Source organism: Duganella vulcania (assembly GCF_009857655.1).
GTDB lineage: Bacteria > Pseudomonadota > Gammaproteobacteria > Burkholderiales > Burkholderiaceae_D > Rugamonas > Rugamonas vulcania.
The window spans coordinates 1-112,134 of the sequence record NZ_WWCX01000002.1 but is presented as its reverse complement, the minus strand read 5'-3'; the positions used below and the strand labels follow the sequence as shown (position 1 = coordinate 112,134).

At 65.6% G+C, this 112,134-nt stretch carries 103 protein-coding genes and 2 riboswitches (1 of these 105 only partly in view); of the genes, 58 read left to right on the top strand and 45 right to left on the bottom strand.

What is annotated here, in order from left to right; all coding sequences use genetic code 11:
* From GTP90_RS03525 to GTP90_RS03510, 4 genes are all read left to right on the top strand, one after another.
* On the top strand, positions 1-44 hold the end of the coding sequence (locus GTP90_RS03525; protein ID WP_161082195.1) for a glutathione S-transferase N-terminal domain-containing protein. Its footprint begins 652 nt before the window's first position; 44 of the gene's 696 nt are visible here — the last part of the coding sequence; its start codon lies beyond the left edge, outside the window; it ends in the stop codon at positions 42-44.
* 101 nt (positions 45-145) lie between these two features.
* On the top strand, positions 146-727 hold the full coding sequence (locus GTP90_RS03520; protein ID WP_161082194.1) for a BPSL1445 family SYLF domain-containing lipoprotein: 582 nt from the start codon (positions 146-148) through the stop codon (positions 725-727).
* A gap of 87 nt (positions 728-814) precedes the next feature.
* Positions 815-1,180: a glutaredoxin gene (locus GTP90_RS03515; RefSeq protein ID WP_161082193.1), complete on the top strand. Its 366-nt coding sequence runs from the start codon at positions 815-817 to the stop codon at positions 1,178-1,180.
* The gene (locus GTP90_RS03510; RefSeq protein ID WP_161082192.1) at positions 1,180-1,569 is read left to right on the top strand and encodes a PPC domain-containing DNA-binding protein; all 390 of its coding nucleotides are present in this window, start codon (positions 1,180-1,182) and stop codon (positions 1,567-1,569) included. The genes GTP90_RS03515 and GTP90_RS03510 overlap by 1 nt, the downstream gene beginning before the upstream one ends.
* Here the strand turns inward: GTP90_RS03510 and GTP90_RS03505 are convergent.
* Both GTP90_RS03505 and GTP90_RS03500 read right to left on the bottom strand, forming a co-directional pair.
* A complete protein-coding gene (locus tag GTP90_RS03505; RefSeq protein WP_175047963.1) occupies positions 1,566-1,871 on the bottom strand; it encodes a protealysin inhibitor emfourin in 306 nt (101 codons plus the stop codon). The genes GTP90_RS03510 and GTP90_RS03505 overlap by 4 nt on opposite strands.
* Before the next feature lie 10 nt (positions 1,872-1,881).
* Complete coding sequence (locus GTP90_RS03500) at positions 1,882-2,904, bottom strand: M4 family metallopeptidase (RefSeq protein WP_161082191.1); 1,023 nt, start codon at positions 2,902-2,904, stop codon at positions 1,882-1,884.
* A 140-nt stretch (positions 2,905-3,044) separates the two neighbouring features.
* Here GTP90_RS03500 and GTP90_RS03495 point away from each other — a divergent pair, with 140 nt between their 5' ends.
* Entirely contained in the window at positions 3,045-3,485 is a 441-nt protein-coding gene (locus GTP90_RS03495; protein ID WP_161082190.1) for a hypothetical protein, read from the top strand.
* A gap of 45 nt (positions 3,486-3,530) precedes the next feature.
* Positions 3,531-4,454, top strand: a complete 924-nt coding sequence (locus GTP90_RS03490) for an alpha/beta hydrolase (RefSeq protein ID WP_371875014.1) — start codon at positions 3,531-3,533, stop codon at positions 4,452-4,454.
* Here the strand turns inward: GTP90_RS03490 and GTP90_RS03485 are convergent.
* The gene (locus tag GTP90_RS03485; RefSeq protein WP_175047962.1) at positions 4,432-5,256 is read right to left on the bottom strand and encodes an SDR family NAD(P)-dependent oxidoreductase; all 825 of its coding nucleotides are present in this window, start codon (positions 5,254-5,256) and stop codon (positions 4,432-4,434) included. The two genes, GTP90_RS03490 and GTP90_RS03485, sit on opposite strands and share 23 nt — an antisense overlap.
* A gap of 95 nt (positions 5,257-5,351) precedes the next feature.
* Between GTP90_RS03485 and GTP90_RS03480 the strand changes: the two genes are divergently transcribed.
* The gene (locus GTP90_RS03480; protein WP_161082189.1) at positions 5,352-5,726 is read left to right on the top strand and encodes a MerR family transcriptional regulator; all 375 of its coding nucleotides are present in this window, start codon (positions 5,352-5,354) and stop codon (positions 5,724-5,726) included.
* Between the two features lie 9 nt (positions 5,727-5,735).
* On the opposite strand, the gene GTP90_RS03475 is transcribed toward GTP90_RS03480, so the two are convergent.
* Positions 5,736-5,957 (bottom strand): DUF3820 family protein, encoded by a 222-nt coding sequence (locus GTP90_RS03475; RefSeq protein WP_161082188.1) that lies wholly within the window; start codon positions 5,955-5,957, stop codon positions 5,736-5,738.
* Positions 5,958-6,067: 110 nt separating this feature from the next.
* Here GTP90_RS03475 and GTP90_RS03470 point away from each other — a divergent pair, with 110 nt between their 5' ends.
* From GTP90_RS03470 to GTP90_RS03445, 6 genes are all read left to right on the top strand, one after another.
* Positions 6,068-6,364: a hypothetical protein gene (locus tag GTP90_RS03470; RefSeq protein ID WP_161082187.1), complete on the top strand. Its 297-nt coding sequence runs from the start codon at positions 6,068-6,070 to the stop codon at positions 6,362-6,364.
* Between the two features lie 148 nt (positions 6,365-6,512).
* Entirely contained in the window at positions 6,513-8,429 is a 1,917-nt protein-coding gene (locus GTP90_RS03465) for a M61 family metallopeptidase (RefSeq protein ID WP_161082186.1), read from the top strand.
* Between the two features lie 103 nt (positions 8,430-8,532).
* Positions 8,533-9,744: an MFS transporter gene (locus GTP90_RS03460; RefSeq protein ID WP_161082185.1), complete on the top strand. Its 1,212-nt coding sequence runs from the start codon at positions 8,533-8,535 to the stop codon at positions 9,742-9,744.
* A 79-nt stretch (positions 9,745-9,823) separates the two neighbouring features.
* Positions 9,824-11,269: a sodium:solute symporter gene (locus GTP90_RS03455; RefSeq protein WP_161082184.1), complete on the top strand. Its 1,446-nt coding sequence runs from the start codon at positions 9,824-9,826 to the stop codon at positions 11,267-11,269.
* Between the two features lie 49 nt (positions 11,270-11,318).
* On the top strand, positions 11,319-13,214 hold the full coding sequence (gene sppA / locus GTP90_RS03450; protein WP_161082183.1) for a signal peptide peptidase SppA: 1,896 nt from the start codon (positions 11,319-11,321) through the stop codon (positions 13,212-13,214).
* Between the two features lies 1 nt (position 13,215).
* Entirely contained in the window at positions 13,216-13,752 is a 537-nt protein-coding gene (locus tag GTP90_RS03445; RefSeq protein ID WP_161082182.1) for a GNAT family N-acetyltransferase, read from the top strand.
* On the opposite strand, the gene GTP90_RS03440 is transcribed toward GTP90_RS03445, so the two are convergent.
* The 3 genes from GTP90_RS03440 to GTP90_RS03430 form a co-directional block, all read right to left on the bottom strand.
* Positions 13,721-14,992 (bottom strand): sensor histidine kinase, encoded by a 1,272-nt coding sequence (locus GTP90_RS03440; RefSeq protein WP_161082181.1) that lies wholly within the window; start codon positions 14,990-14,992, stop codon positions 13,721-13,723. The genes GTP90_RS03445 and GTP90_RS03440 overlap by 32 nt on opposite strands.
* Positions 14,992-15,714: a response regulator gene (locus GTP90_RS03435; protein ID WP_161082180.1), complete on the bottom strand. Its 723-nt coding sequence runs from the start codon at positions 15,712-15,714 to the stop codon at positions 14,992-14,994. The genes GTP90_RS03440 and GTP90_RS03435 overlap by 1 nt, the downstream gene beginning before the upstream one ends.
* A gap of 65 nt (positions 15,715-15,779) precedes the next feature.
* The gene (locus GTP90_RS03430) at positions 15,780-16,250 is read right to left on the bottom strand and encodes a Spy/CpxP family protein refolding chaperone (protein ID WP_161082179.1); all 471 of its coding nucleotides are present in this window, start codon (positions 16,248-16,250) and stop codon (positions 15,780-15,782) included.
* 250 nt (positions 16,251-16,500) lie between these two features.
* On the opposite strand from GTP90_RS03430, the gene GTP90_RS03425 reads away from it, so the two are divergent.
* The 6 genes from GTP90_RS03425 to GTP90_RS03400 all read left to right on the top strand — a co-directional run bounded on the left by GTP90_RS03425 (position 16,501) and on the right by GTP90_RS03400 (position 30,170).
* Positions 16,501-17,847, top strand: coding sequence for an efflux RND transporter periplasmic adaptor subunit (locus GTP90_RS03425; RefSeq protein ID WP_161082178.1), 1,347 nt, complete (start codon positions 16,501-16,503; stop codon positions 17,845-17,847).
* On the top strand, positions 17,844-20,954 hold the full coding sequence (locus tag GTP90_RS03420) for an efflux RND transporter permease subunit (protein WP_161082177.1): 3,111 nt from the start codon (positions 17,844-17,846) through the stop codon (positions 20,952-20,954). The genes GTP90_RS03425 and GTP90_RS03420 overlap by 4 nt, the downstream gene beginning before the upstream one ends.
* A complete protein-coding gene (locus GTP90_RS03415) occupies positions 20,951-24,274 on the top strand; it encodes an efflux RND transporter permease subunit (protein ID WP_161082176.1) in 3,324 nt (1,107 codons plus the stop codon). The genes GTP90_RS03420 and GTP90_RS03415 overlap by 4 nt, the downstream gene beginning before the upstream one ends.
* Complete coding sequence (locus GTP90_RS03410; protein ID WP_161082175.1) at positions 24,271-25,698, top strand: efflux transporter outer membrane subunit; 1,428 nt, start codon at positions 24,271-24,273, stop codon at positions 25,696-25,698. Before GTP90_RS03415 ends, GTP90_RS03410 begins: the two co-directional genes overlap by 4 nt.
* 76 nt (positions 25,699-25,774) lie before the next feature.
* Positions 25,775-28,423: a chemotaxis protein CheB gene (locus GTP90_RS03405; RefSeq protein WP_254451710.1), complete on the top strand. Its 2,649-nt coding sequence runs from the start codon at positions 25,775-25,777 to the stop codon at positions 28,421-28,423.
* 1 nt (position 28,424) lies between these two features.
* On the top strand, positions 28,425-30,170 hold the full coding sequence (locus tag GTP90_RS03400) for a sensor histidine kinase (protein ID WP_161082174.1): 1,746 nt from the start codon (positions 28,425-28,427) through the stop codon (positions 30,168-30,170).
* Positions 30,171-30,195: 25 nt separating this feature from the next.
* Here the strand turns inward: GTP90_RS03400 and GTP90_RS03395 are convergent, their stop codons facing one another.
* On the bottom strand, positions 30,196-30,648 hold the full coding sequence (locus GTP90_RS03395) for a cupin domain-containing protein (protein WP_161082173.1): 453 nt from the start codon (positions 30,646-30,648) through the stop codon (positions 30,196-30,198).
* Between the two features lie 29 nt (positions 30,649-30,677).
* Positions 30,678-31,712, bottom strand: coding sequence for a porin (locus GTP90_RS03390; protein ID WP_161082172.1), 1,035 nt, complete (start codon positions 31,710-31,712; stop codon positions 30,678-30,680).
* Positions 31,713-31,847: 135 nt separating this feature from the next.
* On the opposite strand from GTP90_RS03390, the gene pdxR reads away from it, so the two are divergent.
* The 5 genes from pdxR to GTP90_RS03365 all read left to right on the top strand — a co-directional run bounded on the left by pdxR (position 31,848) and on the right by GTP90_RS03365 (position 37,665).
* Complete coding sequence (gene pdxR / locus GTP90_RS03385) at positions 31,848-33,293, top strand: MocR-like pyridoxine biosynthesis transcription factor PdxR (RefSeq protein WP_161082171.1); 1,446 nt, start codon at positions 31,848-31,850, stop codon at positions 33,291-33,293.
* A 349-nt stretch (positions 33,294-33,642) separates the two neighbouring features.
* Entirely contained in the window at positions 33,643-35,784 is a 2,142-nt protein-coding gene (locus tag GTP90_RS03380; RefSeq protein ID WP_175047961.1) for a S46 family peptidase, read from the top strand.
* Positions 35,784-36,422 (top strand): nicotinamide riboside transporter PnuC, encoded by a 639-nt coding sequence (pnuC, locus tag GTP90_RS03375; protein WP_371875013.1) that lies wholly within the window; start codon positions 35,784-35,786, stop codon positions 36,420-36,422. The genes GTP90_RS03380 and pnuC overlap by 1 nt, the downstream gene beginning before the upstream one ends.
* Complete coding sequence (locus GTP90_RS03370) at positions 36,419-36,943, top strand: AAA family ATPase (protein ID WP_161082169.1); 525 nt, start codon at positions 36,419-36,421, stop codon at positions 36,941-36,943. The genes pnuC and GTP90_RS03370 overlap by 4 nt, the downstream gene beginning before the upstream one ends.
* On the top strand, positions 36,940-37,665 hold the full coding sequence (locus GTP90_RS03365; RefSeq protein WP_161082168.1) for a hypothetical protein: 726 nt from the start codon (positions 36,940-36,942) through the stop codon (positions 37,663-37,665). The genes GTP90_RS03370 and GTP90_RS03365 overlap by 4 nt, the downstream gene beginning before the upstream one ends.
* On the opposite strand, the gene GTP90_RS03360 is transcribed toward GTP90_RS03365, so the two are convergent.
* On the bottom strand, positions 37,662-39,806 hold the full coding sequence (locus tag GTP90_RS03360) for a TonB-dependent siderophore receptor (protein WP_161082167.1): 2,145 nt from the start codon (positions 39,804-39,806) through the stop codon (positions 37,662-37,664). The genes GTP90_RS03365 and GTP90_RS03360 overlap by 4 nt on opposite strands.
* A 55-nt stretch (positions 39,807-39,861) precedes the next feature.
* A riboswitch (TPP riboswitch) is annotated at positions 39,862-39,960 on the bottom strand.
* 174 nt (positions 39,961-40,134) lie between these two features.
* Between GTP90_RS03360 and GTP90_RS03355 the strand changes: the two genes are divergently transcribed.
* On the top strand, positions 40,135-40,647 hold the full coding sequence (locus GTP90_RS03355) for an Imm26 family immunity protein (protein ID WP_161082166.1): 513 nt from the start codon (positions 40,135-40,137) through the stop codon (positions 40,645-40,647).
* Here GTP90_RS03355 and GTP90_RS03350 read toward each other — a convergent pair.
* The 3 genes from GTP90_RS03350 to ompR are packed head-to-tail and all read right to left on the bottom strand — an operon-like array spanning position 40,634 to position 43,482.
* Positions 40,634-41,338: a hypothetical protein gene (locus tag GTP90_RS03350; RefSeq protein ID WP_161082165.1), complete on the bottom strand. Its 705-nt coding sequence runs from the start codon at positions 41,336-41,338 to the stop codon at positions 40,634-40,636. The two genes, GTP90_RS03355 and GTP90_RS03350, sit on opposite strands and share 14 nt — an antisense overlap.
* The gene (locus GTP90_RS03345) at positions 41,338-42,699 is read right to left on the bottom strand and encodes an ATP-binding protein (RefSeq protein WP_161082164.1); all 1,362 of its coding nucleotides are present in this window, start codon (positions 42,697-42,699) and stop codon (positions 41,338-41,340) included. Before GTP90_RS03345 ends, GTP90_RS03350 begins: the two co-directional genes overlap by 1 nt.
* Before the next feature lie 15 nt (positions 42,700-42,714).
* The gene (gene ompR, locus GTP90_RS03340; RefSeq protein ID WP_161082163.1) at positions 42,715-43,482 is read right to left on the bottom strand and encodes an osmolarity response regulator transcription factor OmpR; all 768 of its coding nucleotides are present in this window, start codon (positions 43,480-43,482) and stop codon (positions 42,715-42,717) included.
* A gap of 172 nt (positions 43,483-43,654) precedes the next feature.
* Between ompR and GTP90_RS03335 the strand changes: the two genes are divergently transcribed.
* The 3 genes from GTP90_RS03335 (at position 43,655) to GTP90_RS03325 (ending at position 48,085) form a co-directional block, all read left to right on the top strand.
* Entirely contained in the window at positions 43,655-44,050 is a 396-nt protein-coding gene (locus GTP90_RS03335; protein ID WP_254451709.1) for a hypothetical protein, read from the top strand.
* A gap of 150 nt (positions 44,051-44,200) precedes the next feature.
* Positions 44,201-46,105: a flagellar assembly protein A gene (locus GTP90_RS03330; protein ID WP_254451708.1), complete on the top strand. Its 1,905-nt coding sequence runs from the start codon at positions 44,201-44,203 to the stop codon at positions 46,103-46,105.
* A 114-nt stretch (positions 46,106-46,219) separates the two neighbouring features.
* Positions 46,220-48,085 carry a flagellar assembly protein A gene (locus GTP90_RS03325; protein WP_371875012.1) on the top strand — a complete coding sequence of 622 codons (1,866 nt, stop codon included), beginning with the start codon at positions 46,220-46,222 and terminating at the stop codon, positions 48,083-48,085.
* Position 48,086: 1 nt separating this feature from the next.
* Here the strand turns inward: GTP90_RS03325 and arfB are convergent, their stop codons facing one another.
* A complete protein-coding gene (gene arfB, locus GTP90_RS03320) occupies positions 48,087-48,476 on the bottom strand; it encodes an alternative ribosome rescue aminoacyl-tRNA hydrolase ArfB (protein ID WP_161082162.1) in 390 nt (129 codons plus the stop codon).
* Positions 48,473-49,546: a CaiB/BaiF CoA transferase family protein gene (locus GTP90_RS03315; protein WP_161082161.1), complete on the bottom strand. Its 1,074-nt coding sequence runs from the start codon at positions 49,544-49,546 to the stop codon at positions 48,473-48,475. Before GTP90_RS03315 ends, arfB begins: the two co-directional genes overlap by 4 nt.
* 126 nt (positions 49,547-49,672) lie before the next feature.
* Here GTP90_RS03315 and GTP90_RS03310 point away from each other — a divergent pair, with 126 nt between their 5' ends.
* Positions 49,673-50,161 carry a chemotaxis protein CheW gene (locus tag GTP90_RS03310; protein WP_161082160.1) on the top strand — a complete coding sequence of 163 codons (489 nt, stop codon included), beginning with the start codon at positions 49,673-49,675 and terminating at the stop codon, positions 50,159-50,161.
* A gap of 5 nt (positions 50,162-50,166) precedes the next feature.
* On the opposite strand, the gene GTP90_RS03305 is transcribed toward GTP90_RS03310, so the two are convergent.
* From GTP90_RS03305 to GTP90_RS03290, 4 genes are read right to left on the bottom strand one after another with little or no spacing between them, the layout of a single operon-like run.
* The gene (locus GTP90_RS03305; protein WP_254451707.1) at positions 50,167-52,137 is read right to left on the bottom strand and encodes an ATP-binding cassette domain-containing protein; all 1,971 of its coding nucleotides are present in this window, start codon (positions 52,135-52,137) and stop codon (positions 50,167-50,169) included.
* A gap of 53 nt (positions 52,138-52,190) precedes the next feature.
* Positions 52,191-53,078, bottom strand: coding sequence for a 50S ribosomal protein L3 N(5)-glutamine methyltransferase (gene prmB, locus GTP90_RS03300; protein WP_161082158.1), 888 nt, complete (start codon positions 53,076-53,078; stop codon positions 52,191-52,193).
* Positions 53,079-53,133: 55 nt separating this feature from the next.
* Positions 53,134-54,267, bottom strand: coding sequence for a succinyl-diaminopimelate desuccinylase (gene dapE / locus GTP90_RS03295; RefSeq protein ID WP_117013564.1), 1,134 nt, complete (start codon positions 54,265-54,267; stop codon positions 53,134-53,136).
* Between the two features lie 2 nt (positions 54,268-54,269).
* The gene (locus tag GTP90_RS03290) at positions 54,270-54,623 is read right to left on the bottom strand and encodes an ArsC family reductase (RefSeq protein WP_161082157.1); all 354 of its coding nucleotides are present in this window, start codon (positions 54,621-54,623) and stop codon (positions 54,270-54,272) included.
* A gap of 267 nt (positions 54,624-54,890) precedes the next feature.
* Between GTP90_RS03290 and GTP90_RS03285 the strand changes: the two genes are divergently transcribed.
* The 4 genes from GTP90_RS03285 (at position 54,891) to GTP90_RS03270 (ending at position 59,576) form a co-directional block, all read left to right on the top strand.
* Positions 54,891-55,637 (top strand): choice-of-anchor J family PEP-CTERM protein, encoded by a 747-nt coding sequence (locus tag GTP90_RS03285; RefSeq protein WP_217431933.1) that lies wholly within the window; start codon positions 54,891-54,893, stop codon positions 55,635-55,637.
* A 183-nt stretch (positions 55,638-55,820) separates the two neighbouring features.
* A complete protein-coding gene (locus tag GTP90_RS03280; RefSeq protein ID WP_254451706.1) occupies positions 55,821-57,116 on the top strand; it encodes a sensor domain-containing diguanylate cyclase in 1,296 nt (431 codons plus the stop codon).
* Entirely contained in the window at positions 57,103-59,064 is a 1,962-nt protein-coding gene (locus GTP90_RS03275) for a TonB-dependent receptor plug domain-containing protein (RefSeq protein WP_161082156.1), read from the top strand. Before GTP90_RS03280 ends, GTP90_RS03275 begins: the two co-directional genes overlap by 14 nt.
* Complete coding sequence (locus GTP90_RS03270) at positions 59,061-59,576, top strand: YfiR family protein (protein WP_161082155.1); 516 nt, start codon at positions 59,061-59,063, stop codon at positions 59,574-59,576. Before GTP90_RS03275 ends, GTP90_RS03270 begins: the two co-directional genes overlap by 4 nt.
* Positions 59,577-59,591: 15 nt before the next feature.
* Here GTP90_RS03270 and GTP90_RS03265 read toward each other — a convergent pair whose 3' ends face one another.
* The 3 genes from GTP90_RS03265 to dapC form a co-directional block, all read right to left on the bottom strand.
* Positions 59,592-60,734, bottom strand: coding sequence for a PilT/PilU family type 4a pilus ATPase (locus GTP90_RS03265; RefSeq protein ID WP_161082154.1), 1,143 nt, complete (start codon positions 60,732-60,734; stop codon positions 59,592-59,594).
* A gap of 63 nt (positions 60,735-60,797) precedes the next feature.
* Positions 60,798-61,625, bottom strand: coding sequence for a 2,3,4,5-tetrahydropyridine-2,6-dicarboxylate N-succinyltransferase (dapD, locus tag GTP90_RS03260; protein ID WP_117013568.1), 828 nt, complete (start codon positions 61,623-61,625; stop codon positions 60,798-60,800).
* Positions 61,626-61,636: 11 nt separating this feature from the next.
* On the bottom strand, positions 61,637-62,851 hold the full coding sequence (gene dapC / locus GTP90_RS03255) for a succinyldiaminopimelate transaminase (RefSeq protein WP_161082153.1): 1,215 nt from the start codon (positions 62,849-62,851) through the stop codon (positions 61,637-61,639).
* Between the two features lie 172 nt (positions 62,852-63,023).
* Here dapC and GTP90_RS03250 point away from each other — a divergent pair, with 172 nt between their 5' ends.
* From GTP90_RS03250 to GTP90_RS03240, 3 genes are read left to right on the top strand one after another with little or no spacing between them, the layout of a single operon-like run.
* Positions 63,024-64,841, top strand: a complete 1,818-nt coding sequence (locus GTP90_RS03250; protein WP_161082152.1) for a DUF4153 domain-containing protein — start codon at positions 63,024-63,026, stop codon at positions 64,839-64,841.
* 21 nt (positions 64,842-64,862) lie between these two features.
* Complete coding sequence (locus GTP90_RS03245; protein ID WP_161082151.1) at positions 64,863-65,135, top strand: hypothetical protein; 273 nt, start codon at positions 64,863-64,865, stop codon at positions 65,133-65,135.
* A complete protein-coding gene (locus tag GTP90_RS03240; RefSeq protein ID WP_161082150.1) occupies positions 65,129-65,287 on the top strand; it encodes a hypothetical protein in 159 nt (52 codons plus the stop codon). The genes GTP90_RS03245 and GTP90_RS03240 overlap by 7 nt, the downstream gene beginning before the upstream one ends.
* A gap of 10 nt (positions 65,288-65,297) precedes the next feature.
* Here the strand turns inward: GTP90_RS03240 and GTP90_RS03235 are convergent, their stop codons facing one another.
* Entirely contained in the window at positions 65,298-65,549 is a 252-nt protein-coding gene (locus GTP90_RS03235; protein WP_161082149.1) for a DUF6566 family protein, read from the bottom strand.
* A gap of 83 nt (positions 65,550-65,632) precedes the next feature.
* Entirely contained in the window at positions 65,633-66,058 is a 426-nt protein-coding gene (locus tag GTP90_RS03230) for a MerR family transcriptional regulator (RefSeq protein ID WP_161082148.1), read from the bottom strand.
* Between the two features lie 78 nt (positions 66,059-66,136).
* Between GTP90_RS03230 and GTP90_RS03225 the strand changes: the two genes are divergently transcribed.
* Positions 66,137-66,541: a hypothetical protein gene (locus tag GTP90_RS03225; protein ID WP_161082147.1), complete on the top strand. Its 405-nt coding sequence runs from the start codon at positions 66,137-66,139 to the stop codon at positions 66,539-66,541.
* Here the strand turns inward: GTP90_RS03225 and GTP90_RS03220 are convergent.
* Positions 66,538-67,110, bottom strand: coding sequence for an isochorismatase family protein (locus GTP90_RS03220; RefSeq protein ID WP_161082146.1), 573 nt, complete (start codon positions 67,108-67,110; stop codon positions 66,538-66,540). The genes GTP90_RS03225 and GTP90_RS03220 overlap by 4 nt on opposite strands.
* Positions 67,111-67,176: 66 nt before the next feature.
* Here GTP90_RS03220 and GTP90_RS03215 point away from each other — a divergent pair, with 66 nt between their 5' ends.
* On the top strand, positions 67,177-67,788 hold the full coding sequence (locus tag GTP90_RS03215; RefSeq protein ID WP_175047960.1) for a TetR/AcrR family transcriptional regulator: 612 nt from the start codon (positions 67,177-67,179) through the stop codon (positions 67,786-67,788).
* Here the strand turns inward: GTP90_RS03215 and GTP90_RS03210 are convergent, their stop codons facing one another.
* Positions 67,789-68,778 carry a dipeptidase gene (locus tag GTP90_RS03210; protein ID WP_161082144.1) on the bottom strand — a complete coding sequence of 330 codons (990 nt, stop codon included), beginning with the start codon at positions 68,776-68,778 and terminating at the stop codon, positions 67,789-67,791.
* Between the two features lie 74 nt (positions 68,779-68,852).
* Between GTP90_RS03210 and GTP90_RS03205 the strand changes: the two genes are divergently transcribed.
* Together GTP90_RS03205 and GTP90_RS03200 are read left to right on the top strand one after the other, a co-directional pair.
* Positions 68,853-69,227 carry a hypothetical protein gene (locus GTP90_RS03205; RefSeq protein ID WP_161082143.1) on the top strand — a complete coding sequence of 125 codons (375 nt, stop codon included), beginning with the start codon at positions 68,853-68,855 and terminating at the stop codon, positions 69,225-69,227.
* 40 nt (positions 69,228-69,267) lie between these two features.
* A complete protein-coding gene (locus GTP90_RS03200; protein WP_161082142.1) occupies positions 69,268-70,518 on the top strand; it encodes a DEAD/DEAH box helicase in 1,251 nt (416 codons plus the stop codon).
* A 12-nt stretch (positions 70,519-70,530) separates the two neighbouring features.
* Here GTP90_RS03200 and GTP90_RS03195 read toward each other — a convergent pair whose 3' ends face one another.
* A complete protein-coding gene (locus tag GTP90_RS03195; protein ID WP_161082141.1) occupies positions 70,531-71,520 on the bottom strand; it encodes a GlxA family transcriptional regulator in 990 nt (329 codons plus the stop codon).
* Between the two features lie 108 nt (positions 71,521-71,628).
* Between GTP90_RS03195 and GTP90_RS03190 the strand changes: the two genes are divergently transcribed.
* Entirely contained in the window at positions 71,629-72,246 is a 618-nt protein-coding gene (locus tag GTP90_RS03190) for a cysteine hydrolase family protein (protein ID WP_161082140.1), read from the top strand.
* Here the strand turns inward: GTP90_RS03190 and GTP90_RS03185 are convergent.
* From GTP90_RS03185 to GTP90_RS03165, 5 genes are read right to left on the bottom strand one after another with little or no spacing between them, the layout of a single operon-like run.
* Positions 72,243-72,593, bottom strand: a complete 351-nt coding sequence (locus GTP90_RS03185) for a translation initiation factor Sui1 (RefSeq protein ID WP_161082139.1) — start codon at positions 72,591-72,593, stop codon at positions 72,243-72,245. The two genes, GTP90_RS03190 and GTP90_RS03185, sit on opposite strands and share 4 nt — an antisense overlap.
* On the bottom strand, positions 72,590-73,261 hold the full coding sequence (locus tag GTP90_RS03180) for a hypothetical protein (protein WP_161082138.1): 672 nt from the start codon (positions 73,259-73,261) through the stop codon (positions 72,590-72,592). Before GTP90_RS03180 ends, GTP90_RS03185 begins: the two co-directional genes overlap by 4 nt.
* Complete coding sequence (locus GTP90_RS03175; RefSeq protein WP_161082137.1) at positions 73,258-74,226, bottom strand: MlaD family protein; 969 nt, start codon at positions 74,224-74,226, stop codon at positions 73,258-73,260. Before GTP90_RS03175 ends, GTP90_RS03180 begins: the two co-directional genes overlap by 4 nt.
* 12 nt (positions 74,227-74,238) lie before the next feature.
* Complete coding sequence (locus tag GTP90_RS03170; RefSeq protein WP_161082136.1) at positions 74,239-75,027, bottom strand: MlaE family ABC transporter permease; 789 nt, start codon at positions 75,025-75,027, stop codon at positions 74,239-74,241.
* Positions 75,028-75,079: 52 nt separating this feature from the next.
* Entirely contained in the window at positions 75,080-75,946 is an 867-nt protein-coding gene (locus GTP90_RS03165) for a LysR family transcriptional regulator (RefSeq protein WP_161082135.1), read from the bottom strand.
* 110 nt (positions 75,947-76,056) lie between these two features.
* On the opposite strand from GTP90_RS03165, the gene GTP90_RS03160 reads away from it, so the two are divergent.
* Positions 76,057-77,439: an MFS transporter gene (locus tag GTP90_RS03160; RefSeq protein WP_161082134.1), complete on the top strand. Its 1,383-nt coding sequence runs from the start codon at positions 76,057-76,059 to the stop codon at positions 77,437-77,439.
* Here the strand turns inward: GTP90_RS03160 and ribB are convergent.
* Positions 77,436-78,107 carry a 3,4-dihydroxy-2-butanone-4-phosphate synthase gene (ribB, locus tag GTP90_RS03155; protein ID WP_161082133.1) on the bottom strand — a complete coding sequence of 224 codons (672 nt, stop codon included), beginning with the start codon at positions 78,105-78,107 and terminating at the stop codon, positions 77,436-77,438. The genes GTP90_RS03160 and ribB overlap by 4 nt on opposite strands.
* A 96-nt stretch (positions 78,108-78,203) precedes the next feature.
* A riboswitch (FMN riboswitch) is annotated at positions 78,204-78,345 on the bottom strand.
* A 96-nt stretch (positions 78,346-78,441) separates the two neighbouring features.
* Here ribB and GTP90_RS03150 point away from each other — a divergent pair.
* Both GTP90_RS03150 and GTP90_RS03145 read left to right on the top strand, forming a co-directional pair.
* Positions 78,442-81,267, top strand: coding sequence for a M16 family metallopeptidase (locus GTP90_RS03150; RefSeq protein ID WP_161082132.1), 2,826 nt, complete (start codon positions 78,442-78,444; stop codon positions 81,265-81,267).
* A gap of 54 nt (positions 81,268-81,321) precedes the next feature.
* A complete protein-coding gene (locus GTP90_RS03145; RefSeq protein ID WP_161082131.1) occupies positions 81,322-81,522 on the top strand; it encodes a hypothetical protein in 201 nt (66 codons plus the stop codon).
* A 1-nt stretch (position 81,523) separates the two neighbouring features.
* Here GTP90_RS03145 and GTP90_RS03140 read toward each other — a convergent pair whose 3' ends face one another.
* The 3 genes from GTP90_RS03140 to GTP90_RS03130 all read right to left on the bottom strand — a co-directional run bounded on the left by GTP90_RS03140 (position 81,524) and on the right by GTP90_RS03130 (position 84,011).
* Positions 81,524-82,237: a hypothetical protein gene (locus GTP90_RS03140; RefSeq protein WP_161082130.1), complete on the bottom strand. Its 714-nt coding sequence runs from the start codon at positions 82,235-82,237 to the stop codon at positions 81,524-81,526.
* A gap of 63 nt (positions 82,238-82,300) precedes the next feature.
* A complete protein-coding gene (locus GTP90_RS03135) occupies positions 82,301-83,614 on the bottom strand; it encodes an MFS transporter (RefSeq protein ID WP_161082129.1) in 1,314 nt (437 codons plus the stop codon).
* A 22-nt stretch (positions 83,615-83,636) separates the two neighbouring features.
* Positions 83,637-84,011, bottom strand: a complete 375-nt coding sequence (locus tag GTP90_RS03130; protein WP_161082128.1) for a hypothetical protein — start codon at positions 84,009-84,011, stop codon at positions 83,637-83,639.
* A gap of 97 nt (positions 84,012-84,108) precedes the next feature.
* Here GTP90_RS03130 and GTP90_RS03125 point away from each other — a divergent pair, with 97 nt between their 5' ends.
* Entirely contained in the window at positions 84,109-85,011 is a 903-nt protein-coding gene (locus tag GTP90_RS03125) for a LysR family transcriptional regulator (protein WP_161082127.1), read from the top strand.
* 41 nt (positions 85,012-85,052) lie between these two features.
* Positions 85,053-85,433: a nuclear transport factor 2 family protein gene (locus GTP90_RS03120; RefSeq protein ID WP_161082126.1), complete on the top strand. Its 381-nt coding sequence runs from the start codon at positions 85,053-85,055 to the stop codon at positions 85,431-85,433.
* On the opposite strand, the gene GTP90_RS03115 is transcribed toward GTP90_RS03120, so the two are convergent.
* Positions 85,418-85,810, bottom strand: a complete 393-nt coding sequence (locus GTP90_RS03115) for a VOC family protein (protein ID WP_161082125.1) — start codon at positions 85,808-85,810, stop codon at positions 85,418-85,420. The two genes, GTP90_RS03120 and GTP90_RS03115, sit on opposite strands and share 16 nt — an antisense overlap.
* An 80-nt stretch (positions 85,811-85,890) precedes the next feature.
* Here GTP90_RS03115 and GTP90_RS03110 point away from each other — a divergent pair, with 80 nt between their 5' ends.
* From GTP90_RS03110 to GTP90_RS03100, 3 genes are read left to right on the top strand one after another with little or no spacing between them, the layout of a single operon-like run.
* Entirely contained in the window at positions 85,891-87,324 is a 1,434-nt protein-coding gene (locus GTP90_RS03110; RefSeq protein ID WP_161082124.1) for a cytochrome P450, read from the top strand.
* 48 nt (positions 87,325-87,372) lie between these two features.
* On the top strand, positions 87,373-87,897 hold the full coding sequence (locus GTP90_RS03105) for an SRPBCC family protein (RefSeq protein WP_161082123.1): 525 nt from the start codon (positions 87,373-87,375) through the stop codon (positions 87,895-87,897).
* An 18-nt stretch (positions 87,898-87,915) separates the two neighbouring features.
* Positions 87,916-88,356: a hypothetical protein gene (locus GTP90_RS03100; RefSeq protein ID WP_161082122.1), complete on the top strand. Its 441-nt coding sequence runs from the start codon at positions 87,916-87,918 to the stop codon at positions 88,354-88,356.
* On the opposite strand, the gene GTP90_RS03095 is transcribed toward GTP90_RS03100, so the two are convergent.
* Complete coding sequence (locus GTP90_RS03095; protein ID WP_161082121.1) at positions 88,353-89,372, bottom strand: AraC family transcriptional regulator; 1,020 nt, start codon at positions 89,370-89,372, stop codon at positions 88,353-88,355. The genes GTP90_RS03100 and GTP90_RS03095 overlap by 4 nt on opposite strands.
* Positions 89,373-89,494: 122 nt before the next feature.
* On the opposite strand from GTP90_RS03095, the gene GTP90_RS03090 reads away from it, so the two are divergent.
* The 5 genes from GTP90_RS03090 to GTP90_RS03070 all read left to right on the top strand — a co-directional run bounded on the left by GTP90_RS03090 (position 89,495) and on the right by GTP90_RS03070 (position 95,466).
* A complete protein-coding gene (locus GTP90_RS03090; RefSeq protein ID WP_161082120.1) occupies positions 89,495-91,087 on the top strand; it encodes an FAD-binding oxidoreductase in 1,593 nt (530 codons plus the stop codon).
* Complete coding sequence (locus GTP90_RS03085) at positions 91,084-92,685, top strand: glycerol-3-phosphate dehydrogenase/oxidase (RefSeq protein ID WP_161082119.1); 1,602 nt, start codon at positions 91,084-91,086, stop codon at positions 92,683-92,685. The genes GTP90_RS03090 and GTP90_RS03085 overlap by 4 nt, the downstream gene beginning before the upstream one ends.
* Positions 92,686-92,716: 31 nt before the next feature.
* The gene (locus GTP90_RS03080) at positions 92,717-94,279 is read left to right on the top strand and encodes an FGGY-family carbohydrate kinase (RefSeq protein WP_161082118.1); all 1,563 of its coding nucleotides are present in this window, start codon (positions 92,717-92,719) and stop codon (positions 94,277-94,279) included.
* A gap of 158 nt (positions 94,280-94,437) precedes the next feature.
* Entirely contained in the window at positions 94,438-95,070 is a 633-nt protein-coding gene (locus GTP90_RS03075) for a GNAT family N-acetyltransferase (protein WP_161082117.1), read from the top strand.
* A gap of 30 nt (positions 95,071-95,100) precedes the next feature.
* The gene (locus GTP90_RS03070; protein ID WP_161082116.1) at positions 95,101-95,466 is read left to right on the top strand and encodes a DUF4844 domain-containing protein; all 366 of its coding nucleotides are present in this window, start codon (positions 95,101-95,103) and stop codon (positions 95,464-95,466) included.
* Between the two features lie 80 nt (positions 95,467-95,546).
* On the opposite strand, the gene GTP90_RS03065 is transcribed toward GTP90_RS03070, so the two are convergent.
* Positions 95,547-97,973: a TonB-dependent receptor gene (locus GTP90_RS03065; protein ID WP_371875011.1), complete on the bottom strand. Its 2,427-nt coding sequence runs from the start codon at positions 97,971-97,973 to the stop codon at positions 95,547-95,549.
* 251 nt (positions 97,974-98,224) lie between these two features.
* Between GTP90_RS03065 and GTP90_RS03060 the strand changes: the two genes are divergently transcribed.
* From GTP90_RS03060 to GTP90_RS03050, 3 genes are read left to right on the top strand one after another with little or no spacing between them, the layout of a single operon-like run.
* The gene (locus GTP90_RS03060; RefSeq protein ID WP_161082115.1) at positions 98,225-99,622 is read left to right on the top strand and encodes a flavin-containing monooxygenase; all 1,398 of its coding nucleotides are present in this window, start codon (positions 98,225-98,227) and stop codon (positions 99,620-99,622) included.
* 11 nt (positions 99,623-99,633) lie between these two features.
* The gene (locus tag GTP90_RS03055) at positions 99,634-101,160 is read left to right on the top strand and encodes an aldehyde dehydrogenase (protein ID WP_161082114.1); all 1,527 of its coding nucleotides are present in this window, start codon (positions 99,634-99,636) and stop codon (positions 101,158-101,160) included.
* A gap of 11 nt (positions 101,161-101,171) precedes the next feature.
* Positions 101,172-102,038: an SDR family NAD(P)-dependent oxidoreductase gene (locus tag GTP90_RS03050; RefSeq protein ID WP_161082113.1), complete on the top strand. Its 867-nt coding sequence runs from the start codon at positions 101,172-101,174 to the stop codon at positions 102,036-102,038.
* A gap of 4 nt (positions 102,039-102,042) precedes the next feature.
* Here GTP90_RS03050 and GTP90_RS03045 read toward each other — a convergent pair whose 3' ends face one another.
* Positions 102,043-103,098: an AraC family transcriptional regulator gene (locus GTP90_RS03045; RefSeq protein WP_161082112.1), complete on the bottom strand. Its 1,056-nt coding sequence runs from the start codon at positions 103,096-103,098 to the stop codon at positions 102,043-102,045.
* Between the two features lie 173 nt (positions 103,099-103,271).
* On the opposite strand from GTP90_RS03045, the gene GTP90_RS03040 reads away from it, so the two are divergent.
* On the top strand, positions 103,272-104,480 hold the full coding sequence (locus GTP90_RS03040) for an MFS transporter (protein WP_161082111.1): 1,209 nt from the start codon (positions 103,272-103,274) through the stop codon (positions 104,478-104,480).
* Here the strand turns inward: GTP90_RS03040 and GTP90_RS03035 are convergent.
* From GTP90_RS03035 to GTP90_RS03015, 5 genes are all read right to left on the bottom strand, one after another.
* The gene (locus GTP90_RS03035; protein ID WP_161082110.1) at positions 104,443-107,847 is read right to left on the bottom strand and encodes a DUF4214 domain-containing protein; all 3,405 of its coding nucleotides are present in this window, start codon (positions 107,845-107,847) and stop codon (positions 104,443-104,445) included. The genes GTP90_RS03040 and GTP90_RS03035 overlap by 38 nt on opposite strands.
* Positions 107,848-107,934: 87 nt before the next feature.
* Entirely contained in the window at positions 107,935-109,299 is a 1,365-nt protein-coding gene (locus tag GTP90_RS03030; RefSeq protein WP_175047959.1) for a diguanylate cyclase domain-containing protein, read from the bottom strand.
* Between the two features lie 255 nt (positions 109,300-109,554).
* Positions 109,555-110,748: an aminotransferase-like domain-containing protein gene (locus GTP90_RS03025; RefSeq protein ID WP_161082109.1), complete on the bottom strand. Its 1,194-nt coding sequence runs from the start codon at positions 110,746-110,748 to the stop codon at positions 109,555-109,557.
* A 100-nt stretch (positions 110,749-110,848) separates the two neighbouring features.
* The gene (locus GTP90_RS03020) at positions 110,849-111,310 is read right to left on the bottom strand and encodes a RidA family protein (RefSeq protein WP_117013612.1); all 462 of its coding nucleotides are present in this window, start codon (positions 111,308-111,310) and stop codon (positions 110,849-110,851) included.
* Between the two features lie 87 nt (positions 111,311-111,397).
* Positions 111,398-112,134 (bottom strand): DMT family transporter (locus GTP90_RS03015; protein ID WP_161082108.1); only part of this gene is annotated, 737 nt, incomplete at its 5' end.

Sequence of the window (112,134 nt, the reverse complement as noted above, 5' to 3'; positions counted from 1 at the left end):
ACGAGGAGCGCGCCATCCTGTTCGGGCAAGGCCGCCGCGTTTGATACGGCTGGGACAAAGCACGAATCGCCGGAAGATGACAGAATAGGGGACGCCATAGCAATTATGGCAACCTGCCGCTCTATTATCTTTTACGGAGACTTCCATGCAAAAACGTACTTTTCTGCTTCGTGGCACCGCAGCGTTGATGTTGGCCGGACTGGCGCTGGGCGGTTGCACCACCACCACCACCGCCGGCAAGGCCGATTCGGCCGCCGTCCGCACCGAGATCGAACAGGGTTCCTACTCGACGCTGGAGCGCCTGTATTCCGAAGTGAAGGGCTCGCGCGAGCTGGTGCGCAAATCGGCCGGCGTGCTGGTGTTCCCGCGTGTGCTGGCGGCCGGCCTGGTGGTGGGCGGCGAGTATGGCAAGGGCGTGCTGCGCACCGGCGGCCAGTCGGTTGACTATTACAGCGTGGCGTCGGTGTCGGTGGGCTTCCAGGCCGGCGCGCAATCGAAGGCCGTGGTGCTGCTGTTCATGACGCGCGAGGCGCTCGATAAATTCCGCAACAGCAAAGGCTGGACCGCCGGCGTCGACGGTTCGGTGGCGCTGCTGAAGGTGGGCGCCAACGGCGAGCTCGACACCACCACCGCCAACAATCCGGTGCAGGCGCTGGTGCTGACCAACGCCGGCCTGATGGCCAACCTGAACCTGGAAGGCACCAAGATCACCAAGCTCAACTTGTGATCGGCCGGTGGCCGGCGCGGAAAAGGCTTTGCCGCCGCGCCGGTTGCGGCTACTCTTACGCTCATCTGTCAACAACGAGGAATATCGATGAGCCGTAACATCCTGGACGAAGCCCATATCCACCCGGCCGTGCGCGAGCAGGTCAGCAACTACCACCGCGACCTGGTGGCCGAGGTGCGGGCCGCCGTGGCCGCCAACACGGTGGTGGTGGTCGGCATGGGCCTCAATCCCTTCCCGCGCAAGGCCCGCAAGATCCTCGACGGCCTGGGCACGCCTTATCAGTACCTCAGCTATGGCAGCTACCTGGGCGGCTGGCGTCCGCGCACGGCGTTGAAGATGTGGACCGGCTGGCCGACTTTCCCGATGATTTTTGTGAAAGGCACGCTGATCGGCGGCGCCAACGACCTGCAAAAGCTGGTCGAGCAGGGCGAATTCGCGCGCATGGTGGCCTGATGCAAACGCTGGCGCTGCGCCTCGCTCCCGGCGACGACCTGCGCGCCGCGCTGGTGGCGGCCCTGTACGCCAGCGGCCATGAGGCCGGCTACGTGTTGCAGGGCATCGGCAGCCTGAGCGTGGCGCAGCTGCGCTACGCCGGCCAGCCGCAGCCGGACACGCTGCGCGGCGACCTGGAAATCCTGACGCTGGCCGGATCGCTGTCGGCCGACGGCGCGCATCTGCACATGTCGGTGTCGGACGCGCAGGGGCGGGTGCTGGGCGGCCATGTGTGCGCGGGCTGCGTGGTGCGCACCACGGCCGAACTGCTGCTGGCGCTGCTGCCGGGCCAGCGCTTCACGCGCGAGCTGGACCCGCGCACCGGCTATCCCGAGCTGAAGATCAGCTAGTCGGGATCGACTTCGTGGAGCTTGTCGGTGAGCTCCTTGAGCGGCGCCGGCACCGCGTCCAGGTGGTAGTGGACCTGGTGCTCCTGCTGGCCCTGGTCCACCTTGAGGTCGTACTGGAAATCCGACGAGCGCGGCGCGTCCTTGACCAGCTTGTCCGGCAGCGCGAAGAAATCGCAGGCCGACAGCAGCTGTTCCAGCTCGTTCGCCCGCTCCGGCGGCAACTGCGCCAGGTCGACTGTGCGCGTCTGCGCGCCGGCCGGTCCGGTGAAGCCGCCGGTGCATCGCAACGTTAAACGTGTCATACCATTTCTCCTAAACGACGCCGACCACTTTCCACGCCGCCTGCACCGCATGCTGCTCGGGCGAATCCGCGCCGTACAGCAACACCGCCGCCTGCGAGGTGGCCTTGGCCATGTCGGCAAAGCTGGCGTTCGGCGTCAGCAGACCCAGCGCCTTGTACCAGACCGGACCGGCCTTGTCCCACGAATTGCCCTTGAGCGCGATGGCCGCCGCGTAAAAGGCATGGTTGGGGATGCCCGAATTGGTGTGGACATCGCCGCCCTCCACGTATCCTGCCATGGTTTTCGGTTGATCGTCGCCCGACCATGTAATTTCTTTATTGCCCGGATCGGCCATCGAGCGCAGCGCCTTGCCGACGCCGGGCGCCAGGATGCCCGCGCCGATCAGCCAGTCGGCCTGCTCGACATTCTGCTTGAGCTTCCACTGCTTGATGATGCTGCCGAACACATCGGAGATCGACTCGTTGAGCGCGCCGCTCTGGTTCTCATAGATCAGGCCACCCGGCACGGCGTGCTGGGTGACGCCGTGGGTGAGCTCGTGGGCGATGACGTCGAGCGCGCCGGTAAAGCCGAGGAACAGTTTGCCGTCGCCGTCGCCGTAGACCATCTGCTGGCCGTTCCAGAAGGCGTTGTTGAACTTGTTCTGGTAGTGGACGGTCGAGTCGATGCGCAAGCCCTTGTTGTCGATGGAGTTGCGCTTGAGGACCTCGCGGTAGAAGTCGTAGGTGATGCCGGCCCCGTCATAGGCCTGGTTGACGGCGGCGTCGGCCACCGCCACGCCGCCCTCGGTACGCATCAGCTTGCCGGGCAGGGTGGTCTTGTGGTTGGCGTCGTAGACCGTGCGGCGTTTTTCGCCGACGGCCGCCACGCCCGTCGCGACCGGCGAGATCGAACGCTGGCCGCGCAGGTAGGCGGAGGTTTCGCACTGGTCCAGCAGCAGGCAGCGGTCCGCGTGCGAGGTTGCGGAGTCGGCCAGCTTGCGCAGCATGCTGGGAGGGATAATGAAGCAGGTGCAGCTGTGGGCCTGGGTTGCCATGACGTTCTCCTTCACTGATGCAATAGTGTTTTCTTTATACACGGATTCGCAATTTCGGTACGTCACGATTGCCTCTGCAAGCAGCTATGGAGTTGTAGAAATGATATGCTTGTCATTCTACTGGCGCTCGGGAGACTATTTTGGCATCCATTACCTTTTCAGCTTACGCAGGCGTGTTCGACTTCAAGCAGGTGGACCCGGCGACCGGCGAGGAGGGCGTGTTCGTTGAGGACGCTGCCATCCTCAAAACACTGGACGGGCTTGCCTATGACGAGGAAGTTTTTTCAGACTACTTGCTGGACGGAGAACACTCCGGCGAGCTGGAGGACGCGGGCATCAGCGGCGGCAGCCTTGCATTCAACTTCGACAGCGCATCGGGCCGGCTGATCGGCCGCACCGAATACCAGCTTGAACGGGCGCTGAACCCGGACCAGATCGCGCTGCTGAAGGACTACACCATCGGCCAGTGGAGCGACGGCATCGGCGCCAACTTCTTCCAGGAGCGCATGCGGCATGGCCTCGCGCCGCAGTTGCTCGTGGTGGATGAAAACGCGGTCCAGGTCGAGCAGCGAACCCACTGACGGCAATATCAACCATATTATTTATACGGATTCAGGAGTTCTTGCGTGCCAAAATTCAGCATCATCCCGTTTGCGCTGGCCTTGTTGATCGGCTGTGTTCCGGCGCATGCCGAGACCTGGCAACCTTCGCCGGATCAATTGCAGGTTCCGCTCTGGCCCGGCGCGGTGCCCGATGCGATAGCCGCCCCGAAGCCGGAGTCCCTTGCGCGGCGCGACGGCCACGGGGGCTGGCTGCAGGCCAGCGACGTCAGCCAGCCGACCATGACGGTGTATGCGCCCAAGGGCCAGAACACCGGGGCGGCCATCGTGGTGTTTCCCGGCGGCGGTTTCAGGGTGCTGGCCATGGATCTGGAAGGCACTGAAATCTGCGATTGGCTGACCTCGCGCGGCATTACCTGCGTGCTGCTCAAGTACCGGGTTCCCGGAGGTAACCACTACTACGACGAGAAGTGCAACTGCCACATCACGCCCAAGGTGCCGCGCGCGCTGCAGGATGCGCAACGGACCATCAAGCTGGTGCGGTCCAGGGCCAAGGAGCTGAACATCCATCCCGACAAGATCGGCGTGATCGGCTTCTCGGCGGGCGGCTATCTGGTGGCGCAGACCAGCAATATCTTCGCGCCGGCGTACAAGCCGGTCGATGCGGCCGACAAGCTCAGCAGCCGTCCGGATTTTGCGATCGCGCTGTATCCCGGCCACCTGTGCCGGGCCGGCGGCACGCTCGAACCCAGCATCCGCGTCACCGCGAAAACGCCGCCGACCTTCCTGCTGCAGGCCTGGGACGACCCGGTCGACCCCATCTGCAACAGCACGCTATATGCGCGGGCCCTGAACCAGGCGGGCGTGCCGGCGGAGGTCCATCTGTTCGCCAGGGGCGGACACGCCTTCGGCCTGCGGGACAAGGATCATCCGATCTCGTCGTGGCCGGCGCTGGTTGAAAACTGGCTCAAGGATATCGGGATGCTCTAGCCGTCCCGGCCGGCTGGCGCGGCCGCAGCATGTTCGCGACGATCTGCAATATCGTTTGCCGCGGCAGCAACCGGGGCAGCCATCCCAGCATGCGGTTGGCGCCGCCGGGAACGACGTGGCTGCGGCCGCGATCCAGCGCCCGCAGGCTGGCTTCGACCACCGTCTCCGCCGCCATCCGCTTGCCGACCCCGGCCTCGGCCGCGCCGACCACATCGAAGAAAGCGGTATCGGTCGCGCCCGGACACACGGCCAGTACACGCACGCCGCGCGCGCGATACTCCTGCCACAGGGCTTCCGACAACGACAGCACGAAAGCCTTGGTGGCGCCGTAGATGGCCATGTAGGGCAGTGGCTGCAAGGCGGCGGTCGACGCCACGTTGATGATGGCTCCGCCTCCCTTCGCCAGCATGGCCGGCAGTGCAGCGTGGCTGAGCTCGACGACGGCCCGGCAGTTCAGCGAGATCTCATCGAGTTGCCGTTCCAGCGGCAGCGCCTCGAAATGGCCGTGCGTCGCGAAGCCGGCGTTGTTGATCAGGATGTCGGGCGTCAGGCCCAGCGCGCTGGCCCTGGCCAGGACGCCGGCGGCTGCGCCGGCCCCGGTCAGGTCGGCCGCCAGCGCGACCGCCCGGATGTTGTGGCGCTGCGCCAGCTCCCGCGCCAGGTTGTTGAGCTTGTCCTCGGAGCGGGCGACAAGGATCAGATCCGCGCCGCGTGCCGCCAGCGCACGGGCATAGGCCAGGCCGATGCCGGACGAGGCGCCTGTTACCATAACGGTGGTGTTGCGATAGTTGAGTGGTCGCATGGTGAATTGATTTGTTGAGGGAGCGCTGACTGTAAAGCGTGGACCAAGGTCCACGGTCAAGCGCTGTCCGCGTTTCGACAGGAAGGGAAGCGGTAATGCGTATTGGAGAAATTGCGTCGCGGGCCGGCGTGTCGCGCGACACGGTCCGGTTCTATGAACGCATGGGTCTGCTCAACGAGGCGGCCCAGCCGCATCTGAGCAACAACTACAAGGAGTATTCGCCGCTGGCCTTGCGGCGCATCGAGCTCATCACGCACGCCAAGGCGCTGGGCTTCACGCTGAAGGAAATCGCCGATGTGATCGGCGCCTGGGAGCGGCAGGCGCTGGCGCCAAGCGAAAAGCGCTTGCTGATCCGCGAAAAAATCCGTGAGGTGGAAAACAAGGCGCACTCGCTGGCCGTGCTGCGCGTCGCGCTGTCCGAGGCCCTGGACAAGGTGGAAAGCGGCTGCAGCGACGAACTGCCGGCCTAGCCAAGCCGTTTATCGTAGCCGGGCCTGGCGCAGCGGATCGAGCAGGCTGCGCAGGTCATTGTGGTCGAGCTCGTACATCAGCGCGATCAGGCCGCCCAGTTCGCCGGAAGGAAAGCCCTCGCGCGCGAACCAGCCCAGGTAGTGGCCGGGCAGGTCGGCGATGACGCGGCCTTTGTATTTACCGTAAGGCATTTCACGCGTCAGCAGCAGGGCAAGTTTTTCGGAATTCATCGGGGCGGAGCGGTACAATTGGGTTGCTATTTTAACTATCTTCACTCTAGCCGAAAAGGACTGTCATGACATTCAAATCCGTTTTGCTTCTTTGCGCACTGGCCGCGCCCATGATAGCGCAAGCCGATCCGCAGCCCATCCCCGCTGCCAAGCGCGCCTACATCGGCGACTGGAAGGGCAAGGACATGGAGCTCAATATCGAAGCGAACGGCAAACTGCACTACAAGCGCAACCAGCCGGGCAAGAACCTCGACCTCAACGTCGACATCCTCGATTTCAATGGCGATAACTTCGACGTGGGTGTCGGCATCCTGCGCAGCACCTTTGTCGTCACCCAGCCGCCGCACCTGCAGGACAAGAAGATGAAGATGACCGTGGACGGTGTCGAGCTGACCAAGGCGGAATAAAAGCGACACGTCGGCAGCGGACGTCCGGCGGACACCGCTGGCCGCGCAGCGGACGGCGCTGCGCCCATGCTTGCCCGTGGGTTCCGCTTTTTTCGACTGGCATGCATTTTGCGGGTGAAGAGGTTTCGATTCCCAGTGCACTCTCGACATGAAAATTCTGCCACTCGCTTTATTGGCCGCCATAGGGATCGCGGCGCCCGTCTACGCCAGCGTGGGCCCGCAGCCCGTGCCCGACGCCGCCGGGATTGAAACCCCGCGCGACCGGCCCTTTCGCGGCACCATCCAGCTGAAGGTCGACGCGACCGACACCGTCCACAAGATATTCCGCGTCCACGAAACCATTCCGGTGCAACAGCCCGGCGCGATGGTGCTGCTGTATCCGCAATGGGAAACCGGCAGCCACTCGCCCACCCAGGAGGCGGCGCCGCTGGCCGGCCTGGTGATCAAGGCCGGCGCGCGGCGGCTGGACTGGCGGCGCGATCCGGCCAACCCGTTTGCCTTCCGGCTCAGCGTGCCGCCAGGCGTCCGCGAGCTGGACGTCGAATTCCAGTTTCTCCCCGGCCTGCACGGCCCCAAGCTGACCTCTCCGCACATGTTGACGCTGCCTTGGCACAAGGTCGCGCTGTATCCGGCGGGCTGGTTCATCCGCAATATCGCGGTGCAGGCCGAGCTGGCGCTTCCCAGGGATTTTCAATACGCCACCTCGCTGGAAACGGCGCACGCCGCCGCCAATCGCGTCACGTTCAAGCAGGCCAATTTCGAAGACCTGGTCGATGCCCCGGTCTATGCCGGCCTGCACTACAAACGCCTCGACCTGACCGCGGCGCCCTCGGTGCCGGTGCGCCTGAATTTGTTCGGCGATTCCGATGCGGCGCTGGAACTGCCGCCGGAATGGCTGGCCCGGTTCAAGACCATGGTCGCCACGGTGCCGCAGCTGTTCCGCTCTCAGCACTATCGTCATTTCGATTTCCTGATGTCGCTGTCCGACGTGATGCAGTCCGGAGGCGGCTATGAGCACCAGGAATCCACCGAGATCAATGTATCGGCCGGCTATGCGAGCAATCCCGGCGAGCAGATGTTCCTGGCTAACCTGATCGTGCACGAGTTCGCGCACTCCTGGAACGGCCGCACGAGGCAGCCGGCCGATCTGTGGTCGCCCAACCTGAACCTGCCGATGCGCGGCAGCCTGCTGTGGGTCTACGAAGGGCAAACCGAGTTCTGGGCCGACGTCATGGCGTCGCGCCTGGGCATGCGCACGGTGCAGCAAGGCCTGGATGCGCTGGCGGAGACTGCCTCGCTGATGAGCGAGCGCAAGGGGCGCCAGTGGAAATCGCTGCAGGACAGCACCATCGACGCGCTGTATGTACCGGGCAAGCAGGTGAACTGGCGTGACTGGCAACGGAGGGAAGACTACTATCCCGATGGCGTGCTGCTATGGCTGGACGTGGACATGCTGCTGCGCGAACTGAGCGGCGACAGGAAAAGCCTGGCGGATTTCGCCGCCGTGTTCTTTGGCGCGGGGCAGAACAGCCGCACGATCTCGACCTACACCTTCGACGATGTCTGCCGAACCCTGAACCGCATCGTGGCCTACAACTGGGCGGAGTACTTCACCAGCCGCCTGAACGCGCACGACGATACCCATCTGCTGGACGGTCTGCAACGCGGCGGCTACCGCCTGGTCTACACCGACCAGCCCAGCGAGTTCTTTGTGCAGCATGAGGCGGACTTGGGCGGCGCCGATCTTTCCTCATCGCTCGGTGTCGTCATGGGGCGCGGCGGCGCGGTCAAAAGCGTGGCCTGGGATGGTCCGGCATTCCGCGCCGGGATCAGCATCGGCGCCAAGCTGCTGTCCGTCGGCAAGCAGCCGTACAGCGATGAAGCCTTGAAACAGGGGATACGCTCGGCCGCCGCCAGCAGACAGCCCATCGAGTTGACCTTCGCGGCGGACGGTGCCGAACATGCGGCCAGCATCGACTATTTCGGATCGCTGCGCTACCCGGCGCTGGAGCGGATCCCTGGCGCGGTCGACCGCCTTACCCGGCTGTTGGGCAAGATAGAATGATGATTATTGCCTGTGGAGCAAATATCATTACCACTTTCGTGTCTATTTCCCGGTAAAGAAAATCCCGATACTGCATGACATTAACTTTTCAGGAGTGAATGTCATGCCTATTGCCTTGCTGGCGCTGACCATCAGCGCGTTTGCCATCGGGACCACCGAGTTTGTCATTGTCGGCCTGCTGCCGACCATCGCCGCCGACCTGGGCGTGAACCTGCCGTCGGCCGGCCTGCTGGTTAGCCTGTATGCGCTGGGCGTGGCCGTCGGTGCGCCGGTGCTGACCGCGCTTACCGGCAAGGTGCCGCGCAAGATACTGCTGCTGTCGCTGATGGTGCTGTTCACCCTCGGCAATCTGCTGGCGTGGAAAGCGCCCGGCTACGAATCGCTGGTGGCCGCGCGCATCCTCACCGGCCTGGCGCATGGCGTGTTCTTCTCGATCGGCTCGACCATCGCCACCTCGCTGGTGCCGAAGGAAAAGGCCGCCAGCGCGATCGCCATCATGTTCACCGGCCTGACCGTGGCGCTGGTGACCGGCGTGCCGCTGGGTACCTTCATCGGCCAACACTTCGGCTGGCGCGAGACCTTCCTGGCCGTGTCCGCGCTGGGCGTGCTGGCCTTTGTCGGCAGCCTGCTGTTCGTGCCGTCGACCATCAAGCACAGCAAGCCCGCCTCGCTGCTGCAACAGGTGAAGGTGCTGGGCGAGCCGCGCCTGCTGCTGGTGTATGCGATCACCGCGCTCGGCTATGGCGGCTCGTTCACGGCCTTCACCTATCTGGCGCCGATCCTGCAGGACGTGACCGGCTTCAGCGCCAACACGGTCGGCCTGGTGATGCTGGTGTACGGCGTGTCCGTCGCGGTGGGGAATATCTGGGGCGGCAGGCTGGCCGACCGGCGCGGCCCGGTCGGCGCGCTGAAGATCATCTTCCTCGGCCTGGCCGCCGTGCTGTTCGTGCTGAGCTTTGCGGCGCCGTACAAATGGCTGGTGCTGGCGACCGTGCTGTTGTGGGGCGCGGTGGCCTTCGGTAACGTCGCCGGGCTGCAAGTGTACGTGGTGCGGCAGGCCGAGCACTTCACGCCGCATGCCGTCGATGTGGCCTCGGGCTTGAACATCGCCGCGTTCAACGTCGGCATCGCCGGCGGCGCCTGGGGCGGCGGCCTGATCGTCGATCATCTTGGCCTGGTGCATACCGGCTGGGCCGGCGGCCTGGTGGTGCTGAGTGCCCTGGGCCTGACCGCGCTCAGCGGCCGCCTGGACCGCCTGAACCCGCGTCCGGCCAGCGTGGGCGGCGAGAAGTCCATCCACGCCGTCGCCCACTAAAACGGGGACCGGCCGCGCAGTGGGCGCGGCCGGTGTATATTGGCGGCGAATTGAACCACTTGCCGCTGGATTTCCCCTCATGTCTGCTGTTTCCCTGTTTTGCCTGGTCTTCGCCTATTTCTGCTTGCTGCTGCTGGTAGCCTGGCGCACCTCCCGCAACGCCACCAACGAAAGCTTCTTCATCGGTAACAAGCGCAGCAACTGGATGCTGGTCGCGTTCGGCATGGTGGGCACCACGCTGAGCGGCGTCACCTTCGTCAGCGTGCCCGGCGCCATCGGCCGCGACGGCTTTGGTTACGTGCAAGTGATACTGGGCTACGTGCTGGGCTACATCGCGGTAGCCTATATCCTGCTGCCTCTGTACTACCGTCTGAAACTAACCTCGATCTACACCTATCTCGAGCAGCGGCTGGGCCCGCGCTCCTGGCAGAGCGGCGCCGCCTTCTTCATCCTGTCGCGCACCCTGAGCGCGTCGGCGCGGCTGTACCTGGTGGTGAACATCCTGCAGGCGGCCATCCTCGACAGCCTGGGCGTGCCGTTCTGGCTGACCACGCTGGCCATCCTGGCCATGATCCTGATGTACACCTACCAGGGCGGCGTCAAGACCATCGTCTGGACCGACATGCTGCAGACCGCCGGCATGCTGCTGGGGCTGGCGGTGTGCGCCGGCTGGCTGCTGGGGCAGATGCACCTGAGCCTGCCCGACAGCCTGGCCGCGATGGACGCGCGCGGCCTGACGCATGTGGTCACCACCTCGGTCGACAGTCCCGCCTATTTCTGGAAGCAGGTGCTGGCCGGCTTCTTCATCGTGCTGGCGATGACCGGCATGGACCAGGAGATCATGCAGAAGAATATCTCGGTCCAGACGCTGCGCGATTCGCAGAAGAACATGCTGCTGTTGACCGTGGTGCTGACCTGCGTGCTGTTGCTGTTCATGTTCCTCGGCGGCCTGCTGCACCTGTACGCGCCCACGGTGGGCCTGGCGGCGGCCGGCGACAAGCTGTTCCCCGCCGTGGTGATGCAGCACATGCCGGCCGCCGTGCAGCTGGTCTTCTTCATCGGGCTGGTGTCGGCGCTGTTCCCCAGCGCGGATGGCGCCATGACCGCGCTGACCTCGTCCTTCTGCATCGACATCCTCGGCATGCAGCGCCGCGCCGACCTGCCGGAGGCGGCCAAGGTGCGCCTGCGCCACCACGTCCACCTGGCGTTCTGCGCGCTGTTCCTGCTCTTGGTGCTGCTGTTCAAATGGGTGGACAACGCCAGCATGATCGGCCTTGTGTTGAAGCTGACCGGCTATACCTATGGTCCGTTGCTAGGCCTGTTCGCCTTCGGCATCCTGACCCGCCGCGCCGTGCGCGACCGCTGGGTACCGCTGGTGGCGCTGGCCGGCCCTGTGTTGTGCTACGTCATTGATTCCAATCAGAAATTGCTCTTTGGCAGCTACCGTTTGGGCCTGGAGCTGCTTATCATGAACGGATTGCTGGTGTTTGCCGGGCTGCTGCTGATTTCTAAACCGCGACAGTAACGTTGGCATGCAGTATCATTCTTGTAACACGTAATCAACTGGAGTATTAATGAGCAGATCCCCGTTTTCCTACCTCCGCAGCGGATTCGCCTTTTTCTGGCGGGCGCTGGATACCGGCCGCCGCACGGTGCTGAACGTGTTGTTCCTGTTTGTGCTGGTCGTGCTGGGGTACGCGATCTTCTTCGGCGGCGCCAAGCCGCTGGCGCCCAAGACCACGCTGGTGCTGAACCTGAGGGGCCAGCTGGTCGAACAGTCCAGCGGCAACGCGCGCGACGCGCTGCTGACCAGCGTGCGCGGCGGCGAGAACCACAAGATGATGCAGCTGCGCGACGTGCTGTCCGTGCTGGAGACGGCCGCCAAGGATCCCGAGATCACCGGCGCCGTGCTGCTGACCGACGAGATGGAGGGCGGCGGCCAGGCCATGCTGCGCGAAGTGGCGGCCGGCATCGACCGCTTCAAGGCGTCCGGCAAGCCGGTGGTGGCCTGGGGTTCCAGCTACGACCAGCGCCAGTACCTGCTGGCCGCGCATGCCAGCGAGGTGTATCTGCACCCGATGGGCATGGTGCTGCTGGAAGGCTTCGGCCGTTATCGCAACTACTACCGCGACGCGCTCGACAAGCTGGGCGTGACGGTCAACCTGCTGCGCGTGGGCACCTACAAGAGCTTCGGCGAACCGTATATCGCCAACGGCCCTTCGCCGGCCGCGGTCGAGGCGGAGGCCTACCTGAACAACGCGCTATGGGCTTCCTACACCGGCGACGTCGAGAAGGCGCGCAAGCTGCCGGAAGGCCAGGTCATGAAGACCATCAACGACCTGCCGGCCCAGGTGGCCGCTGTCAACGGCGACCTGGCGAAGGTGAGCCTGTCGGCCAAGTGGGTCGACGGCCTGAAGACCAAGGATGAGGTGCGCGAGATGATGGTCAAGCGCGGCGCCCTCGACGCCGAAGGCAAGAGCTTCCGCCAGATCAGCTTTGACGACTACCTGGCCCGCGTGCACACCAAGCTGACCGGCGACGCCATCGGCGTGATCGTGGCGCAGGGCGAGATCAGCGACGGCAGCACCGGTCCCGGCGCCATCGGTGGCGATTCGACCTCCAAGCTGATACGCGCCGCGCGCGAGGACGACCATATCAAGGCCGTGGTGCTGCGCGTCGATTCGCCTGGCGGCAGCGCCTTCGCCTCGGAGCTGATCCGCCGCGAGCTGGAACTGACCCGCGCCGCCGGCAAGCCGGTGGTGGTCTCGATGGGTAACGTCGCCGCGTCCGGTGGTTACTGGATCTCGATGGCGTCCGACGAGGTGATCGCCGAGCCGACCACCATCACCGGCTCGATCGGCGTGTTCGCCATCCTGCCGACCGCCGACAAGGTGATCGACAAGCTGGGCATCCACACCGCCGGCCAGCCGACCACCTGGCTGGGCGACGCCGGCAATCCACTGCGTCCGCTGGACCCGCGCTTCGGCCAGGTCATCCAGGGCAGCATCAATCACGTCTACGCCGAGTTCACCGGCCGCGCGGCCAAGGCCCGCAAGACCACGCCGGAGAAGATCGACGCCGTGGCGCAGGGCCGCGTATGGACCGGCGCGGAGGCCAAGGAGCGCGGCCTGGTCGACACGCTGGGCGGCTACGGCGACGCGCTGAAATCGGCCGCCAAGCGCGCCAAGCTGGCCGACTACCGCGTGGTCTACATCGAGCGCGAAACCAGCAAGTTCGATCGCCTGATCGAGATGGTGGGCGGCTCGGCGGCGCATGCGGTTGCCCAATCTGTGGCACAGTCGGTGGCGCAGGCCGTCGGCGCGGAGCTCAAGCTGGGCGTGGCCGCCAGCACCGGCCTGCCGCCCAACGCGGCCACCGGCATCGTCAACGACCTGGGTTGGCTGTCGGAGATCACGACGGCGCACAAGCCGTTCACCGCGATCACGCACTGCCTGTGCGAATCGCCCTGATATGAGCGGCGAAATCGCCATCCGCACCGCAGTGCGCGGCGACGAGGAGGCCTTGTCCGCGGTGGGCAAGGCCAGCTTCCTGGAGGCGTTTGCCGGCATCCTCGATGGCGGCGACATCATCGCCCATTGCGAGCGCCAGCACGCGGCATCCGTCTATCGCGACTGGCTGGATGACGGCGACATGCGCATCTGGCTGGCCGAGGCCATGCCGGGCAGGGCGCCGATAGGCTACCTGGTGCTGGCGCCGGCCAAGCTGCCGGTGGCCGATCCGCATGCGGACGACCTGGAAATCAAGCGCATCTACCTGCTGCACCGTTTTCACGGACAGCGCGTCGGCAAGCGTTTGATGGAGGCGGCGGTGGCTGAGGCGCGCATGCGCGGCGCGGGCCGCGTGCTGCTGGGCGTCTACGCGGGCAACGACGATGCGCTGGCGTTCTACCAGCGTTGTGGTTTCCATCGCATCGGCCAGCGCACCTTCCGCGTCGGCGACACCGATTACGACGACATCATTTTGGCGTTGCCGCTAACGGCAGCGTAATCTCGAAACTGCCGCGGCCATCGGGCATGCGCACGCAGCGGGCCTCGCCGCCGTGGCGGCGGGCGATCTGGCGCACCAGTGCCAGGCCGAGGCCCGCGCCGCTGTTGTCGCGCGTGCCGCGACGGCGGTAGAACGGTTCGAATACCCGTTCGAATTCCTCTTCCGGTATCCCCGGGCCACTGTCCCAGACCGCCAATGTGGCCTTGCGTTCGTCGCAGGCGACGGTGACGTGCGCCGGCGGCACGCCGTGGCGGCGGGCGTTCTCCAACAGGTTGCGCAGCAGCCGGCGCAGCAGGCGGGGATCGCCTTGCATCACGGCGGAGGCGCCGTTGAGCACCGCGTCGTCGTAGCGCGCGCATTCTTCCGCGGCCAGCGCCAGCAGGTCCAGTTCCTCCAGCTCCGCGTTGTCGTGCGTGGCGCCCAGGCGGCTGGCCAGCAGGATCTCGTCCAGCAGGTCGTTCAATTCGGCGATGTCCTGTTCCAGGCCGGCGCGGCGCTTCGGATCGACGCCGTCCTTGATCAGCTCCAGCGCCAGGCGGATGCGCGCCAGTGGCGTGCGCAGCTCGTGCGAGGCGTTGGCCAGCAGCGTCTTGTGCGCGCCCACCAGCTGTTCGATCTGGTCGGCGGCGCGGTTGAAGCTCTGCGCCAGCCGCGCGATTTCGTCCTTGCCCTCGACCGGCACGCGCGCCGTCAGGTCGCCGGCGCCCAGCGATTCCACGCCTTGCTGCAGGCGCTCCAGGCGCTTGGTCAGGCGCCGCACCAGCGGGAAGGCGGCGATGCCGATGGCCAGCGCGAGCAGCAGCAGGGCGTTGTGCAGCATGGCCTTGGGCCGCGTGAAGCCCAGCGGCTCGCTGGACAGCAGGCGGCGGCCGTCCGGCAGCCGCACATAGGATTCCGGCGGCGGGCCGCCCATCTCGTGTTGGCGCCAGCGGTGGCCGGGGATGGGCGCGCCGATCACGGCCAGCGGTTCCCAGTTGCGGCTGTAGAGCGTCATGCGCGCACCGAGGCCGGCGGCCATGTGCTCCAGCGCGGCCTGCTGCGCGGCCGGCGGCGCGTCGGCCGGCGCCAGCGCGTTCTGGATCACCATCGCCAGCGTGGCGTTGGAGCGCTCCAGCGGGCCGCCGCTGCGGTTCCACACCATCACCACGGCCAGCGCAAACAGCAACAGGCTGACCAGCAGGGCCACGTAGAAGCGGAAGTAAAGGCGCGGCAGGCCCCAGCTGAAGCGCGGCCCGGCCATCAGTCCTGCACCTTGGCGAACAGGTAGCCCGCGCCGCGCACGGTGATGATGCGGCGCGGCTTCTTGGGATCGTCCTCGACGGCGGCGCGGATGCGCGACATGTGGACGTCGATCGAGCGGTCGAAGGCTTCCATGGCTTCGCCCTTGAGCAGTTCCATCAGGCTGTCGCGCGAGAGCACGCGGCCGGCGTGGCGGGCTAGCACCAGCAGCAGGTCGAACTGGTAGGAGGTCAGCTCGCAGGGAACGCCGTCCAGCCGCGCGGCGTGGGCGGCCGGGTCGATCTCCAGCCGGCCGAAGCGCAGGAACTCGGCGGTGTGTTGCGGTGTGTTGTCCGGCTGGTGGCGGTGCTCGACGCGGCGGCGCAGGATGGCGCGCACGCGGGCCAGCAGCTCGCGCGGCTCGAATGGCTTGGGCAGGTAATCGTCGGCGCCGATTTCCAGGCCGATGATGCGGTCGATGGCGTCGCCGCGCGCGGTCAGCATCAGCACGGGAATGTCGGATACTGCGCGCAGCTGGCGGCAGACATCGAGGCCGTCCATATCGGGCAGCATCAGGTCAAGAATCACGGCGTCGACGTCGCCGGCCGCGATGTACTCCAGCGCCGCGCGGCCATTGGGGGCGTGCGTGACGCGGAAAGCCGCCTGGCTCAGATACTCGGTGAGCATCTCGGCCAGGCGGGGGTCGTCTTCGACCAGCAGGATATGGTCAGGCATGGGGTTCATGGTTGAGGTTCACGCGGACCATTCTACGGACAGGCGACCGGCTTCACAAGGCGGCTTGGGACGGCTTAGCCGTGGTGCCCGTGGCGTTCGTGCATCTGGCCCAGGTGGTCCGCCAGCTTCTGGCGCTGCGCCGGCGTAAGGGTATCACCTACGTCCGCCAGCAGCTGCACCAGCCGCTTGGATGCCTGGTCGGCCAGCGCCACGCCTTGTGCGCGGGTGGTTTCAAGCGCGGCGCGGTCGATGGCGGCTGCGGACATCTGCTGCATCACCTGCTGGTGGATCTGGTGCAGCTGCTCGTGCATCGGCTTGATGTCGGCCATGGCGGCTTTCACCAGCGGCTCGATCCTGGCCTTCTGCGCATCGGTGGCGTCGACTTCGACGTACAGGTGCTTGAGCATGCGGTCCATATGGGCGCTGGCGTCGATGGCGGCGTGCGGCCCGCCCATGTGGCGCTCGACAGCGAATGCGCCGACTCCGACGACCAGTGTGGAACCCAGCAGGAATGCGGCGATGGTTTGGCGGTTAAAGATACTCATGTTCTATCCTCGTTTGGTTGATGTGGGAGACAACGAGGCCAGTGTGCACGGCCCGCGTGAAGCGGCGATGTCGCGTTGGTAAAGATATGTAAAGCGGGATTAACGCAAAGCCTGCAAAGTCCTTGATTTGTAGCGAGTTTGTAACCGTGGGGGGCGAGTGACTTACAGCGGCGGGGTGCCTGTGCTAGAGTCCACGCATTGATCGCCATGGTGGGTTTGCCATGGACACGCACGCCTAAAAAGGACAAAGATGGATACACCGACCAAGCCGAATCAGACCGCCGTTCCACCGCAGCGCAGCCGCCGTTCCAAGGTGGTCGGCAGCGTGATCGCCGTCGCCGCCATGGCGGGGCTGGGCGGACTGGCGTGGTACCTGACGCATCAGCCGCCCAGCACCGGTGCGCCTGGAGCGCCGGGCGCGGGCGGTCCTGGTCCCGGCGGCCCTGGCGGTCCCGGTGGTCCAGGCGGCGGCCGTCGCGGCGGCCCGGCCACCACGGTGGGCGTTGCGACCGCCGAGAAGGCGGACATCCCGGTCACGCTGGAGGCGCTAGGCACGGTTACCGCGGCGGCCACCACAACGGTGCGCCCGCAAGTGTCGGGCATCCTGCAGCAGGTGCTGTTCAAGGAAGGCCAGATGGTCAAGGCCGGACAGGTGCTGGCGCAGATCGATCCGCGCCAGTTCGAGATGGCGCTGCTGCAGGCTTCCGGCCAACGCCAGCGCGACGAGGCGCAGCTGGAAAACGCCAAGCTCACCTTGAACCGCTATCGCACGCTGCTGGGCCAGGACTCGATCGCGCGCCAGGATGTGGATACGCAGTCCGCATTGGTCAAGCAGCTGGAAGGCACGGTGATGACCGATCGTGCGCAGGAAGGCACGGCCAAGCTGAATCTGGGCTACACCAAGGTGATCGCGCCGATCACCGGCCGCGTGGGCCTGCGCGTGGTCGATATCGGCAACCTGGTGGGTTCCGGCGATGCCAACGGCATTGCGGTGATTACCCAGCTGTCGCCTATCGATGTCGAGTTCTCGATCCCGCAGGATAGCGTGCCGATGGTGATGCAGCAGGCGAACGGCGGCGCGCAGATGCCTGCCATCGCGCTGGACCGCACGCGCACCAATGCGCTGGACAACGGCAAATTCTCGGCCATGGACAACCAGGTCGATGTGCAGACCGGTACCGTGAAGGCCAAGGCGCGCTTCGCCAACGCCAAGTCGACGTTGTTCCCGAGCCAGTTCGTCAACGTGCGGCTGGAACTGCGCACGATCAAGGATGCGGTGATGGTGCCGGTGACGGCGGTGCGCCATGGCGCCAACGGCGATTTCGTTTATGTGCTGAAGGCCGACAAGACGGTCACCATTCGCCCGGTCACGCGCGGCCAGGCGACGGTCGACAAGGTGCAGATCGCCAGCGGCCTGCAGCTGGGCGAGCAGGTGATCACCGAGGGCGGCGATCGCCTGAAGGAGGGCGCCAGGGTCACGCTGCCGGGCGAAGGCAAGGGCCGTCGTGACGGCGCGGCTTCCGCAGGTGCGGCCTCCGCTCCGGCGGAAGGCGAGCGTCGTCATCATCGTAAAGAACAGGGCGCGGCACAACAATGAGTCCATCAGCACCCTTCATCCAGCGGCCGGTAGCGACATCGCTGCTGATGCTGGCGATCGTCCTGGCGGGCATCGTCGGCTTCAAGTTCCTGCCGCTGTCCGCGCTGCCGCAGGTGGACTTTCCCACCATCCAGGTGCAGACGCTGTACCCCGGCGGCAGTCCCGAAGTGATGGGCCAGACCGTGACCGCGCCGCTGGAGCGCCAGTTCGGCCAGATGGCCGGCCTGCAGCGCATGAGCTCCACCAGCGCCGCCGGCGTTTCCATCATCACGCTGCAGTTCGGCCTTGGCCAGACGCTGGACGTGGCCGAGCAGGAGGTGCAGGCCGCGATCAACGCCGGCGCCTCGCTGCTGCCGACCGACCTGCCGGCGCCGCCGGTCTACGCCAAGGTCAACCCGGCCGACGCGCCGGTGCTGACCTTGGCCATCACCTCGGACACGATGCCGCTGACCGAGGTGCAGAACGTGGTCAACACCCGCCTGGCGCTGAAGATCAGCCAGGTGTCCGGCGTCGGCCTGGTCACGCTGAGCGGCGGCCAGCGTCCCGCCGTGCGCATCCAGGCGGACACCAACGCGCTGGCGTCCTACGGCCTTGGCCTGGACACGCTGCGCACCGCGATCACCGCCGCCAACGCCAACGGCGCCAAGGGCAGCTTCGACGGCCCGACCCGCGCCTACAGCATCAACGCCAACGACCAGCTGGTGACGGCCAAGGATTACAAGGACCTGATCCTGGCCTACAAGAACGGCGCCCCGGTGCGCCTGGCCGACGTGGCCACCGTCAAGGACAGCGCCGAAAACGTCGAACTGGGCGCCTGGTCCGGCAACAAGAAAGCCATCATCCTCAACGTGCAGCGGCAGCCCGGCGCCAACGTCATCGCGACGGTCGACGCCATCAAGGCGCGCCTGCCGGAGCTGCAAGCCGGCCTGCCGGGCGCGATGAAGGTCGAAGTGCTGAGCGACCGCACCACCGGCATCCGCGCCTCGGTCGAACACGTGGAGACCGAGTTGCTGCTGGCCGTGGTGCTGGTGGTGCTGGTGATCTTCGCCTTCCTGCATAGCCTGCGCGCCACCGTGATCGCCAGCCTGTCGGTGCCGATTTCGCTGATCGGCACCTGCGGCGTGATGTACCTGCTCGGCTATAGCCTGAACAACCTGTCGCTGATGGCGCTGACCATCGCCACCGGCTTCGTGGTCGACGACGCGATCGTCATGATCGAGAACATCGCCCGCTACATCGAGGAAGGCGAAACGCCGATGGCCGCCGCGCTCAAGGGCGCCAAGCAGATCGGCTTCACCATCATCTCGCTGACGGTGTCGCTGATCGCCGTGCTGATTCCGCTGCTGTTCATGGGCGACGTGGTGGGCCGCCTGTTCCGCGAGTTCGCGATCTCGCTGGCGATCACCATTTTGATTTCCGCCGTGGTGTCGCTGACGCTGGTGCCGATGATGTCGGCGCGCTGGCTCAAGAGCCACGCCGAAGAGAAGCCGGGCCGCTTCGCACACCGCTTCCAGCAGTTCTTCGACTGGGTGATCAACCACTACGACCGTTCGCTGACCTGGGTGCTGAACCACGCCGGCCTGACGCTGCTGGTGGCCTTGGGCACGCTGGCGCTGACGGTGCTGTTGTACGTGGTGATTCCGAAAGGCTTGTTCCCGACCCAGGACACCGGCCAGCTGCAAGCGCGCCTGGAAACCGGCAAGGCGGTTTCGTATGCCAAGATGGCGGACCTGCAGCAGCAGGCCGCGCGCCTGATTCTGGAAGATCCCGATGTCGGCACGCTCAGCTCCGTGGTCGGCGTGGATGCCGCCAACAACACCATGCTCCATACGGGCAGCATGCTGATCAACCTGAAGCACCAGCGCACCGGCAGCCAGCAGGCGACCATGGATCGCCTGCGCCAGCGCGTGTCGCAGATTCCCGGCCTGACGCTGTACCTGCAACCGACCCAGGACCTGACCATCGACGCCGAATCCGGTCCGACCCAGTTCCGCGTGTCGATCGAAGGCGCGGACAACGCCACCGTCAACCAGTGGGCGACCAAACTGGCGGAGCAGATGCGCACCAAACATGAACTGCGCAACGTGGTGTCGGACGTCGGCGCCAGCGCCAACGCGGCCTACGTTAGCGTGGACCGCGACAGCGCCTCGCGCATGTCGATCACCGCCGCCTCCATCGACGACGCCTTGTACAGCGCCTTCGGCCAGCGCATCGTCTCGACCATCTTCACCGAGACCAACCAGTACCGCGTGATCCTGGAAGCGCGCCGCGACGACATCACCACCCCGGCCGACCTGGGCAACCTGCAGATCCGCACCGGCTCCGGCAAGGCCACGCCGCTGTCGGCGGTGGCCTCCATCAGCGAACGCGCCGCGCCGCTGCAGGTGACGCACGTGGCGCAGTACCCGGCCACCACGCTGGGCTTCGACACGGCGCCCGGCGTTTCGCTCGGCACGGCGGTGGACTCCATCAAGCAGGCCGCCGCCGAGATCAAGTTCCCTGCCTCGGTCACGCTGACCTTCCTTGGCGCGTCCGGCGCCTATCAGAACTCGCTGTCGAACCAACTGTGGCTGATCCTGGCCGCCGTGATCTGCGTCTACATCGTTCTGGGCGTGCTATATGAAAGCTATATCCACCCGCTGACGATTTTGTCGACGCTGCCGTCGGCCGGCGTGGGCGCCTTGCTGGCGCTGCTGGTCAGCGGCCAGGACCTGGGCGTGATCGGCATCATCGGCATCATTCTCTTGATCGGTATCGTCAAGAAGAACGCCATCATGATGATCGACTTCGCCATCGAGGCGGAGCGGGAGGAGGGCAAGCCGCCGCGCGAAGCGATCCACCAGGCCGCGCTGCTGCGCTTCCGTCCCATCCTGATGACGACCCTGGCAGCGCTGTTCGCCGCCGTGCCGCTGATGCTGGGCTGGGGCGAGGGCGCCGAGCTGCGTCGTCCGCTGGGCCTGGCCATCTTCGGGGGCTTGATCGTCAGCCAGATGCTGACGCTGTTCACCACGCCGGTGATCTACCTCGGCTTCGACAGCCTGGCGCGCCGCTTCGGCCGCGGCAAGCCCGCGCAGCCGCCGGCTTCTGTTGAAGGTGGTGCGCTGTGAACCTGTCGTCGCCCTTCGTCAAGCGTCCGATCGCCACCGTCCTGCTGACGTGCGGCCTGGCGCTGGCCGGCATCGGCGCGTTCTTCGTGCTGCCGGTGGCGCCGCTGCCGCAGGTGGATTTCCCGGTCATCTCGGTCAACGCCAACCTGCCGGGCGCCAGCCCCGCCACCATGGCAAGCAGCGTCTCCACACCGCTGGAGCGCCATCTGGGCGTGATCGCCGGCGTCAACGAGATGACGTCGCAATCGAACACCGGCTCCTCCAGCGTGACCTTGCAGTTCGACTTGAACCGCAACGTGGACTCGGTCGCGCGCGAGGTGCAGGCGGCCATCAACGCCAGCCGCGTCGACCTGCCGGCCTCGCTGCGCAGCAATCCGACCTACCGCAAGGCCAATACCTCCGGCATCCCGGTGATGATCCTGGCGCTGACATCGGAAACCCGCACGCCGGGCCAGATCTTCGACGCCGTCTCCAACACCGTGCTGCAACGCCTGTCGCAGGTGACCGGCGTGGGCGACGTGGAACTGGGCGGCAGCTCGCTGCCGGCGGTGCGCGTCGAACTCAATCCGTATGCGCTGAACCGCTACGGCGTGTCGGCGGAGGACGTGCGCGCCGCCATCCAGGCCACCAACGCCAACCGTCCGCGCGGCGCCTTGCAGGGCAACGGCCGCCGCCTGCAGATCTATACCGAGTCGGCCCACGCCAGCGGCGGGCGTTCCGCCGCCGACTACCGCAACCTGGTGGTCGGCTGGCGCAACGACAGCGCGATCCGCCTGCAGGATGTGGCGCAGGTAGTCGACGGCGTCGAGGACAACAACAACCTTGGCCTGTTCAACGGCAAGCCGGCGATCATCGTCATCCTGCGTTCGCAGGCCGGCGCCAACGTCATCGAGACCGTCAACAGCGTGCGCGCGCAGCTGCCGCAGTTGCAGGCGCAGTTGCCGTCCGACGTCAAGATCGACGTCGCCAGCGACAGCACCAATTCGATCCGCTCGTCGCTGCACGAGATCGAGATCACGCTGATCATTTCGATCCTGCTGGTGGTGCTGGTGGTGAGCGCCTTCCTGCGCAGCGTGCGCGCCACCATCGTGCCGGCGGTGGCGACCGTCGTTTCGCTGCTGGGCACCTTCGGCGCCATGTACCTGCTGGGCTTCAGCCTGAACAACCTGTCGCTGATGGCGCTCACGGTGGCCACCGGCTTCGTGGTCGATGACGCCATCGTGGTGCTGGAAAATACCACCCGCCATATCGAGGCCGGCATGGACCGCTTCGAGGCGGCGCTGCTGGGCGCGCGCGAGGTGGGCTTCACTGTGCTGTCGATCAGCCTTTCGCTGATCGCCGTGTTCATTCCGCTGCTGTTCATGGGCGGCCAGTTCGGCGCGCTGTTCAAGGAATTCGCGGTCACGCTGTCGGCGGCGGTGATGATTTCGCTGGTGGTCTCGCTGACCACCACGCCGATGATGTGCGCCTGGCTGCTCAAGCCCGGCCACACGCACGCCAAGCCGCCGGGTCCTGTCGCCCGGTTCTTCGAGCGCGGTTTCGATTTCATCCTCAAGGGTTACGAGCATAGCCTGGATTGGGCGCTGTCCAGCGTGTGGCTGGTGATGCTGAGCCTTGTGTTCGTGATCGGACTGAATTTCTACCTGTTCGCTGCGATACCGAAGGGCGGCTTCCCGCAGCAGGACACGGGGCAGATCAACGGCGGCATACGCGCCGACCAGAGCATCTCGTTCCAGGCCATGCAGGGCAAGCTGCGCCAGCTGGTCAACATCATCAAGGACGATCCCGATGTCGCCACGGTGGTGGGCTTTACCGGCGGCCGGCGCGCCGGCGGTGGCTTCATGTTCATCAACCTGAAGCCGGCCAACCAGCGCACGGTGGCGGGGCAGGCGGTGATCGCGCGGCTGCGTCCCAAGCTGGCCAGGGTGACGGGCGTGAGCCTGTTCCTGAGTCCCGTGCAGGATCTGCGGGCCGGTGGGCGGCAGGCCAACTCCAACTACCAGTACACGCTCAAGAGCGACAACCAGGCCGATTTGAAGAAGTGGGCCAGCCGTCTCGCCGATGCGATGAAGGGCCAGAAGGCGCTGACCGATGTCGATACCGACCAGGCGGACAATGGTGTCGAGACCTTCGTCACCATCGACAAGAACAGCGCCTCGCGCCTCGGCCTGTCGGCGCGCGATGTGGACAACGCCTTGTACGACAGCTTTGGCCAGCGCCAGGTGGCGACCATCTACGGTGAGTTGAACCAGTATCACGTGATCATGGAAGTGCCGCGCGAGTTTGCCAAAAGCCCTGCGGCGCTGAACGACGTGCACGTGCCGTCGAAGGGCCTGCCGGCGCCGAGCGCCAGCAATCCCAATGGCGCGCCGGTGGCGCTGACGGTGGCCGCGACGGGCGCCAGCCCGGGCGGCGCTGCCGGCGCGAGCGGCACGGGCGGCACCAGCAGCACCAGCACGGCCAGCGCCACGCCGGCCAACGTCGCCGCGCCAGCGGTCAAGGATGCGTCGTCCGGTTCCGCGTTGAGCACCAAGGCCACCACCATGGTGCCGCTGTCGGCGCTGGCGACCTTTGCCGAAAGCTCGGCGCCGACGTCGATCAACCACCAGGACGGCGAGCTGGCGACCACCATCGCCTTCAACCTGCAGCCGGGCACCAGTCTGTCCGACGCGGCGGAGCAGATCAAGGCGGCCGAAGCGGAAATCGGCATGCCGAACAACGTGCGCGGCAGCTTCCAGGGTTCGGCCAAGGCCGCGCAGGACAGCAACAAGTCGCTGCCGCTGCTGATCCTGGCCGCCATCGTGGTGATCTACATCGTGCTGGGCATCCTGTATGAAAGCCTGGTGCATCCGGTCACCGTGCTGACCACCTTGCCATCGGCGGGCGTGGGCGCGGTGCTGGCGCTGCTGATCTTCAAGATGGAGTTCTCGACCATCTCGCTGATCGGCATCTTCCTGCTGATCGGTATCGTCAAGAAGAACGCGATCCTGATCATCGACTTCGCGCTGGAGGCGGAGCGCTCGCGCGGCCTGACGCCGGTGCAGGCGGTGCGCGAGGCCTGCCTGCTGCGCTTCCGCCCGATCCTGATGACCACACTGGCCGCCGCGCTGGGCGCGCTGCCGCTGGCGATCGGCTTCGGCGAAGGCTCCGAGCTGCGCCAGCCTTTGGGCGTGGCCATCATCGGCGGCTTGATCGCCAGCCAGGTATTGACGCTGCTGACCACACCGGTGGTCTACATCCTGATGGACAAGCTGCGCCGCCGCAGCCCGTCCGAACAACATTTAAGCCGCATCCACAGCGAAGCGCCGGGTACACCATGAACAAAACCGCACCAACCCTCCGTTATTCATTGATCGCGCTGGCCGTCTTGCTGGCCAGCGGCTGCGCGGTCGGCCCGGCCTACCAGCTGCCGTCCACGCCGCAGCCGGCGGCCTACAAGGAAACCGCCAGCGAGGCAGAGAAAGTGGCCGCCGGCTGGACCGCCGCCGCGCCGGCCGACATGCTGGAACGCGGCCCGTGGTGGCAGCTGTTCGGCGATCCGCTGCTGAACCAGATGGCCGACAGCATCGAGGTCTCGAACCAGAACGTCGCCGCCGCCGTCGCCAACTACGCGCAGGCGAGGGCGCTGGTGGAGCAGCAGCGCGCCTCGTTGTTCCCGACCGCCACGCTGAACGGCAGCGCCAACCGCTCCGGCGGAGGCGGCAACACGCCGACCGCCAACCAGTACCGCGCCAACATCGGCGCCAGCTGGGAGCCGGACGTGTGGGGCAAGCTGCGCGCCGGCGCCAACAACGCCAACGCCAGCATGCAGGCCAGCGCCGCCGAACTGGCGGCCGCGCGCCTGTCGGCGCAGGGCGAGCTGGCCACCAACTACTTCTCGCTGCGCCAGACCGACGCGCAGAAAGCGCTGCTGGACGCCACCACCGAAGGTTATGAACGCGTGCTGCAGATCACGCAGAACCGCTTCGACGCCGGCATCGCCGCCAAGTCGGACCTGCTGCAGGCGCAAACGCAGCTGGCCAACGCCCGCATTGACCAGGTGACGCTGGCGCGCCAGCGCGCCACATTGGAGCATGCGATCGCGGTCCTGCTGGGCAAGGCCGCCAGCGATTTCAGCCTGCCGCCGGCGCCGTGGAAGGTGGTGGTGCCCGATGTGCCTACCGGTGTGCCGTCGACGCTGTTGCAGCGCCGTCCGGACATCGCCGCCGCCGAGCGCCGCGTGGCCGCCGCCAACGAGCAGATCGGCGTGGCCCGCAGCGCCTACTTCCCCAGCCTGAACCTGACCGGCTCCTTCGGCTACGGCTCCAGCTCCACCGGCGGCTTGTTCAACGCCTCCAACAACCTGTGGTCGCTGGGCTTGTCGGCGGCGCAGACGCTGTTCGACGCCGGCGCCACCAAGGCCCGCGTCAGCGGTGCGGTGGCGCAGCGCGACGCGGCCATCGCCCAGTACCGCCAGACGGTGCTGGCCGCGTTCGCGGACGTGGAGAACCAGCTGGCCGCGACCCGCGCGCTGGCCCAGCAGCAGGACCTGCGCAAGGCGGCCTCCGAGGCGGCCGACCAGGTCGAGGCGCAGATGCTCAACCGTTACCGCGCCGGCCAGGTTGGCTACAGCGACGTGGTGACGGCGCAGAACACCGCGTTGGCCGCGCGCCGCGCGCTGGTGCAGTCGCAGGCCGACCGCCAGACCACGGCGGTGGCGCTGATCCAGTCGCTCGGCGGCGGCTGGCATGCTGCTAGCGATTAGACTGTTGTAAGGCGGGGCGTGCGCGCTTGGTTTTTGTGTGGCGTGTTTGTATAATCATCTGGCAAGATGTAAACAAATGCCACTTTCCCGAGACGCCATATCGCCGGTGCAGGGCTCCTCCGGCGGTGCCCATGCCACGATGACCAAACAAACCGCCCATGTCACGCCCGTCCCCGCCATCGAACAAGCCTCGGTGAATCCAGCCAATGGCGCCGTGCCGGTGGTGGGCATCGGCGCTTCCGCCGGCGGGCTCGATCCGATCTGCGAATTCCTTGCCGCCGTGCCGCCTGCAAGTGGCTTCGCCTACGCTATCGTCCAGCACCTGGACCCGCTGCACAAGGCCCTGCTGCCGGAGCTGCTGCAGCGCGTGACCCGCATGCCGGTGCACGAGACCGAGGATGGCATGCCGGTCGAGGCAGACCATGTGTACGTGATTCCGCCCAACCGCGACCTGAGTTTCGACGGCGATAACTTCGCGGTGTTGCCGGCGTCCGGTGTGCGCGGCCACCGCTTTCCGATCGATAGCTTCTTCCGGTCGCTGGCTGCGCGCAGCCGGGAGCGGGCGGTGGCCATCGTGTTCTCCGGCATGGGGGCCGACGGCACGGCGGGCCTGACCGCGGTGCGCGAGGCCGGCGGCCTGACGATGGCGCAGCTGCCTTCCTCGGCGCGTTTCGATCCGATGCCGGCCAGCGCGATCGGTGCCCGGGTGGTCGACATCGTGGCGCAGCCGGGCGAGATGGCGGCCCATCTGGGCGAATGGTGGAGCAGCCATGACGGCGTCGCGCCGATGCAGGCCGACACCCAGCGCGACGCGCTGCGGCAGCTGTTCCAGCTGCTGCTCAAGCAGACCGGCGCCAATTTTTCGGACTATAAGCTCAGCACCATGTTGCGCCGCATCGACCGCCGCATGAAGCTGCGCCAGTGCGAGACGCTGGCCGCCTACGTCGCCTGTCTGCGCGAGAATCCACCCGAGATCGAGCTGCTGTTCAAGGAGCTGCTGATCGGCGTGACCAACTTCTTCCGCGATCCCAAGGTCTGGGATTACCTGGTCGCGACGGCGCTGCCGCAGCTGCTGGAGGCGCACCCGGAGGGCGCCGCCTTCAAGGCCTGGGTGCCGGCCTGCTCGACCGGCGAGGAAGCGTACTCGCTGGCGATCGCTTTCAACGAGGTGCTGGAAAAACTGCGGCCGGCCGCGCAATACACGCTGCAAATCTTCGCCACCGATCTCGATGATGATGCCATCCACCGCGCGCGTCAGGGCGTGTTCGGCGCCGGCATCGCGGACGACGTCTCCGCCGAGCGGCTGCAGCGTTACTTCATGCCGGCCGAGAAGGGCGGCTACCGCATCCGCAAGGACGTGCGCAACACCATTATCTTCGCCCGCCAGAACATCATTTCCGATCCACCATTCACCAAGCTTGATATACTGTGCTGCCGTAACCTGCTGATCTACTTTACGGCGAAGTTACAGGAGCAGCTGATCCCGCTGTTCCACTATGCGTTGAAGACCGGCGGCATGCTGATGCTGGGTAGTGCGGACACGCCGGGCCATTTCAACGAATTGTTCGTGCCGATGGCCGGCGCCGGCCGCATCTACCGCCGCCTGGACGCTTCCATTCATCGCGTGGCCAATTATTTTCCGACGCGCGTCAGCACCGTGTCGGTCCCTCAAGCCAGCGAGCCCCATCACCCATCCATGAACGGTAATCTACAAAACCAGGTCGAGCAGCTGCTGCTCAAGAAGCACGCGCCGGCCGCCGTGCTGCTCAACGCCCACGGCGACATCCTGTACATCCACGGCCGCACCGGCGCCTATCTGGAGCCTGCGGCCGGCAAGGCCAACTGGAACATCCACGCCATGGCGCGCGAGGGCTTGCGGCACGAGCTGGCCGACCTGCTCAAGCGCGCCGCCCAGAGCGAGGGCATGATCGCCTTGCGTGGCCTGATCCAGCGCGACAGCGCCGGCAAGCCGTCCGAGGCGCTCGACCTGACCGCCGAGGCCCTGCCCGAATCCGGGCCGTTGGCGGGCACCTTGATGGTGACCTTCGCCACCGTGCCGCTGCCGCCGGAGAAGCGCCGCAGCCGTTCCAACAATCCGCAGGTGCTGGAACTGGAGCAGCAACTGGCGCAGGCGCGCCTGGAGATCCAGGCGGTGCGCGACGAGATGCAGGCGTCGCGCGAGGAGCTCAAGTCGGCCAACGAGGAGCTGCAGTCCACCAACGAAGAGCTGCAGTCGACCAACGAGGAGCTGACCACCTCGAAGGAGGAAATGCAGTCGCTCAACGAGGAACTGTACACCGTCAACGCCGAGCTGCAATCGAAGGTCGACGACCTGTCGCTGGTCAACGGCGACATGAAGAATCTGCTCAACAGCACCGACGTCGCCACCATCTTCCTCGACAGTTCGCTGCGCATCCGCCGCTTCACCGACCGCACCACGCAGATCTTCAAGCTGATACCTGGCGACGTGCACCGCCCGCTGAGCGATATCGTCAACGAACTGGAATATCCGGGCCTGCAGGATGATGCGCAGGAAGTGCTGCGCACGCTGGTGTTCTGCGAGCGGCAGATACCGACCCGCAGCGGCGGCTGGTACACGGTCCGCATCATGCCCTACCGGACGGTGGAGAACGTGATCGACGGCGTGGTGGTCACCTTCATCAACATCACCGAGTCCAAGCTCCTTGAACAGCAGTTGAGGTCCATGCAGAAAGGCTCCGAATAACATGAAAAAGCGCCAGCGTCCCGAACTCGATCCAGTGCAGTTGCGCCAGATTGCCGAGTTGACGGTGCAGGCGCTGCCCAACGTGCGGCCACCGGCGGCCGGCGCGGGAGCCGATGAGCTCAAGCACTGGCACGAGCTGCAGGTGAGCCAGATCGAGCTCGATATGCAGAACATGGCGCTGGCCGAGTTGCAGGCGGAGCGCGACCAGGCCGAGGCTGGGCGCGACAGCTACGCCGAGCTGTATGACCAGGCGCCGGCCGGCTACGTGTCGCTGGACGCGGATGGCCGCATCACACGCGCCAACCAAGCGGCCGCCGTGCTGCTGGCGCGCGCGCTGGACGATTTGCCGGGGCGCGGCTTCGAGCAGTTCGTGGCGCCGCAGGCGCAGGTCACGCTGCGCGCCTTCCTGCACGACTTGCTCGCCAGCGGCGGGCGCGCGGTGCTGGAGGTGCCGCTGTTCGACCGGCGCGCGCGGCCGGCGTCCCAGGGGCTGCGGCAGGTGCGCATCGAGGCCAATATGGACCCGGCGGCGCGAATCTGCCGCATGATCCTGACCGATATCGGCACCGAGGACGTGCGTGAAGACGCGCGCAAGCGCGCCTTCCAGGTCCTCGACAGCATCGACGAGGCGGTGCTGGTGTGCGACGCCGCGCAGAACATCGTCTTCGTCAATCCCGCCTTCACCAAGCTTACCGGCTATGCGGTGGAGGAGGCGCTGGGCCGCAATCCGCGCTTCCTGGGGCGTCCCGGCGCCCACCCGCCCGGCTACCACGCCGAGGCGATGCGCTGCCTGCGCACCTACGGCAGGTGGCAGGGCGAGGTGCACAACCGGCGGCGCGAAGGCACGCCTTTCGTGGCCTCGATGTCGCTGACGGTGGTGCGCGACGACGACGGCACCATCAGCCATTACATCGGCGTGTTCTCCGACGTGACGGCGCGCCAGCAGGCCGAGGCCGCACTGCTCAAGCTCTCGCGCGAGCTCGATGCGCGGGTGGCCGAGCGCACCGCCGAACTGACCGAGGCCAATCGCCTGCTGATGCTGGAGGTGGTGGAGCGCAAGCGCACCGAGGCCGCGCTGCACGAATCGCGCGAGCAGCTGCGCAAGCTGGCGGAGCACCTGGAGACGGTCAAGGAGAGCGAACGCACCCGCATCGCCCGCGACATCCACGACGAGCTGGGACAGAACCTGATGGCGCTGCGCATCGATGTCTCCATGCTGGCCGCACGTACCAGCGAGCGCCATGCGCGCCTGCACCAGCGCGTGGACGCGGTGCTGGAGAATGTGGACACCACCATCAGCAGCGTGCGCGGCATCATGAACGAGCTGCGGCCGGCGGTGCTGGATCTGGGCCTGCAGGCCGCGCTGGAGTGGCAGGTGGGCGAGTTCCGCAAACGCAGCGGGCTCGATTGCACGCTGACGCTGCCGGATGACGCGGTGTGCGCGGCCATCGCGCCGGCCATGCAGATCGTGTTGTTCCGCAGCCTGCAGGAGGCGCTGAGCAATGTGCGGCGCCACGCCAGCGCCACCCGCGTCGACGTGCGGCTGGAGCAGCGCGACGGGCGGCTGCGCTTCAGCGTCAGCGACAATGGCGTCGGCATCCCGCCGCAGCACCGGGCCAAGAGCGAATCCTTCGGCTTGATCGGTATGGCGCAGCGGGTGGAATCGCTGGGTGGGCGGTTCGATATCGGCCAGTATGCCCCGGGGCGCGGCTGCATGTTGACGATGGATTTCGCGTTCCCGGCCTGAGCGTCGCCCCGGCTGCGGCGCGCGGTCAATGCGCCGGCCATTCGGCCTGGTCCAGCAGGACCGGTGGCAGTCCGTGTGTGGCGCAGTGGCGCAGATAGTCGTCCTTGCGGTCTTGCGTGGTGATCCGGCGCAGCACGGAGCCGTCCTGCGCCAGGTACTCCACCGCGCCGGTGACCACCACAAAGACCACCAGCGGCGTGTCGCCCGTGGCCTGCCACCAGTCGACGTTCCCTACCGGCTCGTACACATAGGCGTGTGGGCCGAGCTGCTCGCCCGTTCCCAATTGCCGGTGTCCTTGCAGATTGAAGGCGTGTACATGGCCAGTGTGCCGGTGCAGCCCCAGTTTGACGCCGGGCGAGAGGCGCATCAGCTCCACCCAGCCGCTGTCGCCGGGCAGGAATTGCAGGGGTTGCGACCATTTGCCTTCGCCCTCGACGATCCACTCGGAGCCTGGTGTCGTGTTTTGTTCGGTTTTCATGGTTCAGCCTTTCAAAAAGTGGTGGGGATTCAGAAGGTGTAGATCAGGCCACCGTTGACGGTGTGTTGCGTCGCGCCCGGCGCCGGCAAGTCCTGCCAGTAGGCCGCCACCGGGAACGCGGCGTCGCGGCTGTTGCGCACCACGGCGGCCGTGGCCCACAGCGTGAGCGCCGGGGCGAAGCTGTGTTCCCAGCCACCGGCCAGCAGCAGGGCGCGGGAGTCGGTGACGTTGGTGCGCGCGCCGTAGACGCCTAGGCGGAGCAGGTCGCGGTTGCCGATCTTGCGGTTGACGCCTGCCCATACGTGCTGCATCGAGGTGTCGGCGCCGGCGGCGGCGTCGGGTGCGCGTACGATGTTGTAGGCGGCGAACCAGGCGTTGGCGCCGCGCTCGTAGCGGGCGCCCACGATCAACTCGCGCGAGGCGTCGAACAGGCCGGACAGGTGGCCCTGGTTGTCGCGCGTTTCGTCGTAGATCGCGCGGACGTCCAGGGCGCCTCGCTGGTAGCTGAGCACACCGGCGGTGCTGCGGCACGCGCGTTCGCCGACGGTGGTTTGCAGGCCGATGGCCAGGCCGCCGCGCTCCGGGCTGCGATAGCCGACGGTGTGGCTCCACGCGTTCCAGCTGTGGCCTTTGGTCAGCGTGGCGGAGCTGGACCAGTTCAGGCCCATGGGATCGATGTACCAGACGTCGTTGGTGTAGGCCATGGAGCGGCCGGTTTCCAGCTTGCCCCAGGTTTTGCTTTCCACGCCCAGCGTGGCGTAGCGGCTGAACAGCATGCCGTCGCTGCCGACGGTGCCGGTGGCGGTGTTGAAGCCGCTCTCCAGGCGGGTTTGCAGTTGCAGGCCGGGCGCGATGGGCTCGGCCACCTGCATGCCGATCAGGCTTGTGCCCCATTCGCTGTTCGAGGTGCGCGTTACGTGCTCGTTGTTCGCGCCGATATGGTCGATGTAGGACAGGCCGGCGGTGATCGTGCCGTACAGGGTGGGGCCGCCGGCGGCTTGGGCTTGTACCGTCGCTGTCAGCAGCGCGGCGCTGGCTAAAAGTCGGTGCAGGCTTGTTGGCATGGTGTTGGTGGATGCATTTAAGAGGTGTACAGTGTCGCAAGCCTGGGCGGTGGACAACAGAGCCAGTCCGGGCAAACTTCAGGGTGCCGGTTGGGGCTTTTTCGTACCGGTTTTTTTCAGCCACTACAGGTCCAGATGGAGCCAGTTCTTCCGATTACCCTTGCGCTGCCGGAGCGTGGCTCCCGGCAGATCCTGCGTTCCATGCACCAGCAGATGCGGGCCGCCATCGTCGACGGCAGGCTGTCGGCCGGCTTGCGCTTGCCCGGTTCGCGCACGTTGGCCGAGCAGTGCGGCGTGTCTCGCAATTGCGCCATGGCGGTGTATGACTTGCTGCTGAGCGAAGGGCTGGTCGCGGCGCGGGCTGGTGGCGGCACGTTCGTGTCCGATATCTATCTGGCCGATCCGCCTCGCGCGGCGCACGTGGCGGCCGATCGCACGCCATTGCTGCTGCCGCGCTGGCGCAATGAGCCTGCCGTATTGCGGCCGTCGGCGGCGGCGCGGTTCGAATACGATTTTGTGGTGGGGCTGCCGGATACCAGCCAGTTCCCGTTCGATACCTGGCGGCGCCTGGATGCGCGCTCGCTGCGCCTATTGGAGCGCGAGCCTGCCGAGTATGCGGCGCCGGAAGGGCGGGAGGCGCTGCGGAACGCCATCGCCAAGCATGTGTCGTTTGCGCGCGCCGTGGCTTGCGGTGGCGCCGATGTGCTGGTGACTTCCGGCGCGCAGCAGGCCTTCGATCTGCTGGCGCGCATCTTCATCGAGCCGGGTGTAACCAGGGTGGCGATCGAGGATCCGGGCTATCCGCCGTTGCGCTGGGCGCTGGAGAGCGCGGGCGCGGTGCTGGTGCCGGTGCCGGTCGATGCGGAGGGGATGGTGGTCGATCGCATTCCGGCCGATGCGCGGCTGATTTGCGTGACGCCGTCGCACCAGTTCCCGATGGGGCAGGTGATGTCGCTGCGGCGTCGCATGGCTTTGCTGGCGTTCGCGCGCGAGCATGGCAGCTTGATTGTCGAAGATGATTACGATGGTGAGTTCAGTCATTCGTCGCAGCCGCTGGATGCGTTGAAAAGCCTGGACCGGGATGATTCGGTGTTTTATGTCGGGACGTTTTCCAAGAGTTTGTTTCCGGGGCTGCGGCTGGGTTATGTGATCGCGCCTTCGTGGGCGCGTCCCGCGCTGGTCGGCGCGAAGCAGCGCAGCGACTGGCACGGTGCGGTGGCGGCGCAGGATACGCTCGCGGCGTTCATCGACGATGGCGACCTTGCGCGCCACATCCGCAAGATGCGGCAGGTGTACAGCCAGCGCAAGCAGATCCTGATGGGGGCCTTGCAGCGGCATCTGGCGGGGAGTTTGTCGGTGATTCCGGCCGAAGGCGGGCTGCATATCGCCGCGCTGCTGCGCGATGGGGACCGGGCCGAGGAGGTGGCCGCGGCAGCGGCAGGGGAGGGCATCCGCGTCGAGCCGGTGAGCCAATATGCGCTGGCTCCCGCGCCGCCGAATGGGCTGGTGTTTGGACTGGGCTTGATTCCGACGCACCTGATCGATCAGGCCGTGCTGCGACTGACCAGGCATTTGGTCTAGTTTCGTTTTGCGTTGTACTGTCAGCTTCGCATGACGGCCTTGTATGCTGCGAGCAGGGCATAGGGGGGCCGTTGCGCGCTCGTTGTAGCATTCGTTCGATTTCCTCCCCTATTTTCTTCGGCTTTCCCATATTTAGAGCGGGAAGCCCGGGAATAGTCCAATGCTTGAAAAAATAGAAGGAAATCGAAGCGGAAATCGAAGTTTTGCTACAAGGAGCGCGGAGGAGCACCCCGTGCACATACTCCCAGGCAGGGTGAGCGCCAAGAATGCCAGGCCCGCTCACAAAAGCATTTTCAGCTATCCGCAGAAGGAATATACTGCCGCCAGAACTCAAACTGGGGTGTATATCTTGTTAAAATATCTAGTACTTCCGGTGGCCTTGATCGGCGCCGCAGCGGCGCAGGCCGACGAAGGCCAATGGCAACCGTATCAGCTGCCGCAGCTGAAATCCGAATTGAAGCGCATCGGCATCACCATCCCCGCCGAAAAACTGTCCGACCTGTCCAAGCATCCGATGAGCGCCATCGTGTCGCTGGGCGGCTGCTCGGCGTCGTTCGTGTCGGACGCCGGCCTGGTGGTGACCAACCACCACTGTGCCTACGGCGCGATCCAGCGCAACTCGACGCCTGAGCATAACTACATCGTCGACGGCTACCTGGCCAAGACCCGTGCCGAAGAGCTGCCGGGCGGTCCGAACACGCTGGTCTACGTGACCGACAAGGTGGAAAACGTCACCGCGCGCGTGCTCAAGACCGTGAGCGACACCATGAGCGGCAAGCAGCGCCACGACGCCGTGGAAAAATCGATCAAGGCGCTGATCGCCGAATGCGAGAGCGACAAGATCTACCGCTGCTCGGTGCCGGCCTTCCACCGCGGCCTGGAGTACTACCGCATCCGCCAGATGATGATACGCGACGTGCGCCTGGTGTACGCGCCGGCCGACATGATCGGTAACTTCGGCGGCGATATCGACAACTACGAGTGGCCACGCCAGGGCGGCGACTATTCCTTCCTGCGCGCCTACGTGGGCAAGGACGGCCGCCCGGCCGATCCGTCGCCGGACAATGTGCCTTACCACTCGAAGGACTTCCTGGTGGTCTCCGCCGCCGGCCTGAAAAACGGCGATCCGGTGCTGTTGGCCGGCTACCCGGGCCGCACCAGCCGCTACAAGCTGCCGTCGGAAATCCGCGCCGCGCGCGACTCGGCCTATCCGGCCAAGGTCGCCGAGCTCCAGGCCGACCTGGACGTGATCGCCGCCGCCACCAAGGGCAATCCTGCCGCCGCCGTGCGTTACGCCAGCGTCGACAAGAGCATGAACAACGTGATGAAGAAAACCCAGGGCCTGCTGGACGGCTTTGCGCGCAAGGACATCGCGGCCATCAAGGACGTGCAGGATGCGGAGTTCCGCGCCTGGTACGCCAAGCAGCCCGGCATGTCGAAAACCCTGCTGGGCGAACTGGATGCGGTGATCGCCGCCGACCTGGCGCTGAGCGACGAGGAATTCGGCTACAGCGTCGCCACCACCAGCGACCTGCTGAAGAGCGCCAGCACCTTGTACCGCCTGGCGCGCGAAAGCGCCAAGCCGGATGCGGACCGCGAATCCGGCTACCAGCAGCGCGACCTGACCTTCATCAAGGCCCGCCTGAACCGCCTGGAGCAATCGTATGTGGGCAGCGTGGACCAGGCGCGCTTTGTCGCCGCCCTGCAGCGCTACGCCAAGCTGCCGAAGTCCATGCACGTCAACGGCATGGATGCGCTGCTGCCGGCCGTCGCCGCCGTGCCGGCCCTGTACACCAAGTCGGAGCTGGGCGATACCGCCAAGCGCCTGGCGTGGCTGGACAAGGACGCCGCCGCCATCGCCGCGTCGAACGACGCCTTCCTGCAACTGGCGGTCAAGCTGGATGACGTGACGCAGTCGCTGAAGGAGCGCCGCAAGGAATTGGACGGCAACCTGGAACGCGTGATCCCGCAATACATGCAGACCGTGATCGCGTGGAAGAAGTCGCAGGGCAAGCCGGTCTACCCGGACGCCAATTCGACGCTGCGCGTGACCTATGGCACCGTGTCGCCGTACTCGCCGAAGGATGGCATCACCAAGGGCCCGTTCACCACGATCGAGGGCATCGTCGAGAAGAACACCGGCAAGGATCCGTTCAACGCGCCGCAAAAGCTGCTTGACGCGATCAAGGCCAAGCGCTACGGCCAGTTCATGGATCCGATCCTGGGCACGGTGCCGGTCGACTTCCTGACCAGCGCCGACACCACCGGCGGCAATTCCGGTTCTGCGGTGATGAACAGGAACGGCGAGTTGATCGGCTTGAACTTCGATTCGACCTACGAGTCCATCACCAAGGACTGGTACTTCGATACCGCGATCACCCGCGCGATCCACATGGATATCCGCTACATGCTGTGGGTGATGGCCGAAGTGGACCACGCCGATAACGTGCTCAAAGAGCTGACCATCAAGTATCCGGCCAAGAAAAAATAATGAACGAGCTGTCGGTTCTGTTGGGGTACCTGAACATGCCGTGGCATCTGGCAGGCGTGGCCACGTCCCCGCTGGAACTGGTGTCGTTCATTTTGTCGGTGGCGACGGTGTGGCTGAACATCCGCCAGAGCCATTGGGGCTGGCTGTTCGCCATCATCTCGTCGGCCACCTACGGACTGGTGTTCTTCGGTTCGCGGCTGTATGGCGACATGGCGCTGCAACTGGTGTTCATCGCCGTGTCGTTCTTCGGCTGGTACCAGTGGCTGCACGGCGACGACAGCCACGAGCGGCTGCCCGTGTCCACGCTGGATGCGCGCGCCCGCTGGCTGGCCGCCGCCGCGTGGCTGGCCGGCTTCGCGCTGCTGGCGTGGTTCCTCAAGTCCTATACCGATACCGACGTGCCCAACTCCGACGGTTTCCTGACCGCCGGCAGCCTGGTCGGGCAGCTGCTGCTGTCGCGTAAGAAGGTCGAGAACTGGCATGTGTGGATCATCGTCGACGTGCTGTACGTGGCGCTGTACCTGCACAAGCACCTGGTGCTGACGGCCGTGCTGTACGCGGTGTTCGTCGGCATGGCGGTGATCGGCCTGCGCGCCTGGAGCAGCGACGGCGCCAGCGGCCGCATGGCGCTGGAATGAACACGGCAGCGCCGCTGCGGGTGGCGATACTGGGCGCCGCGTCGTCCGGCAAATCGACGCTGGCGGCGGCGCTGGCCGAGCGCTATCAAACGCTGTGGGTGCCCGAGTACCTGCGCGAATTCGTCGACACCGAGGCCAGGATACCGGTGGCGGCCGACCAGTTCCACATCGCCGAGACCCAGCGCGACCGCGAGGATGCGGCCGCGCCGCGCGCCAACCGGTATCTTTTTTGCGACACGGCGCCGCTGATGACGGTGGTCTACGGCCACCATTATTTCGGCGGCATCGACGACCAACTGGCCGCGCTGGCCGCCAGCCACCAGCAGGACTACGCCATCACGCTGGTGACGGCGCTGGATATTCCGTGGATCGCCGACGGCTTGCAGCGCGAGTCCGAGGAGGTCAGCGTGATCGTCAACCGCTTGCTGCTAGACGAGCTGGCGGCGCGTGGGATACCCTATCTGCTGGTGTCGGGCGATCCCGGCGAACGATTATCCCAAGTGGAGCGGCATCTATCATGAAGCAGCGGCTGGCGGCGATCCTGATGTGCGTGTCCCCGCTGGCGCTGGCCGACACGGGCTACTACCTGGTCTCCACCTACGACGTGGAGGGCCAGGCATCCCTCGACTACCAATACTGGAACGCCCACTACAACGGCCGCACCGTGGCGGCGCCGGAGATCGGCGTCGGCTACGGCGTCACGTCGCGCTGGTACACCGAGGTGTATGCCAAGTGGGTCAAGCTGAACGGCGGCGCGGGCCACTGGCAGGAGACGGCCTGGCAGAACGATTACCTGCTGACGCAAGGCCAGTACGACTTCGACCTGGCGCTGCACACCAAGGTGGCCAAGGCGCGCGACAACGCCAGCGGCTATGCGCTGGAATGGGGACCGGTGCTGCAGACGGAAATCGGCCGCACGCAGTTCAACGCCAACCTGTTCTTCCAGCGCGACTATCGCGTGGCGGCGGGCGGGGGCGAGCATCCGATGGAGCTGACCTACCAGCTGCAGGTGCGGCATCACTGGAAGCCGTGGCTGCAGCCTGGCGTGCAGGCTTTCGGCGAGGTGGGGAAGTGGAACGACTGGCTGCCATACCGGCAGCAGTCGCACCGCGCCGGGCCGGCGGTGTTCGGACACCGCGATATCGGCCGGCAGGAGATCAAGTACGAATTCGCTTACCTGATCGGCAGGAATTCGGCACGCGCGGCGAAGAGTTTTTCGATGCGCGTGCAGCTGGTCTTTTAGAGGTCGAACTGGGCCGACACGCGGAAGGTGCGCGTGGCGCCCGGCATCAGGTAGCCGCCCAGGTCCGGTGTGACGTCGCGCCAGTAGAACTTGTCGAAGGCGTTGTCGATGCCGGCGCGCAGCGTGGTGTGGATGCCGCCGATGCGGGTGTCGTAGGCGCCGCCCAGGTTGAGCACATGGTAGCTCGGCACGAACACCTGGTTCTCCTTGTCGAACGCCTTCTTGCCCGAATAGATCCAGTTGGCGTTGACCGACAGGCCGGCCACTTGCGGCACGGCGTAGTCGGCATACACGGTCGACTTGAAGGCGGCGACGTCGGTGACGCGCTTGCCGTCCATGGCCGCCAGGCCGGTGTCGCGCTGGCGCGTGTTGAGCGCGGTGGCCGAGACGCCCACCATCAGGTCACGCGAGGCGCGCCCATTCAGCGACATTTCCAGGCCGCGGTTCTGCGCGCGGCCGTTGCGCACGTACGTGTTGTGCGCGTCGGTGTATTCCAGGCCCTTGCGGATCTCGAACAGGGCGACGCTGGCGCTCAGGTCGGGATGGATGTCGGCCTTGACGCCCGCTTCCACCTGCTTCGATTTGCCTGGCGCCAGCGCCAGTCCCTGGTTGGTGGTCTGGATCGGCGCGATGCCGCCGTGCTCCAGGCCCTGCGCGTAGGAGCCGTACACCGAGACGTTGGAACGCAGGCTGTACACCAGCGCCACATTCGGCAGCCAGAAGCCGACGTCGGTGTGGGCGGGCGGCAGCGTGGCGTCGCTGATTTCGTCGCGCTTGACCTGCACGTAGCGCGCGCCGGCGTGCAGCTTGAGCTGTTCGTTGAGGCTCAGGATGTCCTGCGCGAACAGGGCGCGTTCGTTGTCGCGGCGGCGTTCGGAGACCGGGCCGCTGGTGCCGGCCGCCGGCGCCACCATGAACGGATGGTAGATGTTGCTGAACGCGGTGCCGTCGGCGCCGGCCTGCACGTACAGGTAGTCGCCCCATTTCTCGCTGTTGCGGAACAGCGATGCGCCGCCGGTGAACTCGTGCTTGATCGAGCCGGTGCTGAACTTGCCCTGCACCAGCGCCTGCACCGTCAGCGGCGATTTCTTCTCGCCCAGGCTGATGTAGTCGTAGACATCGTAGTCGCCGTTGCCGCAGAAGCCGGGGTACAGCAGCTGCGCCGTGCAGCCGTAAGGGAAGGCGGTGTAGTCGTCGCGCTTGAACTGGTGCTGGTTGGCGCTGACGGTGGCGCTCCAGTCGGGCGTGAACAGGTATTCGAAGCGCGCGCCGATGTTGCTGCTGGTGGTTTCCACCGGGCGGCTCCACGGCTGGTTATTGAGCATGGTGTCGGCCGCGATGTTCGGCAGCGTCGCGTTGTTCAGCAGCTGGAAGCCCGGTGCGGTCACCTGCGATTTCTTCTGGTAGTCGGCGTCCACCTGCAGCAGCGCCTGCGGCGAGATCTTCCAGTCGAAGGCGGCCGAGACGAACTTGCGGTTGCCGTCGGCGCCCTTGATGTAGGAGCGCAGGCGCTCGGCCGCGACGTTGACGCGGTAGCCGAAGCGCGGATCGTCGAAGCGTCCGCCCAGGTCGGCGGCGCCGTACAGCGTGCCGCGTTCGCGCTCTTCCAGCACCACGGTGCGCAGCGCGGTTTCGGTCGGGCGCTTGGTGACGTAGTTGACCACGCCACCCGGCGCCGACACGCCCGCCTGCAGGCCGGACAAGCCTTTCAGTACTTCCAGGCGTTCCTTGTTTTCCAGCGGGATCTGGGCGTCGGCCGAGACGGACATGCCGTCCTTGCGATAGCTGGAGGCGTTGTCCAGCTTGAAGCCGCGGATGGAGAACTGCTCCGCGTAGCCGACCGCGTTGTAGGCGTCGCTCAGGCTGGCGTCGAACTTGGCGGCGTCGGTGGTGGAGCGGACCTGGCGGTCCAGCATCTGCAGCGAGGTCATCACGCTGACCGAGGCCGGGGTCTCCAGCAGCGGCGTGTTGGCGAAGCCGGCCACGGAGGCGCGGCTGGCCTGCGCCTTGGCGCCGGTGATCACCACTTCGGGCAGGGCCTGCGCGTCGGCGGAGGCGTCAGTAACGGCTGCGGCGGCGGCCGGGAAGGCCTGGAGCAGCGCCAGCGCGATGGCCGACACTGCGAAACTTGGTTTGTACATGGTGTGCTCTCTGTTGTTCTCGGCTGGGAGCCGCGAAGAGAGCCATCAAAGGAGGGGGAACCACTTTGCGCTTTCCTTCGCTGGCATTATCCAGATCAGGTACGAAGGGTATCTCTCACCCGGCAGCAAAGCTCCAGGACCCCTAGCGAGGCGGTAGTGTAGCACAGGCGCGGGGCGCGGTGCCGTGCGCCGTGTTCCGCGCCGCGCCTTTACACTGGCGGTTTGCGCCGCAGGGCGCCAACGAAGCAGTCACAGCTTTTACGGAGGCGCCATGATGTCCGTGCATTTTGGCGACACCGTGCTGCATCGTGCAAGCGAAAGGGTAGGGATGAGGCAGTCGTATCAAGAGGGGAGCTGGTTTGCGATTCCGTTGCTGGACGGCGGCTACGGCTGGGGGCTGGTGGCACGCCTGTCGCCGGGCAGCAAGATCATGCTGGCGTATCTGTTCGGCCCCAAGCTCGCGCGCCTGCCGTCGCAGGAGGAGCTCAACACCTTGCAGCCGCAGGACGCGGTCAAGGTGCTGCGGGTGGGCGACATGGCGCTCGCCAGCGGCCACTGGCGCGTGCTGGGGGAGGTCGCCGACTGGAACCCGGCGCTGTGGCCGATGCCGCAGTTCTTGCGCCGCGCCGACTCGCTCAAGCGCGCCTGGCGCGTCACGTATTCGGACGCGGACCCGAGCCGCTCGGAACGCGAGGAGTCCGTGCCCTACGATACCGAGGGGCTGGAGGCCGATTCGCTGTACGGTTACGGCTCCACCGAGCTGTTGCTGACCCGCCTGCTGGAGCCGGCCGACCATCCGATCAACCGCGGCAGCGGTGGCGGCGGCGTCAGTCGCAGTTGACGTTCCAGGCCGCGTAGTCGCCCCGGTGCTTGCGCACGGCGACGCGGACGGTCGTGTCGCGGTCGCTTTCAAACACCAGGTTGAACATCACGGACGCGCCGGCCGCCGGCGGCGCCGGTTCGATCGCGCGCAGCGTGAAGGGCAGGGCGCGCTGGCGGATGCAGCGCGAGTTGCCGGCCAGGAGCAGGCGCGCGCGGCTCAGCAGTTCGGGATACTGGCGCAGCAACGCCACCACGTCCTCCGGCGGCAGCGCCTGGTCCATCAGCACCGTGTGCGGGGCGGCGGTGCAGATGGTCTTGGGCTGCGCCAGCCACACATGCCAGCTGGGCGGCTGCGCCGAATCGCTCCAGCGCGCATCCCTGGGCGCCTTGGCGTCGTAGATGAAGCTGGAGCGGATCTGCCGGCACAGGTCGACCGCCGAATGGCGCGGCGCCGAATCGACGCGGGCGATCACCTGCCAGGGCTTGCCGCGCTGGCGCTCGATGTCGAACTCGGGCGCGAACAGCGGCTGCACCACGCGCGCGCCTTTGGACTCGGCCAGCATCTTCTGGCGGTAGTAGTCGTCGAAACTGGCGCGTTCCTCGCCGGTGGGCTGGCGCTGTTCGATGCGCGGCGGCGCGGGCGGCTTGGCGGCGGCGGCCAAAGCCTGGCCTGCCGCGATCAGCAGCAATGCGATCGACAGCGCCCGCATCAAGCCGCCTTCATCACGATCTGGATCTGCAGGCCGCCGCCTTCGCGGTTGCGCACCTGCAGCTCGGCGCCGTGGCGCTGCATCACGCGGTCGACGATGGCCAGGCCCAGGCCGGCGCCATTGGCCTGGCCGCGCGCGGCGTCGAGCCGGGTGAAGGGCTTGAGCAGCTGCTCGATCTGTTCGGGCGGCACGCCGCTGCCGTGGTCCTGCACCTCGATCAGCACGCGGCGCGAGGTGTGCATGCCCTTGATGCTGCACTTGATGTCGATCTCGGTCAGCTCGCTGCCGGGCGTCTTGCCGTAGCGGCGGGCGTTCTCGATCAGGTTGTTGATGACGCGCTTGATGTCGGTGGCGTTGCCCATCACGTGCGCGTTGGGGACGATGTCGGTGTGGATGCGCACGTCCGGCAGCCGGCTGGCCTCATGCGCGGTGTCGCTCAGCAGTTCGCTGACGTCGACGTTGATGAAGCTCGACACCTCGGTCGGCTTGGCGTAGTCGAGGAACTGGCCGATGATGTCGTCCATCTGCGCGATGTCGGACTGGATGCCCTCGCGCGCCTCGTTCGACAGGTTGGCCATCTCCACCTCCAGCTGCATGCGCGCCAGCGGCGTGCGCAGGTCGTGCGAGATGCCGGCCAGGATCACCGCGCGGTCGGACTCCACCTGCTGCAGCTGGTCGACCATCTGGTTGAAGCTGCGGTTGGCCACCATGATTTCCATCGGCCCCTTTTCCGGCAGCGGGTCCGGGCGCTTGCCCTGGGCGAAGGCGCGGGTGGCCTGCGTCAGGCGGCGCAGCGGCAGGTTGATCAGGCTGGAGATGAAGGCCGCGCCCAGCAGCGACACCACCGACACCACGCTGGCCCAGCCCAGCCACTGGATGCCGGTCAGGCCGCGGATGCGCTCGCGCTCGAGCATCAGCCAGTAGGCATCGTCGTCGATCTTGAAGCTGACCCAGAAGCCGGCCACGCCGTTCACGCGCGCCGAGAAGCGGGTGTCCTCGCCCAGCTTGGCCTTGACCAGCTTCTGGATGTCGGGCATCAGCGCGTTGTCGGGCGGCGGATCGACCTTGTCGTCGTCCTCCAGCGTGAACACGCGGATGCCCTCGTTGGACACCAGGTCGAACAGCAGCTCGCGCCGCAGCTCGGGCGCGGAGTGGGTCAGGGCGGCGTGGGTGATGGTGACCACCGAGATCACCTGCGACGAGATCTGCTGCACCTGCGGCTCGTGCTGCACCACGCTGATCATGCCGACCCAGGCTGTCATGCTGGTGGTGGTGAGCGCGCCCAGCAGGAAGAAGGTGCGCCAGAACAGGCCGCTCTTGAGGCTGGCGATGCGGAATGCGAACGGAAACTTCAACTTCATGCGCGCGTCCGCGCCTTAGCGCGGCTGCCCCTCCGGAATGAACACATAGCCCAGGCCCCAGACGGTCTGGATGTACAGCGGGCTCGACGGATCGGGCTCGATCAGCTTGCGCAGGCGCGAGATCTGCACGTCCAGGCTGCGGTCGAACACCTCGTATTCGCGGCCGCGCGCCAGCTCCATCAGCTTCTCGCGCGACAGCGGCTGGCGCGCGTGGCGGGCGAATACTTTTAGTACCGAAAATTCGCCCGTGGTCAGCGGCACGGTCTCGCCGTTTTTCTTCAGCGTGCGGGTGCCCAGGTCCAGGATGAACTGGCCGAACTCGAACGATTGCGGGGTTTCCGACGGCGCGCCGGGGATCTCGTCCGGGCCGCGGCGGCGCAGCACGGCGCCGATGCGCGCCACCAGCTCGCGCGGGTTGAAGGGCTTGGGCAGGTAGTCGTCGGCGCCCATTTCCAGGCCGACGATGCGGTCGACGTCCTCGCCCTTGGCGGTCAGCATGATGATCGGCGTCTGGTCGCCGGCGCCGCGCAGGCGGCGGCAGATCGACAGGCCGTCCTCGCCCGGCAGCATCAGGTCCAGCACCAGCAGGTCGTAGCGCTCGCGCAGCCACAGCTTGTTCATGGCGGTCGCGCTCTCGGCGGTGAAGACGTTGAAGCCCTGCTCGGTCAGGTAGCGCCGCAGCAGGTCGCGCAGACGGACGTCGTCGTCCACTACCATAATCTTGGCCTGGTGGCCATGCTGGTTGGCCGAGGTGTTGCCGGATTCAGTCGTTGTGCTAGTCATGGGGCCTGCCAGATTTGTCATATTCATGTTGCTATGGTAACGTCATAATCGCATTGCGAAAACGTCTGTGACAACCCATTACAAAGTGTTACAAACTTTACCCAATTCGTCTTACCCCCTCAGGTAAAGCATCATACACTCTGGGCATGGATTCAGCTTTTTAGGAACGCCAATGGGCATCGATCACAAAAAAAACTACGCGGCAGCAAGCGCAACTTTTTGCGTTCGATCCCTTCTGGGTGTGCTGTTGCTGAGCGGCGCGGCCGCCATGGCGCACGACGGTTCCGGCGAGCGCGATGCGCCGCGGCGCGAGGATCCACGCGGCCTGCCGGCCCGCGAAGCCCAGCAGGTGCGCCAGGAAGTGCGCCAGCAGGCCGAACCCCGCCAGATCGATCCGCGCAGCTACGAGGCGCGCGCCGAGGAGCAGCGCCGCGCCATGCAGGATGCGGGCCGCAACGCGGAAATGAGCCGCCGCGCCGGGCGCCTGACGCCGGACGAGCGGCGCGACCTGCGCCGCCAGATCAACGAGGTCGGACAGGACATTTACGCCAATCCGCCGCGCCATTGAATCGGATGTTATTGAACTAACATTGATCTGTAGCAATAAGTTCACAGTTATAGTCCGCCTGCCACGGAAATCACTTTCTTTTCCTTGATCTGAGTGTAAGATTCGTTAATTACACGCAATGCCTTCCGGCCGCGTGCCGTTGGGAGAAAGATGGTGGTTCAAGAGGTTGCCCCTGTCGCGCCAGGCGAGGAGCTGCACGCTCCGGGGGCCGGCTTGCCCGTCGGGCTGGCGAAGCGGCCGGACGGCATCTATATCGACCTGTCGCTGTCGCCGCTGACGCTGACCGCCGCCATCAACGAAGTCTTTCATTCCCACTGCTATTTCGCCGGCCTGAACTATCCTGTGCTGAACAAGGCGCTGTACGGCATCGGCCCCGAGGTGGGCAAGCCGGGCTGGGCGCGCATGGCCGACGAGGTGCGCGTGCTGGCGCCCGAGCGCATCGCGCTGTACAAGAATCCCAAGCTGGGGCGCGGCTACGCCGAATACTATTTCGAGACGCTGTACCTGGACGAGATGACGCTGCCCGACGGCACCGTGATCCCCGAGCGGCCGACCCGCCTGGACGTCGACGAGTTCGTGGCCGAGATGTGGAACAAGGGCATCCTGTTCGGCATCGAGGTGGCGGCCGTGGCGGCGGCGATCGCCTCCACCAAGGCCGACCGCATCACCGTGGCCACCGAGCTGGAGCCCGAGCCGGGCCAGGACGCGACGGTGGTCGAGGTGTCGTCCGACCTGCACCGCAGCGACGCGCCCAAGACCCGTGCCGACGGCCGGGTCGACCTGGGCAGCTTCCAGAACCGCTTCCCGCAGATCAAGGCCAACGTGCGGCTGCTCAAGAAGCTGCCGCCGGTGCCGGGCCATCCAGGCTTCGACCTGGCCGGCCGCATGACGCCGGCCGCCGCGCCCAAGGACCTGACGCTGCGCTTCTTCGCCGGCGACGGCACCGAGGCCAGGGAGCTGGAGGACGGCGAGTACCTGGTGTCGACCCGCGAAGGCTTCCTGAACGTGGACGCCAAGTCCAACCGCATCTCCATCACCGATAAAATCGTCAGCACGGACGGCGTCAGCGGGCGCACCACCGGCAACCTGCAGCTGGCCGGCGCCTACGAGGAATTCGGCGACGTGCAGGAGCAGCGCGACGTCACCGGCGGCGACATCACGGTGCACGGCAATGTCTACGGCAACATCCATTCGCGCGGCGGCACCGTGGTGCTGGACCAGAACCTGGTCAGCGGCAGCATCGCCAACGCGGCCGGGAACATCACCGTGACCGGCGTCGCCTCCGGCTCGGTGATCCATACCGCCAAAGGCGCGGTGCATGTCGGCCGGGCCGAGAACTGCGTCATCTCCGGCACCATCGTGACCGTGGGCGAGGCCTCCAACTGCGAGATCATCGCCGACGAGATCCGCATCGAGGTGGCCGAGGGCTGCGCGGTGGCGGGCCGCAACGTGGAAATCGACAGCGCCGGGCCGCGCCGCCGCACCGAGATGGTGGTGTATGTGCTGGTCAAGGACGTGAGCCAGTTCGACCAGGAGATCGCCGACCTGGAACAGCGGGTGGCCGGGTTCGAGGCGGCCAACGTGGCGGCGCAGCAGGAGGCCGAACGCATCGCGGCGGTGCCGGACGTGCGGCGCTACCTGGCGCTGGCGGCCAAGCTGCGCGCCCAGGAGTTGCAGCTCAACGCCGAGCAGAGCCTGCTGCTGCGCAAGATCGCCGGCGCCGTGGCGACCGAATTGCAAGCCATCGCCAAGCTGCGCACCGACCTGCAGGCCGGCCAGACGCAGCAGAAGCTGTTGCGGGACAAGCTGGCGCGCGTGATCGAGCAGAAGGTGGAGGCGGCCGGCATCGCGCGCTGCGGCCTGCGCATGGTCAGCGGCGAGACCATGGTGCGCACCATGCCGTTCCAGGCCGATGTCGCCGCGTTGACGCATCTGCCGGCCAAGGACATCAAGCAGCGCCTGCGCGGCTCGCCCAGCGGCGAACTGCTGTTCTGCGACAGCGCCGGTTCGCTGGACTGGCACCTCAATGCGCGGCAGCGCCCTGTGAACGCCTAGCCATGGCGTGTGCACAATGCGGAGGGTTCATGCTAAGCTGGATTCAACATTAAAAAGTGAAGAAGCGCCGTCCGGACAGGCGGCGTTTCGACGAACATCTTCCTGGGGATTACTGTGTCCGATGACGCAACGGCGCTGGATTTAAACGCGGAGAGCGAGCTGCCAGCAGCGATCGTCAGGCGCGCCGACGGCGTCTATCTGGCCGGCGACGCCACGGCCGTATCCTTCCTGGCGGCGGTCAGCCAGGTGTTCCTCGGCAGCGCCTACTTCGCCAACCTCGATTACGCGCTGTTCGTCAAGCTGCTCTACAACTGCGGGCCGGAGCTGCCGTCCAGCGTGACCAACAAGCCGCTGATACGCATCGCCGACAGCATCGAGCCGTTCCACCCGCCGCGCCGGGCGCTGTACAAGTCCGTCAAGATCATCAACGGCGAGGCCGAATACTATTTCGAGCCGGTGTTCTTCGAGATCCCGGACATGCCGGCGCAACCGGCGCGGCTCAACTTCGACGAATTCGTCTCCGACATGTGGGTCAAGGGCATCCGCTTCGGCATCGACGCGCCGGCCGTGCGCGAGGTCATCGCCAGCGGGCGGGTGGCGCGCATCATCGTCGCGCGCCGGCTCAACCCCACGCCGGGGCGCGACGCCAGCATCGAGGAAGTCTCGCGCGACATCCACCGCAGCAACGCGCCGCGCGAGAAGTCGGACGGCAAGCTCGATCTGCAGGCCTTCCAGAACCGCTTCCCGCAGGTCCAGCCCAACGTCAAGCTGCTGCGCAAGGTGCCGCGCACGCCGGGCGTGCGCGGCTTCGAGCTGTCGGGCATCGTGCTGGAGCCGCCGGTGCCGCGCGATATCGAATTGAGCAGCGTGGCCGGCGAGGGCACGGTGATCGAGCACCTGCGCGGCGGCGAGTTCCTGGTGTCGGCGGTGCAGGGCTTCCTCAGCGTGGACCCGTCCAGCAAGCGCCTGTCGATCGGCCCCAAGATCATCAGCCGCGAGGGCGTCAGCGCGCGCACCACCGGCAACCTGCAGCTGACCGGCGAGTACGAGGAATTCGGCGACGTGCAGGAACAGCGCTCGGTCGAAGGCGGCAACATCACCATCCACGGCGACGTGTTCGGCATCATCGCCTCGCGCGGCGGCGACGTTGTCCTCAGCCGCAACCTGATGGGCGGCACCGTCACCAACGCCGACGGCGGCATACGGGTGCAGGGCGTCGCCTCCGGCTCGGTGCTGCAGACGAAGCGCGGCGAGGTGACGCTGGCGCGCGCGGAGAGCTGCATCATCTCCGGCACGCGGGTGGTGATCGGCGAGGCGAGCAACTGCGAGATCATGGCGGACGAGGTGGTGATCAAGGTGGCCGAGGGCTGCGCCATCGCGGCGCGCAGGATCGAGATCGCCAACGCCGGGCCGCGCAAGCAGAACGAGATGCTGCTCTACACGCTGGTGCCGGACATCTCCAAGTTCGACAAGAAGATCGCCGAGCTGCAGCCGCGGGTGCAGCACGCGGCGCACGAGGCCGGCCTGCGCAAGGCGGAGATCGACGCCATCACCGGCCAGGCCGAGGTGCGCAACTACCTGACGCTGGCCACCCGCCTGCGCAAGCGCGAACTGGTGCTGACGGCCGAGCAGGAGCCGCTGTTCCACAAGATGGCGGAATCGGTGGGGCCGTCGCTGCGCGCTGTGGCCAAGATTTCGCTGGCGATGAAGGCGGCCCAGGTGCAGCAGGAGCAGGCGCAGGAAGAGGTGCACCAGGTGCAGCGGCAGAAGCGCGCCGTGATGAGCGGCTCGCGCTGCATGGTCGAGAAGCTGACCGGCGACGTGCTGCTGCGGACCATGACCTTCGCGCCGGACGGCCCGCCGGCCTACGACCGGCCGGCCAAGGAGGTCAAGGCCAAGGTGCGCACCACGGCGGCCGGCATGAGCACCATCTACGCCGGCAGCGCCGGGCCGATCGCCTGGGCGCCGGAGACCGAGTAAGCTACAAGTTGATTTTGCCGCGCAGCTGTTTGCGCTCGCCGTCCCTGGTTTTGCCGTCGAGCCGCTTGCGCTGCGAGCTGCGGGTGGGCCGGGTGGGGCGGCGCACGGCGGGCAGCACGGCCACGCTGTCGACCAGTTCCTGCAGGCGGCGCAAGGCTTCCTCCTTGTTGGCTTCCTGGCTGCGCGACTGCTGCGCCTTCAGCACGATCACGCCATCCTTGGTGATGCGCTGGTCGCGCATGGCCAGCAGGCGCTCCTTGATATGCTCCGGCAGCGACGAGTTGGCGATGTCAAAGCGCAGGTGCACCGCGCTCGACACCTTGTTGACGTTCTGCCCGCCCGGCCCTTGGGCGCGGATGGCGGTGAACTCCACTTCATTCACATCGATCACGGCGCGAACCTCACCGGCTGGGCCACCGACCACGACTCGCCCTCGGTGGCGTGCGCGCGGCGGCTGACAAGATCGCGGAACAGCGGATGGCGCAAGGCCTCCTCGGTGCGCAGCACCGGCGAGACGCAGCAGTCGGCGACGGCGAAGGCCTCGGTCCATTGGGCCAGCGTGCGGGTGGCGAACAGCGCATCCAGTTCGGCCTTGAGCGCCATCGCATCCTCGCCGCCGACCTGCTGGCCCAGCTGCCAGTGGCGCGGCTTCAGGTCCGGCCGTTGCAGCACGTCGCAGCAGGCCTGCCAGAACTTGAGCTCCAGCGCGCCGACCGCCATGTGGCGGCCGTCGGCGGTGCGGTAGACGTTGTAGCAGGGGACGCCGCCGGTCAGCAGGTCGCGCCCGGGCGCGGCGGGCGCGCCATTGTTGACCGCCACCAGCGGCATGATGTTGTGGGCCATGACGGCGGCCGTCATCGAGACATCGACAAAGCGCCCGGCGCCGCCCATCTTGACCGCCACCAGCGCCGCCAGGATGCCTTGCAGCGCCGATTGCGCGCCGCCCAGCAGGTCGCCCACTTGCAGGTTGGGCAGGGCGGGCACACCGTCGGCGCCGGCGTTCTGCTCCAGCATGCCGGCGTAGCCGATGTAGTTGATGTCGTGCCCGGCCAGCTGCGCAAAGGGGCCGTGCTGGCCGTAGCCGGAGATCGCGCACATCACCAGCTTGGGATTGCGCTGCCGGAGCACCTGCCAGCCCAGTCCCAGCTTGTCCATCACGCCGGGCCGGAAGCTTTCGACCAGCACGTCGGCCGTCTCCACCATCGCCAGCAACTGCTCGCGGTGGGCGGCGTCCTTCAGGTCCAGCCGCATCATCCGCTTGCCGCGGTTGACCGCGACGAAGAACTGCGACACCTCGTTGCGCACCGGCCCCATGGCGCGCGCGTAGTCGCCGGGACCGGGGTCTTCGATCTTGATCACTTCCGCGCCCATGTCCGCCAGGTGCATGGTGGCCACGGGGCCGGGCAGCAGGCGCGTGAGGTCCAGCACGCGAATGCCGCTGAGGGGGAGTTCTGTCGTCATGGGTTCATTGTAGCAAACGAACAACCGCTGACCCGGCGAATATTGACGCCGCTCAACGACCGCGGCCGGGGACGAAGGTAGGATGGCACATGCCTGTAACCGCACGTCCCGGACGAAAGGATCATCATGCCTTCATTGACTATGCAGTCCACCAGCGCCGATACCGCCATCGCGCCGGGCCAGTATCTGGTATTCCGGCTGGGTGGACTGGACTACGCGCTGGACTTCAGCAAGGTGCAGGAGCTGCGGCCCTTGAAGGCGCTGGAGCGCTTTTCATCGGAGGGGGAGATCGTGGCCGGGGTGGTGGTGTCGCGCGGCGTGATCATGCCGATCGTCGACATGCGCATCGCCTTCGGGCCGCGCCCGCAGGAGCATGACCCGCTGACGGACGTGATCATCCTCAAGCTGTCGAGCTGCGTGATGGGGATGGTGGTGGACGGGGTGACGGATATCGTGCAGCTGACGCTGGGGCAGATCCAGCCCATCCCCGGCGCCAGCGCGGTGGAGTACCTGGTCGGCATCGGAGAGGCCGACGGGCGCCGCCTGATCGTGGTCGACATCGATAAGCTGATGTCGATCCAGAAAGTGCCGATGGGCGCCCGCCAGGCCGCGTAGGCTTTTTAGGCCAGCGCTTCCAGCTGTTCCTGCAATTCCAGCCATTCAGCCTCCAGCTGGCCGAGATCCTTGGTGAAGAAGGATTGATCGGCCAGCAGCTGTTTCAGCTTGGCCTTGTTGGCGGCGTCGTAGATCGACGATTCGCCCAGGGCCGCATCCACATCGGCTTTCTGCGCGCTGCGCTTGGCGATCTGCTCGTCCAGGCGCTTGATCTTCTGCTCCAGCGGCTTGCGCAACGTGGCCAGGCGCTGGCGGTCTTCCGCCTCCTTGCGCTTTTGTTCCTTGCTGTTGACCACCGGCGCGGCCGATGGCGGCGCGACCGGCGAGGCCACCGGGAAGTCGGTCTTGTTGGCGTTGCCGGCGGCCGGCAGCACGTCGGTTCCCTTGCCCATCTTGGTCTGCAACAGCCAGTCCTTGTAGTCATCCAGGTCGCCGTCGAACGGCTGCAGCTTGCCGTCGGCGACGATGATGAACTGGTCGGTGGTGGCGCGCAGCAGGTGGCGATCGTGCGAGACCACGACCAGCGTGCCTTCGAACTGCGCCAGTGCTTCGGTCAGCGCCTCGCGGGTTTCCAGGTCCAGGTGGTTGGTCGGTTCATCGAGCAGCAGCAGGTTGGGGCGCTGCCAGACGATCAGGGCCAGCGCCAGGCGGGCCTTCTCGCCGCCCGAGAACGGCGCGATCGAGCTGGTGACCATGGTGCCGGGGAAGTTGAAGCCGCCCAGGAAGTTGCGCAGCTCCTGTTCGCGCACGGTCGGCGCGATCTTCGCCAGGTGCCACAGCGGCGATTCGTCGTGGCGCAGCATCTCCACCTGGTGCTGGGCGAAGTAGCCGATGTTCAGGCCCTTGCCCATGGTCGCGTCGCCGGTCAGCGGCGACAGCTCGCCGGCGATGGTCTTGATCAGCGTCGACTTGCCGGCGCCGTTCACGCCCAGCAGGCCGATACGCTGGCCGATCTGCAGCGAGAACTTGATGTTGTTGACGATGGTCTTGTGGGTGATCTCGCCGGTCGCTTCGCTCTCGATCTTGTAGCCGGCGTCGACGTCCTCCATCACCAGCAGCGGATTCGGGGCGCTGAGCGGCTCGCGGAACTCGAACGAGAATTCGGCGGCGGCGCGCAGCGGCGCCAGTTCTTCCATCTTGGCCAGCGCCTTCATGCGGCTCTGCGCCTGGCGGGCCTTGGAGGCCTGCGCCTTGAAGCGGTTGACGAAGGACTCCAGGTGGGCGCGCTTGCGCTGCTGCTTTTCCAGCGCGCCGGCGGCCAGGATCATCTGCGCCGCGCGCTGGCGTTCGAAGGACGAGTAGTTGCCCGAGTAGCGTTTCAGCTTGCGCTCGTCGATGTGCACCACCACGTTGACCACCTCGTCGAGGAAGTCGCGGTCGTGGGAGATGATCAGCAGGGTGCCGGTGTAGCGTTTGAGCCAGTCTTCCAGCCAGATGATCGCGTCCAGGTCCAGGTGGTTGGTCGGTTCATCGAGCAGCAGCAGGTCGGAAGGGCACATCAGCGCCTGCGCCAGGTTCAGGCGCATGCGCCAGCCGCCGGAGAAGCTGGCCACCGGCTGCTGCATCTGGTCGATCGAGAAGCCAAGGCCCAGCAGCAGCTGTTCGCCGCGCGACTGCACAGTGTAGGCGTCGGCGTCGGCCAGGGCGCTGTAGATCTCGCCGATGGCGATGCCGTTCTCGGACGATTCGGGCTCCGCTTCCAGGCGCGCCAGTTCCGCCTCCAGCTTGCGCAGGGTGACGTCGCCGTCGATGGCGTAATCGAGCGCCGCGCGTTCCAGCGGCGGGGTTTCCTGCGCCACGTAAGCGACGCGCCATTTGGCCGGGAAGTCGATCTCGCCCTGGTCCGGGTGCAGCTCGCCGCGCATCATCGCGAACAGGCTGGATTTGCCGGCCCCGTTGGCGCCGATCAGGCCAATCTTGTCGCCGGGGTTGAGGGTGACATCGACCTGCTCCAGCAGCGGCTTAATACCGCGCATCAGGCTTACTTGAATAAAGCGAATCATCGGTTCTTGTTCTTCTAAAGTAGGTATTACAACTTCAACTGGTCTGCGGTCAGCAGGAAGACCATGTCGTCGCCATTGCTGGTGGTGAGCCAGGTCAGGCCCAGTTCACCGAAGGCCGCCTCGGCGAACCCGCGCTCATTGCCGATTTCGACGATCAGGATGCCGTCGTCGGTCAGGCGTTCTGCTGCGCCGGCGACGATCTTGCGCACCAGGTCCATGCCGTCCTTGCCGCCGTCCAGCGCCAGTTCAGGCTCGGCGCGGTACTCCATCGGCAGCTTGCTCATCGACGACGAGTTCACATACGGCGGGTTGGTGATGATCAGGTCATACTTCTTGTCCGGCACATTGGTGTACAGGTCGGACTGGATCAGCGTCAGGCGGTCTTCCAGCTTGTAGGTGGCGACGTTTTTCTTCGCCACTTCCAGCGCGTCGGCCGAGATGTCCACCGCGTCCACGTGCGCGTCAGGGAAGGCGTCGGCCAGCATGATGGCCAGGCAGCCGGAGCCCGTGCACAGCTCCAGCACATTGGCCACGTTCTCAGGCTCGTTGACCCACGGCGCGAAGTACTGCGGGATCAGTTCCGCGATGAAGGAGCGCGGCACGATGGTGCGCTCGTCCACGTAGAAGTTGTAGGTGCCCAGCCACGCCTCGTTGGTGATGTAGGCGGCCGGCACGCGCTCGTTGGTGCGGCGGTCGATGACGGCCATGACCGCGTCGATCTCCTCCGGCAGCAGCCTGGCGTCCAGGAACGGGTCCAGGCGGTCCAGCGGCAGCTTGAGCGTGTGCAGGATCAGGTAGGCCGCTTCGTCGAAGGCCTCGACGCTGCCATGGCCGAAGAACAGCTTGGCGGTGTTGAAGCGGGTGACGGCGTAGCGCAACAGGTCGCGCGGCGTGGTGAAAGGAGTCGTGTTCATGGCTATCTCGGTAAAACAGTAATCGGTTTGCGCACGCCGCGCCGCCAGCCAGGCATCAGGCCAGCAGGTTTTCCAGCGTACGGCGATAGATATTCTTCAGCGGATCGACAAAACGCAGCTCGATATGCTCGTCGATCTTGTGGATACTTGCGTTGGGAGGCCCGAATTCTATCACCTGAGGGCAGATCTGAGCGATAAAGCGTCCGTCCGAGGTGCCGCCGGTGGTCGACAGTTCGGTGTCGACGCCGGTTTCCGACTTGATCGCGGCCGACAGCGCATCGCTCAACACGCCGCGCGGCGTCAGGAACGGCAGGCCGCTCAGCGCCCATTTCAGGTCGTAGTGCAGGTTGTGCTTGTCCAGGATGGCGTGCACGCGGCGCTTGAGTTCCTCGTGGGTGCTGGCGGTGGAGAAGCGGAAGTTGAAGTCGATGACCATCTCGCCGGGGATGACGTTGTTGGCGCCCGTGCCGGCGTTAATGTTGGACATCTGCCAGGAGGTCGGCAGGTAGTACTCGTTGCCCTCGTCCCAGCGCTCGGCCACCAGCTCGGCCAGCGCCGGCGCGGCCAGGTGGATCGGGTTGCGCGCCAGCTGCGGGTAGGCGATGTGGCCCTGCACGCCCTTGATCGTCAGCTTGCCCGACAGCGAGCCGCGGCGGCCGTTCTTGATCATGTCGCCCAGCGTCTCGTCGGAGGTCGGCTCGCCGACGATGCAGTAGTCCAGCGTCTCGCCGCGCTCCTTGAGGAGATTGCAGACCACCACGGTGCCGTCGATGGCCGGGCCTTCCTCGTCGCTGGTGATCAGGAAGGCGATCGAGCCTTTATGGTCGGCGTGGGCGGCGACGAACTCCTCGCAGGCCACCACGAAGGCGGCGATCGAGGTCTTCATGTCGGCCGCGCCGCGGCCATACAGCTTGCCGTCGCGGTGGGTCGGGTTGAAGGGCTCCGAGCGCCATTGCTCGACCGGGCCGGTGGGCACCACGTCGGTATGACCGGCGAACACCAGCACCGGCGAGGTGGTGCCGCGGCGCGCCCACAGGTTGGTCACGCCGTTCGATTCGATCACTTCGCAGGCGAAGCCCAGCGGCGACAGCAGGTCGATCAGGTGCTGCTGGCAGCCCTTGTCGTCGGGGGTGACAGAGGAGAGGGCGATCAGCTTTTCGGTCAGCGCCAGGGTCTTGGATGGAGTCATGTTCAGAGGTCGAAAATTTGTTTGTACTGGGCGTCGGAGAAGGAGACGGCGAAGGTGCCGTCCTTGTCCAGCACCGGGCGCTTGATTACGGAGGGGAATTCGAGCATCAGCGCGATGGCGCTGTCGTCGTCGACGATGGCGGCCTTGCGCTCGTCCGGCAGGCCGCGCCAGGTCGTGCCTTTTTTATTGACCAGCACATCGCGCGGCAGGTGCTGGAGCCAGCCGGCCACGGTCTCGCGGCTCAGGCCCTGTTTTTTAAAGTCGTGGAAGACGAAGTCCTGCTGCTGGGCGGCCAGCCAGACGCGGGCCTTTTTGACGGTATCGCAGTTCGGGATGCCGTAGAGGGTAATTTTCATAGCTTGAAGAAGAAGTGCAGTGCGCGGAGGAGCAATAGAATACCACGGGCGGGACCGTCGGGCGGGCGGCTGGTCGATGGCGTGACTGTTGTTGAAAAGTCACGTTATCAGCGAAGTTAAAATTTTTGTCATATTCCTGTCATTTAATACAATCTTAAGTGTTACATTGGAAACGTTGTGGATTGTATTACTGGCCCGTGTGGCCAGCTGGCCCAGGGGCTAGATTCCTCCTGGAATTAAATGACGACTCTTTCAACTTTAAAACCTATGAAACTATCCGCTATCGCTTCCAAGGCTGCGATCAGTGCAGCTTTCCTGTGCATCAGCACTTCGTCCTACGCATCGTTTACCGAGGGTTTCGACACGCCCGGCGTGTTGCCCGCCGGCTGGGTCACCCAGAACCTGAGCACGCGTAATTCCACCGGCAATCCGTGGTCGGTTGCGGAGGGCATCCAAGATGAGTTCGGTGATATCGTGGTGTCGCCGCATGCCGGCAACGGCATGGCCCTGGTCAACTACACGTCCATCGGCAGTGGGATCGGCACCATCAACAACTGGCTGATCTCGCCGGTGATCACCGGCCTGCGCAACGGCGACACCTTCAGCTTCTACACCACCACCGTGCCGAACTCGGAGTATCCGGACCGCTTGGAATTCCGCATGAGCACGGGCAGCGGTACCGGGGTCGGCAGTTCCACCACCAGCGTGGGCAGCTTCACCACCATGCTGCTTTCCGTCAATCCAACGGTGGGCGTCGGTGGCTATCCGGAAGACTGGACCAAATACACGGTGACCCTGAGCGGCCTGAGCGCGCCGATCGACGGGCGCGTCGCGTTCCGCTATTTTGTGCCGAGTGGCGGCCCCAGCGGCGATAACTCCAACATCATCGGTGTGGACGACTTCAGCTATGTCTCGGCGGTGCCGGAGCCGGGCAGCGTCTCGATGCTGCTGGCGGGCGTGGGCGTGCTGGCCGGCCTGCAGCGCCGCCGCCAGAAAGCGCAGCGCGCCGCCTGACGATAAACGCCAGAACGCTCGTTGCACTAAGGCCGGCCGCATGATGCTCATGCGGCCGGTTTTTTTTGGTGGCGGCGCCGCCACGCCCCCTCGGCTTTCGCCCCACTCCCGCGACCTTTACGATTACAATTCCATAAATATCATTCTTCACGGAAATATCATTTTGGGCATCCCAGCGCACCCATGACCGAATCCGAAGTCCTGCCGGCGCCACCGTCCGATTCGCTGGTGCGGCGCCTGACCCGGCTCAACTTGCAGCTGCTCAGCGTGACCATGCTGCTGACCTTTGTGCTGCTGGCGACGGCCACCTGGTACGTCGCGCGCGGCCGGCAGGTGCATGCGGCGCAACTGAGCGCGCAACTGCTGGCCAACAGCGTCTCGCCGATGATGGTGTTTGCCGACCGTCCCGCCGCGCAGACCGAGCTCGAAGCCTTTTCCCGCCGCAGCGACCTGTTGCTGGTGCAGGTGCAAACGCCGGCCGGCGCGGTGTTCGCGCAGTGGCAGGCCGGCGGCGCGGCCGCGCCGCGCGTCGCGCCGCCGGTGGCGATGGACCGGCTGGCCGATGCCACCCGCGTCACGATGCAGGAGCTGGAAGTGTGGGAGCCGATCCGGCTGAAGGACGAGGTGGTGGGCGTGCTGGTGCTGCGCGAAAGCCTGGCCGGCCTGCGGATGGCGGTGCTGACCATCAGCGCGGTGGCGGCGGTGCTGATCGCGCTGGCGATCCTGGTGGCGTGGCGCGGCCTGCTGCTGGTGCAGCGGCGCGCCTTGGCGCCGCTGGTGGAGTTGTCGCGCCTGGCCGAGCATATCGCCCGCGAACGCGATTACGGCAAGCGCGCGACCGTCTATCGCCGCGACGAGGTGGGCCGCCTGACCGAACGCTTCAACGACATGCTGAAGCGGATCGAAGTGTGGCAGGCCGACCTGCACCTTCAGCTGGAGCAGGAACAGGAGGCCGGCCAGCAGTTCCAGCGCCTGGCGCTCAAGGACAGCCTGACCGGCCTGCCCAACCGCCTGTTCTTCCAGGGCGAGCTGCAGCGCTACCTGGCGGCGAGCGTGGAGCACGGCGAGTTGATGGCGCTGATGTTCATCGACCTGGATAATTTCAAGACGGTCAACGACAAGCATGGCCACGACGCCGGCGACGAAGTGCTGTGCGAAGTGTCGCGCCGGATGGCCGGCGTGGTGCGCTCGCGCGATGTGCTGTGCCGCCTGGGCGGCGACGAATTCGCGCTGATCCTGCCGGCGCTGCCCGACCAGGCGGCGGCCGAGCAGCTGGCGCAGCGCCTGATCGACGCGGTGCGCGTGACGCTGACGATACGCGGCGAGGTGATGCCGATCGGCGCCACCGTGGGCCTGGCGTTCGCGCCGGTGGACGCCAGCGACGCCACCGACTTGCTCAACGCCTCCGACCAGGCGATGTACGAAGCCAAGCGCGCAGGCAAGAACACCTTCAGGAGGGCGCGGCATGCGGATGCGTAAATCCGCCGTGCTGCTGTCGGCGCTCTGGTGCGCATCGGCCGCGCTGGCGCAGCAGCAGGCGCCGGCCAGCCTGGAGGAGCTGCTGCGCCAGACGCCCACCGACGTCACGCGCGACATCGAGGAATCCACCTCGTCGCGTTTCGCGCAGAGCGCATCGCAGGCGCCGTCCGTCACCTACGTGGTCACGGACACCGACATCGCCCGCCACGGCATGCGCAACATGGCGGACATCCTGCGCAGCATGCCGGGCCTGTACGTGACCGGGGACGGCAACTTCAGCTACGTCGGCGCGCGCGGCCTGGGACGGCCGGGCGACTTCAACGCGCGCCTGCTGTTCCTGGTCGACGGCATGCGCATCAACGAAAACATCTACGACGCCGGCCTGCTGGGTTCCGAGTTCTTCGTCGACGTCGACCTGATCGACCGCGTCGAATACGCGCCGGGGCCGGGCTCCGCGCTGTATGGCAACAACGCCTTCTTCGGCGTGGTCAACATCATCACCAAGGGCACCGACAAGCTGAATGGCCTGCAGGTGCGTGTCAATGTGGACACGGACCGCAAGCGCGAAGTGCGCGCCAGCGCCGGCCACCGCTCGGAGCAGGGCTGGGAAGCGTCGCTGGCGCTGAGCGCCTTCAGGAAGGACGCCATCGCCGCGCCGTTCCCGCTGCCGGCGGAGGACGCGGCGCCCTACAAGGATCTGAACTGGGACCGCGGCCAGCGCCTGCTGGCCATGGGCCGCTACGGCGGCTGGACGCTGCGCGCGGGCCTGAGCCACCGCGAGCTTGGCAGCCCGGCCATCCTGCCGCCGGAGGCGCCGGTGCACATGGTCCAGGACCGCAACATCTACAACAACAACTTCGTGTCGGCCGAATACCAGCGGGACCTGGGGGGCGACTGGAGCCTGTACGGCGCCGTCTCGTCCAAGCGCAGCGATTACCTGAGCGTGTACCCCTTCGTGCGCCTGGACGCGACGACGTTCGAATTCGACAATCTCGGCCTGGGCCGCTGGTACAACCTGGACCTGCGCGTCAGCACCCAGCGCTGGCGCGGCCACGAATTGATGGCGGGCTTCGAATACCAGTACGACCGCACGCAGGCTATCCTCGCCGGCCCGGTGGGCGAGGAGCCCGACGCCGCCTTCTTCGGCCGCAATCGGCGGCGCGGCCTGTTCGTGCAGGATTCCTGGCGGTTGAACGACGCCCACCGCGTGACGCTGGGCCTGCGCCGCGACAGCACCATGGTGGGCGGCACCAACACCAATCCGCGCCTGGCCTGGATCTGGAGCGGCGTGCCCGACGCGTCGCTCAAGCTGATGTACGGCAGCGCCTACCGCGAGGCCAACCTGTTCGAGTTCCAGGTCAACGCGCCGCTGGAGGCGCCGCTGCCGTCGCCGGAACGCATACGCACGCTGGAGCTGGCGTGGGAGCATGCGCTGAACCACAATTTCCAGTACCGGGCCTCGGCGTATGCATCGCGCCTGCGTGACCTGATCAGCATCAGCCAGGAAAGCGGGGTATTCGAAAACAGCGGCAGCATCCGCAATATCGGCGCGGAGCTGGGGCTGGAGCGGCGCTGGGCCGGCGGCCAGCAATTGCAGGCGGCGGTGTCCCTGCAGCGCACCACCGATGCGGCGGGCCGCCGCCTGGACAATTCGCCGCGCGCGCTGGCCAAGCTGCTGTATAGCCAACCGCTGCAAGGCGACCGGCTGCGGTTGTCGTGGCAGGTGCTGGGCCAGAGCCGCCGCTCCATCGGACCCGTGGCCCTGCCGGGATATGCGCTGCTCAACAGCACCCTGCTGTGGCGTCCCGGCGAGGGGACCGATATCGCGGTCTCGTTGTACAACATCGCCAATGTACGCTATGACGACGCGCCGTCCGGCATCGACCAGCAGTTCAGGCAAGAGGGGCGGGTGCTGCGTTTCTCGTTGACCAGGCAGTTCGGCCTATGAGGCCCTTGCGCCTCGCCTGGCTGCTGCTGCCGGTGCTGGCCGCGCTGGCGGCGCCCGCGCGCGCGGGGCAGGACCAGCTGCAACTGAAGGCGGCCTTCATCTACCGCTTCGCCCAGCTGACGCAATGGCCACCGCCGCCGCTGCACGAGTTCACCTACTGCGTGGCGGGCGACGCACCGTTGCAGGACGCCCTGCGCCGGCTGATGCAAGCCACCCCGGGCGGCGTGCCGGTCCACACGCTGCAGCTGAACGAGCCGCAGCGCGTGCCGCAATGCCAGCTGCTGGTGTTGGGGGCGGGTGTGCGGGGCGACCTGCGGCGCTGGCAAGAGGTGCTGGCGGACGATCCGGTGCTGGTGGTGGGCGACAGCGCGGAGTCGTTCCGCGGCGGCGCCATCATCGGGCTGGTGATCGAACCGAACGGCCTGGCCTTCCGCATCAATCAAACGGAAGCCAGGCGGCGGGGGCTGGCGATCAGCTATCAGATGCTGAAGCTGGCGCGCGAGGTGAAGTAGGGCGCTTCGGGCGCCTCAGGTGTTGAGCGTGAACTCGGTGAACGACGCCTCGTCCGGCGGCGGCTTGGTTTCCGGCTCGGCCTGGGCGTTCTTGCTGTCCGGGCCATTGTTCAGTAGCCACAGCAGGTTGGTGGCCGAATCGGCGTTGGCCAGCGCCTCGTCCTGGCTGATCAAGCCGTCCTGCACCAGCTTGAGCAAGGCCAGTTCGAACGACTGCGAACCGGGCGACATGCTCTTCTCCATCGCCTCCTTGATCTGGCCGATCTCGCCTTTTTCGATCAGGTCCGAGATGTAGCGGGTGTTGACCATCACCTCCACCGCCGCCGTGCGCGTGCCGCCGTTGATCGAGCGGACCAGGCGCTGCGAGACGATCGCCTTCACCGTGGACGACAAGTCCTGCAGCAGCGCGGCGCGGTTCTCGATCGGGTAGAAACTGATAATACGATTTAGCGCGTTATAGCTGTTGTTGGCGTGCAGGGTCGCCAGCACCAGGTGGCCCGACTGCGCATACGCCAGCGCGGCGGCCATGGTTTCCTTGTCGCGGATCTCGCCGATCAGGATGCAGTCCGGCGCCTGGCGCATGGAGTTGCGCAGCGCCGTGTGGAAGTCCTTGGCGTCGCTGCCGATCTCGCGCTGGTTGACGATGGATTTCTTGTTCTTGAACAGGTACTCGATCGGGTCTTCCAGCGTCAGGATATGGCCGGAGCGCAGTTCGTTGCGGTGGTCCAGCATCGAGGCGATGGTGGTGGACTTGCCGGAGCCGGTCGAGCCGACCAGCAGCAGCAGGCCGCGCTTTTCCATGATCAGGTCCGCCAGCACCGGCGGCAGCTGCAGGTCGGCCAGCACCGGTATGGTGGCGGGCACGAAGCGGAATACGGCGGAGATGGTGCCGCGCTGCCTGAACGCGGAGAGGCGGAAGCGGCCCATGTTCGGCACCGACACGCCCATGTTCAGCTCATTGGTCGCCACCAGTTCCTCCATCTGCGCGGGGGAGGCGATCTCCGACAGCAGCGAATGAATGTTGTCCGGCTCGAGCTTTTGCTGATTGATGGGGATCAGGTTGCCGTTGATCTTGATGTGCACCGGCGAATTCACCGCGAAGAACATGTCCGACGCGTTCTTTTCCTTCATCAGCTGGAACAGGCGTTCCATGGCCATGGCACTCTCCTCAGTATCAAAAAAAACGGGGACTGCAAAGAGTCCCCGGTTCTTGTTGCCTGCTTAGATACCGCGCAGCAGTTCGTTGATGCCGGTCTTGGCGCGGGTCTTGGCATCCACGCGCTTGACGATGACCGCGCAGTACAGCGAGTACTTGCCGTCGTCCGAAGGCAGGTTGCCCGAGACGACCACCGAACCCGCAGGCACGCGGCCGTAGGTCACCTCGCCGGTGGCGCGGTCGTAGATCTTGGTCGACTGGCCGATGTACACGCCCATCGAGATCACCGAGTTCTCTTCGACGATCACGCCTTCGACGATTTCCGAACGGGCGCCGATGAAGCAGTTGTCTTCGATGATGGTCGGATTGGCCTGCATCGGCTCCAGCACGCCGCCGATGCCGACGCCGCCGGACAGGTGGACGTTCTTGCCGATCTGCGCGCACGAACCGACGGTGGCCCAGGTGTCGACCATCGCGCCTTCATCGACGTAGGCGCCGATGTTGACGTAGGAAGGCATCAGCACCACGTTCTTGGCGATGAAGGAGCCACGGCGCGCCACGGCAGGCGGCACCACGCGGAAGCCGCCCTTGGCGAAATCCTCGGCGGTGTAGTTGGCGAACTTGGTCGGTACCTTGTCGTAGAACTGCATGGTGCCGTCGGACGGCATCTGCACGTTGTTCTCCAGGCGGAAGGACAGCAGCACGGCTTTCTTGACCCACTGGTTCACCACCCAGTCGCCGGTGGTTTTTTCGGCCACGCGGATGGTGCCGGCGTCCAGGCCCGCGATCACGTGCGAAACCGCGTCACGCAGTTCGGCGGTGCCGTTGGCTGGATTGATGTTGGCGCGGTCTTCCCATGCCTGGTCGATGATTTGCTGGAGTTGTTGGCTCATGATGTGCGATCTTATTTGTTAAGGGACTTGCAAAATTGGACGATGCGCTGCGCCGCTTCCAGGCCTTCCTCCGTCTCGGCGACCAGCGCCATGCGGATGCGGTTGCGGCCCGGATTGGCGCCGTGCGCGTCGCGCGCCAGGTAGCTGCCCGGCAGTACCGTGACATTATATTCGGCGTACAGGCGCTGGGCGAATTCGGTGTCCGACAGGCCGGTCCGGCTGACGTCGGCCCACAGGTAGAAGCCGGCGTCCGGCAGTTCGACCTGCAGCACCTCCTGCAGCAGCGGGGTGATGGCGGCGAACTTGGCGCGGTATTTTTCGCGGTTCTGTTCGACGTGGGTCTCGTCGTTCCAGGCCGCGATCGACGCAGCTTGCACGGAAGGGCTCATGGCTCCGCCGTGATAGGTGCGGTACAACAGGAATTTTTTAAGCACGTCGGCATCGCCGGCCACGAAGCCCGAGCGCATGCCCGGCACGTTGGAGCGCTTCGACAGGCTGCTGAACACCACCAGGCGCGCGTAGGGCTTGTCCACCGTGGACAGGCCCAGCGTGTGGGCCGCTTCCAGCGCGCCCAGTGGCGCCTTGTCGCCGTGGTAGATCTCGGAGTAGCACTCGTCGGCGGCGATGATGAAGTTGTAGCGCTCGGACAGGGCGAACAGGTTCTCCCAGTCGGTCAGCGTCAGCACGGCGCCGGTCGGATTGCCGGGGGAGCACAGGAACAGCAGCGACACGCGCTCCCATACCGAGGCCGGGATGCTGTCGTAGTCGCAGCCGAAGTTGCGGGCCGGGTCGGAGTTGACGAAGTACGGCTCGGCGCCGGCCAGGTAGGCCGCGCCTTCATAGATCTGGTAGAACGGATTCGGGCTGATGACCAGCGACTTGGCCGAAGGGTCGATCACGGTCTGCGCCAGCGAGAACAGCGCCTCGCGCGAGCCGTTCACCGGCAGCACCTGGGTGGCCGGATTGAGCTTGGGGATGCCGTAGCGGCGTTCCAGCCAGCCGGCGATGGCGCCGCGCAGCGCGTCCGAGCCTATGGTGGTCGGGTAGGTGGCCAGGCCGTCCACATTGTCGATCAGCGCCTGCTGGATGAAGCGCGGCGTCGGGTGTTTGGGTTCGCCCATGCCCAGGCTGATGGCCTTGTGCTGGGGACTGGCGGTCACCTGCGCGAACAGCTGGCGCAGTTTTTCGAACGGATAGGGTTGCAGCTTGTCGAGATGTGGATTCACTTGGCGGACCGGGTGCGGAACGTTGAAAAAAGAACAGCGTAGACAGCCATTATAGCGCCTCCGCGCGGGCCTCGTCGTGTGGCGCCTGGCATGGCGTTTAGTGGGCTTGCTACCAATGCCAAATAATAAACATGTGAGATACTGCGGGCCTTGATTCCCATAGAGACATCGCATGAAACAGGATGAGACGACGTTGGACGCGGAGGTCAGCCGGCGCGTGATGGTGCTGCGGCTGGCGACTGGCCTGGCGCAGGGCGCGCTGCTGTACTGGCTGTACCAGGCCGACCAGGGCGCGTGGTGGCCGGCCGGGATGCCGTATGTGATGACGCCACTGGTGATGGCCGGCCTGTTGCTGCCGGCGATGCTGATATCGGCCATGGGCCATATGGCGCCGAAGAAGGTGGCGCTGTGGATGCTGGCCGCCGCCGTCCTGGTGCTGGTGATGGCGCTGCATGCGGTCAGCCGGGATGCCGGCTTGTGGCCAGGTGCAGGCCAGCTTGGACGCGGCGTGTTCACGCCGCGCTCCGGTCCAGTGGTGGTCTTCGGCGGGGTGTTCATGTACATCGCCCATGTGCTGGTGATGGCGGGGGCGTCGGACAAGCGCCTCGTCGCCAGCTACGACACCTACTTCGAACTGGCCTGGAAGCTGACGGTGCAGCTGATGTTCTCGGTGTTCTTTGTCGGCGCACTGTGGCTGGTGCTGTTGATGGGCAGCGGCCTGTTCTCGATGGTGAAGCTGAACTTCTTGAAGCACATGATGGAGCAGTCGTGGTTCGTGGTGCCGGTGGTCTGCTTTGCCTGGTCGTGCGCGATGCACATCACGGACGTGCGGCCGGCCATCGTGCGCGGCATCCGCAGCCTGCTGCTGGTGCTGCTGTCGTGGATACTGCCGGTGGCGGCGGTGCTCGTGAGCGGCTTCCTGTGCGCGCTGCCATTCACGGGATTGGACGTGCTGTGGGCCACCCGCCACGCCACCTCGCTGCTGCTGGCGGCGGACGCGGTGCTGATCGTTCTGATCAACGCGGCCTTCCAGAACGGCCACGCCAAGGCGGCCCTGGTGGTGCGCGTGAGCGCGCGCGTGGCCGCGCTGCTGATACTGCCGCTGACGGCCATCGCCATCTATGCGCTGGGATTGCGGGTGTACGACTATGGCTGGACCGTGGACCGCGTCACCGCCGCCGCCTGCCTGGTCCTCGCCGGCTGTTATGCGTTGGGCTATGCGTGGGCGGCGCATCGCTACGAGACCTGGCTGAGCTCCATCGCCCACGTCAACGTGGCGGCGGCCTTTGTTCTGCTGGCGGTGCTGCTGGCGTTGTTCACACCGATCGCCGATCCTGCGCGCCTGTCGGTGAACAACCAGGTGGCGCGGCTGGAGAAGGGCCGCACCCAGGCCGCCAAATTCGATTTCCATTACCTGCGCTTCGAGGGGCAGCGTTATGGCCAGGTTGCCCTGGCGCGCTTGTCGCAACAGGCCTCCGGTCCGGATGCCGCGTTGATCCGCGAACTGGCCGCCAAGGCGCTGAAGGACACGGCCCGCTGGCACGACGGGCCGCGTGCCGCGGAGGTGTCGGTGGCCGACAGCGTCAAGGTGTGGCCGGCGACCGCAAAGCTGCCGGCCAGCTTTGTGGCTCAGAAGTGGGGGGCTGAGGAGGGGCGGGCGATCCCGTCATGCCTGACCAGCCCCGGCTCCGACTGCGATGCCATGATGATGGATATCGACGGAGACGGCAGGCAGGAAATCCTGCTGTTTAACGTTGACAGCTATTCGGCGGCTGCGCTCTTCAGGGAGCGTGCCGATGGCAAGTGGGTAGTCGCCGGCCATCTCGATACGAGCGCCAGCGGATGCACTCCGTTGATCGAGAAGCTGAAGGCGGGGGACTATGCGCTGGTCACGCCCCGCATGAAAGCGTTGCAGGTGGGCGGCCAGATTTTGCAGTTCCAATCGGAGTTCAATTCCGATGATTGCAAAATTGTTAATGCGACCCGGTAGAACCGGGGGATTTATTATTTATTGGAGTTGATTATAAAACGTTACCTTTTACCTCTCAGTCTGGCTTTTTTTGCTGTTAATTCCCAAGCTGAGTTGCTTAAAAGCGCCACTGTTGAACAGAAAGCGCAGATAACCGATGCCATCAAGGTTTCTCCGATGCTGGCCACTCAGCTCGACAAGCTTACGAAGGACGGAAAGTTGACCGAGCTGCTGGTGGTTTCGTCAAATGACGTCGCATCCATGCAGAGGCCGGGGCCATTCAACGGCTGGAATGGGTCGGCGGGCTGGTGTTGAATCTGCGGTATCGCGCTGCGATTGTCCAGGCATTGCAAAAATCCGGGGGCAAATTCCAGTTCTCGCAATCCGGCTTCATCGAGTCGAACGACGCCAACGTGAAGGCGATCGCCGGGGTGCTTGGCTCCCTGGCCTTGCCCGACATCGAATAAGGCGCGGATATTAAAAGCCGGTCGCCAGCAGGGAGGGGTTGCGGATGCGCCCCTCGTCAATAAGTTGGCAGCAAATAGCGATGGCGTTCTGGGCGGCTTCTTCCGGTGTTTCAAATACTGTCACCACGGTGCTTGAATCTATCCTGCTTAATTGCCGGGAAATCTCCCATCGCCCTTGCCATTTACTATGTTCGTTTTTCGTACAGAACGAGCGGATTTCAAACGATTTATAACAAACGTGGTAGTTGACCATGGAACCCATCGATAGCTTTATATTTAAATGCAGAGAATTGCTGTTATGCAACTCTTTGTATCGTATTGTATCCAACCCACCCCAGTACGTTATTACAAATTGGTAATATTGACTTCCTGTAATGAATAATCATTCAAACTTGCGTGGGTGTCCGATTGGCCGGGCTGTAAGGGACAGGCTTGCATATCCTCGTCCAACCTGCGCGCCAGTTCGCCGCGCAGCGCATGCAGGCCTTCAATGCGTTGGTCGATGTCTGCCAGCTTGCGCGCCAGCGCCTCCCGGAGCTGGGGCGCGGACGATGCCGGTTCGGCCAGCAGCGGCAGGTCGGCTTCGATTTCTCCCAGCGTGAAGCCCAGCGTCTGCGCCAACTTGATGTAACGCAGCCAGTTCACCGCCTCCGGCGGATAGTCGCGGTAACCGTTGGCGCTGCGGCGCGCGCGCAGAAGGCCGCGCTTTTCGTAAAAGCGCAAAGTATCGCGGCTCAGTCCCGTGGCGCTGGCGATTTCTCCGATTTGCATGCCCAGGCTCCAAATAGTGATTGACCCTGGAGTGTACTCCAGGCTTTAGCATGGCGTCATTCTAACCACGGAGTCGTCATGCTTTCACCATCCACCTTCCGCAAAATTGTCCTCGGCAGTGCCATCTACGATCTGATTGTGACGGCGCCTTTCGCCACGCCATGGAGCTTCGCCTTCGCCCGCGTGCAATTGGACGGCATCAACCAGCGCCTTGGGGGCGCCGCGCTGCCGGCGTTTGAACCGTTTCACATCCTGTTCGCCTGCCTGCTCGGAAGCGTGGTGCTGGTATGGTCGCTGCTGCGCATCAGCGATCCGCAGCAGCGCTTCGGCCGTTTCGACGGCGTGGCGCGGCTGCTGTTTTCGACCTGGATGATCTGGACGCTGGCCGCCACGGGCGCGCCGCTGCTTTGGCTGTTCATCGTTCCGGAGTTGGCTTTCGGTGTGGCGCAGTGGCTGCCGGTGCGCCGGAATGAAAGCGCCTAGCGCTTGAGGAATGCCGCCTCCAGTTCATCGGTGCTGCGCACATGGCCGATGAAGGGGAAGATATTCTGCACAGCGAATTGATGCATCTCCGCCTTCAGGCTGGACATCGCGTCATGCGCAAACACCAGCGCGTAGCCCTGGTCGAAGGCTGCGCGGGCAGTGGATTCGACGCCGAAGTTGGTGGCGATACCGCCCATGATGAGCGTGCGGATGCCGCGGCGGCGCAACTGCTGGTCCAGTTCCGTGCCATGGAACGCTCCCCACTGGCGTTTGGCGATCACAATGTCGCCCGGCTGACAGCCAGCCTGCCCGACCAGTTCCGACGCCTGCGGCGGTGGTGGCGGGGCGGACGGATCGCGGGCCAGCGAGATATCCGCCGGCAGGCGCAGTAGCTCGTTAACCAGTACGCGGACATACACCACGGTGCCGCCACTGCGGCGCACAGCGTCGGCCAGGCGGGCGCCGTTGGCCACCACCTGCTGCGCCGTATGCGGCGCCAGCTCCCGTGCCACGTTGCTGTGCTGTAGATCGATCAATACCAGGGCCGTGCTGGAAGGTTCGAGATTCATCGTTGGTTCCTTAAATGTGAGGGTATCCTCAGATAATTATAGATCGAATTCGGCTACAATGTGAGGATGTCCTCAGATATTGAAAAAAACGCCAGGCGCAAGCCTCGGCAACTGCGCGGCGAACAGCGCATGGCGGCCATGCTGGATGCCGCGGCAGCCGTGTTTGCGCAATCCGGCTACGACGCCGCGACCATGACCGCGATCGCCGAGCGATCCGGTTCGTCTATCGGCGCCTTGTACCAGTATTTTCCCAACAAGCTGGCCTTGGCGAAGGCGCTGCGTGAGCAATACGGCGAGGAGATGGCGCGTCGCTGGACGACGCTGATTGCCGAGGCCTCGCAACTGAGCATCGCCGCGCTGGTGGACCGGATCTTCGATCTGATGATCGGTTTTTTCAACGAGCACCCGGCTTACTTCACGCTGCTCAATGCGACGCTTGGGTATCAGCGCGATGCGGGCGCGCGCCAGCGGCTGCGGTCCAGGATAGGCGCGGCGCTGAGGGAGAAACAGCCGGAATTGGAAGAGGGGGAGGCGCTGCGGCTGGCCACTGTATCGCTACAAATCGTCAAGGGACTCAATCCTTTGTACGCCGGGGCGGCGCCTGCCGAGCGGGTGGAACTGGTAGCGGAGTTCAAGCTGGTGCTGCTCAGCTACTTGAAAGCGCGCCTGCGCAAATAGTCAGGCAACCTTCAACAGCGCCTGCGGCTTGCTCCACACCTGCTGCGCCACGCGCATCATGTTGCGGCCCATGACCAACTCGGTCTCGCTGTCGGTCATGCCGGCCTTGCGCAGCGCGGCGGCCAGCTGGCGCCAGATTTCGGGCGGCGTGAAGGTCGGCGGATGCCCGGCGCTGTAGCCGGCGGAGGCGGGCCACCAGTGGGCCGGGTTGAAATCGCCGGGCGGCGTGTCGTCCAGGCCTGGCTGCTGGAAGCAGATATCGAGGCCGATGCCGGCGTGCGTTACGCCCACCAGGTCGGCCACGTAGGCGGCGTGGCGCGCGACATCGTCGACGTCGGGATGCTCCTTACCCAGGAACCACGACAGGCCGGACACGCACACCACGCCACCGGTGGCGGCGCAGGCGCGGATCTGTTCATCGGTGACGTTGCGCCCGTGCTGCACCAGCGTATAGGGATTGGCGTGGCTGAAGATCACCGGTTGCGACGATGCGGACATGATATCGAGGCTGCACAGGCGGCCCGTGTGCGAACAGTCCATCAGGATGCCTGCGTCGTTCACGGCACTCACCATGCTGTAGCCGAGCGATGTCAGGCCGCGCGGCTGGTCGTGGCAGCCGTCGGCGACGCTGTTGTTGCGGTTGTAGGCGAAGTGCATCTGGCGCACGCCCAGCTGGGCGTACAGCGCCACCATCTCCGGCTGGTCGAGCAGCGGCATGGCGCCTTCCAGGTCGAAGCCGATGGCGATGCGGCCGTCGGCCGCGGCCTGGATGATGTCGTCCACGCTGGAGACCAGCACGTAGCGGTCAGGGTCGGAAGCGATGGTGGCGCGGTAGCCGGCGATCACCGACATCACTTGCGAGACCGGGTTCATGTCGCCGCCGACATTGAGCGAGACATAATTGACGCCGGCGGCGTGCAGCCGTTGAACCGGCGTGAAGTCGGCCTGCGGGTGTTGCGGCAGGCAAGCGTGGGCGTCCCAGTTGATCATAATTTTTTTCTTTAAAAGATTAGCTATTTTTGCATGATAATGGCGGATATAGCTAATCACGGGATGAAAATCTTATGCGCGGATATGTTTTGCTGATGTCGTTGTTGGCCGCGCCCAGTGCCTGGGCCGCCGATGCGAAGAAGGATGCCTATCTCGACGCGGTGGCCGCGCCGGCGGACGCGAAGGCGATGGAGGCGCGCGTCGATCCCGCCATGCGCAAGGCGATCGCCGAAGCCCTGGCGGCCGACGTTCCGGCGCAGTCCCTGCCGCACGAGGTGCCGGCGTTCAGCTCCTCCAGCAGCGACATCATGACCGCCGCCTTCAACGAGGCGAAGGTGCCGGACTGCCTGCACTCGGAAGGATTGAAGCGGCAGCCGACATTTTTCCTGGCCGGCTTCCTGGCGCTGCCGTTCATCCCGATCGCCAAGCTGCGGGGCAAATGCATCTAGCATGTATACTGTCCGCTAAATTCACATTATTAAGGCCGACATGTCTTTTTCTTCGCTGGGCCTTGCTCCCTCACTGATTAACGCCGTTACCGAAATCGGTTACCAGGAGCCGACCGCCATCCAGAGCGCCGCCATTCCCGCCATCCTGCGCGGGGAGGACGTGCTGGGCGCGGCGCAGACCGGGTCCGGCAAGACCGCCGCCTTCGCGCTGCCGCTGCTGCAATCGCTGCTGGACAACCGCAACGGCCCGCGCCAGCTGCATGGCCTGATCCTGGTGCCCACGCGCGAGCTGGCCGCGCAGGTGGGCGAGTCGATCCGCAAGCTGGTGGCGCATCTGCCGATGCAGGTCAAGGTATCCATCGTGTTCGGTGGCGTGTCGATCAATCCGCAGATGATGGCGCTGCGTGGCGGTGCCGACATCGTCATCGCCACGCCAGGCCGGCTGCTGGACCTGATCGACCATAATGCGCTGAAGATCTCGCGCACGGCGATGCTGGTGCTGGACGAGGCGGACCGCCTGCTGGACCTGGGCTTCAGCGAGGAATTGAACCGCATCCTGGAGCTGCTGCCGAAGCAGCGCCAGAACCTGTTCTTCTCGGCGACCTTCCCGCCAGCGGTGCAGGCGCTGGCGGACGGCATGCTGCATCAACCCACGCGCATCGAGGTGCTGTCCGAGCCGGCCAGCAAACCCGATATCGTCCAGCGCGCGATCATGGTTGACGTGCCGCGCCGGACCATGCTGCTCAAGCACCTGATCCTGGAGCACAAGTGGAGCAGGGTGCTGGTGTTCGTCGCGACCAAGTACGCGGCCGAACACGTGGCCGATAAGCTGAACCGCAACGGCATCCGCGCCGGCGCCTTCCACGGTGAGTTCAGCCAGGGCGCGCGCACCGAGGTGCTGGGCGACTTCAAGGCCAGCCGGCTGCAGGTGCTGGTGGCGACCGACGTGGCGGCGCGCGGCATCGACATCGCCCGCCTGCCGGCCGTGGTCAACTACGACCTGCCTCGTTCGGCGGTGGATTACACACACCGCATCGGCCGCACCGGCCGCGCCGGCGAGAGCGGCGTGGCGATCAGCTTCGTCAGCGCGGAGACGGAACAGCATTTCCGCCTGATCGAAAAGCGCCAGGACATCCTGCTGCCGCGTGAACAGATCGCTGGCTTCGAGCCTGTCGAGACGCTGCCGCCGGCACCAGCCAATTCGGTCACGGACACCGTCAACGGCGGCATCAAGGGCAAGCGCAAGAGCAAGAAGGACAAGTTGCGCGAAGCCGCAGCGGCAGGGGAGTAAGCTCCCGCGCCGTCAGTCCGGCGCGGCGGAGCGGTACAACTTGCGATACTCCGACGGCGACGTGCGCAACGTCGCCCGGAAGTGCTGGCGCAGCGACAACGCCGACCCGAATCCGGCCTGCTGCGCCACCATCTCGACCGACACTTCGCTGCTCTCCAGGAGATGCCGGGCATGCGCCAGCCGCTGGTTGAGCAACCATTGCTTGACCGAGGTGCCGGTGGCCTGGCGGAAGTGGCGGGTGAAATTCCGGCGGCTCATCAGTGCGCGTTCGGCCAGCACGTCGATGCTGTGGTCCTGCGTCAGGTCTTCGCCCACCCATGCCAGCACCTGCGCGAAACGATCGTCGCTGCCGGTGACGGGCAGCGGACGTTCGATGAACTGCGCCTGCCCGCCTTGCCGGTGCGGCGCCACCACCAGCTGCCGCGCCACGCGGTTGGCGATCTCCGCGCCGCACAACTGCCGCAGCAGGTGCAGGCAGCAGTCCAGCCCCGCGGCCACGCCGGCCGACGTCACCACTTCCCCTTCATCGACATACAGGACTTCGCGGTCGACCCTGATCTTGGGATAGCGCTCGGACATCGTGTCGGCGAGCGCCCAGTGCGTGGTGGCGGTGCGGCCGTCCAGCAGCCCGGCTTCAGCCAGCGGGAAGGCGCCCACGCAAAGCCCCACCACCTGCGCGCCGCGCTGGTGGGCGCGGCGCAGGGCTTGCAGCAGGCTGTGTGGTGCGGGGCGGCAGTCCGAGTGCCAGGACGGCAGGATGACGATGTCTGCGCGGGAAAGCGCGGCAAGGCCGTGGGTGGCAATGATGTCGAAGCCGGCGGTAGTGGTCAACGGCGCGCCGGGATCCTCCGCGCAGACCTTGACGTCGAAGGTGGCGCTGTCGCAGTCGGCACGCTGGGCGCCGAACACCTGGCACGGAACGGACAAGTGAAATGGGTTGATGCCGTCGAAGGCAATGACGGCGATGCGGAATTTCCGGCTGGACGAGGTGGGCGTAGGCATGGCCTGATTATATCGAATGGTGGCCTTCGGGCCGCTTTTGGATAATGGCGCGGTGACGGAAAATGTCAATCACCGGGCGCTGAAGCCCTTATCCTACAGGAGAAAACCATGACCGCCACCCCACGCCGAGCCTTGATCGTCATCGATGTGCAGAACGAATACTTCACCGGAAAGATGAAGATCGAATACCCTCCGGTCGAGACCTCGCTGCCGAATATCGGCCGCGCCATGGATGCCGCGCGCGAAGCGGGCATCCCCGTGGTGGTGGTGCAGCACGACGCGCCGGAAACCTCGCCGATCTTCGCCCTGGGCTCGGACGGCTGGAAAGTGCATCCCACGGTGGCGCAGCGCGCGCACGACCATTTCATCAACAAGAAGATGGCCAGCGTGTTCACCGGAACGGACCTGGCCGAGTGGTTGAAGGCGAACGCCATCGATACGCTGACCATCGCCGGCTACATGACGCACAACTGCAACGCCTCCACCATCTACGAAGCGGCGCATCGCGGCTTGCAGGTCGAAGTGCTGGAGGACGCCACCGGCGCGCTGCCGTATGAGAACGCGGCCGGCAAGGCCAGCGCGGAAGAAATCCACCGCGTATTCAACACGGTGTTCCATTCGAACTTCGGCGCGGTGGTGAGCACCGAGGCGTGGCAGGCCGCCGTGCGCGATGGCGGCAAGCTGGAACGCGACAACGTCTACCTGTCGAACCAGCGCACGCGCTAACCGCCGCTGCGCTTGGGCTGGTGGCCCTGTTTTGCCAGGGCTTCCATCACCAGGTCGCAGTGGGCGCCCTGGATTTCGATGACGCCGTCCTTGACGGTGCCCCCGGAGCCGCAGGCGCTGCGCAGCTGCTTGCCCAGCAGGGCCAGGGCGATGGCGTCCAGCGCGAGGCCCTTGACCAGCGTGACGGTCTTGCCGCCGCGCCCCTTCGATTCGCGCGATACGCGCACGACGCCGTCGCCGGCGGGTTTGGCTTTGGCGGCGGCCTTGCAACTGCAATCGGCGATAGGCTTGCCGCAGTCGGGGCACATGCGGCCGGTTTCGGTGGAGTAGACGAGACGGGTGTTCATATTGGTTTTTCGGTGATCAGGTTGATGCGGCGCTGGATGCGTTGGGCTTCGGCGGTGTCGCCCGCCTGCGTGGCGCGCATGGCCTGCACGCCCAGCCATGCCAGCAGCGGCCGGCGCCAGCCCTGGGCGGATGCGGTGTCCACGGCGCCGCTGAGGATTTGCGGCGTGGCTCTGCCGGCGCGCAGCAGCACGCCGCTGGCCACCAGCCTGGACAGCGGATCGGCGATGGCTTGCACGGCGCCGGCGGCCGCCGTATCGCTGGACGCGGAGGCCACCGGCTGGTGCTGCGCGGGCAGCAGCGCGGCGTCGGCGGCGGTGGCGCGGCCGGACAGGTAGGCGGCGTAGGCGCGGTCGGCCGGGCTGGCGTCTTGCGACAGTTTGTCGTAGCCGGCGCAATCCTCGAACACCAGCGAGGCGACATGTGCGGCGCAGCGTATCAATTCGGCGCGTATCATCAGATCGACCTTGCCGGTGCTGGCCAGCGCCTCGCGGGCGCGCTTGTATTCGGCCGCTTCCACGCGGGCGTTGCCGGACATGTAGGCGGCGGTTGAGCGTTCGATGGAACCCTGCGCGTTCATCTGCCAGTCCGGCACAGGAGGATTATTGCCGCAGGCGGCCAGCAGCGCGGTGGCGAGCAGCGTCGCGATCAGTGGGGCGTTGGTCTTCATGGCAGTTTGATCTCCGTGTCGCGCTTGAACGGCCATTTGCGGTTGATCTCATTGACCAGTTGTTCGACCCGGCGCAAGCTGCTTTCCACCTCGCCGCGCAGCGTGCCCAGGTCGGCCGTGGCTTCCTTGGCGTTGGCGCCGACGGCTTGCGCCTCGACCAGCACCGCGTCCATCTTCTTCAGGCTGTTGCGCGCATCGGACAGCAGGCCGTTGAGCTGCACGATGGTCGCCTGCGCGTCCGTCATCACGCCTTGCTTGCCGAAGACTTGCGCGTCGGCGTGGCCGATCAGGCTATCGGCCTTGGTGGCCAGCGCGTTCACCGTGATCAGCAGCTTGTTGGCGCGTTCCGCCAGTTGCTGGGCGTTCTTGTCGTCGCCGGCGATCAGGCCCATGGCGCCGCCGGGGCCATTCAGCTTGCCGGTCACGCCCTGCACGTTGGCCAGGCTCGCGGCCAGCGCGGAATTTTCCGCGGTCAGCGCGTTCAGGTTTTCCAGCAGATCCTTGGCGGCGGCCAGCAGGCGCGGAATCTCGGCGCCGGCGTCGCCGACCAGCAGCGTGCGCGTGGCGCCTTCCTCCAGCGGGGGATCGGTCGGAATGCCGCTGAAGGCGCGCAGCTTGGCGCCGCCCACCAGGCCGCGTTCCAGCGTGAAGATGCTGGTGCTGCGCAGCCAATGCGCATCGCTGCGCGGCACGTCGACGATGACGCGTGCGTTGCCGTCCTTGCCCAGTTCTATACGCCGCACTCGCCCTATCGGGAAGCCGGCGAAGGTCACGTCCATGCCGACGGTGACGCCCTCCGAGTTATCCGTCTGTAGTACCAGCGTCTGCGTCGCTTCGAAGGCGCCGCGCGCATACAGCAGGTAGAGCGCCGATCCGGCCACCAGCACCACCATCAGCACCAACAGCAGCAGCGCCTTGAATTCCGCATTGCGCACCGGCGCCGCTTCGTTTGTTTGTTCGGTCATTATCTGTTCCGCTTAGTAGTAGTTGCCAATCAACGAGGCGATTTCGATCAGCAGTATCACCGCGAACAGCCGCACCATGTCGTACAGGCCGTGCGTGACCTTGACGCGGTAGCTGGCGCCGAAGTAGTAGGAGGAGGCCATCGGTATCAGCCCGACGGCAAAGCTGAAGAAGACGATCTTCAGCACCAGGATCAGCGCCACCGCCGGATTGAACACCTGGCCGACCACGCGCGTGTAGCCCGGCAGCGCCCACGGCGTGAAGCCGTACAGCGACAGGTAGGCGAGGATCAGCGTCATCACGCAGCTGACGGCGGCCAGCATCCATACGGCGAACACGCCCGCCGCCACGCGCGGGAAGAATTCCTGGTGCAGTTCGGCGTCGCTGGTATTGGCGGCGTTGCTGCGGCTTTGCGAGAACTCCAGCGCCTCTGGCAGGGTGGTGCGCAGGGCGACGAAGGCGGCGGCGGTCAGCGGGATCAGTTCCAGCACCAGCACGCGCACCACCATCTCCAGCGCGAAGCGCGACAGGCCGTAGCTTTGCGAGGTGACGACCACGATGCGGATCAGCACCAGGCTGACCAGCGCCGACAGCACGCCGTACCAGGCCAGGTTGGGCGCGGTGTCGCGCACGATGCGGCGCGCCAGCAGATTGAGGTTGGCGCCTCGATAGCTGGCGGGCGCGAACGCCAGCGACAGCATCCGTGCGGCGAATTGCAGCAGCCGCCACCAGCTGTTCAGCCAGGCGATGGTTGCTTGCATCAGGCGCCGCAGCGCGGACGGGATTGCTGCTTCTATGCTCATCTTGACAGTTTAGCACCGCGAGGGAACCGGTGCGCGTCCGCCATCGCCGCGCTTATTCCTCCGCGAAGGTGGCGATGATGGCGTCGGCGGCGGCGCGCACACGGGCGCTGCGACTCAGGTCGCTGTGCATCACCAGCCAGATGTCGTAGTGGTCGACGCGCTCGGGCCAGACGCGGGTCAGCCGGGGATCGCCGTCGGCCATGTGGCAGGGCAGTTCGGCCACGCCCATGCCGCGCCGCGCCGCGTCGAGCATGACCATGCCGCTATTGACCTCGAGCGCCACGCGCGCATTGGCGATCGATTCAAGGCACAGCTTTTCCATGTGGCGCGGCGCCACCGTGCCCTGGTAGACGATGATGTCGTGGTCCTGCATGCCGTTGCCCTGCACCGGCATGCCGCGTTCGGCCAGGTAGGCCGGCGTGGCGTACAGGCCCATGCTGCGCCGGGTCAGGTGGCGCGAGATCAGGTCCGGACTGGTCGGCTTGAGCGAGCGCACGGCCAGGTCGGCCTCGCGCCGGGTCAGGTTGCTGATCTCGGTGCTGGTGCTGAGCACCACGCGGATCTCGGGGTGCATGACGTGCAGCCGCTGCATGGCGCCGAGCACGGAGTGGCTGGCGATGGTGTCCGACGTGGCCACGCGCACGATGCCGGACAGGCGGTTGTCGATGCCCTGCATCTCGCGCTGGAACTGCAGGGCCGCGTGCTCCATCAACTCGGCGGCGGTGACGGCCAGCTCGCCGGCGGGCGTGGCCAGGTAGCCGGACGGCGTGCGCAGGAACAGCCGCGCGCCCAGCGATTTCTCCAGCGCGTTGAGGCGCCGGCCGACGGTGGCCTGGTCGATATCGAGGGCGGCGGCTGCGGCGCGCAGCGTGCCTTTGCGGTAGATGGCGAGGAAGATCCTGGCGTTGTCCCAATCCATGCGGGTTGTCCGGTTGCGATGCATTTTTGCATCAGAGCGCCGATATTATGCGTATTTACTGCATCATGCAAGAAGGCTAACATCGCGGCATCCCACGGAAGGAAAGCATCATGACTACCTCTAGCACCACGGCGATCCAGCCGCGCCAAATTCCCGCCTTGCTGGTGTTGATGACACTGGCCATTGGCTTCGTGATGGCGATGATCGACGTCACCGCCGTCAATACCGCCTTGTCCGACATTTCGACGAACCTGGGCGTGCCGCTCACCGGCCTGGTCTGGGTGGTGGACGGCTACACACTGACCTTTGCCGCGCTGCTGATGGCTGGCGGTGCGCTGGCCGACCGCTACGGCCCAAAGAATGTCTACCAGGGCGGCTTGAGCGTGTTCATACTCGGCTCGGTGCTGTGCGCCGTGGCCCCCAGCGGCAACGCGCTGATCGCCGCGCGCCTGCTGCAGGGGGCGGGCGCCGCGCTGTTCATGCCCAGTTCTTTGAGCCTGCTGACGCACGCCTATGACGACCAGGCGACGCGTGCCCGCATGCTGGGCACCTGGTCGGCGATCGTCGGCTGCTCGTCGGCGGCCGGTCCGCTGGTGGGCGGCTTGCTGGTCCACGAATTCGGCTGGCGCAGCGTGTTCTGGGTGAACGTGCCTATCGGCCTGCTCGGCATCTTGCTGACGCAGGTGGTGGCGCCGGCCACGCCGCGCTCGCAGCGCGCGCTGTCGATGTTGAGCCATGCGCTGGGCGTGGCCGCGCTGGCGGCGCTGAGCTTTGTGCTGATCGAAGGTCCTTCGCTGGGCTGGAGTTCGGCTCCGGTGCTGGGCGCCCTGGCGGCGACGGTGGCTGCCGCGTTCCTGCTGGTGCGGCGCGAACGCACCGGCGCGCATCCCTTGCTGCCACCGGCCTTGTTCGATACGCCGGCCTTCGCGGCGGCCAACGGCGTCGGCTTCCTGATCAATTTCGCGGTGTTCGGGCAGCTGTTCCTGCTCAGCCTTTACATCCAGCAGTCCGGCGCGGATGCGCTGCACACCGGCCTGAAGCTGATACCGATGATGGCCGCTTTCGCCATCGGCAACCTGACCTCCGGCCGCATCGCGGCGCGGGTGGGCACACGGCCGCCGATGATGTATGGCTTGATGGTGGGGCTGGGCGTGGCGGTGCTGATGCTGGTCGGCTTGACGCCGCAAACCCCATACTGGCTGCTGGTGCTGGGCGCGGTGGTGATGAATGTCGCCATCGGCATCGCGATTCCTGGCATGACGGCGACGGTGATGCTGGTGGCCGGCAAAGCGCACGCCAACAGCGCCGCCGCCGCGTTGAACGCCAACCGTCAGATCGGCGCCCTGGTCGGCGTGGCGATGATGGGCACCGTGATGCATGCGATGCCCGATTGGACGTGGCGCCTGCCGCTGGCCTTCGGCCTGATCTCGGCTGCCTATGCGGGCGCGCTAGTGCTGGTTTGGCGCTACGTCAAATTGGGCAAGCCGGCTTAAACGCCGTGCGTGGTGCGCCATTCGATCATCTCGGCGATGGTCAGGATGGGCATGCCGTGCAGTTCGGCGAAGCGCTCGATGTCGGCGCCGCGCATCATGGTGCCGTCGGGATTCATCAACTCGCACAGCACGGCGGCCGGATTGAGGCCGGCCATGGTCGCCAGGTCCACCGAGCCTTCGGTGTGGCCTTTGCGGGCCAGCACGCCGCCCGGCGTGGCGCGCAGCGGGAACACGTGGCCAGGGTGGACCAGGTCGCGCGGCTGCGCGTCGGCCGCGATGGCGGTGCGGATGGTGGTGACGCGGTCCGCCGCCGAAACGCCGGTGGTCACGCCATCGCGCGCTTCGATCGATACCGTGAACGGCGTGCCGTAACGGCTGCCGTTATCGGCGGCCATCATCGGCAGCTCCAGCGCGCGCACCTTGTCGGCGCCCAGGCAGAGGCAGACGATGCCGCTGCATTCGCGGATCATCATGGCCATTGATTGCACTGTGATTTTCTCAGCGGCGACGATCAGGTCCGCCTCGTTCTCGCGGTCGAAATCGTCGAGCAGGATCACCGGCACGCCGGCGCGCATGGCGTTCAGCGCCGCGTTGATGCGGCCTTCCAGATCGTCCGAGACAAGGGAGTAGGGGGATACCGCGGCTTGTTGGTCTAATTGGTCTAACATGTGGAACGCTCCTCGCAAATAGGCGAAAAACGCGACAGGGCAAGCGAATACGCGCGGCCCGCCGCACCGATCGCTCGGGCGGGTGGCCGCGTCACCGCACATCTTCTTTCATCCGGACTATACCGTCGGCTCTGGAATCACACCAGATCTGCTGACCCCTCTTGCGAGAGCGCTCGCGGGCTTGGCCATCGCTGGCCTTACCGCCGGTGGGGAATCGCACCCCGCCCCGAAGACGTCGTTAATCGCCTGCCGGCTGGCAGGCGAGCAAGGATTCTAGCCCAAATTAAGAATTTCAGTGTATGGTGGCTTTTTTCTTCTTTTTTATGCAACGGGTATGAAGCTGATGACAATGCGTAGCGCCTCCGCCGCCGTTCTTCTGGCGTGTTCCTTCATGGCGCAAGCCGACAATCAGCCGCCGCTGAAATTGACCGACCCGATACCGGTCGGCCCGCAGGTCAAGGTGGGCCAGCTGGCTAACGGCTTGACCTATTATGTGCAGAAAAATACCCGTCCCGAGAAAAAGCTGGAGCTGCGGCTGGTGGTGAAGGCCGGCTCGATACTGGAGGACGAGGACCAGCAAGGCCTGGCGCACTTCACCGAGCACATGGCCTTCAACGGTTCCACGCACTTCAAGCGCAACGAGCTGGTGTCCTATCTGCAGTCGATAGGCGTGAAGTTCGGCGCCGACCTGAATGCCTACACCAGCTTCAACGAAACCGTCTACATCCTGCCGCTGCCGACCGATAAGCCGGAGGTGGTGAAGCAGGGCTTCCAGGTGCTGGAGGATTGGGCGCATGGCCTGTCGTTCAACGACGCCGACATCGACAGCGAGCGCGGTATCGTGCTCGAGGAACTGCGCATGGGCAAAGGCGTGGACGACCGCATGAACAAGGTGCTGCTGCCCAAGGTGCTGAACGGGTCGCGCTATGCGCAGCGCATGCCGATCGGTAAAGAGGACATCCTCAAGACCTTTAAGTACGACGCCGTCAAGCGCTTCTACCGCGACTGGTATCGTCCCGACCTGATGGCGGTGGTGGTGGTCGGCGATATCGAGCCGGCGGAAGCCGAGAAGCTGGTGACGCAGCATTTCAGCGGCCTGAAAAATCCGCAGAACGAGCGTCCGCGCGAATATGCCAAGATCCCGGAGCGCGCGGAATCCGAAGGCGTGGTGTTTACGGACAAGGAGATCGGCGCCAATACGGTCTATATCCGCTACCCGGTCCAGGCGTGGACGCCCGGTTCCACCATCGCCGACTATCGCCAGAAGCTGATCGAGAGCATGTACAGCTTTATCCTCAGCCAGCGCATGCACGAGTTGACGCAGCAAGCCAACCCGCCGTTCCTGCAAGGCGGCAGCGGCATGAACGCCGTGATGCGGGGCTACCGTTCGTTCGGCGCGGGCGCGGTGCTGGGCAAGGGCGGAGCGACGCCCGCCATCAACGCCCTGGTGCAGGAAGACCAGCGCGCGCGCCAGTACGGCTTCACCGCTTCGGAAGTGGAGCGCGCCAAGAAGGGCATGTTGCGCAGCTATGAGCGCATGTACAACGAGCGCGATAAATCCGATTCGGCCGGCTATGCGGCGGAGTACATCCGCAACTTCCTCGACAAGGAATCGATCCCCGGCGTGGCGATGGAGTACCGCTACGCCAATGAGCTGATACCGGGCATCGCGCTGTCGGAGGTGAATGCCGCCGTGCGCGCGGCCATTCCCGACAACCAGAACAAGCTGGTGATCTACACCGGCACCGAGGCGGCCGGCGTGCCGGCGCCGAAGGCTGACGAGTTGCTGGCCACCGCCAGCGCGGCCGAGAAGATCGGCGTCAAGGCGCAGGAAGAGAAGGTCTACGCCAGCCAGTTGATGGCGGTGCCGCCCAAGGCCGGCAGTATCGTCAGCGAGACCGTCAACGCCAAGCTGGGATTGACGGAGCTCGAATTGAGCAATGGCGTCAAGGTGGTGCTCAAGCCCACCGACTTCAATAACGACCAGGTGATACTGGCCGGCCTGCGTTACGGCGGCTGGTCGCTGTTCGCCGACCAGGACCTGTTCAACGCGCGCTACGCCAGCAATATCGTCCACCAGATGGGCGTGCGCGATTACACGCCGGGCGATCTGGTGAAGGTATTGGCCGGAAAGTCGGCGGGTGCCAACGCCAGCGTCAGTTCGATCAACGAGACGGTCGGCGGCGCATCGGGCAGCGGCGACGTGGAAACCATGCTGCAGCTGGTGTACTTGAACATGACGCAGCCGCGCAAGGATCCCGCCATCTACAGCGCCTACGTCGATCGCCAGCGCGAACTGGCGAAGAATAATCTGGCGCGGCCGGAATCGGTCTTCAGCGACGCCATCACGGCGACACTGTACAACAACAACCCGCGCGTGCAGCGTGCGCCGAAGCCGGGCGACTTCGACCAGCTGGGCCTGGACCGGGTGGTGGATCTTTATAACAGCCGCATGGCCAGCGCCAAGGGCTTTACCTTCTTCGTGACGGGCAGCTTCGACGTGGAGAAGATCAAGCCGTTGATCGCGACCTATCTGGCCAGCCTGCCGGTGGGCGAGATTCCGGTGGCGTTCAAGGATGAAGGTGTGCGGCCGGTGCGCGGCGTGGTGAAGAAGGAGGTCTATGCCGGGACTGAACCCAAGAGCACGATCTCGCTGTCCTTCACCGGCGATGCGCAGTACTCGGCGCAGGAGCGCATGCGCATGCAGGCGCTGATCGAGGTGCTCAACATCAAACTGATCGAGGTGCTGCGCGAGAAGATGGGCGCGATATACAGCGGCGGCGTGCGTGGCAACATGGAGCGCATCCCTTACCAGAATTACTCGATCACGGCCAACCTGCCATGCGCGCCGGAGAATGTGGACAAGGTGCTGGCGGCGACCTTCGCGGAGATCGACAAGATCAAGGAGAACGGCGCGGAGGATGCGGACCTGGCCAAGGTAAAGGCTTCGTGGATCACCAACTATCGCCGGGGCATGCGCGAGAACGGTTATTGGATGGGGGTGTTGATGAATGCCTTCTTCAACAAGACCGATCCGGAAGAGGTGCTGACCTACGAATCGCGCGTGGGCGCGTTGACGGCGGCGGAGTTGAAGGACACCGCGCGGCGCTACTTCGACATGAACAATTATGTGCAGGTGGTGCTGTATCCGGCGAAGTAAGCGGGCCGCCTGTTACACTGGCGGCTTGTATTCATCACGATGTAGAGAACTATCATGGCAAAGAAAAAAGAAGAGCTGGATCCGGAAGCCCTGGAGCTGATCAACTGGTGTATCGAAGTGGAGGGCTTCCTGGTGAAGGGCGGCGCCACGCAGGAGGAGGCGCAGGAGCATATCGAAGAGCAGGTCGAGTGGTTCACCGACCAGTTCTACGACGGCCTGACGCCCGAGGAAGCGGCGAAGGAAGCGCTGGCCTGATTCATTTTTGCAGGAGAGGGGAGAGCGCCAGCGACACACCGTCGGCCATCTCCCGGCTCTCGGTGAAAAGATCGGTTCGTACTTCGTTGCGGTTGGTGTGGAGATTGAGTTTGTATGGCAGCGACACGCCGCCATGTGTGCTCATGACGAATTCGCCGCTGCTGGCGAACATGCGCAGGCCGACGGACAAGCCCAGTGTTGTGCCGTCGTGGTGGAACGAGCTGTCGCCGGCTCCGCTGACATTGCTGCGGCGTTGCTGGCCATCCCATACCGCTGAGGCGCCGGATAATTCGGCCGGTCGAAGTACCAAATGTGGCCGCATGACCAGCGTGGCCTTGGTTTCGCTGCTTACCCGCTGTACCAGATGGCCGAGCGCCTGTACGAACTGAGGACGGCGCAGCTCTCCTGTCGCACCATCGTAGATCCCGCCAACTTCCGCAATCTCTTGAGCCCAAATGGTGTCGTAACTGGTTTGGTCCAGGATCGCGACCCTATACCCTGCGGCGCTCAGCTGTCGATGAAGTTCTTCCTTCAATATACCGACGCCGGCTTGCATGTCCTCCGTCTCCGTTTCAGGCGGCAGCATCAAAATCAACGCGCCCGCTTCTGGATGACGAAACGCTGGCGCTACCTGATTATCAGATGGGAGTTTGGGAGACATGGGAGCGCAAGCCGCAAACAGCAACGGCAGGAGAAGCGGAATCAGTTTTTTCATCAGTCAGGATAGAGATCGAGGTTATGACAACGCTGGATTTTACGGGATGCGTGGTCGTTCTCGCTAATTCTCGGCTGAACACCTGCGCATTAGCAGCGTCAGCACGCCGGAGACCAGGACGCAAGCGGCCAGGAATTGCACGCCATCCGCCGCCGAATGACTGCGCTGCGTCAGCCATCCCACGATGAGGGGACTGACAAACCCCGACAGGTTCCCCATGGAGTTGATGACCGCAATTCCGGAGGCTGCCGCGACGCCGCGCAGCATCATTGTTGGCAAGTTCCAGAACAGCGGTAGCGCGGAGAGGATGCCGACGGTCGCGAGCGAGAGCGCGGCCAACGACAGCGCCAGGGTTCCGGCCCAGTAGGTGCTGGCCAGCAGCCCCGCGCCGGCGGCGAAGGCGCCCAGCGCGACGTGCGATTTCCAGGCGCGCTTGCGGTCGGCGCTGAAGGCGACGAAATTCATCACGACGCCTGCGCAGATATACGGGATTGCGCTGAGCATGCCGATTTGTTCCGCCGAGCTCACGCCGGACTCCCGGATAATGGTGGGCAGCCAAAAGCCGATTCCGTAGAGGCCTGCCAACAGCAGGAAATACACCAGGGAAGATAAGACGATCACGTTGACCGACGAGCGCGGCGTGACGGCGGCGCGCGCCTGCTCGTCCCGGTCGAGCGCCTCGCGCAACACCTTCTTTTCGCTGGCCAGCAGCCACTGCGCACTTTCGATGCCGTCATCCAGATAGCGCAGTACAACCAAGCCCATCAAGGCGGAGGGGAGTCCTTCCAGCAGGAATAGCCATTGCCAGCCAGCCAAGCCGTGGCTGCCGCCGAAGGCGGTCATGATCCATCCCGAGATCGGCCCGCCGACGACGCCCGAAGCGGCCGTGGCGGTCATGAACAAGGTCGTCATGCGGCCTCGCCGGGCTGATGGGAACCAGAGGGTGAGGTAGAGAATGATCCCAGGGAAAAAGCCTGCTTCCGCCACGCCGAGCAGGAACCGCATGATGTAGAAGCTGGTCGTGCCGGTAACCAGCATGGTTGCCGCCGACACCAGGCCCCAGCTGATCATGATCCGCGCAATCCAGCGCCGGGCGCCGATCCGGTGCAGCATGATGTTGCTGGGTACTTCGAACAAGAAATAGCCGAGGAAGAATATGCCTGCTCCCAGGCCATAGGCGGACTCGCTGAAGCCCAGGTCCTGGCCCATCTGAAGCTTGGCCAGGCCGACGTTGATGCGATCCAGATAGGCAAGCAGCTGGCAAACGAGGAGCAGGGGCATGATGCGCCAGGCGACCTTCTTGTAAATCGTATTTTGAGCTGTCTCATCCACTATTCGGGCTTGGATCGTGGATGGGACGCGGATAGTGTTGTTCATGGCGTCTCCAAATTATTTGTTTTTATCGTGACTGGGATTTGATATAGCCTTCCGTGCCCACGTGGCGGAAGAAAACACAGCATTGCCAGTCGCAGGCCAGCTGTTGGCTTTCGATAAATTGATGCAGGCGCGACCGGATTAAGTCGGCCATGGCGCGCTGCATGGTTTGCGGCCGGTCTTGTGTCGTGGTCAGCGTCGCCACGATAAATTGGGCGTCCTCGTCGCCGCCGGCCAGGGCGGCGTCCTGAACGACGACACGACTTTTCATGTCCTCCAGCCTGGCAAATCCCAGGTGGGAAAACTCGCTGTGAATATCCCCGAGCACAGGCAGCAGGCTTTTCGCCCCGCCTGGCTGAGGTAGAAGTTCGCGGGTCACTTCGATGGCCAGATGCGGCATCGGTTCGCTCCTTTTGGTAGCTGGAAAGTGCGAATTATCATGAATGGCCGAGCTCGCGTAAAATGATATTTCGAGGCGTAATACATAAGGAGAATTTATGAGAGCTCAGCTGGCGGACCTGAGGTTGTTGCGCAGCTTTGTCATGGTGGCCCGTCTGGGCGCGGTAACCAAAGCCGCGACCGCGCTCAACTTGACGCAGCCGGCCCTGTCGCAGCACTTGCGAGAGCTCAACCAGATAACCGGTACGGCCTTATTCGAGAAGCACGGCAGGGGAATTATCTTGACCTCTGCCGGAAGCCTGTTGCTTGAGGAGGTGGGGCCGTTGCTGGAGCAGCTGGATTTGAGTCTGCAAACGATACAAGCGCGAGGCGAGCAGGTGCGGGGCACACTACGAATCGGGGCGATCGCCAGCTATTCGAGGACGCTGGTCATGCCTACCGTCGCCGGGATGCTCTCTGTTTTTCCAGAACTGTTTGTCACGGCGGTCGAGCTGACCGGTGCGGAGATCGACCGCGCGCTGTTGGAGGGCGATATTGACGTCGGGATTTCATTCTCCAAGACCTCGGCCGCAGGGATAGACCAGCGATTATTGTTCGAGGAACGGCTGGTTTTAGCCAGCGCCGCCTTGTCGGATGACGAGATAGATTTGGGGGCGCTTTCCTCCTATCCTCTTGCATTGCTCAACTCGCAGTTCGCCATGCGGCGCCAGATAGATCTTTCGTTGGCGAGCCATGGCGTGGTACCCGACTTGCGAGTCGAGGTCGACGATGTCGATGCGCTGTTGCGCCTGGCGGCCATCGGTCCTGTCTCCACCATCGTCGGCGAACTGGCCGCGAGAACCGCATCTGGCGTGAGCATCGCGCAGATTAACGATAGGGGATTGGTCAGGTCGGCTGCCTTTCGGTGGCGCAAAGGCCGAATGCTCAAAGGTGCGATGGGAGAATTTTTTGATCGGCTGATCTCGGAAATTCGTTCTCGCGGCCTCGCCGCGCAGGTATGATGGGCAGTCCATCACCAGGCGCAGCTTCGAGGGATTAACTTATGCTGATCGATGCGATACTCCGCGAACTCAGTGCCCGCGAGCCGATCTTCCATCGACGGGAGTTTGGCACCAGCCGCGAGGACCTTCTCAATATGACGGCAGATGACTTCTGGGAGATCGGCGCAAGCGGCGCGGTTTATGATCGTGGCTATGTGATCGAAACGCTTCTGGAACGCTATCAATCCCCGGAGCCTGACGATCTGGTTTGCTCGGACTTCACGATCCGCCAGCTTGCGCAGGACCTGTATCAGCTCAACTACGTCCTGCAACAGCCGAACCGGCGCACACGCAGAACGACGCTCTGGCGGAAAACAAACGAGGCGTGGCAGATCGTCTTCCACCAAGGTACCGTGATCAGCGAGCCTTATCCTGCATCGTGACAGACCACGCATAGCTTGTTCCCCTCCGGATCGCGGAAGTAGGCGCCGTAGTAGTTGGCGTGGTAATGCGGCCGCAGCGCGGGCGGGCCTTCGCATCGGCCGCCGTGCGCCATGGCCGAGGCGTGCGCGCGGTCGACCGCCTCGCGCGTCGGCGCCATCAAGGCCATCATCTGGCCGTTGCCGCAGCTGGCCGGCTGGCCGTCGTACGGTTTGCCGATGATGAACAAGGGCCGTCCACCCTCGGCCGGCTGCCAGGCCGCCCACGGCTTGGCCGCGTCGCTGAAGCGCAGGCGCACGCCCAGGTCCGCCATCACCGCGCTGTAGAAGGCGAACGCCGGTTCGAAGTCGTTAATCCCCACATAAACATGCGATAGCATCTGTTTCCCCGAATGAGTGAGTATATCGTCAACATTTCAGGGTATAGTGTACGCGGAGATGAATTCAAATGGGGAACACCATGGAACTGACGTCCGTCGCGCCGCCCGAGCTGCGCAGCATCGCCGATTTGCCCGGCCCGAAAGGGCGGCCACTGATGGGGAATGTCCGCGACATCAATCGCCGGCCGCTGCATCAGGCGCTTGAGGACTGGAGCCGCCAGTTCGGCACCATGTACCGCTTCCGCGTCATGCGCAAGACCATCCTGGCGACGTCGGACCGCGACCTGATCGCCAGCCTGCTGCGCGACCGGCCCGACGCGGTGCGCCGCTCCAGCCGCACGGCCGACATGCTCAACGAGGTCGGCACGCGCGGCCTGTTCACGGCGGAGGGCGAGGACTGGCGGCGCCAGCGCAAGCTGGTGATGCGGGCGCTGACGCCGGAGGTGATCCATAATTTTTTCCCGACGCTGACCGCGCTGACCGAACGCCTGCACCAGCGCTGGGAAGCGGCCATCGCCGCCGGCAAGCCGGTCGACGTGCTGCGCGACCTGAAGGCCTACACGCTGGACGTGACCATCGGCCTGGCGATGGGCCAGGATATCAATACGCTGGAGCTGGAGGAGCATCCGCTGCAGCGCGATATCGAGTTCCTGTTCCATATAGTGGCCAAGCGCCTGACATCGCCGTTCGCCTACTGGCGCGTGTCGATGCTCAAGCGCGCCGACGACCATGAGGCCATCGCCGCCGCCGGGCGCATCCAGCGTGCCATCTTTGGCTTCATCGCGGAGGTGCGCAAGCGCATCGCGCTCAATCCGGCGTTGCGGCAGAAGCCCTCCAATATGCTGGAGGCGCTGATCGTGGCGCGCGACGAGCCGGATTCCGGCCTGACCGACGAGGCGGTGGTCGGCAACGCCATCACCATGGTGTTCGCCGGCGAGGACACCACGTCGAACACCACGGCCTGGCTGATCGATTTCTTGTCCACCCATCCGCAGGCCGCGCAGCGCATGGCGGCGGAGACCGAACAGGTCCTGGGCGCGCAGGCCGTGCTGGACGACTACCATCTGCTGGACCGCCTGAAGTACATCGACGCCGCCACGCGCGAGGCGATGCGCCTGAAGCCGGTGGCGCCCATCATGGCGGCGCAGCCGACCGAGGATATGGTGGTCGGCGATCTGTGGGTGCCGGCCGGCACGGTGATTTTCCTGCTGCTGCGCCAGTCGTCGGAGCGCGATTGCGAGCTGGCGCAGCCGGAGAGCTTCCAGCCGGAGCGCTGGCTGGAGGGCGCCAACGGCAGCGGCGACGATCCCGCGCGCAAGCTGTTCCCCTTTGGCGGCGGGCCGCGTTTCTGTCCCGGCCGATATCTGGCGATGGCCGAGATCAAGATGGCGATGTCCATGCTGGTCAAGAATTTCGCCATCGAGCGCATGCCGGGCGCGGCGCCGGTCGAGGAGCGCTTCACCTTCACGATGACGCCAAGTTCGTTGCCGGTGCGACTGATCAAAAAAACATGATAGGCTAGTCGCGCAGCTTAAGTGTGCATCCCAAAACAAGGAGAAATCATGCTGAAGAAGATCGCCATCGGTGTCGTCGTTCTGGTATTGATTGTGCTGGGACTGGCGGCGATGCAGCCGGACAGCTACCGCGTGCAGCGTACCATCGCCATCAAGGCGCCGCCGGAAAAGATCCTGCCGCTGATCAGCGACTTCCACAACTGGACCGCGTGGTCGCCTTGGGAGAAGCTGGATCCTGCCATGAAGCGCACTTTCAGCGGTTCGCCGAAGGACCTGGGCGCGGTCTACGCGTGGGAGGGCGACGACAAGGTGGGCGCCGGGCGCATGGAGATCACCGGCCTGACGCCGGCCAAGGTGGACATCAAGCTTGATTTCCTGCGGCCGTTCGAGTCGCACTGCCTGACCGAGTTCGCACTGGAGAACAAGGGCGAGCTGACCACCGTGAGCTGGACCATGTCCGGCCCGAGCGCCTTCCTCACCAAGTTGATGGGACTGATGGTCAGCATGGACAAAATGATAGGCAAGGACTTCGAAGCCGGCCTGGCCAACATGAAGGCGGTGGCGGAAAAATAGCGTGAGCGGAGGTGGGCCATGAACAAGCGTCTGAGGCGGGTGGGGGCGGTGCTGGCGATGGTGTCGATGGCACAGGCAGGCGCCGTGGGAAAGGCGCCGCTGCGGCAAAGCCATCCTGTGATCGGCACGTGGCAGATCACCATACCCGATGGCTCATGCAGCGAGACCTACCGCATCCGCGCCGACGGCACCACGCTGGTGTTCAGCAATGAGGAGGTGGCGGAGTCCACCTTCGCCATCAGCGACCGGCCGGACAAGGAGGGCTTCTACAAGGAGGTCGATACCATCGTCAAGGACAACGGCAAGCGCGATTGCCTGGGCGATGTGACGAAGGTCGGGCGCTCCGTCACCAGCTATCTGCTGTTCCATCCCAGCGGCGACATGTTCCTGATGTGCGTGGAGCGGCGCACAGACAAGTGCATCGGCCCCTTCATCCGCATCAAGGGCGAGCCAATCTAGGCCCGGTAGGCGCCGGGATTGACGCCCGCCCATTCCTTGAACGCGTGATTGAACGCGCTCTGTTCCTGGTAGCCCAGCAGGAAGGCGATGTCCACCAGGCTCAGTTCCGGCTGGCGCAGGTAGTCCTTGGCCAGCGCGAAGCGGGCCTGGTCCAGTATCTGCTGGAAGGTCGCGCCGGCCTCGCTCAACTTGCGTTGCAGCGTGCGTGGCGACAGCTTCAATTCTTCGGCGATGGAGGCCAGCCGCACCTGCCCGTGCGCGAGGTTGCGGACGATGGCCGCGTGTACCTGCTGGGCGATCGAGTTGTCGGGCTGCGCGCGCTGGCGCAGCAGTTGTTCGGCGTGCTGCTGCAGCACCGGGTAGAGGCTGACGTCGGCGTTCGGCACCGGGTAGGCCAGCAGCGCGGCGTCGAAGCTGGCGACGTTGGCTGCCGCGCCGAAGATGGGCATGGCGCCCAGCACGCGCACATATTCGTCGCGGGCCTCGGGCGCGCCGCCGTCGTGCATGAGCGTCAGCCGCGCGGCCGGCAGCGTGGTCCCGGCCAGCCAGTTGCCGAACACGCGGATGCCGGCGAACACGCTGTCGGCCAGGTGGCGCTGGGCCGGGCCGTAGTTGCTGTGCCACGTGTAGTGCGCCACGCCGCCGGCCACCGTCAGCGTGGAGCGGCCAAGGTCGTGCGCCAGCTGCTCGTAGCGCATGGTCTGGTCGAAGGCCTGGCCGAAGTCGCGGCAGCTCAGGAGTATCAAGCCATACACGCTGTAGGTGCCCAGCTTGACCCGTTCTCCCACGTGCAGGCCGAAATGCGGATCGGCCGCCAGGCCGGCGCCAATGTCGAGCAGGCGCACGTAGTCGTCGGCGGGCAGCGATTCGGGCAGCGGCCGCAGGGCGCCGGGGGCCATGCCGGCGGCGCTTTCCAGCGCAGCGGCCGTGACGCCGCGTGCGGCCGCCGCTTCGAGCAGGGGCTGCAAATAGGAGCCGGCTACGCGGCGCGACAGGTCAGCGTGCGGGCTTGGCATGATCGAACAAGGCGTGTGTCATGAAAGCGCAATACCAGGTCGGTTCCTTATCTTATTCTGTTGTCATTCAAACTCGGTGCGCGCCAGTATAGCAAGCGCTCCGCTACGCAGACAGGAAAACAATGAGACGCTGGAACGGTTGGGGTGACGATACGATGGAGTTTGCGCTGAACGAGGATGCGCTGGGCTTTCTGGCGCAGCGCATCGGCGCCGGCTCGCCGGTGGCGGATGCGTCGTTCGAGCAGGCTTGCGCGCGGATCGCGCCATCGCGGCTGCCGCCGCATGCCTTGATCGATACGTCGGTCGAGGTCCGGTTGCGCAATGCGCTGGGCCAGAGCCTGCCGGACTGGCTGCGCCTGCGCTATGGCGTGATCGAGACGGCGCCGGATGGTGTGGCCTATCCGGAGAGCCCGGAGCAGGTGCGGGTGCTGATCGATTATGCGCAGCAGTTTGGCGTGGCCTTGATCCCGCAGGGCGGCGGCACCAGCGTGGCCGGGCATCTGACGGCGCCCGCTGGCGCGCAGCCGGTGCTGGCGGTGAACCTGACGCGCATGCGCCAGCTGTACTTCCTGGATACCGAGTCGCAGCTGGCGACCTTTGGCGCCGGCGTGTTCGGGCCGGACCTGGAGGCGCAACTGCGCGCGCGCGGCTACACGCTGGGCCATTTCCCGCAGTCGTTCGAGTATTCGACGCTGGGCGGCTGGGTGGTGACGCGGTCGTCCGGCCAGCAATCGCTGCGCTACGGCCGCATCGAGCAGCTGTTCAGGGGCGGCAAGGTGGAGACGCCGGCCGGCACGCTGGATATTCCCACCTTCCCGGCGTCGGCGGCGGGCACGGACCTGCGCGAGATGGTGCTGGGTTCGGAGGGCCGCCTGGGCATCCTGACCGAGGCCACCGTGCGCGTGACGCCGCTGCCGGAGTATGAGGCGTTTCATGCCGTATTCTTCCCGGGCTGGGAGGCGGCGGAAGCGGCGGTGCGGCAGGTGGTGCAGGGCGGCTTGTCGTTGTCGATGCTGCGCTTGTCCAATCCGCTGGAGACGACCACCATGCTGGCGCTGGCCGGCCACAAGAAGCTGATCTCCGCGCTGGAGCGTTATCTGTCCTGGCGCGGCTGCAAGGAAGGCAAATGCATGCTGATGATAGGCGTGAGCGGACGCAAGGCCGCAGCCAAGGCGGCGCTGCGCGATGCGCTGGCGCTGGCCGCGCCGCACGGCGGCGTGCATATCGGCCGCAAGATGGGCGACAAGTGGAAGCAGAACCGCTTCCGCAATGTCTACCTGCGCAACACGGCCTGGCAGCACGGCTACGCGATCGATACGGTGGAGACGGCGGTGGACTGGCCGCGCGTCGGCGCCATGATGGGCGCGGTGGAGGCGGCTGCGGCCGACGCGCTGGCGCAGCACGGCGAGCAGGTACACGCCTATACGCACCTGTCGCACCTGTACGCGCAGGGAGCCAGCGTTTATACGACGTTTGTGTACCGGCTGGCTGGCAATTATGAGCAAGACCTGGCGCGCTGGCGCACGCTCAAGCATGCGGTCAGCATGGCGATCGTCGAGAATGGCGGCACCATCAGCCATCAGCATGGAGTGGGCAGCGACCACGCGCCGTATCTGGTGGCGGAGAAGGGCGAACTGGGGCTGTCGGCGATGCAGGCGCTGTTTGCGCACTTCGACCCGAAGCAGATCATGAATCCCCGGAAGCTGCTGCCATGACGGCGCTGTGGCGCAGCGGCGGGCGTGCCGGCCTACGGGAGGTGTTGGCGCGCGAGTGGGATCTGATCGTGGTCGGTGGCGGCATTACCGGGGCGGGCATCCTGCTGGAGGCCTCGCGGCGCGGATTGAAGGCGCTGCTGGTGGAACAACGGGATTTTGCCTGGGGTACGTCGAGCCGGTCGTCAAAGCTGGTGCATGGCGGCTTGCGGTATCTGAAGGAAGGCCAGTTCGCGTTGACGCGCGAGTCGGTGCATGAGCGGCAGCACTTGCTGCAACAGGCGGAGGGGCTGGTGGAGCCGCAGAGTTTTGCGTTCGGCGAGTTTGAGGGACGCAAGCCGGGCAAGCGCATGTTCCTGCTTGGGCTGGCGATCTACGACCGGATGGCGGGGCAGAAGGCGCGCCATTACCACAGCCTGGACGAGTTCAAGGCGCTGGCGCCGAACGTGTCGACCGCTGGCCTGAAGGGCGGCATGGTCTATACCGACGCCAAGACGGACGATGCGCGACTGGTCATGCGCGTATTGCAGGAGGCGCAGCGGCATGGCGGCGTGGCGGTCAACTACATGGCGGTGGAGTCGCTGCTGCGAGCCGACGGCGGCGTGCGCGGTGTGCGGCTGCGCGATGGCCTGAGCGGCGCGCGGCACGAGGTGCGCGCGCGGCTGGTGATCAGCGCGACGGGCGCCTGGGCGGACGGCTTGCGCATGCAGGGCGATGCTGCGGCGGGCGGCGCCAAGCCCCGGCTGCGGCCTTTGCGCGGCAGTCATCTGGTGCTGCCGGCCTGGCGCTTGCCGTTGGCGCAGGCGATCAGCTTGATGCATCCACAGGATGGCCGTCCGGTGTTCGCCTTCCCATGGGAGGGCGTGACGCTGGTCGGCACGACGGACGTCGATCACAAGGGCGATTTGTCGAACGAGGCGGCCATCACGCGCGCTGAAGTCGATTACCTGATGGCGGCTTTGCACGACCAGTTCCCGCAGCTGGATTTGCAGGAGCGCGACGTGATCGCCAGCTATGCGGGCGTGCGTCCGGTGATCGACAGCGGCAAGGCCGATCCGTCGAAGGAAGGGCGCGACCATGCACTGTGGCTGGAGGACGGGCTGTTGACGGTCACCGGCGGCAAGCTGACCACCTTCCGCGTGATCGCGCTCGACGCACTGAAGTTGGCGGCCACGCTGCTGCCGGACTGGCGCGACAAGCTGGAACCGCAACCGGTGTTCGGCACGGCCGCGACGCCCGTCCTGCGCCATCAACGTCTGCTGCCGGCGGGCCAGGCACGGCGCCTGCAAGGGCGGTACGGCGCCATGGCGCAGCAGCTGGTGGCCGCCGCGCAGCCGGGCGAACTGGCGCTGATCGCGGGCACGGAAACGATCTGGGCGCAGCTGCGCTGGGCGGCGCGCTGCGAGTCGGTGCAGAAGCTGGAAGACCTGCTGCTGCGCCGCAGCCGCATCGGCATCCAGCTGCGCGGCGGCGGCGTGGAGATACTCGGCCGCGTGCGCGCGATCTGCCAGCCGGAGCTGGGCTGGAGCGACGAACGCTGGGATGCCGAGCAGGCCGCGTATCTGGCATTATGGAATACCCATTACAGTTTACCCGCATAAGTACGGGCAGACATCACGAGACTAGAGCGACATGGCCGATCAATACCTACTTTCCATCGACAACGGCACCCAGAGCGTGCGCGCACTGCTGTTCGATTTGAACGGCAACCTGGCCGCCAAGGCGCAGGTACATTTGCAGGCCTACTTCTCCGACCATCCCGGCTGGGCGGAGCATGACACGGACGGCTACTGGAAGGCGGTCGGCCAGGCGTGCCAGCAGCTGTGGGCCTCCACCGACATTCCCCGTTCATCCGTCAAGGGCGTGGCGGTGACGACGCAGCGCGGCACGGTGGTCAACCTTGACCGCGACGGCAAGGTGCTGCGGCCGGCGATCACCTGGCTGGACCAGCGCCGCGTGGGCAAGCAGAAGCCGCTGAGTTTTTTGTGGCGCACGGCGTTCAAGCTGGCGCGCGTGTCCGGCACCATCGAATACTTCCGGCGCGAGGCGGAGATCAACTGGATCGCCGAGTATCAGCCGGACATCTGGGCCAGGACGGACAAGTACGTGCTGCTGTCGGGGTTCCTGAATTTCCGCTTGTGCGGACGGCATGTCGATTCCATCGGTTCGCAGGTGGCTTACCTGCCGTTCGACTACAAGCGCCACAAGTGGGCCAGTGCGCGCGACTGGAAATGGGAGGCGCTGGCTGTGCGGCCGGAGATGCTGCCGGAGCTGGTTGCGCCGGGCACGGTGATCGGCGCGATCACCGCGGCCGCCGCCGAGGCGACCGGCATCCCGGAAGGCACGCCGCTGGTGGCCGCCGCCGCCGACAAGGCTTGCGAGGTGATCGGGGCGGGCGCGCTGGAACCGCATATCGCTTGCCTGAGCTACGGCACCACGGCGACCATCAACACCACCACCAAAAAATATGTCGAGGTCACGCCCTTGATACCGCCTTATCCGGCGGCCATTCCGGGCGCGTACAGCACGGAGGTGCAGATCTTCCGGGGCTACTGGATGGTGAACTGGTTCAAGGAGCAGTTCGGGCACTTCGAACGGATGGCCGGCGCGGAGCAGGGTACCTCGCCCGAGGCGATGTTCGATCTGTTGGTGAACGAGGTGCCGCCCGGTTCGATGGGGCTGATGCTGCAGCCTTACTGGAGCCCGGGCATCAAGACGCCGGGGCCGGAGGCCAAGGGGGCGATGATCGGCTTCGGCGACGTTCACACGCGCGCCCATATGTACCGGGCGATCCTCGAAGGCCTGGCCTATGCGCTGCGCGAGGGGCGGGAGCGCATCGAGAAGCGCGGTGGTGTGCCGGTGACGGAGCTGCGCGTGGCGGGCGGCGGTTCGCAGAGCGACGCGGCGATGCAGCTGACGGCCGATATCTTCGGCCTTCCCGCGGCGCGCGCGCATGTGTACGAGACGTCGGGACTGGGCGCGGCCATCGCGGTGGCGGCGGGGCTGGGGCTGCACAAGGATTTCGACACCGCGACGCGCGCGATGACGCGGCCCGGCCGGGTGTTCCATCCGATCGAGGCGAACCGGCAGATCTACGACAAGCTGTATCGGCGCGTGTACCTGAACATGTACAAGCAATTGCAGCCCATGTATCAGGAGATCGCCGACATCACCGGCTATCCGGAACAGCTGTGACGGCGCACTATGGCATTCGTATATGAGCAGCTCCAATCTCGCCTTGCAGATGTTTCCCCTGCATTTACTATACGGGCATTAGAAGCCTTGATGATTCAAGCGCTAATCCGTATTTCGGTAAGGTTCCAACCGAAGTAGAAAGGACCGTAAAGAGTACTATGAACTTGAATTTAGCCCTGATTGAACGTTGGCTCACGGGCCGCAGCCTGGCTCGGGGACTGTCGCTGCCATCCAGTCATTCCGGCGGATTGTGCGTGGAGGTTGGCAGTGCCGGGGAATTGCGCCGCCATGTGTTCGTTGACGCGGGACCCGCATTGAAAGCTTGTGCCGCGCAAATCCACGCACCACGTATTTTTTTGAAGGCGGCGGTTGCTCCTGATATTATGCGGGCCGCACTTCCGGAGCGCTGGATGATTGAAGGTCCAGGATATCTGATGTGCGGCCCCGCTGCCACACCAGGCAAGGCGTCTTTACCGCCGGGTTACGACGTATCGGTGGATGCCGAACACGGTGGATACATCGCGCGCGTTGTCCACGCCAGCGGCGCGTTGGCCGCGTCAGGCCGCATCGCGGTGCACGCGGGCAGCGCTGTGTTTGACCAGATCATCACCGAGGAAGGCTATCGCCGGCTTGGCCTTGGTAGCGTAGTGATGCAGCACCTGGATGCCGTCGCCGAGAAGGCCGGTGTCACGGAGCGGCTGCTTGTCGCAACAGAAGCCGGGCGCGCGCTTTACGAGCGCCTGGGCTGGACCGTGCTGGCGCCGTGGTCGACGGCGGTGCTGGTTGATTAGTAATCCCCTGAATAGAAAACTGAACTCCATATGATTTATGATCCCCTCGCCGAAGTTATTGATGCGCCTATCGAGATTGATGATACGACGGTGACGAAGCTGCGCATCCTCAGGGTAGTGGAGAAGTTTGATTCTCTTCCGGGAGAAAATACGGCCGAGGAGAAGGCGCGCCTGTCAGCTGTCCTCAATGACTTGCTGGTTCGCTTGATTGGGGGCGTTCAGGCCAATCCATCGAAGCTCTGGGTTCTCACCGAATTCCAGCGGTCGCTAAAATTGGTTGAAAACGAGGACACCGAAGGACGCGAACATTTCGGCGCCGAGCTGGAGACCATCATGGATGTCCTAGGTATCGAAAGTTCAGATGGCCTGCTTGCCGCCTACCTGGGCGGAATCTGACAATCGATATCGCCAGGGCCGGTACTGGAGATCTCCACTAGTGACGGGCGGCGGCCTGCTTGCCGCGCGCCCGCCGTCCTTTACAGGCTGCCCCTCAATTCCAATCCGATCGCGCGTGGCGCGGTGATGCTGGCGTACGGCATGCCGAGCGTCTTGGTCTGGCCATCGAGATTGTAGACGTAGCGCTTGTCGAACAGGTTGTTGACCAACAGCGCCACGCCGAATTTGCCGTTGGCGTGATCCCATGCCAGGCGCAGGTCGGCCTTGCTGCCGGCTTCTCCGGTGCGGAAGGCCGGTGCGTTCATGCATTGCAGCGCGCGCGTGTCGTCGTTGCAGCGCGTTTTGCTGCGGTAGCTGCCTTGCAGCGTCGCGCTGATCCTGCCGCCGGGCGCTTCCCAACTGCCGTTCATGCCGGCCATGCCGCTGAAGACGGGCGTGCCGACCGGCTGTCCGGAGAGGTTCAGCGGCGCGCCGCCGTCGCCGGTGGTCTGGTAGCGATGGTAGGTCTGGTCGATCAGTTCCAGGCCGGCGAACAGCGTGAGGCCGGGCGCGATGCGGATGCGGCCATCGAGGTCCAGACCCTTGGCCTGCTGGTCGCTGCTGACGATGTTGTAGGTCGAGATGGCGCCGCTGCCGCCTAGCTTGATGTCTTGCAGGTTCTTGAAGCGGTAGGCGAACAGGGAGCCGTTCAGCGTGGCCTTGATGCTCGGGACGTAGAGTTTGAAGCCCAGCTCCAGGTTGGTCATCTTCTCGGGCGCGAAGCTCGGGTCGCGCGCCTTGGCATCGGCCGACGAGGGATTCGGCGGGGTGAAGACATTGAAGCCGCCCGCCTGGTAGCCTTGCGACAGCGAGGCAAACAGCAGCAGGTCGCCGCTCACTTTATGATCGACCACTACGCGCGGACTCCAGTCGCTCCAGCTGTGCGAGGCGCTGACCGGCGCGGCGGCCAGCTGCCCGGCCGCGCTGAACACCACGTTGGCCGGCAGGGCCGAGGCATCCATTCCGGCGGCGGGGCCATAGGTGTTGAGCAGGCGGTCGAGCTCCGGCGACTGGCGTGCGGGCACGTACCACTGCATGGTCTTGCGGTCGCGGCTCCAGCGCACGCCGGCGGTCAGGTTGGTGGACGGCGAGGCGTGCCAGATGATGTCTTCGTAGATCGACACCGCGCGGCTATGCAGCTTGTTGTAGGTGTGTTCGCCCCACGTGAAATTCGACGAGCCGTCGACGCCCGGCACGCCGGCCTGCGCCAGGCCGCCGAACAGCGTGGCGAAATCGGCGGCGCCGCCCTGCATCTGGCTGATGGTGTCCAGCGTGGCGGTGTTGACGTTGGCGGACGCGGTCTGACGCTCGCGGTTGTCGTAGAAGCTCACGCCGGCGATCCAGTCCAGCTTATCGGTCTTCCCGGACAGTTTGAATTCCTGCTGCCAGTTGTAGGCGTTCTTGTGGTCGTCGGTGGCCAGGTGGAAGTCGGCGCGGCTGGTGCCGTCGTTGTCGGTCAGGTTGGACGAGGAGAAGGTGCGGAAGGCGGTGGTTGAACGCAGCGTCACGCCACCCAGCGGCAGCTCGGCGCGCAGCGTCACGCCGTCGAACACGCGCCGCTCGGCGCCGTCGGTGTCGTTCTCCAGCGGCGCCTTGCGCGGATCGACGAAGTTGGCGACGTACGCCGCGTCATAGACGCCGGTGTAGCCGCCCTGCGGCAGCGTGGGGTCCTTGACCACGCCGAATGCCGGCCAGCCGTGCTGGCGCAGCTGCTCGTGTTCCCAGGAGAGATTGAGCGTGGCGTTCTTGATCTTCTGCTTCAGCGACAGCCGCGTTGCCCACGAGTTGTCGCCGCCGGTGCGGGTGCCGGTGGCGCTGTTGCGCACCCACCCGTCGCTGGCGGCGCGTACCACCACCAGGCGCGCGGCCGTGTCCTGGCCGAGCGGCATGTTGATCATCGCATCCATGTTGGCGCGGCTGTAGTTGCCCACCTTGACGTGGCCGGCCATGTCAAAGCTGCTGTCCGGCTCATTGGTGACAACGGAGATCGCGCCGGCCGCGCTGTTGCGGCCAAACAGGGTGCCCTGCGGCCCTTTCAGCACTTCCACGCGCTGGATGTCGATGAAGTTCATCAGCGCGCCGCCGGTCTTGCCTGTGTAGACGCCATCCACGTAAATGCCGACCGGCGTATCGGTGCCGATGCCGAAGTCGCCCGGCTGCACGCCGCGTATGCCGAACACCGGTTGCGTGGCCTGGGTGGAGTCCACCTGCAGGCCGGGCAGGTAGCCGTTCAGATCACCGAGGTTCTTGGCGCCCAGGTTCTGGATGTCCTTGGCCGATATGACCTCCATCGAGATCGGCACTTCCTGCGCCGACTGCGAGCGAGATTGCGCGGTGACGACCACTTTCTGTATGTCGTCGTTGGCTGCATTGGCGGTGAGCGCCGCGCCGCCGGCGAAGGCGATGGCGATGCTGTGCGCGAGGGTGCGCATGCGCTTGGAGGGGGGCTTTGCTGCTGGTGTCTTCACGATATCTCCCGGTTCGATGGTTATGTTTTTTTTGCTGCCTTGCGAATGGACTGTAGACGCGCGAACAACGGCGAAGGGGGCTGGATCGGACAGCCGGGGATGCCGGCATGGCCAAGGCGGCCCCACCGTTGTAAGTGCGCCCAAGCGGCCGCCTTGGCCGGAATTGCTCCCTGTCTGTCCTTTTGGCCCCCGTGCGGCGGCGGCTTTGTTTGCACAATGAATCCTGGCTTTTCATAAAACGGGAGATAGAAATGGCTGACCAACAGACGGATAAAATTATCGAGTGCGGCGACGCGGTGTGCGTGGTGGGAGCGGGGCCGGGCGGCCTGTCGGCGGCGCGGGCGTTGAAGGGCATGAAGCTGGCGTACGAGCAGTTCGAGCGTCATTCGGACGTGGGGGGTATCTGGGACATGAGCAATCCCGGTAGTCCGATCTACGAATCGGCGCACTTCATCTCGTCGCGCGACCTGTCGGGCTTTATCGGGTTTCCGATGCCGAAGTCTTTTCCGGACTATCCCACCAACCAGCAGATACTGAGCTATGTGCGCAGCTATGCCGACGCCTTCGACCTGCGCGGCGCGATCCGCTTCAACACGGCGGTGCAGAACGTGAAGAAGGAGGATGGCGGCAAGTGGCTGGTGACGCTGGGCGACGGCAGCTGCCGGCGTTATCGCGCGGTGATCTGCGCCACCGGCTGCAACTGGGATCCCAATATGCCGGACGTGAAGGGCCACTTCAACGGCGAGATCCGCCACTCCGTCACCTACAAAAGCAGCGACGAATTCGCCGGCAAGCGGGTGATGATCGTCGGCGCGGGCAACTCGGGTGCGGACATCGCCTGCGACGCGGCGGCGCGCGCCGACAAGGCTTTTATCAGCATGCGGCGTGGTTACCACTTCATTCCCAAGCATTTGTTTGGCCTGCCGGCGGACCAGGTGGGCGAGAGTGGCCCACAGCTGCCGATGTGGATTGCGCGCCCGATCATGAGCCTTTTGTTGAAGATGTTCACCGGCGACCTGACCCGCTTCGGCCTGCCCAAGCCGGACCACCGCCTGTTCGAGAGCCATCCTTTGCTCAACTCCCAGCTGCTGCACAATCTCCAGCACGGCAATATCGCCGTCAAGCCGGACGTGGCCAGCTACGACGGCGACGAGGTGGTCTTCAAGGACGGCAGCCGCGAGAAGCTGGACCTGGTGATCTACGCCACCGGCTACAAGTGGAGCTGCAAATACGCGGCCGAATACTTCGAATGGCGCGGCGGCAGGCCCCAGCTTTACCTGTCGATGTTCAGCCGCGACCACCGCAACCTGTTCGGCATCGGCTATGTCGAGACCAATTCCAGCGCCTACAAGCTGTTCGACACGGAGGCCTTCATGATCGCGGCCTACCTGCGCGACCAGCTGGACAACCCGGGTGGCGCCAGCCGGTTCGATGCGCTGATCGCCAAGGATGACCCGGACCTGTCGGGTGGCCTGAAATTCGTCAAGTCGCAGCGGCACGAGGTGTACCTGGAGGCGCATGCGCTCAAGTCCTACCTGAAGCGCTTGCGCCGGAAGATGGGTTGGCCGGAGCTGAGCGAAACCTATTACGACCATCTGCGCACCGGCGCCACCGCGCAAGCGTCGCCGGCGCTGCGCGTGGCCGCGTGAGGAACCCACACATGGACAAGACTTTGCAGTACTACCAGCAGCAAGCCGCGCAGCTGGACTTTGAAACCCGCGCGCTGATCGGCGGCCGCTTCGTCAATGCCGTCTCGGCCGAGGAGTTCGACTCCGTCAATCCCGCCAACGGGCGGCGGCTGGCCGGCATCGCCCGCTGTGGCGCGGTGGAAGTGGACGATGCGGTCAGCGCGGCGCGACAGGCCTTCGAGCGCGGACACTGGTCGGGCGCTTCTCCCAAGCACCGCAAGAAGGTGCTGCTGCGATTGGCCGACCTGGTGGAGGCCAACCTGGAGACGCTGGCGGTGATGGAGAGCCTGGACTCGGGCAAGCCGATACGCGATGCGCTGGCGGCCGACCTGCCGGACATGATCGAGAGCCTGCGCTGGCACGCCGAGGCGGCCGACAAGCTGTACGACCAGATGGCGCCGACCGCGCCCGATGTGGTGGCGATGATCGTGCGCGAGCCAATCGGCGTGGTGGGCGCGGTCCTGCCGTGGAATTTTCCGCTGTACCTGGCCGGCTGGAAGATCGGCCCGGCGCTTGCCAGCGGCAATTCGATGGTGATCAAGCCCGCCGAGCAGACGTCGCTGACGGCGCTGATGCTGGGCCGCCTGGCGCTGGAGGCCGGCGTGCCGGAGGGCGTGCTCAATATCGTGCCGGGCTACGGCGAGACGGTGGGGCAGGCGATGGGCCGGCACCGCGATATCGACTGCATCAGCTTCACCGGCTCGGGCGAGGTGGGGCGGCTGTTCCTGAAGTATTCGGCGGAGTCGAACCTGAAACGGGTGGTGCTGGAATGCGGAGGCAAGAGCCCTGCGCTGGTGCTGGCCGATGCCGCCGATTTGCCACGCGTGGCCCAGCAGGTGGCTACCGGGGCGCTGTTCTGCCAGGGCGAGAACTGCAGCGCGGGTTCGCGGCTGATCGTGCACCGTTCGCGCAAGGAGGAGCTGCTGGAGCTGGTCAAGGGGGCGTTCGACGAGTGGCGGGTCGGCGATCCGCTCGATCCGGCCACGCGGGTGGGCGCGCTGATCGAGCCTGGCCACATGCAGCGCGTGCTGGCCTACATCGACGGCGGCAAGGCGCAGGGTGCGGCGCTGGTGCACGGCGGCGCGCAGGTGCGGCGCGATTCCGGAGGCAGCTTCGTGGAGCCGACGATTTTCGATCATGTGCAGCCGTCGATGAACATCGCCCGCGAGGAGATCTTCGGGCCGGTGCTGTCGGTGCTGGACTTCGACACGCTGGCCGAGGGCGTGGCGATGGCCAACGACACCAACTACGGCCTGGCTTCGTCGGTCTACACCAGCAACCTGGATGCGGCGCATGGCGTGGCGCGGGCGATACGGGCCGGCACCGTGTCGGTCAACTGCTTCTCCGAGGGCGATACCGGCGTGCCGTTCGGCGGCTACAAGGAATCCGGTTTCGGCGGGCGCGAAAAATCGCTGATGGCGCACGACCAGTACACCGAGACCAAGACCATCTGGATGCAGCTCGGCGCGGCCGGCGGCACCGGCACCGGTACCATCTGAGAGGAACACACATGGCTAATACATCGAAGAGCGGCCGGATCGCTCTCATCACCGGCGGCGCCGGCGGCATCGGCCGCGAGATCTGCCGCGGCTTCATCGAGCGTGGCATCATCTGCGTGCTGGCCGACTACAACCAGGAAGCGCTGGACCGCGCCACCGCCGAGCTGGGACCGGCGGCGGTCGGCGTGGCGGTCGACCTGTCCGATTTCAGCAAGCTGCCCGCGTTGCTGGACTTCGTGCAGGCGCGCTACGGGCGGCTGGACATCCTGGTCAACAACGCCGCCATCACCGGCACCGGCCATTTCGAGGAGCGTTCGGTCGAGCATATCCTGGGGGAGTTGAACATCAACCTGCTGTCGCCCATCGTGCTGACGCGGCTGGCCTTTGCGGCCCTGCAGCGCAGCGGCGATGGCCGCGTGATCAACACCGTGTCGCTGGGCGGGATATTCCCGCTGCCGGAGACGGGCGTCTATTCGGCCACCAAGTTCGGGCTGCGCGGGGCCATGCTGTGCCTGGGCATGGACCGCGAGCGGCACGGCGTGCATGTCGGCAGCGTGCTGCCTTCAGCCACGGAGACGCCGATGCTGATGCGCGAGGCGGTCGAAGGCGGCAACACGCTGCAGTTCATGGACCCGCCGCAGCAGCCGGCGGACGTGGCGCGCCAGGTGATGCGCATGCTGGACAACCCTTGCCTGGAGCGTTATCCGCGCTTGAGCGAGTCATGGTCGGTGCGGCTGGCGATGCTGGCGCCGAACTTCCTGCCTCGCCTGATACCGCTGTTCCGCAAGAAGGGCGTGCGCGGCCACGCGCGCTACATGGAATCGCTGCGCAAGCGCGGGCTGGTGGTTTCCAACGAAGGGAAGTGGGAATTGTCCTGAAGGCCTAAGCCCAGGCGTTGGGGCGCGGTGCCGCCGCGCCCTGGCGCACCTGGTTCGGCAGCATGCCGGACCAGCGCTTGAAGGCGCGGCGGAAGTTGCGCGCGTCGGTGAAGCCGGTCGCCATGGCGACATCCACCAGCGGCATGTCGCTGCGCTTGAGCAGGTCGAGGGCGCATTCGTAGCGCACCTGGTCCACCAGGCGCTGGTAGCTCGTGTTCAGGTCCGACAGGCGACGCCGCAGCGTGCGTTCGCTGAGGTTGAGCGCCGCGCCGATGGCGGCCAGGCCGGGCACTTCGTCGATCGAGACCCGCAGCAGGTTCATGATCGATTCCACCAGGTCGTTGCGCGGCTGGTCCACGTCCAGCAGCTTGTCGATCTGCGCTTGCAGCGTGGCCTGCATGTAGCGGTCGTGGGTGGGCAGCGGGCAGTGGAACCAGGCCATGTCGCAGATCAGCCGGTTCATCGGCGCGTTGAACGTGACCGGACAGCGGAAGTATTCGTTGTAGGCGCTGGCGTAGGCCGGGCGCGGATAGCGCAGCTCCAGCCGCGCCGGGCGGAAGTGCGAGCCGACCAGCGCGCGCGACACCTCCACGCTGCTGACGAAAATCTCCTCGATGAAGAAGGGCTCCATTTCAGGATCGTGGAAGCGGGTGGTGACTTCGGCGACGAAGTGATGTTCGTCGAGGATGCCGAGTTCATTGACGGTGAGGGCGCCGGCGGCGCGCTGGTGGCGGACCAGGTAGTGAAAGGCCTCGCCCAGCGTGGCGCAGGTCAGCATGCCCAGGCCGGGCAGGCCGAAACAGACCACGGTCTGGCGGGCGCCGGTGGCGATGCCGAGGGCCGGGTCGCCCCAGCGCTGCATGGCGCGCTTCACCAGCAGGCTGGTTTGGCGGTAGGAGACGCGGAAACTGGCGTCGCACAGGTTCTCGGGCGTGAAGCCCAGGCCTTTGCACAGGCGTTCGGGCGAGTGGCCGCGGCTGGCCAGCAGTTGCAGGACCTGGCGGATCACATGGGGCGGCACGTCGGCGTCGGAATCGGGATGGTGGGATTTCGCCGTCACGGCAGCTCCTTTTATAGATGGAGCCAGCATAGTATGGATTCGGGCGCGCGGGGCATCCGGCGTGGAAATGGCCGGATCGGTGTCGCTTTTTGGCCGCTTCGGACCCTGTGCCGCGCGGCGCCGCCGTATGCTTGACTCCAGCGTGCAATCCCGCCGCTCACTTCGGAGGAAAGATGATCATCGCCCCAGCGCGGCCCGCGCGCCAAGTCCGTCCCACCTTCGTGCTGGCCTGCTGCTGGGCGCTGGGCATTGGCGGCACCACCATGATGCCGCTGCTGGTGACGAACGCGATGGCGCGACTGCGGCTGGACGAGGGCGCGGCCACCATGCTGGCCGGGGCGGAGGTGGTGGGCATGCTGGCCGGCTGCATCGCGCTGCCGGCGCTGGCCAGGCGCTGGCCGTCGCAGCTCACCGCCGGCGCGCTTGTACTGCTGGTGTGGAGCCAGGTGCTGTCGGCGTTGACGGTGTCGGCGCCGGCGTTCGCGACGGCGCGCTTCGCTGCCGGCTTCTGCGAGGCGCAGATGATCGTCATGGTCGGCATCTGCCTGGCATGCCATCGCGATGCGGAGCGCCTGTGGGGCGTGGTGCTGCTGCTTTCCGGGCTGGCGGTGGCGGGGGTGTTCACTTTACTGACGCTGCTGCCGGGCGTGGCGGCGGGCAGCGGCATCTGGTACGGCCTGGCGCTGCTGGCCGCGGTGCTGGGACTGGCGGCGGTGCGGGTGCCGGTGCTGATGCCGGCGCCGCAGCCGGTGGTCCATGCCGGCCATCGGCGTGGACGGGGCGAGGTGTGGCTGGCATGGGGTGTGTTCGTCGGCGTCTACAGCGTGCAGGCCGGCGTGTGGGCGGTGTCGGCGCTGCAGGGGGAGCGCATCGGACTGTCGCTGCCGGCCATTGGCATGCTGCTGTCGCTGTCGTCGCTGCTGGGGTTCTTCGGCGCGGTGGTGCCGGCCATCCCGGCGCTGGCGGCGCGGCGCGGCCTGACGGTGATGGCGGCGCTGGCGGTGATGTCGGCGTCGGTGGCCGGCTTCTTCATGGCGCGCGGCGTGGCGGCCTTCTTCGTCGCGCAGCTGGTGTTGAACGCGGCCTTCTATACCATCATGGCGATACTGAACAGCTTTATCTCGGCGCGCGACCGCGATGGCTCGCTGCTGTCGCAATCGGTGGTGGTGACGTTTGCCGCCGTGGCGCTGGGGACGGTCGGCGCCGGGGCGCTGTTCCAGGACCTGGGCGGCTGGGGCGTGATCCTGTTTTCGCTGCTGGCGCTGGCGGCCAGCGTGCCGCCCGGGCTCAAGGCCCTGCGCGGACATGGCCGGATCGGCGCATCGTCGCGCCCGAGAAAAAGCCTTAGCCCGCAAACAGGTAGGGGAAGCCCTGGCCGATGATCGGCAGCAGCGCCGCCTGATTCTCGGCGCTCTCGCTGAAGCCGTTCAGCACGACTGCCCGGTCAGTGCCATGGTGCAGGGCGTCTATCCAGTATGCGAAGCCGCCCGGGTCCGGCGCGCGGTGCAGGACGTTGTTGTACAGGCTGGTGACGAAGTCGTGATCGCTCGGGCCGGCGCCATACAGGTGCTCGAACTCTTTGCTGAAGAGGAAGCTACGCGCGACCTGCTCCAGCGAGATGCCGTCGTCCATCGCCTTGATCCAGTAACCGAGGCCCCCGAGATCCGGCGCGCGGTTGAACGCGGCCTGGTACATCCGGTAGGCTTGGCCGCCATGGCCATCGATATCGAGCGCCAGCGCATGATCGGGAAACAGCAGGCGCTCGATGCCGGCGAGGGTGTCGCCGGTGTCGGCGCCATGCAGCGACACGGCGGCCTGGCCTTGCTGCAGCGAGATGTCCAGCGGGCCCTGGCTGTCGTCGTAGAACACCGTATCGATGCCGGCGCCGCCATCGATGTGATTGCCGGTGGCGCTGCCGACGAACAGGTCGTTGCCGCTGCTGCCGGTCTGTGCGGGCTTCACCGTGGTGAAGCTGGTGTGGTAGCTGGCCGGGCCGGCATACCGGTTGCCTGCGAGGTCCAGCACGCTGCCCTGCGGTAGCGCCAGCGTGTAGGTCGTGCCCGGATGCAGGAGGACGTGTGGGTTGAGCTGTAGCGTGTTGCCGCTGACGCTGAACAATGCCTCGTCGCCGGGCGCGGTTACGGTGACGCCGTGGTCGTCGGTCAGCGTCGGGCCGGTGCCGGCCGCGATCGTTTCGTTGAACGTCAGCGTGAGTTTGGGACGGAGCGCAACGCCGGTGGCGCCGTTGGCGATGGACGTGGTGCGCAGCAGCGGCGCGGTGACGTCGTCCCAGGCGAACGTGGCCAGGAGCCAGTAGTCGACAGGCACCGCATGGCCCAGCGGGGACGTCAGCGTCAGGTAATAGTCGCCGGCGGCGCGCGCGGCGTAGGTGGCCGTCGTGTGGCCGGTGTCATCGCCGCCCTGGCCGGGCGCCGGTGCTGCAGGCGCCAGCAAGCTGCCGTCGCTGTCGATCACTTCCAGCTTCACCGCGCCGGCGGCCGCGCCCAGGGCGACAGTGAAGGCGCCGCTGCCGCCGACGTGGATCTTGTACGTATCCGCGTCGAACGCGTTGTCGACCGCGCTCGTGAGCAGTTGGCCGAGGGCCAGTGCACTGGAATGCGCCGGGCCGCTGCCGATGTCGTCGCCGGCATGCAGCAGCGTCGGGACCAGCGTGTAGCTCGCTGGCGCGGGCGCGTCGCCGGTGTTGAGGACCTTGACGTAGTACTCGCCGTAGGTCGTGGACATATATGTCGGGTGGGGGGCTTGCTGGCCCTCGACGCTGTTGAAGGGCAGTAGCGCCTTGCCCGCGCTGTCGACAATTTGCAGCGTGGGGCCATTGCCGTTGGCGCGCTGCCCGGGACTGCCGCCCGGTTGTTGCGAGCTGAAGTCAATTGAAAAAAATTCGTCCGCGTGCAGCGTGATGTGGAACACGTCCACATCGCTGGCGAGCTCCAACGCGCCCGCGACGGTGCTGCCGAAGGCGAGTTCGCCGGCATGGGCCGTATCGTTGCCATAGTCGTCGACGAAGCTGGTCATGTTCAGCCGGTAGGCCGTCCCCGCTTCGCGGTCGCCCGCCGCCACTTCGATGTAGTAGCGGCCGCTGTCGGCGGCGGTGTAGTACAGCATCTTGGAGGGCAGTCCATGGGTCTGTGGCGTCGGCAGGGCCAACTGGTTTCCCGCGGCATCCTTGAGGCTCAACTGGGTGGCGTACTGGCCATCGAGCGTGACCACGTAGGTGGTGCCGGCCGCCATGTCCAGTGCCACCCAGTCGCGGTCGCCGCCGCTCTGGTTCAGCTTTCCCTGGTAGCTGCCGTCCGCGGCCAGCCTGGCCGTGGTGTCCGTATTCGCGCTGACGTCGTTGTCGATGCGGGCGGTCGCGATGCTGTAGCGGATGTCGGTTGCCGTATTCGCCCCGCGGTTATACCAGTCGCTCATCGCCAGATAGTAGGTGCCGCTGCTGTCCGGCGTGTAGCCGAACGATGCGGAGCCTGGGCTGTTGCTGCTGCCATGGACCACGCTGCCATCGGCCCCATATAGCTGGACGCGCACGTCGGACGAGGGGTTCGGCGGCATCGTGAACGCATAGGAGACGCCAGCCGTCAGCGCCAACTTCACCACGTCGACGTCGGTCCCGGTCTGCAGCGTGCCGCTCATGACGGCGCCCACCGGCAGCGCGGCGGCGCTGTCCCGGTCGTCGGCGTAGTCGTCCGGGGCGGCGCTGGCCGTCAGCGTGTAGGGGACGGGGCCGGGCCTGTTTTCGGCGCGGCCGGCGACATCAACCCAGTAGCTATGTGTGCCCGTGGCCTTGACCGTCAGCGAGAGGGGCGTGCCGCTGCCGTCGATATGGGCGAATTTCGCGCTGCCGCCGGCCGGGCCCGGGGCCAGCAATTCCAGGCTCATGAAGCGTTCCGATCCCTGCTCAGTGGATGGCTTGAGCGTGATGGTGTAGAACCGTCCCTCGACCATGTCCAGTTTAAAACGGTCGACGTCCTCGTCGTACTGCAGCGCACCGGTGGCCGTGCCGCCCGCCGCGAGCTGTCCGGGCACACTGTCGTTGGCGCTGTAGTCGTCGGTCAGCACGCGCACCGTGGCGGTATAGGCGCCGACGGAGCTGGCGCTCAGCGCAACGTAGTAGTCGCCGGTGCTGGCGGGTTCAAACGGCTTGTAAGTGAAATCCTTGGCAATCATGTCGCCGTTGCCGTCATAGACCGTCGCCGAGCCTTCCTGTCTGTTGCCGTCCCTGATGACATCAACCCGGTAGTGCTGGCCCGCTTCGGCGTGGAACCGGAACCAGTCGACGTCCTTGGCCCGTTCGAACGTACCACGGGCAGGGGCGTCGACGTCGATGACGCCGGGCGTGGCGGCGCTGGCCGGATAATCGTCGGCCGACGGCGAGGTGGCCGACAAGGTGTAGCTGCCGGTGTACAGCCAGGAGCTGGCCAGCAGATAGTAGGTGCCGCTGGCAGCGGGGGTGTACTGCTTGAGCGTCGCCCCCTTGAACAGGCCGACGTCCAGCAGGCTCTGCGTGCTTCCCGCCTGGTTCAGCAGCTCCAGCGACGAGCGGTCATAACTGGACAAGGTGCCGCCGCCATCGGGCGCGCCGCTCATCTTGAAGAGATAGGTGGTGCCGGCCCGCAGCGTGATCTTGAAACTGTCCTGATCGAAGATCGTTTCGAAGTTCCCGGTGGTGGAGCCGCCTGCGGTCAGCAGGCCGGTGGTGTGGGTGTCGGAACTGTAGTCGTCGGTCATGCGCTATCGGTGGAGTGGGTGAGCGGTACGCCATGATAGCAATATTTCCAATTGGAAACACTATTCAATTGTCACGCACTGCCGCCGCTAGCGCATCACCAGCGCCTTGACGGCCTCCATCGCGGCGCTGCCGGTGGTGGTGGCCTGCACCTGATTGCGGCCGCCTTCCTTGGCCACGTACATGGCGCGGTCGGCGGCGACGAACAGCGATTCGATGTTGTCCAGCTGGTGCGGCCGGATGGTGGCCACGCCGATGCTCACCGTCAGCCATGGGGAGGTGGTCGAGCGCGGGTGCGGGATCTGCAGCGATTCGACGTGGGTGCGGATCGATTCGGTCAGCAGGTGGGCCGAATCGCTGTCGGTTTCGGCGAACAGCAGCACGAATTCCTCGCCACCGTAGCGCGCCGCCAGGTCGGTCGGGCGCAGCGCGTGCGAGGCGATGGCCTGCGCCACCTGCTGCAGGCAGGCGTCGCCGGCCGGGTGGCCCAGGGTGTCGTTGTACAGCTTGAAGTGGTCGACATCGAGCACCACCAGCGACAAGGGCAGGCCGCTGCGCATGGCGCGCTGCCATTCCTTTTCCAGGAAGGTGTCGAAGTGGCGGCGGTTGGCGATCTTGGTCAGCGGGTCGACCATGGCGGCGCGCTGCAGCGCGTCCTCCGACTGCTTGTGGTGGGTGATGTCGTGCAGCAGGCCGATGAACAGCGGCTGGCGCAGGTACATCGGGGTCAGGGTCAGGTCCATGCACACCGAGCTGCCGTTGCGGTGGCGGATGATCACCTCGCGCGTGCCGTGGCTGTGCGCCGTCTCCGGCGCGGCGGCGTAGCGGTCGAAGTAGTCCAGGTATTCCTGCGCCACCAGGGGGTTGAGCAGGTCGGCGATGGAGCTGCCGGCCAGTTCGTTTTCCTGGTAGCCCAGGTATTTGTCGCAGGCCGGGTTGGTGAACTGGATGCGGCCGTCCGCCTCGATGATCAGCAGGCCCTCGGCCATGTTGTTGACGATGGTGCGCAGGCGCTCGGCCTGCTCTTCCTGGGTCTCGCTGCGGCTGCGGATGTTGAGCTGCGTGCGCACGCGGGCGTTCACCTCGGCCATGCGCAGCGGCTTGCTGATGTAGTCCACCGCGCCGATGTCGAAGCCGGCCACCACGTCCTCGGTCTCGGTGCGCGCGCTCATGAAGATGACCGGGATGCGCTGGGTGGCGGCGTGGCTCTTGAGCTGGCGGCAGGTCTCGAAACCGTCCATGCCGGGCATGACCACGTCGAGCAGGATCAGGTCGGGATGGACCCGGCGGGCGATCTTCAGCGCCCGTTCGCCCGAGGTGGCGACAAAGGTCTGGTAGCCTTGCTGGACCATCAGCTTGCGCAGCGCGCTCAGGTTCTCCGGCGCGTCGTCCACTATGAGTATCGCGGCGTCGCGCCGCGTGGCGAGAAGAGGATAGTTGACTGGGTTGAACAAGGGGTGGCCTGACAGGAAAGTGACTATTCGTTCAAATCATAACGCGTCGGCCCGCCGCCATGTGAAAAATCATGGGCAGTTTTTTGAGGAAGTCTTCGGAATTGGCGGCGATGCCACGCCAGCATGCTGGTGGCTTACTTAATGTTGATGGGATGTTATGGCTTTGGCCGGCGGGCGTGACTTTTGGTGATAAAGTCGCGGCGGCTTTGTTGTATTTGTGGGCGGCGCGCGGCCGCCCACACATGGCGGGACGGATCAGATCTTGGCGGCGATCAGCTTGCCGAGGATCTCGATACCGGTGCGGATGCGGTCCGGCGCCACAGTGACGAAGGACAGGCGCAGCGTGTTGGTTTCAGGCTCGTTGGCGTAGAACGGCGAACCTGGCACGAAGGCGACCTTCTGGGCGATGGCTTCGTCCAGCAGCTTCATGGCGTCGATGTGCTTGGGCAGCGTGACCCAGATGAACATGCCGCCTTCCGGCTTGGTCCACTCGACGCCGGCCGGGAAGTGCTGGGCCATCGCGTCCAGCATGACCTGGCACTGGTCGCCGTACAGGGCGCGGATTTTCGGGATGTGGCGGCCCAGGAAGCCGTCCTTGATCACTTCGTGCACGACCATCTGGGTCAGCTGCGAGGTGTGCAGGTCGGCGGCCTGCTTGGCCAGCTCCAGGCGGCGCACCAGCGGCAGCGGGGCGACCACGTAGCCCAGGCGGATGCCGGGGGTCAGCACCTTGGAGAAGGAGCCCATGTAGATCACGCCTTCCGGGTTCATCGCCACCATCTTCGGCAGCGGGTCGCCCTTGTAGCTCAAGGCGCCGTACGGATCGTCCTCGATCAGCGGCAGGCCGAGGCGGGCGCAGGTTTCCACCAGCTCCAGGCGGCGCTCGACGGACAGCGTGCGGCCGGTCGGGTTCTGGAAGTTCGGCAGCGCGTACAGCAGGCGCGCGCCCTGGGCGACGGCGTCCAGCGACGACGGCACCAGGCCATGTTCGTCGGTGGCGACGGATTTGAATTCAGGACGGTAGACCGAGAACGCCTGCAGCGCGCCCAGGTAGGACGGGGTCTCGACCAGCACGCGGCTGCCTTCGTCGATCAGCACCTTGCCCAGCAGGTCCAGCGCTTGCTGGGAGCCGGAGGTCATCAGCACCTGTTCCGGCACGATTTTCGCGCCGTTGGTGGAGAGCGAATCGGCGATCCACTGGCGCAGCGGCAGGTAGCCGTCGGTCGGGCCGTATTGCAGGGCGACCTTGCCGTTCTCGCTCAGCACCTTGTCGAAGGCGGCTTTCATCTCGTCGACCGGGAAGGTCAGCGGCGACGGCAGGCCGCCGGCGAAGGAGATGATCTCCGGCTGCTGGGTGATCTTGAGGATCTCGCGGATGAAGGACGATTGCAGCTGGTCGGCGCGTTCGGAGAAGCGCCACTGGATCGGATTGGGGTTTTCGATTTTCATACATGTCTCACTAAAGGTAACCGGCGCTGCCGGTTGTTCATCAAGCTCGCTTGTGGCGTGCTCTTATAAAAGGAACGGCTTCGGGTAAGAAGCCGCCCGCTTACGCGACTTCCGCGATCAGTTCGATTTCGACGCAGGCGCCAAGCGGGATTTGTGCGACACCAAAGGCCGAGCGGGCGTGCTTGCCGGCTTCGCCGAAGACTTCGCCCAGCAGCTCGGAGGCGCCGTTGGTGACCAGGTGCTGTTCGGTAAATTCAGGGGTGGAGTTCACCAGGCTCATGACCTTGACGATGCGCTTGACGCGGGTCAGGTCGCCGCCGACGGCCGCTTGCAGGGTGCCCATCAGGTCGACCGCGATGGCGCGCGCGGCGGCCTTGCCCTCGGCGGTGTCGATGTTCTTGCCCAGCTGGCCGACCCACACGCTGCCGTCGGCGCGCTTGGCGATATGACCCGACAGGAACACCAGGTTGCCGGTTTGGGCGTACATGACGTAGGCCGCCGCCGGGGTGGCGGGTGCGGCGAGGGTGATATCGAGCGCTTTGAGTTTTTCGTAGACAGACATGTGGTTATCCAAAGAGTAAGTGGGAAAAGCAGGTTCAAGACCGATATTGTACGTCAGCGGCAGGGGCTGCCCGCAAACGCGGCGAAATCAAGATAGTCTACGGTTTTCGCCCCGTTTTACCTGCATTTTGCGGCCGGCACCCACCACGGCGATGACGGCGATTGCAAAAACGACAGTGGGCCAGGCCAGCGTTTCGCCCAGGACCAGGGCCGCGCCGAGCAGCGACAGGAAGGGCTGGACCAGCTGCACCTGGCCGACCCGCGCCACGCCGCCCAGCGCCATGCCGCGGTACCAGAAGAAGAATCCGATGAACATCGAGAACACGCAGACGTAGGCGAAGCCGGTCCAGGCGGCGGGGCTGGCGGCGGCCAGCCGCGGGGCGTCCTGCCAGCACAGCCAGCCCACCAGCGGCAGCAGCACCGGCGCCGAGAGCAGCAGCGCCCAGCAGATGGTCTGTTGCCCGCCCAGCGTCTGCGACAGGCGGCCGCCGGCGGCGTAGCCCATGGCGGCCAGCAGCACGGCCAGGAAGATGGCCAGGTCGGCCGGCTGCAGGCTGCCGCCGCTCTGGCCCAGCGCAAAGCCGATCACCAGCGCCGAGCCCACACTGGCCATGATCCAGAAGCCGGCCGACGGTTTTTCGCCGGCCAGCAGGGCGCCGAAGACGGCGGTGGCCAGCGGCAGGATGCCGACCAGCACGGCGCCGTGGGCGGCCGGCAGGCTGCGCATGGCGATGGAGGTCAGCCAGGGGAAGCCGATGATGCAGCCTGCGGCCACCATGGCCAGCGGCGCCAGGGCGGAGCGCGGCGGCAGCGGGGCGCGCTTCC

What these genes read in the sequence shown, in the direction of transcription:
- GTP90_RS03105 (WP_161082123.1), top strand. Translation starts at nt 87,373, where the DNA reads ATGCTGAAGAAGATCGCCATCGGTGTCGTCGTTCTGGTATTGATTGTG.
- GTP90_RS03125 (WP_161082127.1), top strand. Translation starts at nt 84,109, where the DNA reads ATGAGAGCTCAGCTGGCGGACCTGAGGTTGTTGCGCAGCTTTGTCATG.
- dapE (WP_117013564.1), bottom strand. Translation starts at nt 54,267, where the DNA reads ATGACTCCATCCAAGACCCTGGCGCTGACCGAAAAGCTGATCGCCCTC.
- GTP90_RS03290 (WP_161082157.1), bottom strand. Translation starts at nt 54,623, where the DNA reads ATGAAAATTACCCTCTACGGCATCCCGAACTGCGATACCGTCAAAAAG.
- GTP90_RS03040 (WP_161082111.1), top strand. Translation starts at nt 103,272, where the DNA reads ATGATCATCGCCCCAGCGCGGCCCGCGCGCCAAGTCCGTCCCACCTTC.
- GTP90_RS03190 (WP_161082140.1), top strand. Translation starts at nt 71,629, where the DNA reads ATGACCGCCACCCCACGCCGAGCCTTGATCGTCATCGATGTGCAGAAC.
- pnuC (WP_371875013.1), top strand. Translation starts at nt 35,784, where the DNA reads ATGAACGAGCTGTCGGTTCTGTTGGGGTACCTGAACATGCCGTGGCAT.
- GTP90_RS03140 (WP_161082130.1), bottom strand. Translation starts at nt 82,237, where the DNA reads ATGAAAAAACTGATTCCGCTTCTCCTGCCGTTGCTGTTTGCGGCTTGC.
- prmB (WP_161082158.1), bottom strand. Translation starts at nt 53,078, where the DNA reads ATGAACACGACTCCTTTCACCACGCCGCGCGACCTGTTGCGCTACGCC.
- GTP90_RS03080 (WP_161082118.1), top strand. Translation starts at nt 92,717, where the DNA reads ATGGCCGATCAATACCTACTTTCCATCGACAACGGCACCCAGAGCGTG.
- GTP90_RS03470 (WP_161082187.1), top strand. Translation starts at nt 6,068, where the DNA reads ATGATAGCGCAAGCCGATCCGCAGCCCATCCCCGCTGCCAAGCGCGCC.
- GTP90_RS03160 (WP_161082134.1), top strand. Translation starts at nt 76,057, where the DNA reads ATGACTACCTCTAGCACCACGGCGATCCAGCCGCGCCAAATTCCCGCC.
- ribB (WP_161082133.1), bottom strand. Translation starts at nt 78,107, where the DNA reads ATGTTAGACCAATTAGACCAACAAGCCGCGGTATCCCCCTACTCCCTT.
- GTP90_RS03205 (WP_161082143.1), top strand. Translation starts at nt 68,853, where the DNA reads ATGCGCGGATATGTTTTGCTGATGTCGTTGTTGGCCGCGCCCAGTGCC.
- GTP90_RS03455 (WP_161082184.1), top strand. Translation starts at nt 9,824, where the DNA reads ATGTCTGCTGTTTCCCTGTTTTGCCTGGTCTTCGCCTATTTCTGCTTG.
- GTP90_RS03055 (WP_161082114.1), top strand. Translation starts at nt 99,634, where the DNA reads ATGGACAAGACTTTGCAGTACTACCAGCAGCAAGCCGCGCAGCTGGAC.
- GTP90_RS03510 (WP_161082192.1), top strand. Translation starts at nt 1,180, where the DNA reads ATGCAAACGCTGGCGCTGCGCCTCGCTCCCGGCGACGACCTGCGCGCC.
- GTP90_RS03025 (WP_161082109.1), bottom strand. Translation starts at nt 110,748, where the DNA reads ATGAAAATCGAAAACCCCAATCCGATCCAGTGGCGCTTCTCCGAACGC.
- pdxR (WP_161082171.1), top strand. Translation starts at nt 31,848, where the DNA reads ATGGAGCCAGTTCTTCCGATTACCCTTGCGCTGCCGGAGCGTGGCTCC.
- GTP90_RS03250 (WP_161082152.1), top strand. Translation starts at nt 63,024, where the DNA reads ATGAAACAGGATGAGACGACGTTGGACGCGGAGGTCAGCCGGCGCGTG.
- GTP90_RS03350 (WP_161082165.1), bottom strand. Translation starts at nt 41,338, where the DNA reads ATGCGGGCGCTGTCGATCGCATTGCTGCTGATCGCGGCAGGCCAGGCT.
- GTP90_RS03195 (WP_161082141.1), bottom strand. Translation starts at nt 71,520, where the DNA reads ATGCCTACGCCCACCTCGTCCAGCCGGAAATTCCGCATCGCCGTCATT.
- GTP90_RS03075 (WP_161082117.1), top strand. Translation starts at nt 94,438, where the DNA reads ATGAACTTGAATTTAGCCCTGATTGAACGTTGGCTCACGGGCCGCAGC.
- GTP90_RS03370 (WP_161082169.1), top strand. Translation starts at nt 36,419, where the DNA reads ATGAACACGGCAGCGCCGCTGCGGGTGGCGATACTGGGCGCCGCGTCG.
- GTP90_RS03365 (WP_161082168.1), top strand. Translation starts at nt 36,940, where the DNA reads ATGAAGCAGCGGCTGGCGGCGATCCTGATGTGCGTGTCCCCGCTGGCG.
- ompR (WP_161082163.1), bottom strand. Translation starts at nt 43,482, where the DNA reads ATGACTAGCACAACGACTGAATCCGGCAACACCTCGGCCAACCAGCAT.
- GTP90_RS03100 (WP_161082122.1), top strand. Translation starts at nt 87,916, where the DNA reads ATGAACAAGCGTCTGAGGCGGGTGGGGGCGGTGCTGGCGATGGTGTCG.
- GTP90_RS03130 (WP_161082128.1), bottom strand. Translation starts at nt 84,011, where the DNA reads ATGCCGCATCTGGCCATCGAAGTGACCCGCGAACTTCTACCTCAGCCA.
- GTP90_RS03225 (WP_161082147.1), top strand. Translation starts at nt 66,137, where the DNA reads ATGCTTTCACCATCCACCTTCCGCAAAATTGTCCTCGGCAGTGCCATC.
- GTP90_RS03035 (WP_161082110.1), bottom strand. Translation starts at nt 107,847, where the DNA reads ATGACCGACGACTACAGTTCCGACACCCACACCACCGGCCTGCTGACC.
- GTP90_RS03410 (WP_161082175.1), top strand. Translation starts at nt 24,271, where the DNA reads ATGAACAAAACCGCACCAACCCTCCGTTATTCATTGATCGCGCTGGCC.
- GTP90_RS03460 (WP_161082185.1), top strand. Translation starts at nt 8,533, where the DNA reads ATGCCTATTGCCTTGCTGGCGCTGACCATCAGCGCGTTTGCCATCGGG.
- GTP90_RS03175 (WP_161082137.1), bottom strand. Translation starts at nt 74,226, where the DNA reads ATGACCGAACAAACAAACGAAGCGGCGCCGGTGCGCAATGCGGAATTC.
- GTP90_RS03060 (WP_161082115.1), top strand. Translation starts at nt 98,225, where the DNA reads ATGGCTGACCAACAGACGGATAAAATTATCGAGTGCGGCGACGCGGTG.
- GTP90_RS03095 (WP_161082121.1), bottom strand. Translation starts at nt 89,372, where the DNA reads ATGCCAAGCCCGCACGCTGACCTGTCGCGCCGCGTAGCCGGCTCCTAT.
- dapD (WP_117013568.1), bottom strand. Translation starts at nt 61,625, where the DNA reads ATGAGCCAACAACTCCAGCAAATCATCGACCAGGCATGGGAAGACCGC.
- GTP90_RS03275 (WP_161082156.1), top strand. Translation starts at nt 57,103, where the DNA reads ATGCGGATGCGTAAATCCGCCGTGCTGCTGTCGGCGCTCTGGTGCGCA.
- GTP90_RS03420 (WP_161082177.1), top strand. Translation starts at nt 17,844, where the DNA reads ATGAGTCCATCAGCACCCTTCATCCAGCGGCCGGTAGCGACATCGCTG.
- GTP90_RS03135 (WP_161082129.1), bottom strand. Translation starts at nt 83,614, where the DNA reads ATGAACAACACTATCCGCGTCCCATCCACGATCCAAGCCCGAATAGTG.
- GTP90_RS03465 (WP_161082186.1), top strand. Translation starts at nt 6,513, where the DNA reads ATGAAAATTCTGCCACTCGCTTTATTGGCCGCCATAGGGATCGCGGCG.
- GTP90_RS03265 (WP_161082154.1), bottom strand. Translation starts at nt 60,734, where the DNA reads ATGGCCATGGAACGCCTGTTCCAGCTGATGAAGGAAAAGAACGCGTCG.
- GTP90_RS03310 (WP_161082160.1), top strand. Translation starts at nt 49,673, where the DNA reads ATGCCTTCATTGACTATGCAGTCCACCAGCGCCGATACCGCCATCGCG.
- GTP90_RS03220 (WP_161082146.1), bottom strand. Translation starts at nt 67,110, where the DNA reads ATGAATCTCGAACCTTCCAGCACGGCCCTGGTATTGATCGATCTACAG.
- GTP90_RS03345 (WP_161082164.1), bottom strand. Translation starts at nt 42,699, where the DNA reads ATGAAGTTGAAGTTTCCGTTCGCATTCCGCATCGCCAGCCTCAAGAGC.
- GTP90_RS03200 (WP_161082142.1), top strand. Translation starts at nt 69,268, where the DNA reads ATGTCTTTTTCTTCGCTGGGCCTTGCTCCCTCACTGATTAACGCCGTT.
- GTP90_RS03210 (WP_161082144.1), bottom strand. Translation starts at nt 68,778, where the DNA reads ATGATCAACTGGGACGCCCACGCTTGCCTGCCGCAACACCCGCAGGCC.
- GTP90_RS03285 (WP_217431933.1), top strand. Translation starts at nt 54,891, where the DNA reads ATGAAACTATCCGCTATCGCTTCCAAGGCTGCGATCAGTGCAGCTTTC.
- GTP90_RS03085 (WP_161082119.1), top strand. Translation starts at nt 91,084, where the DNA reads ATGACGGCGCTGTGGCGCAGCGGCGGGCGTGCCGGCCTACGGGAGGTG.
- GTP90_RS03335 (WP_254451709.1), top strand. Translation starts at nt 43,655, where the DNA reads ATGGGCATCGATCACAAAAAAAACTACGCGGCAGCAAGCGCAACTTTT.
- GTP90_RS03145 (WP_161082131.1), top strand. Translation starts at nt 81,322, where the DNA reads ATGGCAAAGAAAAAAGAAGAGCTGGATCCGGAAGCCCTGGAGCTGATC.
- GTP90_RS03150 (WP_161082132.1), top strand. Translation starts at nt 78,442, where the DNA reads ATGAAGCTGATGACAATGCGTAGCGCCTCCGCCGCCGTTCTTCTGGCG.
- GTP90_RS03425 (WP_161082178.1), top strand. Translation starts at nt 16,501, where the DNA reads ATGGATACACCGACCAAGCCGAATCAGACCGCCGTTCCACCGCAGCGC.
- GTP90_RS03170 (WP_161082136.1), bottom strand. Translation starts at nt 75,027, where the DNA reads ATGAGCATAGAAGCAGCAATCCCGTCCGCGCTGCGGCGCCTGATGCAA.
- GTP90_RS03110 (WP_161082124.1), top strand. Translation starts at nt 85,891, where the DNA reads ATGGAACTGACGTCCGTCGCGCCGCCCGAGCTGCGCAGCATCGCCGAT.
- GTP90_RS03505 (WP_175047963.1), bottom strand. Translation starts at nt 1,871, where the DNA reads ATGACACGTTTAACGTTGCGATGCACCGGCGGCTTCACCGGACCGGCC.
- GTP90_RS03315 (WP_161082161.1), bottom strand. Translation starts at nt 49,546, where the DNA reads ATGACGACAGAACTCCCCCTCAGCGGCATTCGCGTGCTGGACCTCACG.
- GTP90_RS03185 (WP_161082139.1), bottom strand. Translation starts at nt 72,593, where the DNA reads ATGAACACCCGTCTCGTCTACTCCACCGAAACCGGCCGCATGTGCCCC.
- GTP90_RS03500 (WP_161082191.1), bottom strand. Translation starts at nt 2,904, where the DNA reads ATGGCAACCCAGGCCCACAGCTGCACCTGCTTCATTATCCCTCCCAGC.
- GTP90_RS03270 (WP_161082155.1), top strand. Translation starts at nt 59,061, where the DNA reads ATGAGGCCCTTGCGCCTCGCCTGGCTGCTGCTGCCGGTGCTGGCCGCG.
- GTP90_RS03215 (WP_175047960.1), top strand. Translation starts at nt 67,177, where the DNA reads ATGTCCTCAGATATTGAAAAAAACGCCAGGCGCAAGCCTCGGCAACTG.
- GTP90_RS03050 (WP_161082113.1), top strand. Translation starts at nt 101,172, where the DNA reads ATGGCTAATACATCGAAGAGCGGCCGGATCGCTCTCATCACCGGCGGC.
- GTP90_RS03480 (WP_161082189.1), top strand. Translation starts at nt 5,352, where the DNA reads ATGCGTATTGGAGAAATTGCGTCGCGGGCCGGCGTGTCGCGCGACACG.
- GTP90_RS03360 (WP_161082167.1), bottom strand. Translation starts at nt 39,806, where the DNA reads ATGTACAAACCAAGTTTCGCAGTGTCGGCCATCGCGCTGGCGCTGCTC.
- GTP90_RS03280 (WP_254451706.1), top strand. Translation starts at nt 55,821, where the DNA reads ATGACCGAATCCGAAGTCCTGCCGGCGCCACCGTCCGATTCGCTGGTG.
- GTP90_RS03330 (WP_254451708.1), top strand. Translation starts at nt 44,201, where the DNA reads ATGGTGGTTCAAGAGGTTGCCCCTGTCGCGCCAGGCGAGGAGCTGCAC.
- GTP90_RS03180 (WP_161082138.1), bottom strand. Translation starts at nt 73,261, where the DNA reads ATGAAGACCAACGCCCCACTGATCGCGACGCTGCTCGCCACCGCGCTG.
- GTP90_RS03235 (WP_161082149.1), bottom strand. Translation starts at nt 65,549, where the DNA reads ATGGGTTCCATGGTCAACTACCACGTTTGTTATAAATCGTTTGAAATC.
- GTP90_RS03305 (WP_254451707.1), bottom strand. Translation starts at nt 52,137, where the DNA reads ATGCGCGGTATTAAGCCGCTGCTGGAGCAGGTCGATGTCACCCTCAAC.
- GTP90_RS03020 (WP_117013612.1), bottom strand. Translation starts at nt 111,310, where the DNA reads ATGTCTGTCTACGAAAAACTCAAAGCGCTCGATATCACCCTCGCCGCA.
- GTP90_RS03405 (WP_254451710.1), top strand. Translation starts at nt 25,775, where the DNA reads ATGCCACTTTCCCGAGACGCCATATCGCCGGTGCAGGGCTCCTCCGGC.
- GTP90_RS03515 (WP_161082193.1), top strand. Translation starts at nt 815, where the DNA reads ATGAGCCGTAACATCCTGGACGAAGCCCATATCCACCCGGCCGTGCGC.
- GTP90_RS03070 (WP_161082116.1), top strand. Translation starts at nt 95,101, where the DNA reads ATGATTTATGATCCCCTCGCCGAAGTTATTGATGCGCCTATCGAGATT.
- GTP90_RS03475 (WP_161082188.1), bottom strand. Translation starts at nt 5,957, where the DNA reads ATGAATTCCGAAAAACTTGCCCTGCTGCTGACGCGTGAAATGCCTTAC.
- sppA (WP_161082183.1), top strand. Translation starts at nt 11,319, where the DNA reads ATGAGCAGATCCCCGTTTTCCTACCTCCGCAGCGGATTCGCCTTTTTC.
- GTP90_RS03115 (WP_161082125.1), bottom strand. Translation starts at nt 85,810, where the DNA reads ATGCTATCGCATGTTTATGTGGGGATTAACGACTTCGAACCGGCGTTC.
- GTP90_RS03355 (WP_161082166.1), top strand. Translation starts at nt 40,135, where the DNA reads ATGAGGCAGTCGTATCAAGAGGGGAGCTGGTTTGCGATTCCGTTGCTG.
- GTP90_RS03395 (WP_161082173.1), bottom strand. Translation starts at nt 30,648, where the DNA reads ATGAAAACCGAACAAAACACGACACCAGGCTCCGAGTGGATCGTCGAG.
- GTP90_RS03390 (WP_161082172.1), bottom strand. Translation starts at nt 31,712, where the DNA reads ATGCCAACAAGCCTGCACCGACTTTTAGCCAGCGCCGCGCTGCTGACA.
- GTP90_RS03090 (WP_161082120.1), top strand. Translation starts at nt 89,495, where the DNA reads ATGAGACGCTGGAACGGTTGGGGTGACGATACGATGGAGTTTGCGCTG.
- GTP90_RS03520 (WP_161082194.1), top strand. Translation starts at nt 146, where the DNA reads ATGCAAAAACGTACTTTTCTGCTTCGTGGCACCGCAGCGTTGATGTTG.
- GTP90_RS03165 (WP_161082135.1), bottom strand. Translation starts at nt 75,946, where the DNA reads ATGGATTGGGACAACGCCAGGATCTTCCTCGCCATCTACCGCAAAGGC.
- GTP90_RS03430 (WP_161082179.1), bottom strand. Translation starts at nt 16,250, where the DNA reads ATGAGTATCTTTAACCGCCAAACCATCGCCGCATTCCTGCTGGGTTCC.
- GTP90_RS03440 (WP_161082181.1), bottom strand. Translation starts at nt 14,992, where the DNA reads ATGGCCGGGCCGCGCTTCAGCTGGGGCCTGCCGCGCCTTTACTTCCGC.
- GTP90_RS03485 (WP_175047962.1), bottom strand. Translation starts at nt 5,256, where the DNA reads ATGCGACCACTCAACTATCGCAACACCACCGTTATGGTAACAGGCGCC.
- GTP90_RS03435 (WP_161082180.1), bottom strand. Translation starts at nt 15,714, where the DNA reads ATGAACCCCATGCCTGACCATATCCTGCTGGTCGAAGACGACCCCCGC.
- GTP90_RS03445 (WP_161082182.1), top strand. Translation starts at nt 13,216, where the DNA reads ATGAGCGGCGAAATCGCCATCCGCACCGCAGTGCGCGGCGACGAGGAG.
- GTP90_RS03230 (WP_161082148.1), bottom strand. Translation starts at nt 66,058, where the DNA reads ATGCAAATCGGAGAAATCGCCAGCGCCACGGGACTGAGCCGCGATACT.
- GTP90_RS03400 (WP_161082174.1), top strand. Translation starts at nt 28,425, where the DNA reads ATGAAAAAGCGCCAGCGTCCCGAACTCGATCCAGTGCAGTTGCGCCAG.
- GTP90_RS03120 (WP_161082126.1), top strand. Translation starts at nt 85,053, where the DNA reads ATGCTGATCGATGCGATACTCCGCGAACTCAGTGCCCGCGAGCCGATC.